The sequence below is a fragment of the uncultured Prevotella sp. genome, assembly GCF_946407605.1.
Lineage (GTDB): Bacteria > Bacteroidota > Bacteroidia > Bacteroidales > Bacteroidaceae > Prevotella.
The window spans coordinates 115,343-205,002 of sequence record NZ_CAMJOS010000004.1 but is presented as its reverse complement, the minus strand read 5'-3'; the positions used below and the strand labels follow the sequence as shown (position 1 = coordinate 205,002).

The following is an 89,660-nucleotide window of genomic DNA, read 5'->3' as shown; positions in this document are numbered from 1 at the left end:
TTTTCTTGTTTCATTTTACGTTGACTTTGTGTCAACTTTTTCTAGCGTAAGACATATGTCTTACTTAATCCCTTATTTATTATGTCAAAACCATGGGACAATTAATATCTGTGTAATCTGCATTCTGTGTGAAATTAGAAGAATTTGTGCGTATTTCGTGATTTTTTTCTGGATTTTACACCTTATTATAAAATAAATTAGTAATTTTGCAGCCGAAAGGCTGCGAAACTCGGCATCGCCTCAGCATAGCTCAAGTAAAACTTGACTCTGCATTCGGCTTGCACGAGCATTGTCAACCGAATAGCGTGTGATAATGAGCACGCTCGGCCATTGAAATTATAATCAACAACATAACAACAACATGAAAAAGAATTATGTAAAGCCTCAGATGCAGGTAGTAAAGATCAACCAGAGAATGAGCATCTTGGCAGGAAGTGATAAAGTGAATGGCGTCAGCGGCAACGCCGATCTCAATTATGGTGGTGGCGGCAGCGTAAGTGGCCGTAGCCGTGACTATGACGACTGGGACGAGGAATAAGATTCTAAGGACCAAGGTGCAAAGGAGGACGCAAGAATTCTTACAAATCTGACAAATCTTCAAATGAATATGATGACAAGCATGCTGCGGCGTGCCGCGCTGCTGATGGTATTGTTTGCCATGAGCAGTTTCAGCGTATATGCCGAGGAGGTGACGGCGGCTGACGCCTTACAGAAGGCACAGGACTTTGCCAACAGTCACTTCGCCAGGAAGGGTGGTGCCCCCAAGAGTAAGCCTGCCTCGCAAATAAAGGCGATAGGACAGGTGAGTGGACTCTATGTGTTTGGCCTGAGCGATGCGGGCGGTTTTGTCATCGTGAGCAATGATGACCGTACCGTACCCATCGTGGGCTATAGCGACAACGGCACCATCGATCCCAACAACATGCCTGATGGTCTGCGCTATATGCTCGATGGCTACAAGGAGCAGATAGCGCTATTAGGTGATACGGAAGTACCCGGCAGAGCAAACAGGGTTTCTGCAGGTGATCCTGTAGAACCGCTGATTACCACACGTTGGGGGCAAAGCACGCCGTATAATAACTACTGTCCAGAGATTGATGGTGATCGCACGTTGACAGGTTGCGTGGCCACGACCGTAGCACAGCTGATGTATTATCATTATTGCAAAGGTTTCTCTGCCGCCGCCAGCACGGCTATCCCGGGCTATTCCTTCACAGCCAAGAACAAGGCAAAAGAAGAGTTCACTATGAAAGTAACGGGGCTCAGTGCCACCTCCTTCAATTGGGCGGCAATGACCACCACCTATACTTCAAGCAGTACGGGTGAGTCTGCCGATGCTGTGGCCAAACTGATGCAGTATGCCGGCACGTCACTATTCATGATGTATGGTCTGAATTCTTCAGAGGCCTATAGCGAGGATATTCCCTATGCACTAAAGACTTATTTTGGCTTTGATGGCGGCATCCAACATTGCTACCGCAAGAACTACAGTTACGACGCTTGGGTGAGTCTCATCTACAGCGAGCTGGCTGCCGGACGTCCCGTAGCGTTGGGAGGGCAATGTAGTGGTGGAGGCCATTCGTTTATCTGCGATGGCTATAAATACGAAAATGAAGCCGACTATTTCAGTATCAACTGGGGCTGGGGCGGCGGTGGTAATGGCTATTTCCTTCTGTCATTGCTCAGTCCCTACAAAAATGGCTACTGCGGTTTGTCTCGTGATGATGGTTTCAGCTGGGGGCAAGATGCTGTCATCGGTATTCAGCCTCCCGTCGATAATAATCCGGACTACTGCCTCTCGCTGGAAGGTCTGCACCTTGGCGGCAGCGATGAAATATTGTCAAGCAAGACATTCACCCGCGAAGCCTCTACAGATTCCTTCACTGGCATCAGCCTCTATTACAAGGTCTACAACTATTACCGTGGGGGCAGTCATACGTTCGACACAACTGTACAATTGGTGGACGCCAGTGGAAATTTGATACAAACGCTTGGTGAAAATGCTGTGAACCAGACGAAAAATTGGAACGAGACTATCGAGGTCACGCTCAACGACCTCTCCATCCCTTCAGGCATAGGCAACGGCACATATTATATTAAGGTCATGAGTCGGCCCCATGGCGAATCGAATTGGCAGGAATGCTTCGATGGCGACGCCTATAAGATGACGGCTACCATCAGTGGCAACAATCTGACCATTAATGTTCCCATCCCAGCGAATATTATTCCCACCGCGACGCTCTCTATCACAGGAGATCATATGACAGGTCATGAGTATATAGCTACCGCCACCATCACAGGTGGAACAGGTCCTTACAATGGTGATATTGTCCTGCGTGTCAATGGTACTGCCATTGTTGGTAAGACGCTCAACGTTGGTGCCGGCAAGAATGTTGTGATGGAGTTCCCCTTCATTCCAATCCATAGTGGTGTCAATACAGTTGCACTCTATACAAGTAGGACTGGCGGAACTCCAATCATTTCAGAAGACATTAGTGTCTCTTTTGTCATTGACAATTCCAAGGAGAACTACTACATTATCGAGGACAATGATGGTAAGACAGTCAGTGCCACCCTCTACGGCCGCAAGTTATATAAAGACGGCGACTGGAACACTATCTGTCTGCCGTTCAATGTGACCGATGGTGACAATACCGATGAACTGACTTTCAGCGACACACCGCTTGAGGGCGCTGAGGCTCGCACGCTTACTGAATCTGCTTTTAGCAATGGTTCCCTGACATTGAATTTCAGCGACCCCGTTGCTACATTGGAGGCAGGCAAGCCTTATATCATCAGATGGGACAAGGCTGTGGACTACAAGGACGATGACGCACACAACATTGTTGATCCCGTGTTTAACAGCGTCAAGATTGACAAGACATATCGGGATGTGACAACGACTACCTACGTAGACTTCTTGGGTGTCTATAATTATCATTTCATAAAAGAGGATAATCATAGCGTTCTCTTAGTTGGTGCCAATAATAAGTTGTTCTGGCCTCAAGAGAACGCTTCTTTAGGTGCTTGCCGCGCCTATTTCAAGCTAAAGAACGGACTCACGGCTGGAGAAGTGGCTGCGGCACGAATGAACTTCGATGAAGGCACACAGACAGTTATGGGTCACACAGAAATCACGGAAATCACAGAAAAGGCTGACGCCGCTTGGTATACGTTGGATGGTCGGAAGATCGATGGTAAGCCTACGCAGAAAGGCCTATATATATATAAAGGTATAAAGAGAGTGGTGAAGTAATTTAATTGTCACACAGAAATCACAGAAATCACAGAAAATTTTGGCTGCGCATGGAGTCTTAAAATAAGTTTCTGTGATTTCTGTGATTTCCGTGTGACCTTATTATTGTAGTAATTCTAAGGCTTTTTTTACTGCCTCGCTATCCTCGTTGAACACAGAGAAATATTCGTTCATGTCCCAGAGGTCGCGGGCTATCAACGCCTTCATCTGGAGCTTTAAGTAGGGCAGCGTCTGCTGCATCTCGGCATCGTCCTTGGGTTTGATGTTCTGCTTCTCACCCTCTTTTACAATAGCATCGACGAGAGACTGTGGTATCTCGAACTCCGCCTTGAACTTGGCGAAGTCGGGGTATTGCTTCTTCAGCGCCTTGCGGTTCTTGTCGACATAGCGCAGGTTCTGCTGGATGATGACGCTCTTGGCGGCCAGCTCACGATGGTATCTGGTGTAACGAGTGGTGTCGAGCGGAATGAAATAGTCGGGCATGATGCCACCGCCGCCATAGACGGTGCGCTGCTTTTTCAGCGTCTGGTACTTCAGCGAGTCAGCGAAATGGATGCTGTCGGCATTGGTCAGTTCACCACTGTTCAGACGGTTGAGCAGGTCCTTGTCGTAGCTCTTCTTGTCGCCCTTCTCGTAGGGCTTCTGGATGCAGCGGCCCGAGGGGGTGAAGTAATGGGCGATGGTGAGACGGATCATAGAGCCGTCGAGCAGCTCGATGGGTCGTTGTACCAAGCCCTTGCCGTAGGTGCGACGACCCACGACGAGACCACGGTCCTGATCCTGGATGGCACCAGTAACAATCTCGGCGGCAGAGGCGGTGAACTGGTCGACCAGCACCACAAGGCGCCCCTGACGGAACGAGCCGTTGCGGTCGGCCTTATAGTCGCGACGAGGCACCTGTCGGCCCTCGGTATAGACGATGAGGTCACCAGGCTCGAGGAACTCGCCAGCCAGGTCGGCAGCCGCCTGCAGATAGCCGCCACCATTCTCCTGAAGGTCGAGCACCAGGTCTTTCATGCCCTCAGCTTTAAGCTGGGCCATGCGTTCCTTGAACTCATCGTAGGTGGTGGCGCCAAAGCTGCCAATGCGGATATAGCCCACGCCAGGCTTGAGCATATAAGAGGCATCGACGGTATGAACGGGAATTTTGTCACGCTTCACCTTGAAGGTCAGTAGGTCCTTGATGCCAGGACGGACGATACGCAGGTCGGCGATGGTGCCTTTGGGACCACGCAGACGGCGCATAATCTCCTCTTTTGACATCTTGACGCCAGCGATGGCGGTATCGTTTACCATCACAATGCGGTCGCCTGCCACGATGCCCACCTTCTCTGACGGACCGTTGATGACGGGCTGGATGACGATGAGGGTGTCCTCGACCATATTAAACTGTACGCCGATACCCTCGAATGAGCCGTTGAGGGGTTCAGTCATCGCCTTCGTCTCCTTGGGTGTGGTATAGGTGGAGTGGGGGTCCAGCTTCTCGAGCATGCCGCGGATGGCATCCTCTACAAGTTTCTGTTCGTCGACCTCTTCCACATAGAGGCTCTTGATGGCCATCTCGGCAATGCTGAGCTTTCGCAACTGCGACTCAGCATTGGCGCGATTGTCGGTGACTATCAACTGAGCTTTTATGGGTAGAAAGGAGAACAGGCAAAGCGGCAAAACGCCCACGAAAAGTCTTTGTACCCAGCTATTATTTCTTTTCTTCATTTTGTTGTTTCTACTTTTACTTTCTTTATTCTTCCTCCTCTTCTTCAGGACGGTCTTCCTCGATGACCAGATTGTCGATGATGAAGTTCTGGCGCTCCATAGTATTGTCGCCCATATAGTATTCCAACAGTTTCTGAACCTGGTCGTGCTTATGAAGCGTCACCTGTTCCATGCGGATGTCTGGACCAATAAAGCCAGCAAACTCCTCTGGAGAGATCTCACCCAAGCCCTTGAAACGCGTAATCTCAGGGTCAGGACCCAGGTCCTTGATTGCAGCCAGACGTTCCTCCTCGCTATAGCAATAGCGGGTGATGAAGTCGCTCTTCTTGCCACCTTTGGCATCGTTCTCAGCAATGATGTTCTTGTCTCTTATCTTCGTACGGCGATTGCGTACTCGGAAGAGGGGAGTCTGCAGCACATAGACATGACCTTCGCGCACCAGCTCTGGGAAGAACTTCAGGAAGAAGGTGATGAGCAGCAGGCGGATGTGCATACCATCGACATCGGCATCGGTGGCCACTATCACCTTATTATATCTAAGGGTGTCGAGACCGTCTTCGATGTCGAGGGCCGCCTGCAGCAGATTGAACTCCTCGTTCTCATAGACCACCTTCTTCGTCAGTTTAAAGGTGTTCAGGGGTTTTCCTCTCAGAGAGAATACAGCCTGCGTGTTGACGTCACGACTCTTGGTGATAGAACCGCTGGCCGAGTCGCCCTCAGTAATGAAGATGCACGAGTCCTGCTTGCGGTCGTTCTTGATGTCGCTATAGTGGATGCGACAATCGCGCAGTTTGCGGTTGTGCAGGTTGGCTTTCTTGGCACGCTCGCGGGCCAGCTTGGTGACGCCAGCCATCGCCTTACGTTCCTTCTCGCTCTCCTTGATCTTGTTTTCCAGCACTTCCGTCACATCCTGATGGATATGCAGGTAGTTGTCCACCTCCTGTTTGATGAAGTCGCCTACATATTTATTAATACTCACACCATCAGGCGACATCGTCAGCGAGCCGAGTTTGATCTTTGTCTGACTCTCGAAGATAGGCTCTTCTACATTGATGGCTATGGCAGCCACGATACCTGTGCGGATATCGCCATATTCGTATTTGCCGAAGTATTCCTTGATGGTCTTGGCAATATGCTCCTTGAAAGCACTCTGGTGAGTACCGCCCTGAATGGTGTATTGGCCATTGACAAACGAGTAGTACTCCTCACCATACTGATTGGAATGGGTGAAGGCAATCTCGATATCCTCGCCCTTCAGGTGGACAATAGGATAGATGCCGTCGTTGGTCATGCGGTCGTTGAGCAGGTCTTCCAATCCGTTGCGAGAGTAGATGCGGCGACCATTATACATGATGGCGAGGCCTGAGTTCAGGTAGGTATAGTTGCGGAGCATAGTCTCCACAATGTCATCATGGAAGGAGTAGTTCTTAAACAAGGTGTCGTCAGGTTCAAAGAAGATATAGGTACCCGTCTCGTCCTCAGAGGGTTCAGTGACGTCGCTCTTCAGGATACCCTTCTCGAAGACCACCTTACGAACCTGTCCGTCACGATAGCTGTGGGCCTCGAAGCGAGAGCTGAGGAAGTTGACGGCCTTGATACCCACGCCGTTCATACCCACAGATTTCTTAAAGGCCTTCGAGTCGTACTTACCACCAGTGTTCAGCTGGCTGACGGCCTCGATGATCTTTCCCTGAGGGATACCACGACCATAGTCGCGCACACTCACTCGGAGATGGTCTTCGATGTCAATCTCTATTCGCTTGCCAGCATTCATGCGGAACTCGTCGATAGAGTTGTCGATGGTCTCCTTGAGTAACACGTAGATGCCGTCCTCGGCCTTCGAGCCGTCGTCAAGGCGACCCACATACATACCAGGACGAGTACGGATATGGTCTACATCAGACAAGTGACGGATATTGTCCTCGTCGTACTGTATCTTTTCGTTCTCTTTTCCGATGCTAATATTATCTTCTGCCATAACGTTTTCTCTTCACCTTTCACCCTTCACCTTTCACCAAACTCTTCTTATAGCACCTGCGGCGCTTGTGCTGCTCGTGGTCGAAATACATCCACTGGCCCTGCACCTTATCGTTGGACTCCATCTCCACATGGGTCTCGCCCCATTTGAAGCCATACTTCTGGTAAACGGGGATGAGATGATAGAACAGCAGCGCATTTGCACCCTTTGCGCGGTATTCTGGTAATATGCCGACAAGTAGCAAGTCCACAATGTCTGTCTTGTGGAACTTCAAGGCACGCATAATATGCCACCAGCCAAAAGGAAGCAGCCTGCCGTTGTGACACTTCTGCAAGGCTTTAGTCAGCGATGGAATGGTGATTCCCACGCCGATAACTGGATGGTCAGGCAGGTTCCAGTCCTCAATGACACAGAGCATATCCATGCTGAAGAACTTGAAATACTGCTTCACATAGACATCAATCTGCCTCTGCGTCATCTGCGAATAGCCATAGAGATGTCCGAAGGTCTTGTTCACCACGTCGAGCACCTTCTGTCCGTACTGCTCAGGACCGAACACCTGGCTGCGCTTCAATTTAGGCGCATGAAGGTTATAGCGCTGCATGCACAGCTCAGCCACGCGCTTCATCTTGTCAGGCATACCTTCTTTCGGCACAAACACCTTATACTCTACGTAGTCATTGTCCTTCTCGTAGCCCTCCATCTGCTCCATGTGGCGCGGATAGTACTCATAGTTGTACAGCGTCGCCATCGTGTTAAGCTCCTCGAAGCCCTTGGTCAGCATGCCCTCTGGGTCCATATCCGTGAATCCCAACGGGCCGATAATCTCCTTCATGCCCTGCTCGCGACCATAGTCCTCCACAGCCTTCAGCAGCGCTTTGCTGACCTCGACATCATCAATGAAGTCGAACCAGCCGAAACGTACGGCTGGACGGTTCCACTGCTCATTATAGCGACGGTTGATGATGGCAGCCACTCGGCCCACCACCTTTCCGTCCCTGTAAGCCAGGAAATACTCCACATCGCAGAAATCGCAGGCAGGGTTCGTCTCGCGAGTCAAGGTGTTCACCTCGTCGCTATACAAATTGGGAGCATCGTATTTGTTGCCCCTATACAGGTCATAACGAAACTGGATGAATGCCTCAAGTCCTTGCTTGTCGGTCACACGTCTAATCTCTATTGACGACATATTTTCTCCTCTTTATTTATTACAATGTACAAAGGTAGTGATTTTTTTAGAAAATATGGACATCAATTAGAAAAAAAATGATAAAATTAGTGATAATATCAGAAAAAAGCATTATCTTTGCACGCAAACAATAACTCATTAAACAATCTAGAGCACATGAATACCAAAAAAATGTTCTTCGCCGCAGCTCTTTCAATGCTGATGGCTGGTGCCGTTCAGGCACAAGAGGGAGTTAAGTCCTTTTCATTTGTTGAGGCCCAGGGTGGCGTTCAGCTGACGTCAACTGATGCCAAGATGGACAAACTGATTACCCCAACGGCAGCCCTGTCGTTCGGACATTATTTCACACCTGTTGTCGGAGCCCGTTTGCACGTCAATGCATGGGAGTCGAAGAGTGGTTACAACGACCAGTTCTATAAGTGGAAGTATGTGACCCCCGACCTCGACCTGTTGCTGAACCTGAGCAACATCTTTAGCAAGAAGCAGGTTCATGCCTTGAATGTCATCCTATTGGGTGGTGTTGGTTTGAACTATGCTTGGGACAACGATGACCTGAAGGGTCTCAACCTGCCTGCTAACGCTACGCCGCTGGCATGGGACAAGAACCGTCTGAGCCACAACCTGCGTGCTGGTCTGCGTGTGGAGACGAATCAGGCTAAGCGCCTTGGCCTCTCTCTCGAAGTTAACGCCAACTCGCTGAGCGACCGTTTCAACTCAAAGACCAACAACTCTGACGACTGGATGTTCACCGCTATGCTGGGTCTGAGCTTCCGCTTCAACCAGAAGAGCGCTGCTCCTAAGTACATCACCAAGATGGTTGAGATTGTTGATACCATCGAGGTTGACGAGCCTTACGTTACCAAGGAGATCGTGAAGCGTCCTAAGGAAGTGAAGGAGAAGAAGAACATGAACGAGGCCATCTTCTTCAAGATTGCCCAGAGCGATGCTGACAAGGCTGCTGGTGTTGACGAAGCCATTAAGAAGGTGGCCGACCTGATGAAGACCAGCGACGATGCAGTATTCACAGTTACAGGTTATGCCGACAAGGGCACTGGTACTCCAAAGATCAATGCGAAGTATGCTAAGCTGCGTGCTGAGGACGTGACCAAGAAGCTGGTCGACGAGCACGGCATCGACGCTTCTCGCATCAAGACCGACTCAAAGGGCGACACCGTTCAGCCGTTTGAGGAGAACGACAAGAACCGTTGCGTCATCATCACTGGTGAGGGTACTTTCAAGGTTACCGTCTACGAGGATGCAGAGGTAGAGAAGAAGGAAACCAGAAAGGTGAAGAAGGTTCGCGTTCGCCAGGAGGAAGTAAAGGAGCGCGTTGACTAACAGACATTACATCTTTAACAAATATCTCATCCAGGCCGAAAGACCTGGATGATTTTTTACACAAAACAGACTATGACATACTTAGGAGAACTGATATCAATAGGTGTAGCGTTCTCGTGGACAGCAACGGCGCTGCTGAGCGAGTTTGGCTCAAAACGACTGGGCAACCTGACACTAAATGTGCTGCGAATGGCTTTGGCACTGGTATTCTCGCTGGTGCTCTTTGCTGTGGCAACGGGAAGTCCCTTGCCAGCAGGAGCATCGTTTGAAGCCGCAGGCTGGATGCTGCTTTCAGGACTCGTGGGTTATGTCATAGGTGACTTCTGCCTCTTCCAGTGCTATATAATAATAGGTTCGCGTTATGGACAGCTCTTCATGACGCTGGCCCCATTGGCTGCCGCCCTGATGGCCTGGGTGACGTTAGGTCAGCAGATGAACGCCATGAGCATCGTGGCTATGATGGTGACGCTTCTGGGTATCAGCATCTCAGTACTGGGACGTGGCGAGCATCATAAAGTGTCGCTGAAACTGCCCCTCAATGGTGTGCTCTTCGCCATTGGGGCAGCAGTATGTCAAGGTATTGGACTGGTGTTAAGCAAGATTGGCATGGACCATTACGTCGCCTCTGCTGATATGCCTGAGTGGCTGGTGCCCTTTAATGCCAACTTCTATCGTTGTGTGGCAGGCATCATCGGCTTCTCATTATTACTTTGGTTTCGTGATGGGTTCAAACCTTTGCGTGAAGCCATGCACGACAAAAAGGGCTTGAGCGTTGCCACAGCCACCACTATCTTTGGACCTTTCGTTGGGGTGGGCTTCTCGCTCATGGCTGTGCAATATACTGGTGCTGGCATCGCCTCCACCCTGATGGCTATGACACCCATCATCATCATTCTGCCTTCTTACTGGCTCTTCCACGAGAAAATCACTTGGCGTGCCGTCCTTGGTGCCATCATCTCCGTCGTTGGCGTCAGCCTGTTTTTCCTGAACTGATTTATTAAAGTACCTGGTTGCTAAGGCACGAAAAAGACACAATTCTAACAACCTAACATTGCTGCAGGTGTTATGCCAAGTGTCGTACAAAGCAAACGAGCGACTTTAAGTGTAGGTTCAGCACGACCAGAAATGTAGTCACTAATACGCGACGGGCTTACTCCAATCTCATCTGCCAGTTGCTTCTGACTCATGTTCTTTTCGTCAAGCGATAACTGTATGAGCTGTGCTACAGTAGGCTTAGCAATAGGGTAGTGTTCTTTCTCATAATCTATCACAATATCCGACATCATAGTCAGCTCCACCGCATTGCGATCGTTCGCAGGGGTGTTGTCATCAACTATCGGCAGCAGTTCCTCAATGCGTGCCAATGCAAATTCGTATTTCTCCTTTGTAATCTTACCCATATTCTTTCCTCCTTATTCTAAATTGTTGCTGCGTCTATCTTATCATATTCGCTGTGAGTGCCCACAAATCGGATAAATATATGTCCTATTGTGAATTTAACCACTACTATCAAGCGATATTTATTCCCCTTGATGTTGAACACGTAATGCTGGTTGCCAACGTAGTCTGTAGCAGGAAAATCAACCTTGATATCTGATAGGTTCTTCCAATCTGCTTTTTCGGCTGTGTCGTACCAGCGTTCGAGAGCTGCCTGTGAGTCTCCATGTCCTTCCGAACTATAGAACTCAACCAATCTTCTATGTGATACTATTCTCATTTCGGGGACAAAGATAAATAATAATTTTGAAATACGCAAGTTTTCTATTAATTTTGTTTTGATTTTCAAAAGATACGATCTTCTGTTTCTTTATTCAAAATTGTAATCGAACTGACCAAATCTTTGGACTAAAACCTCAATAGAAAAGCATAAGGGTCAGAGAATGATTACACTCTCAGCCCCCTTCTAACAGGAGTCTTCATCGATGAAAATACCTTTAGAGTTGGAAATCGTGAGTATATAAGACAATAAGAATGTCTTATACATTATAGTTCTATTGCGACCTTGCAACGCTATAACTTGATAAAAATTTAACATGACAGATTTACTAACGTAATCTGCTGTGTATGCTTACACCAGTAATTATTGGGGTTAGAGAAAAATATTTTCACTGACTCCAATATTTTTAATCAGCAAGGACTCTTAATCATTTTCCCTGCAAAGGTAGTTTTTTTCGTTGCAGGCTTTGCAACCTATGTTTCAGGCTTTGAAACTTGTGTTGCAGGCTTTGAAACTTATGTTTCAGGCTTTGCAATAGAAATTTGCTGCAAGGATACTCACCCCTCACTCACACGACAGATAATGAGGACGTGCTGGTTGTTGGCAAGGGTGGTGGCGAAGATATAGACGTTGCCACCATCAGCAAGTTTGAGTTTCTTGCGGAGGTCGGCAACGGAGAGGGGGAAGTTCCTAGTGGTGATGTTGGCGCTGTGGATATTATTTAGGACGGTTTTCAGTTCCTTCTTATTCATCGATGAAATAGCGGAAATCTGAAAGCTGCGGCCTGGGAAGTCAGCGATGGGCTGTTCAGAGACGAAGAGGTGGCTATTAGGGGCCAAGGGCTGAACACTATAGTGCTGTGCCAACTCCTGAAAACAGCCTGCCTTCATGATGGAGGCGTTGGGTTCGTATAAATATTGGTGAAGGGTGACAGGTGACGGGTGAAGGGAGGATAGTAATGGTGAAGGGTGACAGGTGACGGGTGAAGGGACATGGAATTGCTGGGAGGTGCCGTCGGAGAGGAGATTGATGGTGAAGAGGGCATAGGGTGGGGCTGGCTGCGAGGCCGAGAGGACCAGGAGCAGTTCCTTGCACTCGTTTTGCACAGAGATGATATGGACCTCATGGACATTCTGCTCGCCTAAGTCGCTGATGGCTTTGCGCCAGTCGAGCATGGGAGAGAGCTTGAGGATGACGATATCAGCCTTTTGCAGCAGCTCGTCCTTAATCTCTAGCACGTTTGGGGTGCAGTCGGCAATGCCGTAGGTGCGTGCTCCCTTATCATCACGACGGGCTGGGTCGAGGAAGATGACGGTGGCATGAGTGAGCTGGTGCAGATAGTCGATACCATCCATATTCAGCGTTTTCACAGAGTTCACAAAGTTCACAAGGCCGAAATTGTGCGATGAAATGGCGAAAAGTTCGCTATCGCGCTCCACATAGGTAGCCTCGTCGAAGGCCTTGCTCATCCACGAGAAGTCCACACCAAAGCCGCCTGTGAGGTCTACTAAGTTGGTGAAGGGTGACGGGTGAAGGGTGACAGGAGGTTCGTGAAGGGTGAAGGGAGAATCGTGATGGGTTTCCAGCAGGCGGCGACAGATGTCTGCCTTATAGCGGGCTGTCTGTTCGCTGCTGCATTGTTCCATGTTGAGGTGAGGCGGGAACAGCAGTCCGTCGAGGGCTGCCCATGAAGGCAACTTTCGACGGGCTGTCTGTCGGCCTGCTATCTGGCGCAATGCCAAGGGCAGGTCTACCTCTGAATCCTTGCTGCCCTGCAACGCCAGCTGACGGATGTCGGCATTGAGATTTCTCTCGATGAAAAGGCGCGTTTTCTCATTCATTTACTTCAACAGCACTTTGCGTCCATTCATGATGTAAAGACCCTTAGTTGGATGAGTCACTCGACGGCCCTGAAGGTCGAAGAGGTTTGATGTTTGAGGTTTGAGAATTGAGGTTTTGGAATCTTTGATTCCTGTTTCTTCGCCACCATAGTTGTTGTAGCTGAAGGCCACATCCTTCTTGTCGCCCCAGATATAGTCCTCGAGTCCAGGATAGTCGATGAAGGGGTTGCGATTGCTTTGGATGTCATAGACCGCATTGTTGCGATTGACTTCCTTTTCGCTTACAGCATCATCTTTGGCCCATTTCATCAGCATCTCCAACTGCCATTCAGTAAGTCCAGGATACTTGTTGCCATCGAGGGTGGGGCGTGACTCGGAGTAGTTATTGTACCAATCTGGCAGTTTTTCTTCGTAACAGGTTACCATATAGAAATAGGTACGTGCAAAGTCGCCCTTGTACTCATCGTTAGGCTCGAATACTATACCTGTATATCCCTCAATGGTGCAGCTGCCAAGTTTGCTGAAACCATTGGCCGACTTATAGCTCTCACCATTGGTCTCGCCAAAAGGATTGTTGCCGCGCTTATTGTTAACCAATTTATCAGTAGGATACATGTGATGAAGGTCTGTATACATAGGCTGTACCTTACCCCCAAACCAGCTATTGGGAAATGAGTGTTCGCGATTATAATATTCGCCTTCTGTACTTCCGCCACTACCACGATCCTGGTCTGTGCCAAAGATGAAGTCGGTGATGTTGGAATACATATCCCATACCTTGCCGTCAGGACGAGCATCAGTAGTCATGAAATCAGTCCAGAGGTCACCATAGCTGCGTTCTGTACGGTTATAGATAATGGAGCTAAGGGCCGTCTTGAGTTCAGCCCCCTTCTTGCCGTTGGCATCCTGATAGTAGGTGCCAGAGTTATTAGGTCCTTGCGCCCAGGCACAGACGGCGAGGAGCGACAGCAGGAGAAAAGATGACAGTTTCTTCATATGAGTATTAGTTTTTACCTTTATTTCATCATGAGAGCGCAAATATACGCATTTTATTCCACATATTGCAACTTTTCTGCAAAAAAAAAACTAATATGAAACATATTTGAAACTCATTATTGAAAAAAAGCACTACCTTTGCATTGAATATTCAATAACTAAATACTCGATGTATATGCTCAAACATTTACCTACCGTAGGTCTGCTTTTGATGGCTTCATTCTTGATGCCTCAGCAAGCCAATGCACAAATTTCACAAAACCCATATAAGTATCTGGGTAACATTACTACTGGCTATCAGATGGATGCTGGTGGTGGTGTTCCAAAGTTCTATCAGCTTTGGAATCAGGTTACTTGTGAAAACGAGTCCAAATGGTCGTCTGTAGAAGGTAACCGTGGCAATTTCAACTGGAGTGGTGCCGACAACGCTTTCAATTACGCTAAGAACCATAACTTCACTTACAAGTTCCACGCCCTGGTGTGGGGTGCCCAGTATCCTGGCTGGCTGGAGAGTCTCTCGGCTAAGGAGCGTTTCTCTGCCTTGACCAACTGGTTTAACAAAGCCAAGACCAAATATAAGACCCTGCCCATGATTGACGTGGTGAACGAAGCTGTAGGTATGCACCAGCAGGGCAACCCCATGATGAAGGAAACTTTGGGTGGTGGCGGAAAGACTGGCTACGACTGGCTTATCAAGGCCTTTGAGATGGCCTATGAGCGTTGGCCAGATGCCATCCTTATCTATAATGACTATAACTCTATCCTGTGGGATATTGATAATTACATCGATTTGGTTCGCACCCTGCGCGATGCTGGAGCGCCTATCGATGCCTATGGCAACCAGTCGCACGATGTGAACGATATCAGTGAGACCAATCTAAGGAATGCATTGAAGAAGCAGCAGGATGCTCTGAAGATGCCAATGTTCATCACAGAGCTGGATATCGACAAGGCTGACGATGCCCAGCAGAAGGCCCAGTATCAGAAGGTGTTACCTGCCATGTGGGAAGCTCCCTATTGTGCTGGCGTCACCCTGTGGGGTTATGTTCTAGGAAGGACCTGGGTGGATAACTCTGGTCTTTACAGAAATGGAACAGAACGTCCTGCTATGACCTGGATTAAGGAGTATATGGAGACTGATGCAGCCAAGAATGCCGTGGGTCCCTTCCCTGGCACCAAGAAAGAGGCTTCTATCTATATCCGTCCTGCTTCTCTTAAAGTAGCCAAGAACGATGTGCAGACCATCTGCGTACGTGCCAAACTGGCCACCAAGACCATTGCAAAGGTGGATTTCTATGTAGGTGAAGAACTGGTAGGCACCAAGACAGAGGCCCCCTACATCTTTGAATATACCTCCAGCAAGACTGGCTGGTTGAACACCAAGGCTGTGGTTACCGCTACCGACAGCACCACTTATGAGCGCTATGGTCGCTATAACGTACTGTCAAGTACCACTAAGCGCGAGCCTTACAACGAGACCGTCCCACAGATTCCTGGTATCATTAACGTGACAGAATACGACAAGGGTGCATCTGGTGTAACATATAGTAGCGCCTCTCGCACTAATTCAGCCACGAAGGATGGCGCCTGGATGGAATATACAGTTGATGTAGCAGAGGACGGTATCTACGCTATCGATGCTGAGGTGGCTTCTAACAAGAATGGTGGTATGTTCCATCTGGCAGAATATGCTCCAGAAAACCTCACTTATATCACAGAGTATCTGACTGTTCCCAAGACGGAGGGCATCAACGACTATCACAAGCTGCATTATGTGACACAGGACACTCTGCGTGCTGGTCGTCACGTCATCACCCTGCTCGTCGATAAAGGCGGCTTCTATATCAAGAGCCTGAGCTTCAAGCGATATGAGGAAGATAAGACCATGGCGATGACCATCAACTCTATTCAGCCTTCAACGTTAACTGCTGGCGACACCACTGTTATCAGCGTGACACCGAGGTCAACCAACAGTCCCATTGCCGAGGTGAATATCTATGCCAACGACCTGCTGATTGGTACGATGACTGAATTCCCTGAGACCACGCCATACAAGTTTGAATATGTGCCTACGATGGCAGGATCTCAGACCATCATTGCTGTAGTCACCAATGCTGATGGTAAGTCAAAGACATCAGCAAAGAAGACGCTGAAGGTCAACGCCCTGCGTGGTCCTTATAAGAACGTCATCACCATTCCTGGCATCATCCAGGCCGAGGACTTCGACAAGGGTGGCGAGGGTGTGTCATTCCACGACAAAGACTCTAACGACGAGGGCGATGCTAACTATCGTTCCGACAACGAAGGCCTCGACCTGGTGAAGGGCAACAACGGAACTTGCATCGGCTATACCGCTGTGGACGAGTGGACAGAATATACTGTCAATGTCACCGCTCCTGGCAAGTACAGCTACGAGGCTACCGTATCGTCTGGTTCTACAGGCTCTGGCTTCAGCATCGGACTGGTGAAGAATGGCAAGGTGAGCACCAAGCTGGCTCAGGTTGATGTGCCTCAGACTGCCAACAACGACTGGGGTACCTACAAGGTAGTGAAGGGCGAGCTCTCTAAGAACTTGACAGAGGGTCAGCAAATTATCCGCTTCACCATCACAGGTGCCAACTGTAACATCGACAAGGTGAAATTCATCTGCACAGAGAACACTGGCATTGAGTCAGTCATCATGGCTGAGCCTACGAAGGAGGTCATCTACAACCTCAAGGGTCAGAAGGTCGATGCCAACTATAAGGGTCTCATCATCAAGAATGGTCGCAAGATCCTGATGAAGCGTTAACACCTTATTATATTATAACAGTCAAGGGGGCGGAAATACTGCCCCCTTGATTATTTTATAAAAAAAATGATGATTCTTTGTAACAAACACCAAGAAACTGGCGTTAGTATGAATAGAAGTGTCTGACGATGACATTCTAACAGTAAAAAATCAATCATTCATTAACAAAAAAAGAAAGAATCGTATGAAAAGGATTATGAAACAGTTGGCAGTATGTGCCGTTTTGTCTTTGGTTTGCATTTGTGCTCATGCTCAGAGCAAGGCCTTCAATAAGTTGGCAAAAATCGATGGTGTGGAGTTTGTCCACATTGACAAGTCCATGCTTGAGGTTGCAGCTGAGCAGGGCAATGGCGTTCAAGTTGGCGACATCATCAATTTGGGCAATACTGCCAGTGAGATTGTCAAGGTGATTGACGATATCATGGTGTTCCATTGCGAAGAAGAAGAATCTGCTGCCAAACTGAAGAAGTCGGCCCAGAAGTTGCTGAAAGGTAAAAAATGGCAGACGCTGGTTGACATGAATGGCGAGGATGGTGAAACGGTTAAGATATGTCAGGCTAAGGAGGGTGACAAGACTATTAATGTTATCATGTCTATAGAGGATGATGAGGCACAGCTGGTGGTTATCAATGGAACCCTCGACCTGTCCGAACTGTTAAAGAAGATGTCTGGAACAAACTAAAGAGCTGTCGTGGCAGATGGACGCACAGGAGTTTAAGCAACGGTTTATGCCTCATCACAGGCTACTCTACAGGGTAGCCTACCAGCTGACGGGCAATGCGCAGGATGCCGAAGACCTGCTTCAGGACTTGTATCTGAAGTTGTGGCAGAAGCGCGAGGAGCTAGCTGATGTGGTAGCGACGGAAGCTTATCTTGTCGTCATGATGCGAAACCTGTTCGTCAGTCAGCGACGTCAGAAACATATCAACGCCTCTGAGGATATTGAGTCCCACACTGAACCGCCTGACGACAGCAGCCTGGACAGTCAGATTGACTCACGCGACGAGGCATCGCAGATGGAAACACTTATCGGGCAACTGCCACAGCGTGACGGAAAAATCATCCGAATGCATCTAGTGGAAGACCGCTCCTATGAAGAGATAGAACGCGACACAGGCCTCTCGCAAGGTAATATCCGCATCATTGTGATGCGAACGCGACAGAAACTGAAACAGCAATTCCAAAAAATGACAAAGACATGGACGAACTGAACTTTGAAGCTTTAGAGAAGATTCCCATCCCAGAAGGGCTGGAGCAACGACTCTCGAACAAGATTGACGAATGGGAGCAAGAAGAGAAGAAGAAAAAGGCTGTCACACGTCGTCTCCCCCTTCCCAGAGTGCTGCGCTACACAGCTGCTGCAGCCTGCGTCGCCCTTGTCTTTGGCGTGGGCTATCACATACTCAGCCAAGAAAAATACACGAACCTTGCTGAGCAGGACACTTACCAAGACCCTGTCGTGGCACAACAGGAGGCTGAGCGTGCGCTGCTGCTCTTGGCTGCCAACCTGAACAAGGGCATGGGACAACTGGAGAAAGCCAAGGTGCTGAGCGACAAGGCCGAGAATACATTGAACGAACGATTAAAAGTAATGAAATAGTATGAAACAGACAATCATCAAATTCCTGCTTTGCGCCGTGGTGGCTCTCTTCAGTCTTAATGCAGGCGCCCAGGTAAAGGCATTCGAGAAATATGCCGACATGAAGGATGTGACCTATGTCTTTATTTCAAAGTATATGCTGGCTATGGCAGGCAAGAACAACACGCCCTCCATCCCCAATGTGGATATCAAAGCCCTCTCCAACAAGTTGAGTGGCATCCAGATTATCCATTCTGACGAAAAGAGCGCCTGCAAGAAACTGAAGAACGAGGTCAAGACCATCCTTACTCGCGATAAGTATGAGGTGCTGATGCAGATAAACGATGATGATCAGAAGGTCAACATCTATTTTACACAGAACAAACAGCAGTCCATCGTACTCATGCAGGTTGACGAGGATGATGACGAGGTCACCCTCATGGTCTTCTCAGGCAAGTTCTCTGTGGATGATGTCATGAAGATGACAGAGAATGAGAACTGACTATCTCATTCCTCGTCCCTATACTCCAAAATGTCACCTGGCTGACAGTCCAGCACGCGGCAGATGGTCTCGAGGGTGGTGAAGCGTACGGCTTTGGCCTTGCCCGTCTTCAGGATTGAGAGGTTGGCCAGTGTCAGGCCAACTTTCTCTGCCAACTCACTCAGCGACATTTTACGCTTAGCCAGTTCCACATCTAAATTAACGATGATTCTTCCCATGGCTTCAAATAGTTAAGTCTTGTTCTTCCTTCATCTTCCTGGCGTCCTTCAGAATCTTGGGAACAAAGAAGTAGCCAACAAACATCCAGTACAGCGGACCAGTATATAACCTATGTGCCATCTTGGGATACTCTTCAATGTGGTCGCTCTCAATCATGTTAAACATATGTGTGTTAAACTGGCCTGCTATTACGTAATAAACCAGAACTGATATGCCCAGCACATAGAACAGACGCACACACCACTTCGAGTACTGCTTATTAATATAGGTAAAGAATACCATCAGCATGACGATGCAGAAGAAATAGGTGATGGCGATGTTGACAATCAGATAAATGAAGTTCTTATAGTACTCATAGTTCGTGGTGGCAGCTTGCATCCTGTTGATGTCGTCCGTCATCAACCAAGCCATGAGACATGCCAGAGCCAATAGGAAGATAAGGCCTGGCCAATTCTTAATCATTTTGCTGAATAATGCTTTAGTTTCCATATTCTTTTATCGTTTTATTTTTGTTATTTATTGATTTTCGATATGCAAAGGTATATATTATTCTGTTATCAACCAAATTAAATCGATAAAAGTTTATCGTTTTTCAATAAATTAACGTTTCAAGAGATTTTCTTATGCTTCACATAGCTGGGGCTCCCTTATTCATATCTCCAATCATTTTTCTTAGATAAAAGGGGAAAAACGCAGCCTGAAGTTTCAAAATCGTAAAAAAGAGTCTCAGAATTTACAAAATTTGAAGAAAAACCAGCTCAGAATTTTGTAATTTGTTACAAATTGTTTATATTTGCATCCATAAAGATAACGAAACTAGACGGTTTCAACGAGCTTTACATCAAACATGATATAAAACAAAAACAATCTAATGATGAAAAAGAGAATTGTTTCAAGTGTTTCAATGCTATTATTGGCGACTCCCTTCTGTTACGCCAATGGCTATACGCTATCCGATGCTAATCACATCATCGTGATACTCGTATTTATCGTGGTAGTGCTCATCGTGATGGGAGCCTTCAGTATACATTATAACAGGATTGTAAGTCAGCGAAACGAACAGCTTCGACGCATCCTTACGGCACTTGACGACTATCGTGCCATTGTGGGCGATGAGGTGACATCTCTTGATGAGCAGGAAAAGATTCTGAAAGACAAGCTGAAGAAGACCAGGGAAGCCATAGAGGGCCAGAAGGACGACAAGCAGAACTTCTTCGTGAAGATGGATGCTCGTCTTAATAAGGAGAGACCCTTTGCGGATCCTGACTTCGACCATGATGCCTTGGTTAAGTTTATGGGAGTTACAGAGGAGACGTTCTGCAAACTGGTGCCTCGCTATAAAGACCCCGCCAGAACACTTGACTATATTAACTCGCTGCGAGCAGAATATGCTGCAAAGTTACTCATGGAGCACACAGACCTCTCGACAGATGAGATTATCAGTATGTGTGGTTTCAGGAATTCAGCAGCCTACATCAGCGCCTTTAAGTTCTCCTTTGGCATTACGCCTACAGAATTTCAGAGCGGCGTTAATCTGATGTTCAAGAAAAAGCAAAATTAAATTCACCTCTCACAGTGGGACTGTTCCCATGTGTTGTTACATTAAAAAACCCTCTGCGAATTTCACAATCCGCAGAGGGTAAATAATTAACTTAAAACAACATCAGATGATGATCTGATGCGAACCTTATAATGTCTAGTTCTTTAAATTACACCCGCGATTCTCACGAATGGCGAGATTTGGTCAGCCTAATATAAAATTGTATACTATGAAACAAAAGTAAGTGTTAATACTTTGTTACTGCAAAGGTAAGTAATTTTCCTGAGAAATCATAGTGTAGAACGCCTTAATATGAAGTTTTTGTAAATATTGAGACATTTTTTTACGATTTTGAAACTCGAGACTCAAATCCTACTCTTCTTTGAGAAAAAGAGACAGAGAAAAGAATGAGGACAACAGTCTCGATGAAACAAATGAAAAAGGCCTCAGAACGAAATCCAAGGCCTTGTTCATTTGTTTTAAAAAGGAAATTACTTGCCTGTACGTGCAGCGTTGAGGAAGTTCACCATCTTCTGGAGGTTCTCTTCGCTATACATGCCCATGCCATGACCGCCCTCTGGTACGAAGGTAGCTTCAGTTTTGACACCAGCAGCTACCAGCAGCTCGTAGAACATCTTACCCTGACAGCAGGGCACCACATTGTCCTTCTCGCCATGGAAGATGATGATGGGAGGATTCTTCTTGCTGACATAGTAGGTAGCACTCAGGCTGCGATACTTGTCAGGCTCTTGTGCCAATTTCGAGCCCAGCAGCACGTCCTCAGGACTGTTATCACCCATCTTCATGCCTTCGCCGCAGTCCATAGCCGTCAGGTCAACAGGACCAGACCAGTCGCAGGCGGCATTGACGGTGCTACTCTCATTGAGATAGTTGCCCACATTACCTTCGAGATCGATGTCAACAGTACCCACTTTGGTCTGCTTGATGCCGCTTGTGGTAGCTGCTGTTGATGAGAGATGACCACCACTTGAGAAACCACTGGTGGCAATGAATGAGGTGTCGAACTTGTATTTGGCAGCCTCACCACGTACAAAACGGATAACGGCACGGATGTCGTGAATCTGTGCAGGCCACTTGGCATCCATGCTGCTACGGTGGTTAGGACAAACCACAGCATAGCCGGCATCGAGCAGTGCCTTAACGATAGTGCCAAGGTCGGCATTACCCTTGCTGTTGTTGCTGAACCAAGCACTTCCGTAGATATGGATAACCACCGGATAGCTGGCTGCCTCTTTCTTGGGCAGATAGATGTCGCAGGTGTGATAAGCCTGGTCATCGCCAGCATAATTCACATCTTTCCACTCTTGACTGGTTTCTAGCTTTGCTTGCTGCTGGAAGCCTCCGAAGCCGCCAAAGCCGCCTCCGGGCTGTGCCATAGCAAATGCTGCGAGGCACGGCATGATGAACGATAAAAGTGTTCTTTTCATTTTTGTTTTTTGTTTGATGGTTTAAAGTTATTATTATTTAGTTAACGAAAACTTCCGAGAAATAGTATTCGCGCAGAGGCTTTTTATAGGTCTCGCCTGTCAACGACACCTTATGCTCCAAGCGGATATCGGCAGACGAAGCGCCAACCTTAATGGTGTAATCGCCTGGCGAAACATTCCAGAATCGATCACCCTCATGGGTGTAATAGCCAAACTGCTCGACATAGAGCTTAGCCTTCACTGTCTTGGTTTGTCCAGCGCGGAGAGGTATGCGGACAAAGCCTTGGAGAGTGAGGGGCTTGAGGTTGGAATTTTGGTCTTGAGGCGACAGGTAGATCTGTGCAATCTCGTCGGCCTCCATCTGTCCCGTGTTCGTCACGTCAAACGAAAGAGTGATGCACTTGTTTGATGTTGAGGCCACGCTGTCAACCTTCAGGTTCTTATATTCAAAAGAGGTGTAGCTCAAGCCATAGCCGAAAGGCCATTGGATTTGAGACTTGAGGTTGGAGGATTGGGTATTATAACAGATGGACTTGCGAATCTCATGCTTGGGATAGCTGACAGACAGCTTAGCAGAAGGCGAAACTTTGCCATAAAGGATGTCGGCCACAGCATGACCGCCCTCCTCGCCAGGGTACCAGGCCTGAATAACGGCTGCACAGCGTTCGGCCAAGCCAGAGATGACCTGAGCACGACCTCCAAAGACTACCAGAACCACAGGCTTACCTGTGTTTATGAGTTCTTTCACAAACTGCTCCTGATGGCCAGGTAGACGGAGTCCATGGCGATCGCGATTCTCGCCGCAAAGCATCACATTCTCGCCCACAGCAGCAATAATCACATCACATTGCTCAGCCATCCTGAGAGCTTCGTCCTTATCGGCCTTCTCGCCAGCATCCACCTTTCTATGCAGGATATCATACTCCCACGCTCTGATATCGCCGCCTTTCTTGAAGTCGGTCTCGATGGTCTCTGTCCAGTCACAACCCCTGGAATACATGATATCGATATCCTCGGTCTTATTGTCCTTCATGCCTTCCAACAGGGTGATGACATGAGGATGGTCAAGGTCTTCCGTTACCTTCTTCCAGAAATAGCTCATAGCAGGGAACGAATAGTCGCCACACATGGCCCACATCGAATTGGCATTGGGACCAGTGAGAAGAATCTTGACATTTGAGGTTTGGGCATTGAAGATGGTGGTTTGACGCTTGATGGGAAGGATGCCGTTATTCTCTAGCAGTACCACTGACTGGGTGGCAATCTTATATGCCGTCTGGCGCTCCTTGGGAGTATCGAGGATAATGTGCTCCTTACTATATAAATAAGGATTCTTGTCCATGAAGCCAGCACGATATTTATAGCGCAGCACATCTTTCACAGCACGTTCAAAGGCCTCTGGCTTCACCAATCCCTGATCGATGGCCTGCTGCAGGAATTTGTAGTTGTCGCCCTGTGGGAAGTCCACATCATTACCACCATTGATGGCAGCCGCTGCCTTGTGGATGGGGTCTTTCTGGTCGGGCAGTTGATCTATGGCAGTGTAGTCGCTCACCACCATGCCGTCGAAACCCAGATAGCCACGCAGGATGTCGTTAAGAATCTCATCATTAGCCACGCAGTTGATGCCATGCACAGCATGATAACCAGGCATCAGCGCCTTGCTGCCTGCCAAACGAATCATCGCCTCGTGGGGCATCAGAATTTCTTCCATCAGCTCTTTCTCGTCGGCATCGCCGCCACCGCCATAGCCCAGATAGTGTTTAGAGCAGGCACCCACGCCATGCTTTAGGTCCGACTGCTGCAAGCCTCTCACGAAGGCTACACCCATCATGGCCGAGAGGTAAGCATCTTCGCCATACGATTCCTCCAAGCGGTTGAAAGAGGGGTTGCGACACACATCGACCATGGGCGACAGCGACAGCACACCACCCATCTTGCGCATGGTGAGTCCCGTCTGGTGGGTCTTGATTTGTGCCAGTTCGGTATTAAACGAACAGGCCTGACCTATCTGTTGGGGATAGATAGTGGCACCACGGGTATTGATGCCAGAGAGCACCTCCTCGTGGAAAAGAGCTGGAATGCCGTGAGGTGTGTTCTCCATCAGCCATTCCTGTACGGCAGCTACACGGTCGCGTAGCTCGTCAGCCTCACGAGGTACCTGACTGGCATATTGCGAGAAATGGCCTATGCCATTGGGAATCAACTGGCGACATTTGGCAGTATCCAACCGACCCTGTTCGTCGAACAGCTCATCCATATACATGCTACGCAACTGAGCGATGCGTTCCTCCTGCGACATGCTGTCATAGAGTTCGTCTATCTGCTGTTCCATATCATTATCGCTTGAGCAACTAGCCATCAAGATGGCGGCGAATTGCAACATTATAAGAAGTCTCTTCATCACGTTAGTTATTATTTATAGTCCTCCCAGCCTGCAAAGATACAAAATAAGTCCTAAAAAAAGAAAGAAAAAGACGAAGAAATGAGAAAAAAGCGTTTTCGCTTTGCTTTTCGCCTACTTATTTGTAACTTTGCACACCATGACGGAGTTTCACCCACTACATACCACCCTTTCTCGTCCCCAGCAGTTGAACAACCCGCTGGACTATGAGCCTCATCCGCTTTGTCTGTTGGCGGCTGATGAGGTGCGAGCCTATCTAAAACAGCAGACGGCATGGGCCGACGAGGTGGCCAATGGTAAGATGTTTGGCGTGTTGGTATGTGAGGATGAGAAAGGACAATTAGGCTTTCTTGCTGCCTACAGCGGACAGATAGGAGGTCGCGAGGACTGGCCTTGGTTTGTGCCAGCCGTCTTTGACTATCTGCAGCCCGATGGTTACTTCAAGCAGGAGGAGGCTCGCATCTCGGATATCAACAGGCAGGTAGAACAAATAGAGTCATCGGCCGAACGTTCTACTATTATAAAAGAGGTGACTCGTATGAAGGATCAAGCCTCTGACGAGATAGCAGCTTACAAGACGCTGATGTTAGAGGCCAAGGCACGACGTGATGCACAGCGGATGGCGCAGGGTGAGACGGCAGAGATGATTCGTGAGAGTCAGTTTCAGAAAGCTGAACTCCGACGCCTGAAGAAACAATGGAGTGAACGTCTATCCGCTGCAGCAGAAAGGCTGAAGCCAATAGAAGCCGAGCTGACGCATCTGAAATACAGCAGAAAAATGCGCTCTGACTCCCTGCAACACTGGTTGTTTGATCATTTCATGATGAGAAACACACTAGGCGATTTCCGTTCGCTGACAGAGATATTCGCAGACACACCACAAGGTGTGCCTCCCTCTGGTTCTGGCGAGTGCTGTGCTCCTAAGTTGCTGCAGTTTGCCTTTATGAATCACCTGCGGCCGCTCAGCATCGCCGAGTTCTGGCAGGGACGCTCTCCCAGTATGGAGATTCGTCATCATGATCAGTTCTATACGGCCTGTCGCGGCAAGTGCAAGCCTATTCTCGAGTGGATGTTAGGTATCAAAGACCTAACTATCGATACGGAAGACATGAAGACAGGCGAACTGGAATATGTCAGTGTTGTGGAAGGTCGCTATGCTGTGGTGTGCAAGCCTGCTGGTATGCTATCTGTGCCTGGTCGCAGTAAACAGCCGTCAGTAGAGAGTATCCTTCGCGCAAAATATGGTGAGGCATATATGGTGCATCGGCTTGATATGGATACCTCTGGACTCCTTGTCGTTGCTTTGTCGAAAGAGGCCCATAAGCACCTGCAGATGCAGTTTCGAGACCACACCGTAAGTAAGCTATACAGGGCTCAGCTGGAACGTCCGATGGATAGTCCCAGCTGTACCATCGAACTCCCTTTGCGACCAGACCCCATGGACCGACCGCGTCAGGTGGTGGATTATGAGCACGGTAAGCCCGCCAAGACTTTCTGTGTGAAGATGAGCGGCAATAACGTGCTGTTGGATCCTCGTACTGGGCGTACTCATCAGCTTCGGGTGCATTGTGCCCATGAGCAGGGACTGTCAAACCCCATCAAGGGCGACCGTCTGTATGGTCATAAAGCCGACCGTCTGTATCTGCATGCTGAAGTCTTGTCGTTTCTTGATCCAGTAACTGAAAACCGACTGATGTTCCGCCGTCCTGCACCCTTTTAATATATGAATAAAGAAATATCATCACCCATTCTGGAACTCCAACGGCAACGCATGCTGCTGCAGATGGAGTACGACGAGGAAAAGCAAGCCTTTCAGCAGCAGACCGAGGCACTCGGTATGTTGCGGAGGGTGAAGCGTGGCGATGCCTGGATGCCGTTGCGAGTGGGAAAGTCGTACTATAACTCACTGAACCAATACTGCGTGGAGGTGTTCCGTCAGAACGATGATGATACAGACCATAACTTTGAGTTTGGACGTCCGGTACAGTTCTTTGTACAACAGGAAAAGGCCATTCGTTTCTTTCCTGCCACCGGCACAGTGAGCTATGTTGATGGCGACCGGATGGTTATCAGCGTGCCTGATGGTTTCTCTGTTGCCGACCTTCAGATAAGTGATGGTCTGCTGGGTGTGCAGCTCTTTTTCGACGAGACCTCCTATCGCCTGATGTTCGAGGCCTTGGAACGTACCATGCGAGCCAAGGGTAGACTGGGATATCTACGCGACCTCTTCTATTCGCACCAGAAGGCCGAGACGTTCTCGTTTCCTGATATGGGCTTTTCGTATCTGAATGATACTCAGCAACATGCCGTTAACGAAGTGTTGCGAGCCAAGGATGTGGCCATTGTGCATGGCCCTCCAGGAACAGGCAAGACCACCACACTAGTAGAAGCTATCTACGAGACGTTACGACGTGAGAGTCAGGTGCTGGTATGTGCCCAAAGTAATATGGCAGTGGACTGGATCAGTGAAAAACTGGTGGACCGAGGGCTTAACGTACTACGTATCGGCAATCCAGTACGTGTAGACGATAAGATGCTGTCGTTCACCTATGAACGTCGTTTCGAGGCCCATCCCGATTACCCCCAGCTCTGGAGCATTCGTAAAGCTATCCGCGAACTGCGCAGTCAGCGAAAGAGAACCGAAAACTGGCATCAGAAGATGGACCGCCTGAAGAGTCGTGCTACCGAATTGGAGATACGTATCAATGCCGAACTCTTTGGTGAGGCGCGTGTCATCGCCTGCACCCTGGTAGGCTCAGCCAATCGTTTGCTCGACGGCATGAAGTTTGGCACGCTCTTCATCGATGAGGCAGCCCAGGCTCTCGAGGCAGCCTGCTGGATTCCCATCCGTAGGGCAAGTCGTGTCATCCTGGCTGGTGACCATTGTCAGTTGCCACCCACGGTGAAATGTTATGAAGCCTTGAAGGGTGGACTAGGACGTACGCTGATGGAGCGCATTGCTGAAGAGAAACCTGAGGTGGTGACGCTGTTGCGTATCCAATATAGGATGCACGAAGATATCATGCGCTTCTCCAGCGACTGGTTCTACCACAACCAGATGATAGCCGCACCAGAGGTGGAGCATCGCAGTATCCTGGACTTGGACTTGCCAATGACATGGATTGATACTTCGGAATATGAAGGTAAGGAGGAATTCGTGGGTGAGTCGTTTGGACGCATCAACAAGACCGAGGCCGAGCTGACATTACTCTCGTTGCAGGCCTACTTTGAGATGATAGGCAAGGAGCGTATCCTCCAGGAGCGACTTGATGTGGGTATCATCTCGCCATACCGTGCTCAGGTGCAGTATCTGCGTCAGCAAATCAGGAAGAAAGAATGGATAAAACCATTCAGGACACGCATCAGTGTGAATACCGTTGACGGTTTCCAAGGTCAGGAGCGCGACATCATCATCATCTCGCTGGTACGCTCTAACGATGAGGGGCAGATAGGCTTCCTTCGCGACTTACGTCGCATGAATGTGGCCATTACTCGAGCCAGGATGAAGGTCATCATCCTGGGCGATCGTCCCACGATGACGCGTCATCCTTTCTATCGAAAGCTCTATCAGTATATCGAGTCTTTGAAACAAGCCAAATGAACGCTAAGGAACTATACGATATCTGTCTGACGCTGGCACAGGAAGAGCCCAAGCAAGCTACCATCCGACAGCTGCACGAGATTATCAAACTCTGTGCGGCAGAGGGATGCAGGACGCAAGGAGGCACCTTTGGCAACCTGTTCTCGCAGGTGGACTTTGTCTGTAAGCAATGCGGCATGAAGTCGCAGCAACGGTGGGCCATACAACAGGCACGTCGTCACTCCAACGGAGAAGAGAAGCTGACAAAGGAAGAGTGGCTCTACGACCTGAGAGCCATTACCTTATTTATTAATATGGTGTTCCATGAGGATGTGCCTGGCAGTCTGTTACAGCTGCTGCCTGTCAACCTCCAGCCGCGTCCTACTCTGCCTTCTGTCAACAAACTATACGTGCGTTGTATTGTTCGTTCCTTCGATGCCACCACCATCACCGCTGAAAGCGAGGATGGCGAGATTACCATTGACTATGGCAGTACCGAGGGCGGCCGCGACCTTACCTATCTTCAGAAAGTACTGCGTGAAGGGATGCAGCTCAATCTGTTGGATTGTCATTCTGACAACTCTCATCTCAGACCTCAGATTATTGTGGTAGAGCCCGACTTCATGCTTGACATCTCATCGCTGGCTACCTGCTTCACTGCCTATGGGCATCATCCCCTGCTCTATACGGTAAATCGCCTAAAGCCTAGGCCTAATACCCAGGCCACGTTATTGGGAAACTTCGCTGGTACGGCACTCGACGACATCATCAATAACCCAGAGGCCACCACGCAGCTGTCACTACAGCGCTCCTATCGTGAGCAGGCTGAGCGGTTTGCTGCCTGCGAGGACTTCGACAAAGAGAAATTCGAGAAAGAAGCCGAACAACAGATGCAGGTTATCCGCGAGGCAGTCAAAATCCTTAATGCTCAGTTTCCGAATCTCAAGTCCCAAGCGCTTCTTGAACCCTCATTTATCTGTGAGAAACTGGGACTGCAGGGACGTGTAGACCTGATGACTGCTGACATGCGTCTGCTGGTAGAACAGAAGTCTGGCAAGAATCAGAAGATAGAATATCAGAGTCATGATGCTCATGGACTACAACTGGAAAGTCACTATGTGCAGTTGCTACTCTATTACGGCATGTTGCGTTATAACTTCGGCAAGAGCGACTCACAGGTGGACACCCGTCTGCTCTACTCTCGTTATACGCCGGATAAGGGTCTTGTCATCGTCAACTATTATCGTACGCTGTTTCGTGAGGCCATCAAGTTGAGGAATCAGATTGTGGCCACAGAGCTGCTTATCGCCCGTGATGGTTTCGGACGTATTCTTCCTTTGCTCAATGCCGATGTTATATATAAAGGTATAGCCCGTGATGGTTACTTTCACCAGTATATTCTGCCTGAGATAGAAAACCTCAAATCTCAATTCTCAAATCTCAATCCTTTGGAACGTGCCTATTATGAGCAGATGATGACCTTTGTCTATCGTGAGCAACGGGCACAGAAGTTAGGAAGCAGCGAACAGACGTTGCACCATAGTGGAGGTAGTAATTCCGACCTGTGGCTGATGTCACTTGACGAGAAGCAGGAACAGGGCAATATCATTCTGAATCTTAACATCAAGAAGCGCGAAAAGACCGACCCCTATGGCGGCTATGACCTTATCACCCTCAGCCCTCATACTTCAGACGTCAGCTCCCAGTCCTCCACCCTCAACTTCCGAGTGGGCGATATGGTTTATCTGTATCAGTATGACGATGAACCCGATGTGCGCCACCATATTCTTTATAAGGGCACATTGCAGGAGATTGGGGCAGAAAAGATGGTGGTGCTTCTGAACGACGGTCAACAGAATGAAGCCGTTTTTGCCCCTTCCGACAAGCAGTGGGCCATAGAGCATGGCAGCAGCGATGTGTCTACGGGTAGTAACATTCGCAGTCTGCATCAGTTCATTTTGTCGTCACAACGAAAGAAAGACCTCCTCTTAGGACAGCGTGCACCAGAGGTTGACACTTCCATCACGCTCTCAAAATCCTATAATCCCTATTACGATGACATCCTGCTGAAAGCCAAGCAGGCTCGCGACTATTTCCTGCTGGTGGGTCCTCCAGGTACAGGCAAGACCTCGATGGCCCTCCGCTTCATGGTGGAGGAAGAGCTCTCCACCACTACTCCCAACGATGAATCGTTGGGTTATATCCTCCTCATGGCCTACACCAACCGTGCTGTCGATGAGATTCGTTCGATGCTCCGTGAGGCAGGCCTTGAAGATAATCCCCGTATCGTCATTGGCACCACATCGATGATGCAGGCCCGTCCCTTCCTGCTGCATGGCCTTCATTTCTCTCTGGCCATTGTCGATGAGGCTTCGCAGGTGTTGGAGCCAGGACTTATCGGCTTACTGAGCAGCAGTCAGATAGACCGTTTTGTACTCATTGGCGACCATAAGCAGTTGCCTGCTGTGGTGCAGCAGAATCCTGAGGATGCAAAGGTTGACTCACCCTTGCTCCACGCTATTGGATTGACCGACTGTCGCCAGTCGCTGTTCCAACGTCTCTATAACTGGGAGATGGCTCAGAAGCGTACACAGTTCATCGGAACCTTGAGTCGTCAGGGACGTATGCACCCCGATGTGGCACAGTTTGCCAGTACCCATTTCTATAATACCTGGCTGAAGCCTGTGCCGTTGCCCCATCAGCAGGAGGACTCGCTCCATTACGACCTGCCTTCACAGGATGCTCTCGATGACCTGCTGAAGAGCCGTCGTATCATCTTCGTACCAGGCGATGCTGAGATGACTATCCTACTGGCACAACGTATCCGTCGTTTCTATGGTGACAGCTTCGACCCCCAGAAGACGCTGGGCATTATTGTGACCTATCGCAATCAGATAGCCGCCATCCGCGATGCCCTCAGTCCGTCCCCCATCACCATAGACACCGTAGAGCGCTATCAGGGCTCGCAGCGTGAGGTTATTATCTACGACTTAGGGGTGAGCCGTTTCTATCAGTTGGACTTCCTGACTGCCAGCACCTTTATTGATGATGAGGGACAGATCATAGACCGTAAACTCAATGTGGCGCTGACACGAGCCCGTCGTCAGATGATATTAGTGGGTCGCCCCGCTATTCTGAGACAAAATCCTCTCTATCGTCAGTTAATTGATAAATTTTCTGTGAAATTGTAGTATTATTCAAAGAAAATATGTAATTTTGCCAGCACTTATAAACCTTTTAAAACAAATTGATATGAAAAAGATGAGTTTAAGAGCAGCCGTTGTGCTGTTGGCAGGTTCTTTCCTGTGCAGTTCGTGTATTGGTTCATTTAGTCTCTTCAACAAGTACGAGAAGTGGCAGTGCAACATGACCAGCAATAAGTATGTCAATGGTATCGTAGGTCTCATCCTCCAGCCTATTGTCGGTGGTGTGTGTCTCTTCGTCGATGCCGTAGTGCTCAACACCATTGAGTTCTGGACAGGAAGTAATCCCATGGCCCTCAACAAGGTGCAGACCGTGAAAGGCCAGGACGGTCGCTACTATGCAGTGAAGACCTTAAAGGACGGTTATGAGGTAAAGGCTCCTAATGGAGAGATAACCCTGTTTACTCACGACAGCAAGACTGAGTCATGGTCAATCACTCAGAATGGTGTAACCAAGGAGATTATCCGTTTCAATGCCGATGGCACCATCCAGGCTACTTTGCAGAGCGGTGAGATGATGACCGTTTCTAATGATGAGGCTGGCATGATGCAGGTTCGCGAGGCTGTCTATAACGACAACTGCTACGCTCTGCGTTAAGCTATACGCATTCTCACCCACAGCCAACGTGGGATGAGGCGCCAAAAGAATACGAGCAGACGGTAGCGCCAATCAATAGTGATGATGGCGCGCCGCTGCTCGAGTTTTTTTACTATCTGTTGTGCTACCTTGGCGGCATCGAGCTGTAGGGGATAGTTGCCGCCGCTGATAAGAGCGGTGCGCACAAAACCTGGACGGATGTCGTGGATGCTGATATGGCGCAAACGACGGATATGGCAAAGCTGGGTGAGGCACTCCAGATAATGGTTCACATAACGCTTGGTGGCTGAATAGGCAGGCGCAGCACCAAGTCCTTTCGTGCCTGCGATACTGCTTATAACGGCAATCTGGCCCTTCTGCCCTGGATGTGCTTCGAAGTAATGGAAGGCTGCACCCACCATGCGGGTCATACCCACGGCATTGGTCTCAACGGTGGCCAGTTCACGCTCCATATCGAGTTCAGTATTCTGATATCCAATGCCCGAGCTATGGAAATATAGGTCCATGCCTCCGAGATTCTCTATCAACGTCTGCAAGTGGTCAGGGGCGTCTGACTGAGTCACATCAATCTGTTCTGTGGCCACAATATTTTGATGCTCCTGCTGAATTTGTTCCAGCAGCTCCTGACGACGCCCCGCAATACCTACCAGCCATCCCTTTTTTGCTAATACCTTAGCCACCTCAAGTCCGATGCCGGAAGTGGCTCCTATGATGATTGCACGTCGTTGTTCCATATATAAATGTATTAGAGTAAGATACCCGAGAAGATGCGACCGCTATTGATGCCTAAACGACGCGCCGAGAAATAGTCGGCAGCCTGTTTGAAAGTACAGACAGGCGACACTTTTATATTCTGGGGCAACAAACCGGATGCTATGAGTTGCAGACGATTGCACAAGGGCAGATCGATGTGCCACTTTTCTTTCCTGGCGCTGATGGCAGACATGTCAAAACCTTCTTGGTGGAAAGCCTCATAGACCTCGTCGCCCACTTCGAAGCTGTCGAGATGAATGCCAGGACCTATCTGAGCCACCAGCTGCTGAGGCTGGGTGCCATAAGCCGCCGTCATCGCTTCAACAGCTTTCATCACGATTCGTTTGACAGTACCTCGCCATCCTGCATGAATGGCACAAACGGCTTGATGAACCTCATCATAGAGCAAGACGGGGATACAGTCTGCAGTAGATACACCAATACAAACGCCTCTGAGGTTTGTCATCAAGGCATCGACACCTTCCAAAACCGTTTGTCTCTCTTCGGGGCTCATCGAAAGGAACGTCTCATCAATCTTCGCCACCTTCGTGAGATGCACCTGATGTGGCATTATCAGATGGTCGATGCTGATGCCAAGCATCTCACAAAGAGCCTTGCGGTTGCTGAGGATATCGTCCTTGCTATCGCCACAATAGCTGTTAATGTTAAATGCAGCATAGTTGCCCTTGCTGCAGCCTCCATGGCGTGTGCTACTAAAGGCCACGACGCCAGTTCCCATGTTGTAATAATCCAGTTGCGGTTGCTTCATGGTGCAAAGTTACGAATTCTTTCCGAACTATTTTGCAAGAAAGCTTTAAAAAATTAGGAGTTATGCAGACTTATTCGTATCTTTGCAGGGTCAAAACTTAACCTATTATTAAACAAGGACATTTAATTAGAAAGAAGATGAATAAGAAACTGATGACCCTTGGCATCTCGGCAGCCATGCTGTCGACATCCATGTTGCAGCTCACCAGCTGCAAGGAGACCCAACGCGAGAACCCACTGCTACAGGAAAGCACACTGCCTTTTGGTGCTCCTGACTTTAGCCAGATTCAGCCTACTGACTACCTGCCCGCCTTTGAGGCTGCCATACAACAGAAACGTGATGAAATCGCGCAGATTGTAGATAATAAAGACTCTGCCACCTTCGAGAACACCATTCTGGCTTTTGAGGAGAGTGGCAAGACACTCGACCGTGTGAGAGCCATCTTCGAGGCATTGTTAGATGCCGACAAGACAGAAGTGATTGGCGAGACGGAGAAAAAGGTGATGCCCATGCTGACAGACCTTGAAAACGAGATATCGTTCAACAAACCGCTGTTTGAACGCATCCGTCAGGTATATGATCGTGACTACAACAACCTCCAGGGCGAGGACCAGAAGTTATTGGAGGAAATCTATAAGGACTTTGTACGCAAGGGTGCCCTGCTGCCCGATGACAAGATGGCCCGCATGAAGGAAATCAACCTGCGCATCACGGAGTTGCAGACACAATGGGGTGATGAGCTTCCTGCTGCCACCAACGATGCAGTCGTATGGGTAGATAAGAAAGAAGATCTGGCAGGTCTCAGCGAAGCCGATATTGCCCAGTGTGCCAAGGATGCTCAGAGCAGAGGCGGCAAAGCTCCCTATGCCATCGTCATCGTCAACACCACACAGCAGGCTCTGCTGTCCAGCCTCGACAACCGTGAGTTGCGCAAGAAGGTTTACGAGGCCTCTATCCATCGAGCCGACGGCACAGGCAAGTACAACACCTTCCCCATCGTGGTAGAGATAGCCAAGCTGCGTGCAGAACAGGCAGAGATTATGGGCTATCCCAACTATGCCTCTTATTCTTTGGAGAAGACGATGGCCAAGACACCCGAAAACGTCTATGCCTTCCTCCAGAACCTGATTAGCGAATATACGCCCAAGGCCCAGGCTGAGACCAAAGCCATCGAGGATTTTGCCAAATCTCAATCCTCCAATCTCAATTCTCAATTCCAGTTGCAGCCCTACGACCGCTTCTACTATTCTGAGAAGATGAAGAAGGAGATGCTGAATATCTCTGAAGACGAGGTGAAGCCTTATTTCAATATCGACAGCGTGCTCATCAATGGTGTGTTCTATGCCGCCAACCGCGTCTATGGCCTGACATTCAAGGAGCGCACAGACATTCCCACATACCATCCTGACATGCAGGTCTTCGAGGTCATCGACAAGGACGGCAAGTCGTTGGCACTCTTCTATTGTGACTACTTCCGTCGTCCCACCAAACGTGGTGGCGCGTGGATGAGCAACTTTGCAGAACAGAGTCGTCAGCGTCAGCAACTGCCCATTATCTTTAATGTGTGCAACAGTGCCAAGGCACCCGAGGGTCAGCCCTCGCTGCTCACCTGGGACGAGGTCACCACGATGTTCCATGAGTTCGGACATGCCTTGCATGGCATCCTCTCCGACTGTCAATACAACAGGCTGAGTGGAACCAATGTGGCTCGCGACTTTGTGGAGATGCCGTCACAGTTCAACGAGTCGTTTGCCTCTATCCCTGAGGTCTTCGACCATTATGCCCGCCACTACGAGACTGGTGAGCCGATGCCTGCCGAACTGAAGGAGCGTATGCTGAAGAGTATCACGTTCCAGACGGCATACGCTCTTGGCGAGAACCTGTCTGCCACCTGCATAGACCTTGCCTGGCACATGCTCGCATCGAAGGATATCCCCTCTGCCGACCAGGCTCTGGCCTTCGAGACTGAAGCGCTGAAGACTATTGGCTTGCTTGACGCTCAGGTTCCTCCCCGTTACTACACCAGCTACTTCAACCATGTATGGGGTGGGGGCTATGCTGCAGGATACTATAGTTATCTGTGGACTGAGGTGCTGGCCGTCAACATCGCTGATGTCTTTGCCCAGCGTGGTGCCCTGAAGCCTGAGACGGGACAGGATTTCCGTGATAAGATACTGAGTCGCGGCAATACGGGTGACCTCATGCAGATGTTCACCGACTTCACAGGTATGCAACAGCCCGATGCCTCCAGTCTGCTGAAGGCAAGAGGACTATAAAGACTACTTGCCCTGTGGACGCCATGCTCGTATGGACTGCAGCAGCACGCTGAGTAATATGAGCACGATACCAAGATAGAACGAGAAATTGATCTCTCGGCCCTCACCGAATATCAGGAACGCCAGTATAATCGTGTAGCAAGGCTCCAGATTATACGTCAGGTTCACGGTGAAGGCCGAGAGACGTTTTAATGCCTGTATCTGAAGCAGGTACATGCCTACGGTGCAGAACAGTGCATGACACAGCATAAACCAGAGGTTGCTGCCTTCAGGAAGGACCACCACGGGCTGCTGACTGGGGAAGAACCACAGATACACAGGAATGATGGCAGACACGATGAAGAGTCCCCCCGACATCTGATACATCAGCACGGTGCGACTGCGCACTCCCACGCTGGCCTTCTTGTTGCAAATGGCATAAAGGGCACATACTGCCGATGATGCCACACCAATCAGGATGCCATAACGATAGCGGGCATCCAGCGAGAAGATACACAGCACACCAGCCACCGTAATCAATGAGAAAAACAGCTCCATAGCCGAGAACCGCTTCTTGAATATCAACGGTTCGAAGATAGCTGTAAAGAACCCGATGAGCGAAAAGCAGATAACACCTATCGACACGTTCGAAGCCTTGATGCTGCCATAGAACAGCATCCAGTGCAGTCCCAGCAGCGCGCCGCAGCCACACAGCTCCAGAAACTTACGCCAACCCACACGTGGCAGACCAGTAAACACCAGCAGCAGACAGCTTGTAAACAGCATGCGATACCACACAATATCTACCTCGTTCAGCGTTATCAGTCGGCCAAACAATCCTGTAAATCCTGCCAGCAGCACGCTGAGGTGCAGTTGTATAAAACCTTTCTTCGTCTCGTTCATTTCGGGTGCAAAGTTACGAATAATATGTGAATTATAGAAGGAAAGTTCAGTGATTATTTGTCGATAAGAGAATATGTTTGTAACTTTGCGACCAGAAGATGTATTAACTGGAAACCAGATGGCTCGACGAGCAATCATATCCACCTGTTGATCCCCGATCCGAGTCCCCGCTGATCCGAAAATCACAAAAATTGTCATTATTTTCTTTTAGTTGCTTATTATTTGCAGATTTTTTTCGTACCTTTGCAACGTTTTTTTGAATTTTTCAACGATGAGAAAGTTTGAGGTAATATTTATACCCTACGAGACGAATAAATAATCAAAAATAGACAATAACAATGAGTATTAAGAAAAACTTTTTCGCGCCTTTGTCCTCGGGGCTGGGCGCAACGCGACGGGCAGCGATGCTGCTGCTTGTGATGATGCTCACCGCCACGACGGCGTGGGCGCAGAGTGGGCAGTGTGGAGATAATGTAAGATGGGCGTTGACCGGCGAATCCACCAATTACACCCTCACCATCAGCGGCACGGGGGCTATGGCGGATTATAACGACCCTGCAGAACGACCGTGGTATGATAATGCGGCAGACATCTCTAATGTCGTCATCGAGAATGGTGTGACGAGCATCGGGGCTTATGCCTTCGCTGAATGCCAAGGTCTGACATCAGTCACCATCCCTGGCAGCGTGACGAGCATCGGCGAGTGTGCCTTCATAGGTTGCCAGTATCTGACATCTATCACTTTTGCAGAAGGTTCGCAGTTAGAGAGCATCGGCGAGAGTGCCTTCAGCAGCTCACTTCTGACGTCGATTGAAATCCCCGCCGGCGTGACGAGCATCGGCGAGGCTGCCTTCTTTAGCTGTGACGGTCTGACTTCAGTTTCTTTTGCAGAAGGTTCGCAGTTAGAGAGCATCGGCGATAATGCCTTCCGGTTGTGCTCTAATCTGACGTCCATCACCATTCCTGCCAGCGTGACGAGCATCGGTAGTTATGTCTTCCAGAATTGTGACTTAGCATCAATGGCTGTGGCAGATGGGAATACGGTCTATGACTCTCGCAATGGTTGTAATGCGATTATAGAAAAATCGAGCAACACATTGATAGCAGGATGTAAAAACACGACCATCCCCGATGGCGTGACGAGCATCGGCAATTATGCCTTCTCTGAAACACTTCTGACATCGATTGAGATCCCCGCCGGCGTGACGAGCATCGGCGAGCGTGCCTTCCAGAGTTGCTTTTATCTGGCTACTGTCACTGTTTATGCCCCATCATGCAGTTTAGGTGGAAATGCCTTTGCGAATTGCTGGAATTTGACAAACATCTACGTGTTCAGCGACTTGGTGGACGACTATCAGGGTGCTGAACACTGGAGCACCTATGCGGACAAAATTACGGGAATAACGGGTGGTTATTGCGGCGCAACAGGTCATGAGACAGACGTGGTATGGGTGTTGACAGGCGAATCCACCAATTACACCCTCACCATCAGCGGTTCGGGGGCTATGGCGGATTATAGCAATTCTTCCAAACAGCCGTGGAATAGCTATGCGGGGCAAATCCAAGAGGTCGTCATCGGGAATGGTGTGACGAGCATTGGCAATTATACCTTCGCAAAATGCACTGGTCTGACATCAATTGAAATCCCTGCCGGCGTGACGAGCATCGGCGATAATGCCTTCTGGAATTGCTCTAATCTGGCTACAGTCACTTTTGCTGAAGATTCACAGTTGGCGACCATCGGTATTAGTGCCTTCAGCACGTGCCGTGGGCTGGCATCGGTTGAAATTCCCGCCAGTGTGACGAGCATCGGCAATAATGCCTTCTCGACCTGCAATGGACTGGGGTCTGTCACTTTTGCAGAAGGTTCGCAGTTGACGAGCATCGGCAATAATGCCTTCCAGTTGTGCTCTAATCTGACGTCCATCACCATCCCTGCCAGCGTGACGAGCATCGGTAGTTATGTCTTCCTAAATTGTAACAACTTAGCATCAATAACTGTGGAAGCAGGGAATACGGTCTATGACTCTCGCAATGGTTGTAATGCGATTATAGTAAAATCGACCAACACATTGATTATTGGATGTAAAAACTCCACCATCCCCGCCGGCGTGACGAGCATCGGCGCATGGGCCTTCGGTGGTACAGGTCTGACATCGATTGATATCCCTGCCAGCGTGACGAGCATCGGTGTTTCTGCCTTCTACGGCTGCTCTGTTATGACATCGATTGAGATCCCTGCCAGCGTGACGAGCATCGGTGGGAGTGCCTTCTACGGCTGCTCTGGTCTGACATCGATTGAGATCCCTGCCGGCGTGACGAGCATCAGCAGTATTGCCTTCAGAAATTGCTCTAATCTGGCTACTGTCACTGTTTATGCCCCGTCATGCTCTTTAGGCAAAGATGCCTTTGATGGTTGCGAGAAATTGGCAAATATCTACGTGTTCAGTAACTTGGTGGGCAACTACAAGGCTGCTGAACACTGGAGCACCTATGCGGACAAGATTACGGCAATTGAAGGCATTGCTTTAGCTGACAATGCCGACAACAGCAGCCTTATCACTGCGGCTAACGGCAGTATCCTCAACGTGACCCTTCAGGGCCGCACGCTATATAAGGACGGCGCATGGAACACGCTGTGCCTGCCGTTCAATGTCACGCTTGCAGGTTCCCCCCTTGAGGGTGCCACGGTGATGAAACTCATCCCCGAGACCAGCAACCTGACCGATGGAACCCTGACCCTGAACTTCGAGGACGAGACCACCACGATGACCGCCGGCACACCTTATATTATTAAGTGGACCAAGGCCGACGGCTACGACGCTGCCAACCCCGCCACCCGCGACCTCCAGGATCCCGTATTCTCTGGTGTCACCATCAACAACAGCGCCTCTACGGAGGTGAGCTTCACCGGCGGCTCGTTCAAGGGCACATACAAGCCCATTGTGTGGAACGAGGAGAACAAGAGCATCCTGTTCCTGGGCGACAATAACACGCTGTACTGGCCGAAGCCCGATGGCGACAACATGCCCCACCTCAATGCCTTCCGCGCCTACTTCGAACTGAGCGACCCGAACGGGGTGCGTGAGTTCAATCTGAACTTCGACGGCGAAGAGACCACAAGTATAACGACCACAGATTCTTGGACGAGCCAAGCGGCAAAGCCGAGCAACACGGATAAGGCTGATAAGTGGTACGACATGCAGGGTCGCAAGGTCAGCAAGCCCACGAAGAAGGGAATGTATATCCATAAAGGTAGTAAGGTGGTGATTAAATGATATTAAGTCCCGCTGCGCTCGGCTCCGCCGCTTGCTACCATCGGGACGCAAGAAATAGCAGAAAGCATGGTCTACTATCGTGCCAAGCAGAAACTGGGGAAATAATAAAGAATAAGAAAATAGAAAACGGAAGTCAATCGGCTTCCGTTTTTTTGTCGGTTCCTCATTCTTCTTCGCCCCCTGACAGGCATCTCGTATTCTGCATTGAATGAGGTGTCTTACATTGCAATGGGGCCATGCCCCATGCAAGAGGTCGTTCCCAGCGCGGTGAGCGCCGCCGTGAGGATTGATACAATGACCTGAATAACGGTCTTCCAAGTTTCTTTTTTCATAGCTTTTAGATTTTTAAATTTCAATTTCAAGGTTATTGGATATAGGTGGGAGGGTGGGGCCCCTTTAATCATAGGGACAAGCCCCTATGCTAGGTTATTTGACCCCTTCGGGGCCCCTTGGTCTAACCTCTTTGACCTTCGGTCTAGTCTGCTCTCGCTCGGCAATTGATGCAAGCATCATTGCCCTCGCTTACTCGCAGCCTTCACCTTAGTTATACCCGTCTCCGTTGTCACCACCTCCGGTATTGTCACCATTCGTGGGATTCGAGGGATTCGTGTTCGAGTTGTTGCCGCCGTTCTCCGTAGATTCGTTGTTCCCTGAGTTCGTGGTTCCGCCCTCGTTTTCGGGATCTTCGACGTTACCCTCGTCAGTCGAGGTCACGCGCTTCACCTCCTTGCCTTCGCGGTCGTAGCAGGTGATCTGCACGGCAGTCTTCGACAGCTCGTCCTTCAGGTCGACATCAGGCGTGAAGATGATGCGTCGACTCGAGATGAGGCCCGCCTTCACCTTGTTCACGTCGTCCACGCTCTTGGCGCGCAGTCCGAAGCGCATGGTGCCCAGTCCAGGCAGCGCTACAGAGTGGCCTTCGGTTGCCCACGCCTTGATAACCTCGCCAGCTGCATCCCAGCAGGCCTGCATCACACCTCGGCTCACACCCGAGCGCAGGGCAGCCTCCTTAATCACCTTGTCCTGAGTCAGAGCTGTGTACAGCTCAGGCATCATCACGTAACGGTAGGTCTCTGCATACTTGCCCACCTTAATCAGTTGTTCTTTTGCTTTTACTTTAAGTGCCATAATTTTGTGTGTTTTTAAATGGTAAATAATTAATTTTGTAAATGTTTTTCACGGGTCGCAAGTCCGACTCCATTTTGCCGCTTAACTTAAGAAAATTATCTCGCTAGCTAAGAAAAAATATTTCTCTAGTTAGTGCGCAAATTTTATCTTTCTTTTGACGATACAAAGGTACAAAAAATAATCGAGACTACCAAATATTTTATAAATATTTATTCAAAGAAAATGCATATTTATTCCAGCTGCAGGGGCAAAGTATTCATATATTCATTTATTCAATTATGACATCTACATTTTGGAATTTCCGAGGAAGTACTTCTTATTATTATATATATTATAATATATATAATAATAAGATATAATATTTATCTAAATTGCTCTATCCCCCTATTTTTTTTAAACCCCAAATGTCATAATTGAATAAATGAATAAATGAATATTTCAAAGTCATAGATTGCCGCCCAAAAAGTTTGGTAATATCAGATACTTTTACTATCTCTGTCTTCGTCTTAGATACTCTCACTCGACCGCTCGGTTTGCCGCTTTCTACCGAAGGGACGAAAGAAGAAAAACAAAAAAAACTGTTTTTTTGCTTTGTATTGTGCTCGTTTATTCGTATCTCTGAGGCTTTGCCTCGAAGATTGTAAATGATAACGTAAAAGTATACCAACAAATAATTCAATAGTATACCAGTCCAAAAGAGCGCTGCAAATATACAAAGAGTTGGTTATACATTACTTTTTCTCTATTAATTTTTTTGTTTCTTTAATACGATATGACGTACCCGTCATGTTGACAAGATACGATTTGTGACATAGTCTGTCGACAAGTGCAGAGCACAATACCTTATCCTTGAGCACTTCTTCCCACCTTGTAAAAGGTAGGTTCGTGGTGATGATGGTAGCCCTCTTTCCAGTCCTTAGCGAGAGGTGATTGAAAAGCATTTCAGCACCTTCCTTGTCAAAGCCGACATATCCCAGTTCATCACATATAACAAGGTCGTAGCGTTCAAACTTAAGTTCCAGGCTCCTAAGAGTTTTTTCCGTCTTGGCCTCCCTGATGAGCGTCAGCAAATGTGGTACAGATGTAAAGAAAACCGTATATCCTTCAAGACATGCCTTTACACCGAGACCTATGGCGATATGAGTCTTGCCAGTACCTGGATTTCCATACATGACGATGCTGCGTCCCTCCTTGATAAACTCAAGCGTTTCCACCTCTGGCAGGAGCATCTGCCCCTCAAGGGGGAGTTCATCCCGTTTGAGTTCCTCCAGGTACTTCATCTGTGGGAAGTCAGCCCTGTGTATGCGTATGATCTTGCTTTTCTCACGGCGGCTGGTCACTTCCTCCTCAAACAATCTGCGGAGAAACATGAGATATCCCCACTGCTCCCTTGTAGCATCTTCCACGAAAAAAGAAATGTTTTCCCTAATCGTTGCCAACTTGAGTTCCTTTGCATACTGGCATATGATATCCTTCTCATTCATGGCTCACACCTCCTTCCCGTAGCTGTTCCCTGCATAATACCGTCAAGTTGCGACAAGACGTCCTCGCTGCCGAGTTCTATCTCAATGAATTCATCCGTTTTCTGACTGTCCGTAAACACAAGCGGTGCTGCATCTCTCGTCTCCAGTGCCACCTTTATCTGATCAAAAGTGATATGCCTGGCGCCACGCATCCTGATCTTCCTCACCGCATTCAAGATGTCCTTGTAGTCGTACTTGTTATCCCTGCAGTACTTGAGCAGCTTGAGGAAGTCCTTTCCGTTTTCTGCAAAGTGCACACGAAAGAGATCCTGCATCTTCTCCGGCATCTGCTTGAGTGCCACCGAGCCTTTGAGCGCCCCAGGCTTCTTCATCAGGGTATTGATGTAGTGATTGATGTCAAACGTCCACGATCCGTTAGAGTAGCTGCGCTCATGCTCTGCCATCTTCTTGTGGTCTGCGTCATAGACACGCACTTTCTCGCTGTACAGTTGTACGATGACAGTCGTGCCTACGAGATGGTCAGGAACCGAGTAGTGGGAGCCCTTTATTGAGATGGTTGACTGTTTGTCCACAATGCAGTTGAACAAATCAAAGCAGCCAAAGTCGCCAGGGAAGCGAAGCATGCACTCCACGTCCCTGCGCAGAGCCTCCTGCTTGTTGCCTGTTGCGATGCTGCCACTCTCTTTATTTATATTGTCACATATGCGGCTCAGCCACTGCTGTGCACTTTGGATGGAGTCAAAGTCGACCCGTGTGGTGAAGGCACGTCCCCTGACATAGTCCACACTACGCTCCACATGCCCTTTCTCCCAGCCTGCACGCGCATTGCAGAAACGGAAGTCAAACCCGTAGAAAGTATGCATGCGAAGCAGTGTCTCAGTAGGTTTCTTGCTGTCTGGCTTAAGTATGACGGCCACCTTCATATTATCGTACACCATCGTATGGGGCACACCATGTATATCATGGAAGAAATTGCGGTGCGACTCCATAAAGGCCAGGTTGTCCTGATGGCGGAAAAGGTATGCCCAGCGCCCCTCGCTGTGACACAAGGCAAACACGGCCATCGTAAAAGTCACAGGCTTGCCTCCTATGCGCAGTTTTACCTCTCCCCAGTCAAACTCACACTCCTGTCCTGGCTCATAGTACTGTTTTACGAATACGTCCTTCGGCTTCTTTGACTTCTCCGCCTTGCGACGCTGGATGTACTTGCAGACGCTAGAGTAGCTGATGTTGAATCCTTTCTCTATCAATACACGATGTATGTCCTGTTTTTTCAAGCATTGTTTGCGCATGCCAGTCTGCCTGCGCTTCGCATTTTCCTGCAGCCAGAATTCTATCTCGGCACATACAGGCTCCGTCATGCGGGTACACTCGACATTGCGTGCAGGATACTTGGGCTTGCTGACAAGGCAGATGTCCAACCCCTCCTCAGGATCCTCCCTGATAGAGTCCTCGTACTCACGGACGTAACGTGTTACGGTCTTTCTGTTGAGACCTACTCTACGGGAAATCTCCCGCAAACTCAAACCATCGATGCGATAGTAATGAAGGATTTGTTCTTTCTGATTCATCTCAATCATTTTTAAACTCTATGTACGTTAAACAGCGCTCATACGAGCTACTATTTTATAACGTAGAGCTCTGATTGGATGGTATACTTTTCGATTATTATAGTGGTATACTTTTCAATTATTATCTACAGTGTATTACGAGACCAATCTGGTTAATATCTACTATGCTGCCCTGCCCGTCTTTGCTGTCCGCGAAGAACATCCAGCATATTATATCCCTTATTATGCGCTGGCGCTTTGTTTCTTGCTGTTGACCCTCACCTATCGTGAGAAGCGCGCCCCAGAGCCAGCTGTTCAGAAAAAAGGAAAGCAGCAGGACAAGAGTCGCAACCTGAAACCCCTGATCCTTCAGTTGATCCTTCAGTTCGGTCCGCGTGAGCTCGTCTATGCCGCCGACTCGATGGGTGTGTCAGCCACCTTCCCTCGCATATCTCCTGATGGTCGCTATCTCATGTTCACCCAGGCTCAGTATGGCATCTTCCATATCTGGCACCATGATGCCGACCTCTGGCTCCTCGACCTCAAGACGGGCGAGGCACGCTGCATGGATGAGATTAACTCGAACGACACCGGGAGTTACCACTCGTGGTCGAGCAATATAACCTTCAAGCGACTACCTTATTTAAGCAGACGTCGTGAGAAATAATGGACGGGATACCAGACGGCAAGGAAGCCAACTGCGAGAACCGTCAGGAAGATGATGATGACATCGAGGGGATGGACGCTGACGGGATAGGCGTTGACTACAAACGAACCCTCGCTGCTACCCAACGAGATGATGCCGTAGGTCTGTTGAATCCAACAGAGCAGCAGGCCAAGGGCGATACCTATAATGGCGCCAATAGCTGAGATGAGGCGACCCTCGAACAGGAATATCTGGGTAATCTGACGATCGGAGGCGCCGAGGTTACGTAGGGTGACTACATCGTCTTTCTTGTCGATAATCAGCATGGAGAGCGAGCCGATAATGTTGAAGCAGGCCACCATGAGGATAAAGGTGAGGAAGATATAGGCAATGAGCTTCTCAATCTTCATAATGCGGAAGGTGTCCTCCTGCTGCTCGTAACGGTCCATCACTTGATATTTATCGCCAGCCACCTGCTTAATGCGCTCTTTAACTGCCTCGAAATCACTGCCTTGCTTCAGGCGCAGCTCGAGCGACGAGAGCATGCCCTGCTGGTCGAAGAGCCTGCGGGCAAAGCCGATGCTGGTAAGGATGTAGTTGCGGTCGTACTTCGATTGTTTGATTTCGAACACCACCCCTGGCGAGTAGAGCTCATCTTCTATGAAACCATCGGCAGGGTCGCTCATATCAAGCTGACCCTCACGTCGAGGAGCATAGACCTTGAGGGGTAGGGGGAAGTAATAATAGCCGATGCCGAGCACATCGATGACCTGACGCCCAAGAATGCCATATTGTATGTCGGCAGCATGGAGCTCGAAGGTGCCGTCGCCGTCGAGTTTTTCACGGATATGGGTGAGCGAGTCGAAGTTGTCCTCTACACCTTTTATAATAACCATAGCCTGTCGCCCGTTGTACACAGCCAAAGCTTGGTCTTCTACACATTCGGTGGCGACATAGATCTCTGGCATTGCCTTAATCTCAGAAAGCACGGGGTCGTCGGCAGGTGCCGTCTTACCTTCTACGGGTACAATCTTCAGTTGTGGGTCGAAGTCGGTGAAGAACGAGGCCACGAGGTCGCTGAAGCCATTAAACACACTCAGCGTGACCACCAGTGCCATCGTGGCTACAGCCACACCCAGCACCGATATGCCGCTGATGATGTTGATGGCGTTAGTCGACTTCTTTGAGAACAGGTAGCGCCGAGCTATGTAAAATGGAAAGTTCAAGGGACCTTTTACTTTTTTACCTTTTTACTTTTTCAGCAGTTCGTCGATGCGGTCAATATAATCCAGCGAGTCGTCGATGAAGAAACGCAACTCGGGCACGATGCGCAGCTGATAGCGAACGCGCTGACCCAAAGTATAGCGAATCTGCTGGCTGTTCTTCTCAATGTTCTGAAGCAGCTCCTCGCCCTTCTCAGAAGGGAAAATGCTGAGGTAGGCGGTGCAGATGCTGAGGTCGGGCGAGATTTTTGTTCTGGTTACCGACACCATCACACCATGCATTCCGCGGGTCTGCTCCTGGAAAATCACGCTCAGCTCTTTCTGCAGCAGGCGTGCAATCTTATTCTGTCTTGTTTCTTGCATAATAAATCAATAGGGCACGTCCATACCGTGCAAATAATAACCTTTCGGATGCAAAGGTAGTGCATAATTTTGGAATTTGAAACTTTTCTTTTAAAAAGTTGCATTTTTATTTGCATATATCTTCTATTCTTCTTATCTATGCACAATAAAGAGCCTAATCAACTCTGATGCTGTTACTGATGAAGGTCCTCTGAAAACATGACTGAATGAAAGATTTTTATGATAAAGACTGATATTCTCGAAAAAAATGTCTAAATTTGCACCCGAAGATAGTATTAGGACAATGAAGATACAGATTATTAACGGACCGAACCTGAACCTGCTGGGACGCAGGGAACCGGGCATCTATGGCAGCGAGTCGTTTGAGGCTTACCTGCCGCAACTGCAGAGCAGATATCCTGACGTACAGATAGACTACTATCAGAGTAACGTGGAGGGTGAGTTGATCAATAAGATGCAGGAAGTGGGCTTCTCGTATGACGGCATCGTGCTGAATGCAGGTGCCTATACCCATACCAGCATTGCCTTGCACGACTGCATCCGTTCGCTGAAATGTCCTGTCATCGAGGTACACATCTCTAATGTGCATCAGCGAGAGGAGTTTCGCCATAAATCCCTGATTTCATCGGCTTGCAAGGGTGTTATTTGTGGCTTCGGACTGGACAGCTATCGTCTGGGTATCGAGGCACTTTTGTAAAGTATGGACTTAGACAATTACATCCTTTCTCATATAGATACTGAGCCAGAGTATCTGTATCGTCTTTGGCGTGCTACCAATATTTATATGTTACACGGTCGTATGGCCAGTGGACATTTGCAAGGTCGACTGCTGAAGATGCTGGTCAGGATGATACGTCCTAAAAACATCCTTGAGGTAGGCACGTTCAGTGGCTATAGTGCCTTGTGTATGGCAGAGGGGCTGGATGACGGCGGCAAGGTCTATACCTTCGAAATCAACGATGAACAGGAGGATTTTACGCGTCCTTGGATTGAGAACTCGCCAGTGGCAGACAAGATAGAGTTTATCATCGGCGATGCTATTACTGAGGCTCCGAAACTGGGCATCGCGTTCGATATGGCTTTTATCGACGGCGACAAGCGCACTTATGTTGAAACCTACGAGATGGTGCTTTCGCTGTTGAATCCAGGTGGTTTCATCCTGGCTGACAACACCTTGTGGGACGGACATGTGACTGATCCTGCCTACGACAATGACCATCAGACACAGGGCATACGACGCTTTAATGACCATGTGGCCCAGGACGACAGGGTGGAGAAGGTGATTTTGCCCCTTCGCGATGGACTGACACTCATACGAAAGAAATGAGGAAAGAGTATTTGAGATATCTCCGCCTGCAGCGTGGCGTATCGAAAAATACGCTTGATGCCTATGCCCGTGACCTGGACAAGTTGCTGGTGTTCCTGGAACATGAGGGCAAAAGGGTGGAGGATGTTCAACTGTCTGACTTGCAGTCGTTTGCAGCAGGGTTGCACGATATTGGTATTGGTGCCCGCTCACAATGCCGTATTCTCAGCGGCATTCGTTCGTTCTATCGTTTCCTGGTGATGGACGGCTACATAGATAGCGATCCTACAGAACTGCTGGAGTCGCCTGTGCTGGGCGAACATCTGCCAGAGTTTCTGACACCGCAAGAAGTAGACCGCCTAAAGGCAAGTATTGACGTATCAAAACCAGAAGGCCATCGTAACCGAGCCATTATTGAGGTGCTCTTCTCGTGTGGACTGCGCGTATCAGAGCTGGTTAACCTGAAGTGGTCGCAGGTCTATCAAGAAGAAATGTTCTTGCGTATTCTTGGCAAGGGCTCGAAGGAGCGACTGGTGCCAATATCTAAATTAGCTTTGCAAGAGATAGAGAACTATTTGCCTTGGCGTAACTCGTTGAAAATCAAGGCGGGCGAGGAGGATTATGTGTTTCTGAATCGTCGTGGTGCCCATCTCACTCGTACGATGATTCTGATTATGCTGAAGGAACAGGCTTCGGAGGCAGGCATCCAAAAGACCATCTCACCCCACACCTTGCGCCATTCGTTTGCCACCGCCCTATTGGAAGGCGGTGCCGACCTGAGAGTCATTCAAGCATTGTTGGGCCACGAGTCGATAGGAACCACTGAGATTTATACACACCTTTCCATGCAGACGCTGCGTGAAGAGGTGCTGTATCATCACCCTCGTAATATCATGTCAACCCAGTAATGAGCGGGTGCCTTCCAGTATCTGCAGCAGCTCGTCCATCTTGGCGGCACGGAGCATAGCGATACGTGTCTGGCGGAAGTTGGGAATAGCCTTGAAGATAGGTGTGGCTGCCAGATGGCGGCGTGTGTGCAGGATGCCGCGGGTCTCATCGATACGTTCCACATTGATACGTAGCTGCTCCTCCAAAATATCGAGTTTCTGATTGAAGCCGAAGTCAGCGTCAATCTCATTTCTATCGATGAAATCGCGTATTTCCTTAAAAATCCAAGGACGGCCGAAGGTAGCACGACCCACCATAATGGCATCAACGCCATAGGTCTCGAAAGCCCGTTTGGCCTCTTCAGGCGAGGTGATGTCACCATTGCCGATGATAGGGATATGGATGCGTGGGTTGCGTTTCACCTCACCAATCAGCGTCCAGTCGGCCTCACCAGTATACATCTGGGCTCTGGTGCGTCCGTGGATGGTCAATGCCTGTATGCCACAATCCTGTAGCTGCTCGGCCAGTTCGGTGATAATCAGTTGTTCCTGATTCCATCCTAAGCGGGTCTTCACAGTAACGGGCAGTTTGACGGCTTCTACCACCTTGCGTGTAATCTCCAATAGCTTGGGAATGTTTTGCAGCATGCCGGCACCAGCACCCTTGCCAGCCACCTTCTTTACAGGGCAACCAAAGTTCAGATCGATGAGGTCGGGACCAGCCTGTTCCACAATCTTGGCAGCCTCAACCATCGCATCAACGTCGCGACCATAAATCTGAATGCCAACGGGGCGTTCCTCATCGCTGATGATGAGCTTCTGCTGGGTTGACTTCACATCGCGTATCAACGCCTCGGCTGAGACGAATTCCGTATAGACCATCGAGGCACCGAACCGCTTGCACAGCAGTCGGAAGCCAATGTCAGTAACGTCCTCCATAGGTGCCAGAAATACTGGATGGGGGCCAAATTCTATCTGTCCTATCTTCATGGGTGCAAAGGTAGGTATTTTTTTTGAGAAAAGAATGCTAATACACAAAAAAGCCATCCTTGCGGGTGGCTTTTATTGCTTTCGAAGTTTTCGCAACTTCTAGAAAGTTTTGTTTTAATTCAAAATGAATGAACTATTAATATAGAGAAAGCATAGAAATGTATCATTCCAAATAGCCTGTGGGCTTGTAGAGCGAGTCGAGCTTCAGCGTGTCGCCGCCTAACAGGTCGTAAGCCATAGCAGGTTCATCGACTGTCGATTCATATTTCAGCGCATAGTCAGACTCATCGGCCCATACACGCTCTTCCTTGAAAGACTGGTTCAGGGCTGTGCTCAGCGACAGCAGGATAGCTACTACGGCGGCAGCTCTCATCAGCGGACGCAGGCGTTCGGCCATGCTGATGGTGTGTGCTTTCACCTGAATATGTTCCTCTGTCAGCTGGAGCAGACGTGCATCGAAGTCGTCGCCTAAGGCGTCGTCCTGTTGCATGGCAGCAAAGAGCGGACGGTACTGGCGCAAGCTCTCGGGCAGCTCCTCCTCATCTTGTTCGAAGAAAGCTGTGAGAATCTGCTCTTCTTTCAAGGTCGTCTCGGCCTCGAAATAGCGATCCAGCAATTGTTCGATGTACTTATAGTCCATATTTTTCTTGTTTCAAATATTCTTCTTTAATAGTCTGTCGGGCTCGGAAGATGTTAATCTTCACTTGCTGCTCCGTCATGTTAAGAATGGAAGCGATCTCCTTGTAGGGCTTGCCCTCTACATCGCGCAGTTGCATGCAAGTACGCTGTTTCTCGGGCAGCTGGTTAATCAGCATCCTGACACGTTCCACCTTGTCGCGCTGCATGGCCTGTTCCTCAGGATTAGCGCTGTATGAATGGTCGGGTGCGTCGTACCCTTCGTCATCGAGAGATGTGTTCTGGTTGTCGGCTTTCTTCAGTTTGTCGAGTGCTAAGTTCCGACAGATGGTGATACAGAAGGCTTCTATCGATTCTATCTGCTCCCACTGTTGACGTCGGTTCCAGACTTTCAGCATGGTTTCCTGCACCACATCCTCGGCGTCAGCCCTGTTGAGAGTGATACGTAATGCTAAGCGGAAGAGTTCGTTCTTCAGCGGCAACACGTCGGTGCGAAAACTGATTTCTTTCATCCTCTCTATATGGTATGACGATTGAGTTGATGCAAAGTTACAAAAAAAGGATGAAAAATCAAAGAATTATTGAAAATAAAGCGAAAAAAGGCTTATCGGGGCAACTCAATGATGAAACGGCAACCGTCGTGATAGCTGGTATCAAGGGTGATGGTACCGCCCATCTTCAGCACATGATTCTTAGTGAGAGGCAGTCCCAAACCAAGACCCTCGGAGAGGTCGTCCGCTTTAGTGAATGGCTCGAAGATATGGTCGCGATCAGCTTCTGGAATACCTTTACCTGTATCCACACAGATGTATTGGACGGTATTGTCTGTCAGTCCAATATGCAACTGGATATGCTGCCCGTCAGAGTATTTTGCAGAGTTATAGAGAATCTCGCTCAGACAGTACAACAAGTCAGTACGGTTGGTCTTGATACAGAAATTGTCGGCTACTTCTGTATTGAATTTGATGTCTAATGACGGGAAATGTTCATTGATATATCGGATGCTCTCTCTGGCCGCCTCGTTGCACGATACCTTTTCGTATTTCTGGTTTTTCATCTCTTCGGTGATACCTGTTGCCGAACTGTCGAAAAGCATGTGCACCATGCGTTCCAGAATACGAGCGTTATGCTTCATGGTGTAGGTAACGTTATTCATCTCCTCTTCCGATATGCCGCTGTTGGTAGAAGTGGAGGTTTTAACATCATCACGCAACACTTGAGAGAACCCCATGATAATATTAAGAGGTGTACGAATCTGATGGGTCACATTCTGGATGAAGGTGGTCTTATTGCGATCGGCCTCTTCGGCCAGACGCATAGCCTGCAGTAGCTCTTGGTTGCGGTTCTCGGTCTGTTCGGCAGTATAGCGAATGCTGCCCATGTGGAAATTGAGCGACTGCAGCATGGTGGCAAAGCTGTTTTGCAGGCGTCCCACAACATCATTGCGATTGCTTTTGGGAATATGTACCTCGTAATTGCCTGAGGCAATGGTTTGGGTCTTGGTGAGTAGCTGATTGATGGGCCTGATGGCGTGTGCTACTGCCCTGTGGCAGAATATCAAGATCAGCAACAGACCAAATGCGATGAGCAGCGCGATAATATTGGCCAGCGCATGATAATCGTTAAGGATGTCACTCTCAGGACATACGATAGCCAAGCTCCATTCGGTGCCGTGCATGGGCTGATAACATACCAGGCAAGGTGTGCCGTCGATGACGACAGCCATGCTGCCTTGGTTGCCTGCAGTCATCTCATGACCCAAGGCAATGAGATCGGCTTGTTCTCGTGGATCCACATCGTCGAAGATGGTATGGGTGAACAGTTTTGTAGAGTCAGGATGTATGAAGTAGTGGCCCTCTTTGCCCAACATCATAAAGTATGAATTAGGATAGGGCTTCTCTGCAGTGATGTCCTTAGAGAGACGAATCAGTGAGATATCGGATGAGATGACACCTATAAACTGGTTGTCGGAAGAATAAATGGGCTTGCCGTAGGATGCTATCAGACCAGAGATAGTGAGCTCTAGCGAGTCTGACTCATCAAAAAAGGTCACCCAGCATGGCTTGTTCAGATTGTGTGGGGTCTTATACCATATCTTCTCGAAATACTCGTATTCTTGCTCAATAACTGAGGTGATGGTATCAGTCTCCCTAACGGTATAGACCGAGAAATATCTGCCAATCTGCGGAAAGACATCGGGTTCCATGCTGATAGAACAGCCGTCGACATGGGGGTTGCGAGTCACCACGCGGCGAGTGAGAGCCAGTAACGAGTCGGGCTGTAGGTTTTCGGTTATTTCCCAGTCATAGATGTCAGTCGCCGTCTCTACAGCCATCATGTTACGATCCAGACGCTGCATCGTGGTGTTGAGCAGGCTTTTGGCATGCTCCATAGCCTCTTTCTTGATAATGTTTCTCGATTGCACAAACAGGATGCCCAGCGACAAGACGAAGATGGGAATGGCCAACAGCAGGATGCTTAGGCTGAGCTTGGCCGAAAGAGAACGTCGGATGTGAAGATTAATCATGGCCCGCCTCCTTTCCTGTTTCTTCTTCCGAGAGATTGAGTAGGTTGTTCAGCAACTCAGCTATGGTTTTGCCTTGCTTCTGAATATCGTCGGCCAACTGTTTTGCATCTCCCTGAACTGCACCTTTCTTGAGATTACACAGCGTATTGACATCCGTAGATATGGCATTGGCAGGAACCAACATCTGGTCTGTCATATTATGAAGGAAGACGGTCTTCAAACGTTCGGCACGCTGAGCCTGCTCATAAGCATCATGCAACTCCTTGCCGCGTTTGTCAAGCGTGACACTCAGTTCCTCCAACTCACCGATGTTGGTGGCTAGCGACTGCTGCATCTGCTGGAAATGGTTTTGCAGACGTCCTATCTCATCGTGCTGATGGCTGTCAGGAATCACTTCATTGTAGTTTCCTTCGGCAATATGCTGAGCTGATTTGGTCAGCAGGCGCAGGGGTAGCAACTGACGGTGTATGATGGTTCCGCAGAGTATAAATAGTAGTAACAAACCGATAATGGCAATGCCAAGTACATAATAGAGCAGGCGGTTGTAGTCGCCAAAGATATCGTCTTCGGGATAGACAATGCCAACACTCCACTCCAGCTTTTCAGAAGAGCGGCCTGGAACGGCAGAACGATTGAAGGGTTTATAGAAGATATAGTAGTTGTTGTTATTCATATGGAAAGGCTTATATCCGGTCTCGCCAGATAGCATTGCCTTTTCGATATCATCCAATGTCGGGTTTTGGCCTGTTTCGTGAATGGTTTCAGTATTGATGATATCACGAAGCAGTTTATTGCTGTCTGGATGTACAATGAATGACCCGTCTTTATCCAGCAGTGTGCAATACGTGTTGGGTGAGGGCTTTGTCTCCAAGACAATGCGTGAGAATAGATTGAGTGACACGTTAACTGCAATAACGCCAATGGGTTGATTGTCATTATCGGGAATGGGCAGACAGAAGGTAATGTATGGAACTTTGTCTGTCTGATTGTCGTTCTGGGTATTTATCCAATATGGTTTGCCCGATGCCATGGTTTTCGTATACCATACTTGCTCGGTGTATGGACCTGCTTCGTAGCTATCTTCCTGAAAGATAGTATTAATGGAATCGGAAGCACTTTCTGTGCGGTGAACATAAGAAATGAAATCTTCACGATCCTTATAATAGCCAGGCTTAAAGGCAATGGCACAGCTGGCAATATAGGGACTGGTTTCTACCAACTTATAGCTGTAGAGACGAATCTTGTCGGGTTGGTCTAGATAAGGTCTTATGTTATAATAGGTGTTACCAGTTGCCTGTTCTATACTCAGTATAATGTTGTCTATTCGCTCCACGGTTCCATCAAGCGTCTGGCATGCATTTTCCAAGGCTTCTTCCTTGATGGCTTTTCGAGTGAAATAGAGCATGAAAATCAGAGAAGCTATCATGAGGATAGCCATCGTAGAAACAACCATCAGACTGAGTTGGACTGATAAAGTTCTGGTGATGAATTTAGGCAGCCGTAACATCTTGGCTGCAAAAATAGTAAAAAAAAGGGAAAATGCAATGAAATTGAAACTAAAAAGATGTTAATTAGTTTCTTTGTTGTTGCGTATAGTCTTTAATGCGGGTCCATCGGATTTCGCGAGTAAGGCCCGACGGTGCCTTCACGGTGAAGCGATATTCTCGTCCGATAATAAAGGGCCAGGTAACGAATTGCGTGAAATTACTAACGATGGAATCGTCGATTTTTGTAATGATGTCACCTTGGCGGAAACCTGCTTTATAAGCATCGCTCTGTTCCCAAACCAAGCCTACGCAGGGCTTCCCGTTTTCTGACACGAAAGCAATGTCCAAAGGCTTGTTGCCAACAGTTATCTCTGTTTGTTGCTCGTAGGGCTGAAAGCGTATACGTTTTTTACGTGGATTGAAGATGACGGCTCCATATTCCAGTAACTTAGCACCGATATGCGATTCGCCAAGTGTGGTCAAAGTGTGGAAATCACCGAAGGAGCTGCCGAATATTCGCAGGTCGTTGAGATGTAGGTATACGACTTCGCTGAGTGGTTCCACACCGAAATGTCCTATGGCGTGACGACCAACAGAGCGACCTTCAATCTGGGTGTCAAAGAAAGCGCCAGTCTTCTCAGCACAGGCTTCAAAACTTTGGCGGTTCATCACATAGAGTTGACGACTGCCAGTGTCAAAGAGCACACTTTCCTGATAGCGTCCAAAGGGGCTTATTATAAAATAAGGTACGTGAAACTGCAGACGGTAACGCGTCTCCAGTCCTTCTTCCTGTTTATAGAATTTCTTGTTGTCGGTAAGGATAAGATGGCGCTTGCGAACATCAATCTTTGCTGTTAATCCGCTATTGATGATATTGAATCCTATAATACCGTCGATGTTCCTTCCTCGCACAGGCCGTTGTTGTACGGTGGCTTGACAACCATTCATGGTGATATTGCCTAGCGTTATGGCTGGCAATATCACCATGGAAACAGTATCAGAGGCTCCAATGGCATCGTGTGAACGGATCCACCCGGCTGGTGTGCAGCCTTCAATGGGTGTGTCGGCATAAACCACTGCTTGTGCGGCTCCTGTGTCAAATAGGAAACGATAGCGCTTGCCGCTTATCTCTACTGGCACATAGACCTGATTCCTCTCCCATTCTATGTCGATGGTATCGGTGAAATGCGATGCCGACCATTTGAGTTTTGAGGAGTAGCGTGCCTGTTGTGCGGTTAAAGGTAAAGAAGTAAAAAGGTAAAGAAGCAAAAGCCCCATTACCTTTCTGAACATGGTATGATAGCTGTTCTTTACCATTTTACCTTTTCACCTTATTACCTTCTTATTTCATTGATAAGTCTGTCGGCATGTCCCCATTTATCCATCATAAAGAGAACATAACGCATGTCAACACCGATACAGCGGGCCAATTTAGAGTCGAAGAAGATATCGCTGGAAAGTGAATCCCAGTTGCCGTCAAAGGCCAGGCCGATAAGACGGTTCTTGGCATCAAACATCGGCGAGCCGCTGTTGCCGCCAGTAATATCATTAGTGGTAAGGAAGCACAACGGCATCTGTCCGGCATTGCTCAGCAGGTCAATCATCTCTGGCTCTACCTTATAATCCTCAACAGTTTCGCCCCTTTTCATTTTTTCCACCATGCTGGGAGCCTTGGTTTGGAAACCAGAGGGTTGTCCGCCCAGATTGTATTCCTTTACCTGTCCATAAGAGAGACGCATAGTGAAGTTCGCGTCGCTATAATGAGGCAGGTCTTCTTCCATGCGTAGCTTAGCCTCACAAAGGTAGCGCTCTTGCTCGTTAATGCTATCGTTAATCTGCATAAGTTCTGAAACCAGGTCGCCATAGACCGTTGTTAGGTCAAGACCGTACTGAATGCCAAGGTCCTTCAGGAATGACTTCTTATTAGGATATAGACGTTTACCGCTCTTCATCAGTTTTGATTTGGCGTAAAGTGCATCAGCAAATGCCTGACAGTCACCATCGAACTTGGTATCAATGATATCACGATAGAAGGCAGGCACGTATTTGTCGTTAGTCATCTTTTCACGGAAATTCTTCAGCAGCGTGCCGAGAATCTCGCGGTCGGTGTCGTAGTCCCAAGTCTCGCCATTGTTCTTCAGTGTGATATACTGACGTTTGCCGTGGCCTTTAGGGTTAGCACCATTGTGGACAAACTGGGCACGAGTGGAGAGCTCATCGGTGCGACGGAACGTCTCAGAGAAGTACATGGCGGCTTTCATCACCTCAGTACGTTTGGCATAGAAACGCTCCAAGCGCTGGAAGTCGAGCTTGTTCTGGAATAGGCCGGTAGAGTCGCACCACTGTCGCAGTTGTGCCTCAAACACCTGCTTCTGACGAATAAGTCCGATGGAGTCGATGCATTTGTTCATGCCAAGGGAGTTCTTCCAGTAGTTGCTGCTCTGTGCATACTTAGAGTCGTATTTAATACGAACAGCCTCAGAGGCATCCATGTGGCGTTTCATCACATCCTGTTTCACACCGCGAACCTGGGCTCGGACTGCATTCTGCTCATAGCGCTCCTGAATACCGAAGCTGCTCAGATAGCGTGAGGTAGAGCCGGGATAACCCATTGTCATTGAGAAAGAACCTTCTTGATAACCTTCATCAGAAATACGGGCCCAGTGTTCGGGGTGATAGGGCACGTTGTCTTTCGAATAGGCAGCAGGACCGTTGGTCTTCGGGTCGGCATAGATGCGGAACACAGAGAAGTCACAGGTCTGACGAGGCCACATCCAGTTGTCGGTTTCACCACCGAACTTACCCATAGACTTGGGGATGGCGAAAACCAAGCGCAGGTCGGTGAAGTTGCGATAGGTGGTAGCGAAATAACGGTTACCCTCGTAGAAGGGCTTGATTTCCAGATGAAGTGTGGCATCCTTTTCCTTGACCTCTTTCGACATGACATTTTCGATGGAATCGAGGAAAACGGAACGTTCCTTGACTGTCATCTTCTCGAATTCAGGTGTCAGTACCTGTTCGGTGATATCCTTCTGTTCCACCATGAACGAAACAAACATATCCTTGTTGGGCAGTTCCTCCTCAAAACTCTTGGCAATGAAGCCGTTTAGCATATAGTCGTGCTCTACGGTAGAGTGTGAGCGGATAGATTCGAAACCGCAATGGTGGTTGGTGAAGACCAGTCCGTCGGGGCTAACCACCACGCCCGAGCAATAGCCCGAGAAGTTGACCACAGCATGCATGATGGCATCATCGGCCTGATACAGTTTGTCGTAGGGCAGCTCGTAGCCGTAGTTTTTCATTTGTTCGTAAACAGCCTGTGGCAGGTTGTAGAGTGTCCACATACCTTCATCGGCGTGGACAGAGGATATGGCCAGAGGGGCCAGAAGTGCTAATAAGATTTTTTTCTTCATATATATAATAATGTGTAGATTACTTCTTGATGAATTTACATGATGTGGTATGACCGCGACCATCAGAGAGCCTGGCGATATAGCAGCCTGATGAGAGTCCGTCGAGTGGCAACTCAGCATAGCCGTTGTTTAGGTCTGCCGTCATCGTGCCAAGCGACTGTCCAGCCAGATTGCAGATGTCAACCTTTGTGGTATTAACAGGAATGCTGCTGCGCAAGATCAAACGTCCAGCCACATAGCGGATGTTGATACCCACGGTGTTATCGGCAGTGATATCGCTGATACCTGTTGCTGGGTCTGGCTGAGTGACCGCCGTTGTGTAGCTACTTGTGTTATTGGCTTTGGCGATGGTTGGCACGTTCATCGTGATGACGTCGTTACTACCGTCAGGATAGCGTCCTACGGTCTCGTCACTCTTCATAGCCGTATAAACGAGGTGGTCGCTCCAACTTCCGTCGGCAGCAGTCAGCAAGATGTCGCCTCCCTCGGCTTCCAACTTGAATGAGGCATGCAACTGTGACTTCGGCTCCAGTTTGTCACACCATATAATAAGGTACCCGTGAGCGGGTATAATGGTATTGATCTTGATGCTGGGGTCAGACGCTATGGTCTTACTGATTTGATATTTCTGAGGTTTGTTCAAGTTATCACTTAAATACATGCCGTCCACATCAATAGGTTGGTCGGTAGTGTTATACAGTTCAATCCAGTCGTTGTGTTTGAAGAACTCATTGACATAGATGCCATTCGAAGCACTTACCTCGTTGATGCGCACAGGGTTGATGCCTTGGGCAGCACGTTCTTCTGCCGAAAGAGGCGTGAATGTAGCCATCAGATTGACGGTGTTGTCTGTCAGGGTGATAACGGCATCCGTCACGGTGTTATCACTGCTGTCTGCACCAACAGTCGTCTCCAGTTCTCCAGCCCAGAACAGGTCGCCAGAGGTGTAACTGGTGTTATGCACCTCAACGGCGATGACATTACTCCCTTTTTTAAACAATGACGGATTCAGGTCAATGGTGCCTGTCAGAGGAGTATCACCGGCATAGGTCTGCGAGAACGTGTCGTAGTTGACGGTACCCTGACGCATGTTGACGCGGCCAGCCTCTTCACCGTTGACCCATACCACGCATCCGTCATCCAACTGATAATTAAGTTGGAAGATGTCTCGTGAGGTAGGAGCAACGTATAGGTTGAATTTCTTTCGGAAATAGGTAGTGGGGTGTTTCTGCTGGTCATCATTACCATAGCTGACGGAGGTCTGAACGCCGTTCATTTTATACCCCAGAGGTGCAGCACCTGACTTCCATGAAGTATCATTGAAGTTGTTGGTCTGCCAGTTGGCACTAGCCTCGCCGCCATCGTAGTATTTCCAGGTGTCGTTCATTCCAAAGACTTGGGCAAGAGACCCAGAGGATTTTTTCCAACCTGCGAAGGTGTAGCCAGCAGGAGCCTTGGCCTCTAACTGCACAGGAGCGAAAAGCTTGCCGTTAAAATCGGCGTAGGGCACCTCAATACCGTTGATATAAATGTTGGCACCATCAACATCGGCACCAAACTGCACGCTGTGTTTCTTTGTACCGCTAAGTTGCATCGGTCCGTATTGTTGCAGCTGGTTTATCAAGTCATCTAGACGGGTTTCCAGCTTTGTCTTTATTTTATTGGCAGAGTTATCGGGTAGTTTGCCGTCGAGCTGAGACATCGGTCGCATAGCATCGGCCAACTCATCAACAATAGCAGAGGCGCGGTCTTTCTCAAAGACACTGCCTGCCATAATACAGAACGTATCGATGAACTTCTTTCTGTATTCGTCGTGTTTGAGCAGGTTCTTGAACAGACGTACCATCTTCACACTGTTAAAATTGTCGAGCGAGGAGATGCGGCGGTCCCAGACGTTCAGGGCATAGTCCAGGTCGAAGCAGATAAAGCGATAACGTCCATCGTCCTGACTGCGATAGGCCTTGACATTGTTCTCGGGCCAGTCGTCGTTACCGATATAAAGCTCAGCAGCCATATAGTTCGTGAACTCATCAATGTCGAGCAACATCTTTACCTCGTCATAGGCGCCAGCATCTGTGACGTGCTCACTCAACTCAAGGAGTCGGTCATAGGCCTCTTTAGTACCATTCTTAAAGGTGCCATTCTCGAACATGTCTATCTCTTCATCGTCATAGCCGAAGTTGGCATAGACAAACTTGTCATTGTTAGGCTCGCGCAGATTCAGCACACCCTTAAAGCGGCCGTTGATATATTCCACCACTTGAACAAAGCTCTGTACATCGATGTCGATGCCTGAACGATGGATGATCGTGGTGAGTGCCGGATCCATGAAACGAGAGCCGGAATAGACGTCATTACCACCGTTGCGAACCAACAGCGTCTTGCTGCGGATATAAGGCTTCTGGGGGAAGAAGGCATAGTCCAAATGGTTCAAGTCGTCAAAGACCTTGTTTGACTTGAGTTTCATGGATCGGGGAGTGGAAGCGCGAGTCCATCCACCCGATATGCTGATGTTGACATCCTGATTGAACAGCATGCCGTCAGTAGGACTGATATAGCTGAAGTTGACAGGACGGTCCCATGGCTGGTTCCAGTTTACGGGTTCGTCGCTGCTATTGCCAGGAATGCCGTTGGAGCCATTCACGTCGATACCCCACATGGCATCGGTGAAGTAACGCTCATCGCCAACGATGGAGACAATAGGTATGGTGTATTCGTTTTCTGGTAGGATATAACTGCGGGTGACAGGCACGCTGGGCAGGAAGCCGTCTTTGAATAGTCGGAAGACGAAGTTCGTGGTGCGAGTGATGGAAAACTGTCCGTCCTTGCTCTGCTTGCTGGTATTGGTTGTGCTTGAACCCTCTTCTTTATATGACTCCCACACAATGTCGTCAAAGTAGAAGTTGTTTGCCACTGAACTCTCGTTCAAATGGAAGGCAATGGTCTGCATGACACCGTCACCGGCTTGTTCGGAAGTGATAGTACCTTCATAGTAGTACTCCTTCCATTCGGTGGTGACATTAAAGCCGCCGCTTAGCATCTGCCAGTGGATATAGCTGCCGGGTGTCCGTTGAGTCTGAGGGGTGATATGGTCATTCCTGTCGGCACGTACCTTCATGCTGAAACGGTATTTGTCGCCGGCATTCCAAATATGGTCAGGGGTATAGATAAAGAACTGAGTGTCCCATTCATACTCTGGGTTGTCAATAGAGTGCACCTTGATGCCTCGTGTGCCGTTGTAGCCTGCGCCATCAACGAAATAGGTATTCATCTTTCCACTTTCATCACCATTCTTGCATACCAGACAGGAGGCATCGTTACCCTCACAGTCGCCATTCTTCACCCAGTTTTTCCATTCATCAACAGGACCTTCCTCTCCCTCTGGGGATGAGGTGGGCTTTTGGGGCATACTGCCATCGGTGGTGTACATCAGTGTGGTACCTTCAGGGATATCCACCTTGATATTCAGCGAGCCATGGAAAAGCGTGCTGCCTTGATTGACAACAGGTGGTGCCAACCGCTCGCTGGCAAAAGTCGACGTAGCGTTCGTAGTCTCTGGGGTAGGGGTGTCAGTCCATCCCCAAGTGTCGCCACCATCAGAGGTACGGGCCCAAGCCGTTCGGCTCATGGCTTTGGGATAGTCTATGCTGGTTATCAACTGCCCGTTCTTGTCGCTTAGACAGATGGTGCCGCCGTCGCAGTCCAACTTAAATGGTGCCTGATTGCTCATGATGTCGTTAGAGCCAAGCCATACCACCTTGAAGCCTTTCGCAGGAACCTTTCCAATATCATCGGGCATCTGCCAGCGGGTTAGATTCCCGGCATCGTTGCTTAAGTACATGCCGGCGAGGTTGACCTCTTGTTCAGAAGGATTGTAAAGCTCAATCCAACTGTCGAAATTGGTGGCAGGACTCATCACAACTCCGGCATTCGATGCCATGAGTTCGTTAATGGTAATGACAATGGCTAAGATACTTGACCACATAAGATAATAAAGTCTTTAGTTATTCTGTTTGTTTTTGTTGAAATAGCGGCCGATGACAGGAACACGGCTGAGTGGCAGGTCGCACTTGATGACATAAGCCAGGAAAAGCACGATCCAGAAAGTATTGCATAGCAGTTGTGCCCAAGTAGGCAGATAGTGGGCACCGATAATGATGATAGCTGTGAAGACAGTCGTGATACCAATATAGATGGTGATATCTTTCAAAGGGTAGGGTATGGGATTCTTATGTTGTCCCACGATATAACTTAGTATCATTGCCGTGCCATAACCTGCCACACCACCCCAAGCACAGGCCCAATAGCTATATTCTGGAATGAACAGGATGTTAACGGCAAAGAGCACAGCACAGCCAGCCAGCGAGAACCATGCACCATAGATGGTCTTGTCGATGAGTTTATACCAGAACGACAGGTTGAAGTAGACACCCATCATAATCTCGGCTACCATGACCACAGGCACCACAGCTAGTCCTTCGCGATATTCTTCACCAATTATATATTGCAGCAACGGCATCCAGCCTACCACACAGAGGAAGGCCAGCAGGGTAAATATCAGGAAGTATTTCATGGCCGAGGCGTAGTACTCGCTCTTGTCGGCATCCTTACTCTTGGCAAAGACGATGGGCTCGTAGGCATAGCGGAAAGCCTGAGTAATCATAGCCATAATCATAGCAATCTTTACGCAGGAGCCATAGATACCCAATTGCACGTTGGCCTGATCCTCATCGGGATAAACCAACGGGAACACGATCTTGTCTGCCACCTGATTCAGAATGCCTGCAATGCCCAGGATAAGGATAGGCCACGAATAGCTTAGCATCTCCTTCAGCAGCTTGCCGTCAAAGTGCCAGTGAATGCGGAACAGGTTGGGTATAAAGAAGAAGGTGACGAATGCTGTACACAGCAGGTTGATGAAGAACACATAGAACACAGATGTCTTACCCAGCCATACAAAGTAGATGACGTTGAGGCCAATGTTCAGTATGATGAACAGCATCTTCAGCGAGGCAAAGCGGATGGGGCGTTTCTGGAAACGCAGATAGCTGAAGGGAATGGCCTGCAGGGCATCGAGGGCCACTACAACAGCCATCATCTGCAGATATTCCGGATGCTCGGCATAACCTAGGCTGCTACTGATGGGATCAATCAAACCGAAGACTAACAGGAGGAATACCAATGTGAGAGACCCCACAACAGCCATCACCGTGGAGAAAACCGTATCGGGCTTACTCTTGTCGTCGTTGGCAAAGCGGAACAGGGTGGTCTCCATGCCGAAGGTGAGCAGTACCAGGATAAGTGCGGTATAGGCATAGATATTGGTACTCACGCCATAATCGCCCGATGCTTTTGGCATGTAGTGGGTATATAGTGGCACCAGCAGATAGTTGAGGAATCTGCCTACGATACTCGATAATCCGTAGATGGCCGTGTCCTTGGCCAGAGACTTTAAGTTTGCCATATTTTATGATGTGAGGCTATGCGAAAAACATGTAACAGATGAATATTGCCGCGATGATGCCGGCGAGGTCTGCCAACAGACCGCAGGCTACGGCATGACGTGTATAGCGGATGCCAACCGAGCCGAAATAGACGGCTAGGATATAGAAGGTTGTATCGGTGCTGCCTTGGAAGATACACGACAGACGACCCACAAACGAGTCGGCACCATAGGTGGTCATCGCGTCAACCATCATACCACGTGCTCCGCTGCCGCTCAGAGGCTTCATCAGAGCAGTAGGCAGGGCAGCCACAAAGTCGCTGTTGAGTCCAACCTGATCAACGCACCAGCCGATGCCATTAATAAGCCATCCCATTGCTCCAGAGGCACGAAAAACAGCGATTCCAACGAGGATAGCCACCAGATATGGTATGATGCGGACAGCCGTATGGAAGCCATCCTTGGCTCCCTCTATGAAGGCGTCATATACATTGACACGACGGAAGAGGCCAACTAATACGAAAGCTACAATAATGGTTGTCAGTATCACGTTGGCGGCAATAGTGCAGAGGTCGCTCATCATTTTGGGGTTGATTGTGAAGACCCAGATGAAACCAGACACCAGCAGACAGGCTCCGCCAAGTGTGAGCATCAACACCCAGTTGAACAGGTTGATGCGCTGGAAGATGGAAGTGATAAGCACACCCATCATGGTAGAGAAGAATGTGGCCAGCAGGATGGGGATAAAGATGTCGGTGGGCTGGGCGGCTCCCTGCTGGGCGCGATAGACAAAGATGCTCACAGGGATGAGTGTCAGTCCGCTGGTGTTCAATACCAGGAACATAATCATGGGGTTCGAGGCCGTATCCTTCTTGGGGTTCAGCTCCTGCAACTGCTCCATAGCCTTCAGTCCCAACGGCGTAGCGGCATTGTCGAGTCCCAGCATGTTGGCAGCTACATTCATGAATATGCTACCAGTGACGGGATGTCCTTTAGGGATGTCAGGGAAGAGACGGATGAACACAGGCGACAGCAGCCAGGCCATGAAATTAACCAGTCCGCCACGTTCGCCAATCTTCATTATGCCGAGCCACAGGGCCAACACACCCGTCAGTCCCAACGATATCTCAAAAGCTGTGGATGACGAAGAGAACGTAGAGTCCATCATCTCTTGGAATACCTTGAATGCTTCAACTGGATCCATGTGATAGACAAACAGATTCCACAGTGACGAGAAGAGGGCCACAATAAAAGCAATGACGAAAAATGCTATCCAAATATAATTCAGTACCATACAGCCTGCAAAGGTAGTGCAATTCGGGCAAAATACAAAATAAATATTCATTTATTTTCATTTCGGGGCTGTAGCCTATTAAAAGACACAAAAAAAGGACGCCAGCGCGTCCTTTCTTTATAGATAACCTGTTAGGTGAGAATTAATACCAAATCACGTCCTTGTTCTGAACCCAGTCCTTGAACTTGGGATAACGGCTTTCGATGGCCTCGAACTCGTCGCACCAAGTGAAGGTAGGCTTTACGGCAATCTTGGCTGCAGGCACACCTTCCTGAGCCTCAAGAGTGTACCACTCACCGTTCTTTTGTACCTTAATCTGGATGTCCTTGCCGTTTTTGCTCATGTCAATGCCTGAGATGTCAAAACTTACGGGATCCTTGCTTGCCCATTGTGCACCTTTGCTCTTACTGGCATCTCTTACGGTGTTGACCATCGTGTTGGTAGGAACTTCAAACAACTGATGGACTTCGCGGTCGGCTACTGTCAGGGGAAGTGTACCACCAGCAGCCTGAAGAGTGATGGTGGCAGTGCTTTCTGAGGTAAAGGTCACGTCGAAAACTACATCGTTGAAGTCGAAGTCAGAAGACTCTGCGGCACTCAGGTCCTCAGCGATGACACGGACGGTGGGGACAGGTTGTGTCTCGCCTCCAGGAATATACCAAGTAGCAGCGCACTGGCCCTGAACCGTGTTGACGGTAACCAGGTCGAAGTCATCGCCATTGACAATCTTCGTTACGTTGTGCAAATCCCAAGTGGTACGTCCATCATTATTGGCTTCGAGCTCTTCCTTTGTTGTAGGATCTGCGTAGGAGATGTCAGAGTAATTCGAATGAACGCTTGGTGAACCTATAATCTCGTTATAGAATGTCAGGCTCTTGTAAGCCAGTGTCAGGTTTGCACCTTGAACATGGAAGGCAGCACCATTATGTGAAGGAACGCTGGTCTCGCCACCCAGACGCACCAGAATCTCGGCATCATCATTGAAAGCCTTGAAGCCTTGGTAGGTGCCTTGACCCTGTCTTCCCCATTTACTACCGTTCAGCACGTTGAGGCAAGAGTTGTTGCCCATGTTGATGTAGAAATTGTTGAAGATGCCCGTGTTACACTCTGTGTAGCTGTTGTTCATCAGGTTGAATTCACCATCTGTGAAGTTGCAGTTTCCTTGTACAATGAGCTGGCAGAAATTGTAGAAGGTGGTGTTCTTGGCACTGAACATCATGGTGCCAGTAACATAGTGACCATTATTGATCCAGTAGATTTTCTCTTGAGTAACAGAAGTGACATCTGCCACACTCACAGTACCTCCGTTATAGAAGTTAGAGCATGAGTTCAGCACCATCTTACCAGTTAATTTCAAATCACCAAAGTTATAGAAGAATGATTTGTTGCCATCGCCAGGCTTGCTGGTAATGTCAACACCACTCATGTCTCCTTCGTTGTAGAGAATGGCATTCTGGTTAATCTCAAAGTTGCTCTTCTTCAGGTTCAACGTACCATGATTGTAAATCTTACCACCATCGTTGTCGCCCAGTTTGTACAGCTTTTCAGAATTGTAGTTCAGGGTAGCACCATTGGCTACGTAGATTTGCAAATCGTTGATGTAGTTGTCCATGTTGAGATTCAGTGTTGTTTGAGGCAACACATAGATGCGAGCTTGATTGATGCTGTTGGCATCAGTAACATTGAGCGTCACAGTTCCACCATAGGCATAGAAGTTATGCTCGCCACTCCACAAGTGAATGCTATAGGTGCCTTCGGGCATCTTGAACTCCTTATAGTTCTGCATAGCATTGTAGTCAATTTGTCCACCCCAGTCTTCTCTTTTGCAAGCAGCCTCAATCTCGCTCATGGTCTTTGCGCTGGCAGGAATTTCCTCTACACTATTTATGTAGTAGGACTCGGTGCTTTCAAAAGTAAAGGGGTCTCCATCTACAATGGCATTTGAACGTGTCATGCGGGCATTGTCCGTCACAGTACCAAAACCCCAGTCCTGGTTGGAGGCTGGTTCGCCAAAGGCCTTTACGAAATTGGCGCGATAATCTGACTCAACTTGACTGACATAAGTGCCATCGGAATCATGCGAACAACTGCTGGCTCCTATCATAAGAGAGGAAACAGCAATACCTAACATCAAATACTTTTTCATATTAATCATATAAGTTTATATTAGTAGTCATAATTGTAGTCTAGTAGACTCTACACTATGTTACTAGATTTCACGTGCAAAGATAATCAAAATGTTGGGATCATTTGTGGGAGAATAGTTAAAAAGTACAAAATTCGCCCCAAACATTGATAAAAATGTACTTTCTTGACTTGCTTACGATTGTTTTTTTGTAATTTCGCCACAAAATTATATCTAATTGCTCTAGAGAAAATGATATGTTGATTGGATATCTAAGAAACACCATAGTTGGTTCGTTGGTTGTCGCCAGCCTTTTTACTCTTAATTCGTGTCGCCGAATGGAGACGTCTAATGCCCAGTGGCGAGAGATAGTTCAGACGATTTATCCTGTGGATACGGTAGATGCCTACCACACGTGGAACCTGTTGGAAGACAGGGCGTTGACCATCGCCGTGCGTCTAGCTGACAGCGACATCACGCATATCCAGGTACTGAGTGGCAATCCCTATGAGGAAGACAGCGTGGAGATTCTGGCCGAGCGCCCTTGTAAGAGTGAGCAGCAAGTGAATCCTTCTTTCAAGGTGCCTGCCGTAGGACAAAAACTCTATGTGGCTGCCATTAATAGTCAGGGAAAATACTACGTGATGCCTGTGGGTGACAAAACCAAAATATCTATTGGCGGCAGTAGTGTTATCGATAAGGGCGTGCTCCATCGTCCTATCTATCAGACGTTTACTTATCTTTTCGAAGAGGATTATCCCTATCCTGGCGACTTCGACTTCAACGATGTGGTGTTTCGCATCTCGCAGCAGCCTGTCAACGACAGCACGCTGAAAATTCAGGTGACACTGGCCGCCGTGGGTGCTACCAAGCAGGTGGGCGCTGCCATCCGTTTGCCTTATATCAGTTATGCCGATGTGGAAAAGGTGACGATAGACGAAGGGACCCGCTTTGACGAGGACTACACAATAGACCGCTACTATATTGCCAACGATGAGGTGTTGAGCAATGGTCGTGATGGCTCGGCTGTCATCAACCTGTTCGATGATGCCCATTGGAGTATGAGCGCGAAGGTGTCAATGGGCCAGGTTAAGCGTATGTACTACAATACCCGCAAGTATGATGTGTTAAATGAGAGTTCCATCGTTCCTGCTGTTTCGCGCTCCTATAATGTGCACTTAAAGAACGGCTATAATGCCTACTTTCTGTCGTTGGCCGATATTGACCCCTTTATTATTGTGAGCAATAACGGATTTAATGTAGAGGTACACACGTACCAATATAAATACGACGAGGCTTTATGGGACTATACCAATGGTTCGGGCGGCGAGGACGACCGTGTGCCCTGGGCGCTATTGGTACCTGATGCCGACTTCCACTATCCTGTAGAGGGCATCGCTCTTGGCATGTATCGCAACGGACTGGTGTCTGGTGCCTACAGTCGCTACAACCACTCGTTTGGCCAATGGGGACGTAATCGCAACAGCTCTACCGATTGGTGGCTGTTTGATAATGCTACGCCCCAGTTGGTGTTCTAATTCTTAATCTTCAGGTGTGTAGATGTGCTCCGCTACAGGGTTCGTGCTGGTGGTCTCGTACCACTTTCTGATGGTCTTGTCGGTGGTAGCTGCATCCTTTGCAAACTCTACGAAGTTGGGATAGGCATCCTTGATGCAATGATACTCGTGAGGCCATGTCCAGTCGCAGGGAATGGCTATGCCGTGAGGATCTTCGCCCTGTCTGGCTACATGAACATCAGCCAACGGCGACTTAATCCAGAAGTCGGCCGTCTCGAACGAGAAGTTGGCAGGTTTCTTGATAGTCTCAGTGACAGGACGTACCTTGATGCCGTTGTTCACTGTGTTTACAAACTGTTTCACATCCTGTCCGAAGAATACTTTGTGTACTTCTTTTCCGCTGCCAGCAAAGAGTTCTGTATCGTTAAGATAGACATATAGGCTGAACGAAGCACCCGTGCAACATAGCGTCACGTCGAGCATATCCTCGTCCTCGGCATTCTGGCATACCTTGATTACCACATCGTTCATGTCGTAGTCGCCCAATGGCGTATCCTCGAAGGCGTAGGTCCATACGGCAGGCGAGCCGATGACGCCGCTATTGCCTGACGAGCCGCTTGAGCCAGTGGGGTTGTAGCCCGCACCAGTACAGTCACCTGCAGGAACAATATAGCTTGAGGAACTCTCTTCCGTCCACTTCGAGATCTTTTTTACCAGACCATACATATAGGTATAGTTATAGAAGTTCTGGTCAATCTTGGTGCCGTCGTAAATATAGAAGTTTGCAGCATTCCAGTCCAAATAGAGGTTGTTGGCTGTTTGGAAGTCGGTATCGTTGTTGGCAAAAACGCTACCCACCTTCACAATGGCGTATTCGCCGTTGGCCGTAGGACCGTAGAGGGTGGTGGAGTTTCCCTTGATAGAGCCAGCGTTGATGACGCTCAAGTGCTCCAGTTCGTTGCGAGCTGCACCATAGAGGCCGTTGCCAGGCACATAGAGCTGTCCGCCCACGTCGAGACGACTGTTCTTCAGCATCTTCAGCTTGCCCAGACCCACATCGCCCGTGGCCTTGAAGTAGCAGCCGTTGATCACCTCGCTGTTGTGGGCATTGGCAGCACTGTTGTTGTTCTCTATGTAAATCTTGCCAAAATTGGTCAGTTTGCCAGTAGTGGTCTTGTTGTCCAGCTCGTTTACCTTCACCGTTCCGCAGTTATAGAAGTCGGAGCCGTTGGTGTCGAGCTTGCCTTTATATTCAATGGTGCCGGCATTATAGCACTTGGCACCGTTGGTCACGGTGAGCGACGAGTTGTCATCGCCTGTAATCTTACCGCCAGGCAGCACGATGAAGCGTCCGTTGGTTGTCAAGTTTGTAGCTTGGTGAATAATCACCTCGCCGCCATTGGCCACTACGACGGTCACACCATTCAGCGTGTTGTTAGAGCCAATATGCATCTTACCCTTCACATATATCACGGAGCCGTTCATCTGGTTCACGGTGATATGGAATGGCCTAGTGATGGTGGTGTTCGTATCCACCAGGTATTTCTTCGAGGCGCCCTTAGCAGGTGTGACGTCACCACCGCCTTGGTCATCACCGCCACCTTCTTCAATGGTGACATCGCCTTGATGGTAGCATTTGATTCCCCAGAATTTCAGGTCGTCGTTGGTGTACCATACTTTATAGGTGTGGCCTGTCTGAACCATTCCTGACAGATTAGTCTCGCCGTTCTTGTAAGAGTTCGAGCTCACACCGTCGTAATTATTGACGGGGGCTCCGTTGTCTGTCCAATTGAATGGAGCCCAGGGACCATCTATCTGGATGTAGGCTTGGCTCATGGCGAAGTTGGCTTTGAAACTGATGGCTTTTCTTATCAGTCTGGCTTCGTATGGCCATTTCTCACTATTGGCTTCGGCAGCTCCGCCTGTGCCGTGGAATGTCACGATGCCATAGACCACACCGTCATTGTTCTTTACCTCGACGGTCTGTCCATCAGAAGGATTGAAGCCTGCAGGTACCTTGTAATAGACCTCGCCTTCTACATGCACGGTTTTCTTCTTCATGCCAGAGGCACGACTGTTCATGGTGCTGTTGCCAAAGATATAGCCGTTGTTGTCGATGTCACCATCGGTAAAGGCTTCATATCCAGCCATTTCGGTCTCTGTGAGACCATCCAGATAGTCGGCAGCAGTCTTGGCGTAGCTGCCTGTATATTCTGACTCGGCAGCACGAGTGATGCGCGATTCGGCGCTACTGGTGCCGAAGGCCACGTTCAGCTTGCCGTCTTTTATAGACGTTGTCTGCACCAAGCGGCGATACTGACTGTCATAGACTGCTACATAGAACGTGCTGTCGGCCGAGGGAACGTCGAGCTTCAACGTGGTGGTCTCACCCTCGTTCACCTGGGTCTTGGCATAATAATACGCATCTTTGTTGAATAGCGGGTTCTTGTCGTACACAGCTACTGTATATGCCTGGTCGAGACCAAGATCTACACTAATTGTAGCCTCCAATGAGGCTGTCATGTTCCAGTCCTGATTGGGGTCTATGTCAACGCCAAGTTTCTCAGTGGCATTGTTCAGCGCTTCTTCTTGCGTTGGTGGAGTGTAGTCGGATTCGTGAGAACATCCTGCGGCAGCGATAAGCAGAGCAATGGCTGCCATACCTTTCATCATATATTTCTTCATAGTCAAACGTTTGTCTTATGCACGCGTACATTATTCATTCGGCTGCAAAGGTAGGTAAAATAATTGAATCTCCAAACCGTCCGCTTGTTAAAATTCCTTAATGATTATTGTCCTATGCTAGAACAGGAATCGTATTATGTCTAAAAATATTTGGTAGTTTCAAAAGAATTACCTAACTTTGCAACCTACATGAAAGCACAAGGGGACAGTCCTTCTGTGCTTCGTAAGGAATAAGACCGAATGTAAAGACTTATGGAACAGTTACTTCACTACGCTTGGAAACATAAGCTACTGCCACTCAGTGAGTTACAGACCACTGATGGTAGGGTGGTGGAGATTCTGGATACAGGACTGCACAACCGCAATTCAGGCCCCGACTTCTTCAACGCAAAGGTGAAGATTGGCGGCACATTGTGGGTGGGCAACGTAGAAATCCATCTGAAGGCCAGCGACTGGTATCGTCATGGACACGACCGCGACCCACGCTATAATAATGTGGTGCTCCATGTGGTGGGAGCGGCCGATATGGATGTGAAGACACAAGATGGTAACTATTTGCCTCAGTTGGTGCTGGAGATTCCACAGACTCTAAAGGACAACTACGAGGAACTGCTGCGTACCGATCAATATCCGCCCTGCTACAAGATTATCCCCAGTCTGACGCGACTCACCATTCACTCATGGATGGCCGCCTTACAGACAGAACGCCTGGAGCAGAAGACGGAAGCCATCCAGAAACGTGTAGAGCTGTGCGACGGCTCGTGGGAGGATGCTTACTTCGTCACCTTGGCTCGTAACTATGGTTTCGGCATCAATGGCGAGGCCTTCGAGCAATGGGCATATAACGTGCCGCTGCATGCAGTGGGTAAGCATCGCGACGACCTCTTTCAGATTGAGGCTATCTTCATGGGACAGGCCGGACTGCTTGAGGTGGCCAGCATCCCTGAGCGTTATCAGGTTGAGGCTCTCAACGAGGGCTACTTCTCTAAGTTGCGCAATGAATACCTCTATCTGGCCCATAAATTCTCGATGAAACCGATGAGTTTTGAACCTTGGCGCTTCCTAAGACTTAGACCTCAGAACTTCCCGCATATCCGCATATCGCAGTTGGCCAACCTCTACTACGAGCGCAAGGCTGGACTGAGTAACCTGCTGGATTGTGAGACTATAGACCAGTTGCGCCAGCTTCTGCAGACCCACGCTACACCCTATTGGGAGACGCATTACCTGTTTGGTGCCGAGAGTCCGAGGAGCGAGAAACGAACGTCTATAGCCTCTGCCAACCTGCAGATTATCAATACCGCTATCCCCATGCTCTTTGCGGTGGGCAGACATCGACAGCGTGAAGACCTCTGCGACAGGGCCTTCGACTTGCTGGAGCAGTTGAAAGCAGAAGACAACTATATCATCCGCATGTGGCAGCAATGTGGATTGGAGGTGAAGACGGCAGGCGATTCGCAGGCCCTTATTCAACTGAAGAAAGAATACTGCGACAAAAAGGACTGCCTTCGTTGTCGCATAGGATATGAGTACTTGAGAAAGGTAAAAGAGTAAAAAAGGTAAAATAGTAAAAGATAAGAAATGGACTACATCTTTGAGACACGAATGGAGGTGCGCGACTATGAGTGTGACATCGAAGGCATCGTCAACAATGCCCAGTATATTCATTATTGTGAACACACGCGCCACCTCTTTTTAAAAGAGTGCGGCCTGTCGTTTGCCGAGATGCACCAGAAAGGTGTCGATGCTGTGGTGGCCCGTATGCAACTGCAATACAAGGTGCCCCTGCGACCTGACGATGTATTTATCTCTCGTCTGAATCTCACCAAGGAAGGCATCAAATACGTGTTTCATCAGGACATCTATCGTGCCAGCGACGAACAGTTGTGCTTCCGTGGAAAGATAGAGCTGGTTTGTCTGGTCAATGGACGACTGTCGAATAGCGCCGACTATGATGCGGCATTCGAAAAATTCATAGCATGAACGAACAAGAAATATACTACACCATTGCGTTGACTCGCATGACGGGCTTCAACTTCCAGACTGCCCTGCGACTCTATCAGGAACTGGGAGGCGGACAGGCTGTCTATGAGCATCGCCTTGATATCAAGGATGTGCTGCCCGATTGTAGCAATCGACTGGCAGAGAGCTTGAAGGACTGGACGCTTCCCCTGGCTCGTGCTGCCCAGGAGATGGAGTTTATCACCAAGCATAAGGTGAAGCCGTTGTTGCTGGGCGACGAGGACTATCCGCAGCGACTGGCCGAATGTCCTGATGCGCCAATTCTGATGTATTACATGGGCTCGGCCAACCTGAACCAGAAGCGTGTCATCAATATTGTGGGAACACGCCAATGTACCACCTATGGCAAAGACCTGATACGACGGTTCATCGCCGACCTGAGACGCTTGTGTCCTGAAATGCTTATCGTCAGCGGACTGGCTTATGGCGTGGATATCTGTGCCCATCGTGAGGCATTGGGTAATGGCTATGAGACGGTGGGTGTGCTGGCTCACGGTTTGGATGAGATTTATCCTAGCAGTCATCGCGAAACAGCCAAGCAGATGCTGGCGCAGGGCGGACTCTTGACAGAGTATATGACGGAGACGGGAGCCGACAAGATGAACTTTGTGAAGCGCAACCGTATTGTGGCTGGAATGTGCGACGCCACTATCCTTGTAGAGAGTGCCGCCAAGGGTGGGGGACTTATCACCGCTGGCATCGCTATGGATTATAACCGCTCGGTGTTTGCCTTTCCTGGTGCTGTGGGGGCTCCCTATAGCGAGGGCTGCAACCAACTGATACGAGATAATGGTGCCTCGCTCCTGACTGGCGCCGAGGATTTTGTCAATGCGATGGGGTGGCAGATGGATGCCAAACTGCTTCAAGCACAGAATGAAGGCATTGAGAGAACATTCTTTCCTGACCTGTCGCTTGAGGAGCAGGCCATTGTAAAGATTCTCGATGAAATGGGCGATTTTCAGCTTAACCAATTATCCGTAAAAGCCAATATCCCCATTGGCCAGCTCACAGGATTGCTCTTCCAGCTGGAGATGAAAGGTGTGGTGCGTCCATTGGCTGGCGGCACCTATCACCTGTTAAAATAACTACCTCTTAAATAAGTGTCTGGCTTTACTTCTTCATCCGCTGGTTCAGTTGATAGAGGGCGGGTAGGAAGATAAGCAGCGAGAAACCTACAGCCATCATCACACGGCTCTGTGAGCCGAAAATCTGGGTGATGGTGATGTCGGGGTCCTGATAGATGCGTATCAACAGATAGGCCACCGTATTGTTGGCCCAGTGGAAGATAATGCCTGGAACGATGCTACCCGTTCGTTCGTACAGCCATCCTAACAGCAGACCAATGAGGAAGGGATGCATCAGTTGGGCGGGGTTCATGTGGGCCAGTGCAAACAGCAGGGCCGAGAGGGTAATCATCAGCCAACGGCGCTCGGGCTTCCATTCCAACAGCTTTCTTAATACGGCTCCGCGAAACACCAGTTCCTCGGCAATAGGTGCAAGCAGGCAGATGACGGCATAGCCGCCAGGGGTATTCATGATACCCACCATTTGCTGGGCTGTCTCATCGATATAGCGCTGGATGGCATCGGGCCATTCTGGCATCTGCTCCTGCAGGAAAGTAGATGGGATGATAACGCCCAGAGCAGCTATGAAACTCCAGAACAGCAGGTCCCAAGGGCGCGTCATGACAAAATCTTTGGATACTGTGGCCCATTTCATCCAAACGAAAAGGGCAATGGTAACCAGCGAAAAGATGACGGCAGCGATGATGGTGCCTATTGGGTCGATTTTGCCCAACGTCTCGTGCTGTATCAGACTTTCTACAGTCAGTGTGCCCAATTCGGCGATAACCTGTATGAAGAGAAACACCAGCATATAGGCGATGGCTATGTAGGGGAATAGTTTTTTGTTCATATTGTTTTTACCTTTTACTCTTTTACCTTTTTAAGAGCGTTTGTTGCTTGTTCTTTATCTTTCATAATCTGTGCCGCCAGCGCTTCGGCAGAAGGAAACTGCTGTTCATCACGCAGACGAGCGATGAAATGGATGTTTAACTGTTGGTCGTAAAGGTCGCCAACAGGTTCCAGCAGGTTCGTCTCCAGCGTGCGACCTGTGCCGTTGAACGTAGGACGTGTGCCGATATTCATAATACCTTGATGACGAGAACCATTGTCCAAATCAACCATCACGGCATAGACACCATCCTGCGGAATGAGTGCGTCGTCGTCAGGTTGCAGGTTGGCGGTGGGGAAACCAATAGTACGTCCAATCTGTTCACCGTGAACCACCTGTCCGCCAATGTTATAAGGGCGCCCCAGACAGCGGGCTGCTTCTTCTACCTTACCTTCCTTCAGCAACTGGCGCACGCATGAGGAACTCACGTTCTGCTGACCAATGGTCAAGGCGTCACCACACAGCACCTCGATGCCAAGAGCTTGGCCGTAGCGCTGATAGTCCTCAAAGCCCTCGCTACGGTCGTGGCCGAAACGGTTGTCATAACCCGTGAGCAACAGCCTTACACTCAGGCGGTCGTACATCAGTTCCATGAATTCGCGAGCTGAGAGGGCTGCCATCTGACGGTTAAATCGCAACACAACCACGGTATCTATACCCGTAGCCTTCAGCAGCTTTAGCTTCTCATGGAGTTGTGTCAACAGCTCCGGCTTCCAGCCCCCTTGCACCACCTGACGCGGATGACGTTCAAAGGTGATAGCCATCGACTGCATGCCGCGCTCTTTGGCTTTCGCCTTCAGGCATTCCATCAGGAAGCGATGGCCTTGGTGCACACCATCGAAAAAGCCGATGGTGGCAGCATATATGCCATCATTCACCGTTTGGTCAGGAAAGAATATTGTCTTCATTGTGGTGCAAAGGTACGAATAAGTGAGTAAAATGCAAAAGAAAAAACGTTTTTCTTTTCATTTTCGAACGAAAGTACCTTCGACATCAGTCAAAGGTACGAAAAAAGAACGATTTCACGTCTTTTTACCTGAAAAATTTGGATAATTCACGAATTACTTGTACCTTTGCAGCCGCAAAAGCAATTTTTGCCCGGACTTGTAGCTCAGTTGGTTAGAGCAACAGACTCATAATCTGGAGGTCCCAGGTTCAAGCCCTGGCTGGTCCACATAAAAAGAAAGCACTTGCTGATTCGCAAGTGCTTTTGTTGTATCTATCTGTTTCTTACAGCTGCATATTGGGTTTCATCACGTCGTGACATTTTACCACTTGCTGCTTCGAGAGGTTGAAGGGGGCTGTGGCACGGATGTCCTCCACGCTGGCTCCGAAGCTGATGGTGTATTTGCCAGCGGCAGTCTCCCAAGCTTGGGTGGTCTCGTTGTAAGAAGCCAGGTCATAAAGCGAGAGGGTCATGGTGAGAGTCTCACTTTGGTTGGGCTGCAGCTCCTTTGTCTTAGCAAAGGCCTTCAGCTCGCGGGCAGGCTTTTCCAGTCCGCCAGCAGGAGCGCTGACATACAACTCTACCACTTCCTTGCCAGCTCTCTTGCCTGTATTGGTGACGGTGATAGTAGCGGTCAGCCCGTCCTTGGTGGCTTTAACCACAGGCTTGCTGTAAGAGAATGTCGTATAGCTGAGGCCGAAGCCAAAGGGATAAGACACCGACTCCTTGGTTGTAGTGAAGTAACGATAGCCCACATTGATGTCTTCTGTGTGCTTGGTGTAATCTTGGAATTCCACCTTGTTGTTTCCACGACCACGAGGAGCTGCTGGGCGCACATTGGGGAAGTTGGCACTTGAGGGCAGGTCGATGAGGTTGTTGGGCCACGTCATAGTGAGTTTACCAGATGGATAGGCCTTACCTGTCAGCACGTCGGCCACAGAATATCCCCCTTCCTGTCCTGGCTGCCAAGCCAGCAGAATGGCATCGGGCATAGATTTCCACGAAGCCGTCTCGATGACATTACCCATATTGAGCACTACCACTACGGGCTTGTTGGCCAGGTGGAAGGCGTTACAGACATCGGTGATGAGTTGACGCTCCACATCGGTAAGTGTGAAATCGTCATCTACCTGACGGTCGGAACCTTCACCAGCCTGACGACCTAGGGTGATGATGGCGAGGTCGGACTCCTGAGCCTGTACATTGATGATAGGACGACTGACGGCCATCTCAGGCAGTACAGCTTTACCCCAGAACCAGCCACCACGGGCAGGAGCTGCAGCTGTGAGGCTCGATTGGTAGTTCTTATAGCTTTGATAGAGGTTGGCGAGCTTGGTGTTCACCTTCAGTCCGGCCTCTGTGAGGCCTTGCATCATGTCGATGGTATAGGCTTTGTTCACATCGCCGGAACCAGTACCGCCAGCAATGAAGTCATAGGAGGTAATGCCAAAGACAGAGACGGTCTTCGTATTGTTCATAGGCAGCGCCTGACCATCGTTCTTCAGCAGCACCATACCCTCGGTAGCGCTACGGCGCGTCACGTCGGCATGGGCTTTCAGGTCGGGCTTGTTGGTGTATTTATAGGCACGGAAAGCAGGTGTCTTCGTAAGATATTGCAGGATGCGCTTCACGCAGATGTCGAGGTCTGACTCTTTCAGGACGCCACTCTTCACTTTATCCATGATGTCTTTAATCTGCGAGTCGGCACCCGGCTCCATCAGGTCGTTGCCAGCCTGTATCTGGGCTGCGGTATTGCGCAGGCCTGTCCAGTCGGTCATGACGATGCCGTCGAAGCCCCATTCTTCGCGCAGGATGGTGGTGAGCAGTTCGCGGTTCTCCTGAGTGAACGGACCATTGATGCGGTTATACGACGACATCACCGTCCAAGGGGCAGACTCTCGGACGGCAATCTCGAAGCCCTTCAGATAAATCTCTCGGAGGGCACGCTGTGACATCACCTCGTCAACGCCCATACGGTTGGTCTCCTGAGAGTTGGCAGCGAAGTGCTTCACGGAAACGCCCACGCCCTGACTCTGTACGCCACGAACATAGGCGGCAGCTATCTTACCTGTCACTATGGGGTCTTCAGAATAGTACTCGAAGTTACGGCCACAGAGTGGTGAGCGGTGGATATTCATGCCAGGGGCGAGTAGCACGTCGCAACCATATTCCAGCACCTCGTTACCAATACATTTTCCTACTTCCTCAACAAGTTGGGTATTCCAGGTGCAGGCTAGCGCCGTGCCCACAGGGAAGCCCGTACAGAAGTAGGTGTTCTGGTCGTTGTCGCGTCGAGGATTGATTCTCACACCGGCAGGTCCGTCGGTAAGTACCGTAGAGGGAATGCCGAGGCGGGAAATGGCCTGCGTGGTGCCAGCAGCACCAGGCACACGCTGGGCATGTCCGCCAATCATGCCATTGTTGTCTGTCGATGCAATCTGGCGGTTGCCACCAACCACGAGCATGGCTTTCTCCTCCAGCGTCATGGCTTTCAGTACTTCGTCAACATTGTTGGCTTGCAGTTTCACTTGTGCCGTCATCGTGCCAATACTCCCTAGGAGGATAGCACAGGCTGTTACGATTGTTTTCTTCATAATTATGTCTTTTAGTTTTAAGATGGTTTTTACCTATTTATAAATAAGGGTGGTGATATGGTCTTCGGCAAAGAGCTCCTGAGCCACTTGCTGCAGGTCCTCGGGGGTGAGACCGTCAATATGTCGCATGATGTCGTTGAGGTCACGCTCCTTACCTTGATGCAGAAAGGTCTTGGCGAAATCGAGGGCGAACTGTTCACGACTATCGCAGGCGATGGCCAGCTGACCCTGCAGCTGCTGTTTGGCCTTGTGCAGTTGGGTGGAAGTGAGCGGGCGTTTCATCAGTCGGTTCAGCTCGCGGCGTACCAGCTTGCAGCAACGTCTCACATCATGTGGGTCGCAGCCGAAATAGACGCACCAACTGCCTGTGTCGCCATAGCATACCATGCTGCTCTCAACGCTATATACCAGTCCGTTACGTTCACGTAACGACAGGTTGAGTCGTGAGTTGAGACCTGGCCCGCCTAAGATATTGTTCAGGAGATACAAGGCCCACCGCTTCGGATTGTTGGCAGCATAGGCTTGGGTGCCCATGATGACATGGGCCTGGTGGGTGCCACGAAGACGGACGATAGGGGCAGAATCGAGGGAAAACTTTTGGGGTATATTGAGCTTATGGGTCTCATAGGACTCATGAGCCCTATTGGGCATATGGGTTTCTATGATAGCGGTGAGCCGCTTCATGTCAGCGAGTCCGCTGACGAACAGCACGCAGTTTTCCGGACGATAATAACGTTGGGTGAAGCGATAGGCATCCTCGCTGGTGTATTGTCTGACCTGCTCGCTGGTGCCCAGGATATTATGGCCTAAAGGATGGCCATCAAACAAAATATTCTCGATTTCATCGAATATCAGCTCTGCTGGAGTGTCCTCATAACTCTCTATCTCGTCGCAAACCACCTCACGTTCTTTCTCGACTTCATGTTCAGGATAAGTGCTATGGAAAACGATATCGCATAACACGTTGATGGCTTTCCTCACATGTTTGGCCTGAATGGCACAGTAGAAGACCGTGTCCTCCTTGTTAGTGAATGCGTTCAGTTCACCGCCCAGACCTTCGATGGCATTGATGATCTGTACGGCGCTACGACGCTCGGTACCCTTAAACGACAGATGTTCACAGAAATGAGCCAGCCCTTCCTCTCCAGGTAGCTCGTGGCGGGTGCCTGCCTTGACGGCAATGCCACAATAAACCACCTGTGCATCGGATGGCAGATGGATGACTCGCATCCCGTTTTTCAGCGTAAAAGTGTTATATTTTGTCATTTGCGGTGCAAAGATACAAAAATAATTCATAATTCATAATTCTTAATTCATAATTATTTCTTATCTTTGCAACCATTAATAACAAATAAAGTAAGATGCGAAAGGTCATAGGTTTAGGCGAGACAGTTCTCGACATCATTTTTAAAGACGATCAGCCCGTAGCGGCTGTACCCGGTGGAAGTACGTTCAATTGCTTGATTTCTTTGGGACGGTGTGGCGTGAAAGCATCGTTTATCAGTGAGACGGGCAACGACCATGTAGGACAGCGAATCATCCGTTTCTTGGAACAGAATGGCATCGATGCCTCATCGGTTTCCGTCTATCCAGACTCGAAGTCACCATTGTCGTTGGCGTTCCTCAACGAGAATAGCGATGCGGAGTATATCTTCTATAAGGATCACCCTAAGGACCGTTTGGACTTTAACTATCCCGAGGTCAACGAGGATGATATTGTGGTGTTTGGCTCCTACTATGCTGTCAACCCCGTTATCCGTCCGCAGGTGCAGGGCTTCCTCGATTATGCCCATCAGCACGGAGCCATTCTCTATTATGATGTGAACTTCCGTTCTTCGCATAAGAATGAGGTGATGAAGCTGACGCCTAATATCCTGGACAACTTGGAGTTGGCTGATATTGTGCGTGGCTCAACCGAGGACTTTGAGGTGATGTTCCGTAAGACAGACCCGGATGCAATCTATCGTTCTCAGATCTCTTTCTATACCAAGAAGTTTATCTGCACCAATGGTTCGCAGCCTGTTGAGCTGCGTGCTGAGAATGGTTTCAAAAAGCAGTATCCCATACAGAAGAACGAGCAGGTGGTGAGCACGATTGGTGCCGGTGATAATTTCAATGCGGGCTTCATCTATGGTCTCTTGAAGAATCAGATTACCCGAAATGTGATAGAACAAGGCTTGACGGAGAGTCAGTGGAATGCTGTTATCGAAAGCGCCATGCTGTTCTCGGCTAATGTGTGCAAGAACATCAATAACTATGTGGATGAGGAGTTTGCCAATAACATAAAACTACAATAATTATGAAACAGATTACTGACAAGATCTATTACGTAGGCGTCAACGACAGAAACAAGACGCTCTTTGAGGGATTGTGGCCCCTGCCTAATGGGGTAAGTTATAATGCCTATCTCGTTGTCGATGAGAAAGTGGCACTGGTCGATACTGTTGAAATGGATTTCTTTATGCCTTTCCTCGAGAATATCCGTGAGGTGCTGGGCGACCGTCCTATCGACTATGTGGTGGTGAACCACATGGAGCCCGACCATAGCGGCTCATTGGCCCTCATCAGAAAATATTATCCCGAGGTGCAGATTATCGGCAACAAGAAGACTTTTGATATGATGCGTGGCTTCTATCAGTTGGAAGAGGGACTCGTGGAAGTGAAAAATGCCGATTCTATCACTTTGGGTTCAAAGACGCTCAACTTCGTTTTGACTCCTATGGTACACTGGCCCGAGACCATGGTCACACTCTGTGTCGAGTCTGCTGCTGTGCCACAGCAACAAACAGTGTTGTTCAGTGGCGATGCCTTTGGCTGCTTCGGTGCCTTGAACGGTGCTATCATCGATGAGAAGATGAACTGCGATGAGTTCTGGGCTGAGATGGAGCGTTATTACTCGAATATCGTTGGCAAATACGGCACACCTGTTCAGATGGCATTGAAGAAGCTGGCTGGTGTGAAGATTGACTATATCTGTTCAACTCACGGTCCTGTGTGGCACCAATATATTGATAAGGTGATAGCCATGTACGACCGACTGTCGAAGTATGAGGCAGAGCCAGGTCTGGTCATCTGCTATGGCACCATGTATGGCAATACTGAACGGGCTGCAGAGGTCATTGCCCGTGCTGCCAGTGAGGCCGGTGTGAAGAATATTGTGATGCACAACGTGTCAAAGACTCACCATTCTTACATTATCCGTGACGTATTCCGTTACAAGGGCCTCATTGTCGGTGCTCCAACTTACAATACAGGTCTCTATCATGAGATGGATGTGCTACTCTCAGAACTTTCGCAGAAGGATATCAAGGGACGCCTGTTCGGATGGTTTGGCAGTTACGGCTGGGCATCGAAGGCTGTGGCCGAGATAGCCCGATGGAATGAGGAGAAATTAAAGTATGTGCCTGTTGGCGAGCCTGTAGAGATTAAGCAGAGTCTTACCCCAGAGACCTTTGCACAATGTGAGGCCTTGGGTCGTGCAATGGCAGAGCAGTTGATGGCAGAAGGTTGATAGTGGATGGAGATTAGTCCAAGAAACGGATAATATCCTCCAGTTTATCAGCCACTTTAATCATAGAATGCCACTCGCCGCGAATCACCCCTTTCTTTTGTAGGTCGTCCATGCAGGCGATGAGCGAGTTCCAGAAGCCCTTCATATTCCAGAGTATGAGGGGCTTCTTGTGATATTGCAGGGTGCCGGCAGCTGCTACGGTGAAGAGCTCGTCAAGGGTGCCTATGCCACCAGGCAGTATGATAAAGGCATCGCTTTGTGCCATCATCAGGTCCTTGCGGTCGGTGAGGTTCTCCGTGGGGATATGCACATCAAGATAGGGACTCAGTCGTCCCATCTCCTCAATCTTACGTGGCACCACACCGATGACTTGTCCGCCAGCCTCTTTGGCGGCTTTACTCACGGCGTGCATCAATCCGGCATCGTGTCCGCCGAATACGATGGAATGACTGTTTTCTGCGGCCCATACGCCCAATTCGTGGGTCAACCCAAAGAAGTCTGGGTCAATCTGCTGATTAGAAGAACAAAAAATACATAGTTTCATGCTGCGAAGTTACGATTTTTTTTGTAACTTTGCAAACAAAACATAGGAAAATGATGACATTTGAAGAATTAGGTGTGAGCGTAGAGATACGCCAAGCCATTGAAGAGATGGGGTTTGTACAGCCTATGCCTGTACAGGAAGAAGTGATTCCAAGACTACTGACCAGCCAACAAGACATGATTGCATTGGCACAGACAGGAACGGGAAAGACAGCCTCGTTCGGCATTCCCCTGCTGATGCGTCTCGACTTGAGCAACCGCGATACCCAAGCATTAGTACTTAGTCCTACCCGAGAGCTGTGTCTGCAGATTGCCGACGACCTTCGTGAGTTCTCGAAATATATGGATGGCGTTCATGTGGAGGCCGTCTATGGTGGTGCAGCCATCGAATCCCAGATTCGTTCGCTGAAGAAAGGCGCCCAGGTCATCGTGGCTACGCCTGGTCGTCTCATCGACTTGAAAAACCGTGGTTATGCCAAGTTGGAAAGCATCAATAATATTGTGCTTGATGAAGCTGACGAGATGCTGAACATGGGCTTCTCGGATGCTATTAACGAGATCTTCGACTCGTTGCCTGCCGAGCATAGCACGCTGATGTTCTCGGCTACCATGAGTCGTGCCGTAGAGCGTGTGGCCAAGCAATATCTGAAAGATTATGAGGAGGTGGTGGTCGGCTCCCGCAACGAGGGTGCAGAGAATGTGAATCACATCTATTATATGGTGCAGGCCAAGGATAAGTACCTGGCGCTGAAACGTATCGTGGACTTCTATCCCAAGATCTTTGCCATTATCTTCTGTCGTACGAAATTGGAGACGCAGGAGATTGCCGACAAGCTGATTCGCGATGGTTATAATGCCGAATCGTTACATGGTGACCTCTCTCAACAGCAGCGTGACCTGACCATGCAGAAGTTCCGTCAGCACCTGACGCAGCTGTTGGTGGCAACTGATGTGGCTGCCCGTGGCTTGGATGTCGATGACCTGACGCATGTCATTAACTTCGGACTGCCAGATGATATAGAGAACTACACCCACCGCTCGGGTCGTACAGGACGTGCTGGCAAGAAAGGTACCAGTATCAGTATTGTGCATTCAAAAGAGAAGCATAAGATACGTGAGATTGAGAAGGAAATTGGTAAGCAGTTTGTGGAAACACCTATTCCATCGGCTGAAGAGATTTGTAAGAAGCAACTCTATAAGGTGATGGATCAGATTGTGAAGACCGATGTGGATGACGAGGAGATTGCTCCTTTTATGCAGGACATCAGTCGCTATTTTGAGTATATCGACAAGGAAGAAATCATCAAGAAGATCGTGTCACTGGAGTTTGGTAAGTTCTTGGCTTACTATGCTGATGCACCTGAAATTGAGAAGGTGGAAATTGGAAAGAGGAAAGAGGACAGGATGCAGACCGACCGCGAGAAGCGCATGAATAAGGCTCAGAAAGGTTATACACGCCTCTTTATTAACCTCGGAAAGAAGGATGGTTTCTTCCCTGGTGTATTGATGCAGACGCTGAACCGCTATGTGGGCGGTCGTCAGGAAGTGGGTCATATCGACTTGCTTGACACTATCTCTTATTTCGAGGTGCCTGAGAAGGATGCCCGTAAGGTAATGTCCCAGCTAACGGGGATCCGCTATAAAGGGCGTACCGTCCGCTGCAACTCAGAGGATGATAAGACCCATGGGCCAACTAATGAGTTCCATGAGCCCAATAGAGCAAAGTCTAGGAATAATAAGTCCTCTGGTTCAAATAGGTCCCAGGAGACTCATAAGTCCCGTAAAAACAACGACTGGCGCTCGTTGATGAACGCCAGTCGTGTTGAACTAAAAGGTGAAGAACCCGACTTCTCCGAGGAAGGATGGGCCCGTCGTAAACCTAAAAAGAAGAAATAAAGATACGACTTCTTCGAATTACTGTGTGATAATCGTGCCGTGCTGTCCGTCGATGGCAGTGGCCTTGGTGATAATGACGCGCTTGACGCCCGCATCGACGGCGGCGAGCGCGTTTTCAATTTTTGGTAACATACCACCGCTGATGGTGCCGTCGGCTTTATAGGTCTCGAAGTCTGCGTGGTTGATGTTGGCGATGACCGAGTTGTCATCATCGGCATCGCGCAGCACGCCTGGCTTCTCAAAGGCATAAATCAGCGTCACGTCGTAACCAGCAGCTGCCATTCCCTTAGCTGTCTCCGACGCCATCGTGTCGGCATTGGTGTTCAACATATGTCCTTGTCCGTCATGGGTCAAGGGGGCAATAACGGGGATGAGTCCGGCGTCGATGAAATGGGCTATTTTAGAGCCGTCGGCCTTTTTGACGTCACCCACGAAACCATAGTCGATACCATTCTTCAGTGGACGCTTTGTTGAGAGGATAATATTAGCATCGGCACCGGTGAGCCCGATGGCATCACAACCTAGAGCCTGCAGACGTGCCACCACGTTCTTGTTCACTAGTCCGCCATAAACCATTGTCACTACTTCGAGCATGTCGGCATCGGTGATACGGCGACCGTCAATCATCTTTGTCTCAATGCCCAGTCGCTCGGCTATCTTTGTGGCCCTGCGGCCGCCTCCATGCACTAGAATCTTGGGACCTTCTATGGCATAGAAATCACGTAATAACTGTGTTAGTTGGGCTTCGTCTTCAACGACAGCACCGCCCACTTTCACTATTGTAATATCCTTTCTCATTTTATCGTTGTCTCGGGGTTTCGTTATTTCGTTATAACGTTATGTCGTTATATCGACATTATTTACTCCAAATAAGTGTATCCATAGAGTCCGCTACGGTAGTTGCTCAGGAACTCCTTGCCCTCTTCGAGGGTAATCTTACCGTCTTTGACACTCTTCGATACCCATATTTCCAACTGGCGCACCAACTTCTTGGGGTTGTACTGTACATATTCGAGTACCTCTGCCACCGTCTCACCGTCAAAGATCTGGTCGATGTGGTAGTTACCGTCTTTCACCGAGACATGAACGGCGGTGGTGTCGCCAAAGAGGTTGTGCATATCGCCTAAGATCTCTTGGTATGCACCCACTAGGAAGACGCCGAGATAATATGTCTCATTGCGCTTTAGCGAGTGGACTGGTAGCGAGTGCGAGTTATGACGGTTGGTCACGAAGCTGGCAATCTTTCCGTCAGAGTCGCAGGTGATATCTTGCAGTGTGGCGTTGCGTGTGGGACGCTCGTCGAGTCGCTGTATGGGCATGATGGGGAATATCTGATCGATGGCCCATGAGTCGGGCAGACTCTGGAATAGCGAGAAGTTACAGAAGTATTTGTCGGCCAGCAGTTTGTCGATGTTCATCAACTCCTCGGGCACGTGTTTCATGTTCTTAGCCAGGGCATTGATCTCATGACAGACGCTCCAATACATTGCCTCAATCTCGGCGCGCGTCTTCAAATCTACCAGACCGTGACTGAACAGGTCGAGCACCTCCTCACGGATCTGCTCTGCATCGTGCCAGTCCTCCAGCACGTTACGTGGCGAGAGGTTATCCCAAATCTCATAGAGGTCTTTCACCAACTGGTGTGAGTTCTCGTCGGGCTCAAACTCCTCGGGCATCTCGGGCAGTGAGGCCGTCTCCAGCACATCGATGACCAGCACAGAGTGGTGGGCAGCCAATGAGCGTCCGCTCTCTGTGATGATGTTGGGGTGGGGCAGATTATTCTTATTGGCCGCATCGACAAAGGTATAGATACAGTCGTTCACATACTCCTGGATGGAGTAGTTCACCGAGCTCTCACTCGATGGCGAACGTGTGCCGTCATAGTCGACGCCCAGACCGCCACCGCAGTCTACAAAGTCGACGTTATAGCCCATCTTATGCAGCTGGATATAGAACTGTGAAGCCTCACGCAGAGCCGTTTGGATGCGGCGTATCTTGGTAATCTGTGAGCCGATATGGAAGTGGATCAGTCGCAGACAGTCGCGCATATCCTTCTTATCCAACAGCTCCAGTGCCTCTAATAGTTCTGCACTGGTCAGTCCGAACTTCGAGGCATCGCCGCCGCTCTCTTCCCATTTGCCGCTACCGCTGGATGCCAACTTGATACGGATGCCGATGTTAGGACGTACGTTCAGCTGCTTGGCCACGCGGGCAATGATATCGAGCTCGTTCAGCTTCTCCACGACGATGAAGATCTGCTTGCCCATCTTCTGTGCCAGCAGGGCTAGTTCTATGTAGCTCTCGTCCTTGTAGCCGTTACACACGATAATCGAGTCGCTCTGGCATTGTACGGCGATGACGGCATGCAGCTCGGGCTTAGAGCCAGCCTCTACACCCAGGTTGAACTTACGGCCGTGGGAGATAATCTCCTCGACTACAGGTTGCATCTGGTTCACCTTGATGGGATAGACCACATAGTTCTCGCCTTTGTAGTCGTATTCCTTGGCGGCTTTCTTAAAGCAGCTCCATGTTTTCTCGATACGGTTGTCCAGGATGTCGGGGAAGCGTAACAGTACAGGTGCTGTCACGTCGCGTAGTGCCAGCTCATCCATCACCTCGCGCAGGTCTATCTGCGCCTCGTCCTTACTGGGTGTCACATAGACATTACCCTTGTCGTTGATACCGAAGTAACTTGTTCCCCACCCGTTGATGTTATAGAGTTCACGGGCGTCGTCGATGGTCCATTTCTTCATAATTTCAGTAATTCGCGGAGTTTCTCTATCGTGATTTTGATTTTGTCGTAGTTGTCCATGAGGCTCACATCGAGTGAGAATGATGCCTTGGTATAGAACGGCTCGCGCTTCTCCAGCTGTTCACGGATAAAGGCGATGAGCTCTTCAGAACTTTTGCCCTTCAGTAGCGGACGTTCTGTCTTGCCCATGAGCAGATGTTTGTAAAGCACCTCAGGGTCGGCCTTTAGGTAGACCACCTGTCCCTGCTGGTTCATGTAGTCTATGTTGTCGAAGAAGCAGGGTGTGCCCCCACCGCAACTGATGATGACATCCTCGAACTCGCCCACCTCGTGTAGCATATTATGCTCAATATTCCGGAACCCCTCCTCACCCACTTCGGCGAAGATTTGTGGTACCGTCTTGCGTCGCCTGTTCTCAATATACCAGTCGAGGTCATAGAACGGGATGTCCAGTTCCTTGGAAAGCGCCTTGCCCACGGTGGTCTTGCCGGCACCCATATAACCAATCAAGAATATTCTTTTCATCATCTTAAAATGAGAAGTGAGCTCATTTCTCATTTTTCTTAATGATAGCCATGCACTCTTCGTAGGTCAGGTCTTTGACACGCTCGTGCATTGACTTAGGCAGACGGTAGTTGATGCCGTCATAGGCCAGATAGGGGCCATAGCGACCGTTAAGGATCTGCAGCTTGTCATCCTCGCTGAAGTCTTTCAGGTGCTTCTGGGCCTCCTGCTTGCGTTTCTCCTCGATGAGTTTCACGGCATCGGTGATGCTCAGACTCATGGGGTCAACACCCTTGGGCAGCGAGGTATAGAGTTTCTTGTGCAGCACATAAGGACCGAAGCGACCAGTGCCGATAGTGACGGGTTCTCCCTCGTATTCTCCCAACATACGTGGCAGCTTGAAGAGTTCCAAAGCCTGTTCCAATGTGATGGTCTCCATGCTCAGCTCCTTGGGCATGTGTGCAAACTGTGGTTTGTCCTTATCCTCAGCCGTACCAATCTGGATGACGGGTCCGAAACGTCCAATCTTGACGAAGACGGGCTTCTTGGACTTGGGGTCGATGCCCAGTTCGCGTTCACCGGCCTTATGTTCCGAGCGGGCATTGAGTGTCTTCTCCACCGTTGGCTCAAAGTCCTTGTAGAAGTTCTTCATAACCTTGTCCCACTGCTGCTTGCCCTCGGCAATCTTATCGAACGACAGTTCCACCTTGGCGGTGAAGTTATAATCCATGATGCTAGGGAAGTTCTCCATGAGGAAGTCGTTAACGACGATACCGATATCTGTTGGCATCAGCTTACCCTTGTCAGAGCCAGTCAGCTCCATGCGGTGCTTCGTGCTAATCTGCTTACCTTTCAGGGTGATGACGGCATATTGGTGCTCCTCACCTTTCTTGTCGCCTTTCACCACATACTCACGTTGCTGAATGGTGCTGATGGTGGGGGCGTAGGTCGAAGGACGACCAATGCCCAGTTCCTCCAGCTTATGTACCAGCGAAGCCTCAGTATAGCGCTGCGGTCCTTGGCTGTTACGCTCAGTGGCGCTGATCTCACGACGTGTCAGTGCCTCACCTTTCTTCATTGGGGGCAGCACATGTGAGAACTCATCCTTGTTATCTTCGTCATCGTCATCCACAGATTCGCGATAGACCTTTAGGAAACCGTCGAACTTGACGACCTCGCCTTGGGCCACAAACTGCTCGTCGGTGGTACTGATGATGATGTTGGCGGTAGTCTTTTCTATCTCGGCATCTGCCATCTGTGAGGCTGCGGTGCGCTTCCATATTAGGTCGTAAAGACGCTTCTCCTGCATGGTACCTTCGATGCTGGTCTGATCCATATAGGTAGGACGGATGGCCTCGTGAGCCTCCTGTGCACCCTTCGATGAGGTGTGATACTGGCGCACCTTCGAGTATTCTTCGCCATAGAGCTCACTAATCTTCTCCTTGGCGGCGTTGATAGCCAGTCCTGAGAGGTTCACCGAGTCCGTACGCATGTATGTGATGCGTCCGTTCTCATAGAGGTGTTGAGCCACCATCATGGTCTGGCTTACAGTATATCCCAGCTTGCGGGCAGCCTCCTGTTGCAGGGTAGAGGTGGTGAAGGGTGGTGCCGGTGTGCGTTTCATCGGCTTCTTCTGGATGCTCTCCACGGTGAAGGTAGCCTCCTTACACAACTCCAGGAACTTCTCTACTTCCTGCTCGGTCTTGAAGCGCTGTGCCAATGTGGCTTTCACTTCGTTCTGAGAACCGTCGGGGTTTGTCACGGCGAAGATGCCGTTGACGCTATAGTAGGTCTCGCTATTGAAAGCCTGCAGCTCGCGTTCGCGCTCTACAATCAGTCTCACGGCGACACTCTGCACACGACCTGCCGAGAGGGCGGGCTTCACCTTGCGCCAGAGCACGGGTGAAAGCTTGAAACCTACAAGACGGTCCAGCACTCGACGAGCCTGCTGCGCATTCACCAGGTTCATGTCCAGCGTGCGTGGATGTTCGATAGCCTCCAGGATGGCGGGCTTAGTAATCTCGTGAAACACGATACGCTTGGTCTTCTGCTCGTCCAGTCCCAGTACCTCGCACAGGTGCCAAGAGATGGCCTCTCCCTCGCGGTCTTCATCGGATGCGAGCCATACCTGGTCTGCTTTCTTGGCGTTGGCCTTCAGGTCGTTCACCAATTTTGTCTTTTCTTCGGGAATCTCGTATTCGGGTTCCAATGACTTGTCGTCGATGCTCAGCTCTCGCTTTTTCAAGTCACGGATATGACCGTAGCTCGACATTACTTTGTAGTCGCTACCCAGGAATTTCTCAATGGTTTTGGCCTTGGCAGGCGACTCTACAATCACTAGATTTTTCTGCATACTTTTGCTTGTTATGTTATTTTGGGGTGCAA

General features: G+C 49.2%; 68 protein-coding genes and 1 tRNA gene. 28 read left to right on the top strand and 41 right to left on the bottom strand.

Going from position 1 to position 89,660, the window contains the following annotated elements; translation table 11 throughout:
• Positions 1-361: 361 nt before the first annotated feature.
• Together Q0R57_RS03635 and Q0R57_RS03630 are read left to right on the top strand one after the other, a co-directional pair.
• Complete coding sequence (locus Q0R57_RS03635) at positions 362-538, top strand: hypothetical protein (protein ID WP_294744001.1); 177 nt, start codon at positions 362-364, stop codon at positions 536-538.
• A gap of 69 nt (positions 539-607) precedes the next feature.
• Positions 608-3,256 carry a C10 family peptidase gene (locus tag Q0R57_RS03630; protein WP_294744000.1) on the top strand — a complete coding sequence of 883 codons (2,649 nt, stop codon included), beginning with the start codon at positions 608-610 and terminating at the stop codon, positions 3,254-3,256.
• Positions 3,257-3,358: 102 nt separating this feature from the next.
• Here the strand turns inward: Q0R57_RS03630 and Q0R57_RS03625 are convergent, their stop codons facing one another.
• From Q0R57_RS03625 to Q0R57_RS03615, 3 genes are read right to left on the bottom strand one after another with little or no spacing between them, the layout of a single operon-like run.
• A complete protein-coding gene (locus tag Q0R57_RS03625) occupies positions 3,359-4,969 on the bottom strand; it encodes a S41 family peptidase (RefSeq protein WP_294743998.1) in 1,611 nt (536 codons plus the stop codon).
• Between the two features lie 25 nt (positions 4,970-4,994).
• Positions 4,995-6,947, bottom strand: coding sequence for a DNA topoisomerase IV subunit B (locus Q0R57_RS03620; RefSeq protein ID WP_294743996.1), 1,953 nt, complete (start codon positions 6,945-6,947; stop codon positions 4,995-4,997).
• A gap of 19 nt (positions 6,948-6,966) precedes the next feature.
• Positions 6,967-8,136, bottom strand: a complete 1,170-nt coding sequence (locus Q0R57_RS03615) for an N-acetyltransferase (protein ID WP_294743994.1) — start codon at positions 8,134-8,136, stop codon at positions 6,967-6,969.
• A gap of 156 nt (positions 8,137-8,292) precedes the next feature.
• Here Q0R57_RS03615 and Q0R57_RS03610 point away from each other — a divergent pair, with 156 nt between their 5' ends.
• Positions 8,293-9,474 (top strand): OmpA family protein, encoded by a 1,182-nt coding sequence (locus Q0R57_RS03610; protein ID WP_294743991.1) that lies wholly within the window; start codon positions 8,293-8,295, stop codon positions 9,472-9,474.
• 72 nt (positions 9,475-9,546) lie between these two features.
• Positions 9,547-10,467: a DMT family transporter gene (locus Q0R57_RS03605; RefSeq protein ID WP_294743989.1), complete on the top strand. Its 921-nt coding sequence runs from the start codon at positions 9,547-9,549 to the stop codon at positions 10,465-10,467.
• A gap of 44 nt (positions 10,468-10,511) precedes the next feature.
• Here the strand turns inward: Q0R57_RS03605 and Q0R57_RS03600 are convergent, their stop codons facing one another.
• The 4 genes from Q0R57_RS03600 to Q0R57_RS03585 form a co-directional block, all read right to left on the bottom strand.
• Complete coding sequence (locus Q0R57_RS03600) at positions 10,512-10,874, bottom strand: helix-turn-helix domain-containing protein (RefSeq protein ID WP_294743988.1); 363 nt, start codon at positions 10,872-10,874, stop codon at positions 10,512-10,514.
• A 17-nt stretch (positions 10,875-10,891) separates the two neighbouring features.
• Positions 10,892-11,191, bottom strand: coding sequence for a type II toxin-antitoxin system HigB family toxin (locus Q0R57_RS03595; protein ID WP_294744013.1), 300 nt, complete (start codon positions 11,189-11,191; stop codon positions 10,892-10,894).
• A gap of 557 nt (positions 11,192-11,748) precedes the next feature.
• Positions 11,749-13,032 carry a class I SAM-dependent methyltransferase gene (locus Q0R57_RS03590; RefSeq protein WP_294743986.1) on the bottom strand — a complete coding sequence of 428 codons (1,284 nt, stop codon included), beginning with the start codon at positions 13,030-13,032 and terminating at the stop codon, positions 11,749-11,751.
• Complete coding sequence (locus Q0R57_RS03585) at positions 13,033-14,028, bottom strand: endonuclease (protein WP_294743984.1); 996 nt, start codon at positions 14,026-14,028, stop codon at positions 13,033-13,035. It abuts the gene before it with no gap.
• Between the two features lie 175 nt (positions 14,029-14,203).
• Here Q0R57_RS03585 and Q0R57_RS03580 point away from each other — a divergent pair, with 175 nt between their 5' ends.
• From Q0R57_RS03580 to Q0R57_RS03560, 5 genes are all read left to right on the top strand, one after another.
• The gene (locus Q0R57_RS03580; protein WP_294743982.1) at positions 14,204-16,819 is read left to right on the top strand and encodes an endo-1,4-beta-xylanase; all 2,616 of its coding nucleotides are present in this window, start codon (positions 14,204-14,206) and stop codon (positions 16,817-16,819) included.
• Between the two features lie 184 nt (positions 16,820-17,003).
• On the top strand, positions 17,004-17,501 hold the full coding sequence (locus tag Q0R57_RS03575; RefSeq protein ID WP_294743980.1) for a DUF4252 domain-containing protein: 498 nt from the start codon (positions 17,004-17,006) through the stop codon (positions 17,499-17,501).
• A 16-nt stretch (positions 17,502-17,517) separates the two neighbouring features.
• Entirely contained in the window at positions 17,518-18,030 is a 513-nt protein-coding gene (locus Q0R57_RS03570; protein WP_294743978.1) for an RNA polymerase sigma factor, read from the top strand.
• A complete protein-coding gene (locus Q0R57_RS03565; protein WP_294743976.1) occupies positions 18,018-18,419 on the top strand; it encodes a hypothetical protein in 402 nt (133 codons plus the stop codon). Before Q0R57_RS03570 ends, Q0R57_RS03565 begins: the two co-directional genes overlap by 13 nt.
• A 1-nt stretch (position 18,420) precedes the next feature.
• Entirely contained in the window at positions 18,421-18,900 is a 480-nt protein-coding gene (locus Q0R57_RS03560) for a DUF4252 domain-containing protein (RefSeq protein ID WP_294743975.1), read from the top strand.
• A 5-nt stretch (positions 18,901-18,905) separates the two neighbouring features.
• On the opposite strand, the gene Q0R57_RS03555 is transcribed toward Q0R57_RS03560, so the two are convergent.
• Both Q0R57_RS03555 and Q0R57_RS03550 read right to left on the bottom strand, forming a co-directional pair.
• Positions 18,906-19,118, bottom strand: a complete 213-nt coding sequence (locus Q0R57_RS03555) for a helix-turn-helix transcriptional regulator (RefSeq protein WP_294743973.1) — start codon at positions 19,116-19,118, stop codon at positions 18,906-18,908.
• 4 nt (positions 19,119-19,122) lie between these two features.
• Positions 19,123-19,581, bottom strand: a complete 459-nt coding sequence (locus tag Q0R57_RS03550; RefSeq protein ID WP_294743971.1) for a hypothetical protein — start codon at positions 19,579-19,581, stop codon at positions 19,123-19,125.
• A gap of 409 nt (positions 19,582-19,990) precedes the next feature.
• Between Q0R57_RS03550 and Q0R57_RS03545 the strand changes: the two genes are divergently transcribed.
• A complete protein-coding gene (locus Q0R57_RS03545; protein ID WP_294743969.1) occupies positions 19,991-20,680 on the top strand; it encodes a helix-turn-helix domain-containing protein in 690 nt (229 codons plus the stop codon).
• A 470-nt stretch (positions 20,681-21,150) separates the two neighbouring features.
• Here Q0R57_RS03545 and Q0R57_RS03540 read toward each other — a convergent pair whose 3' ends face one another.
• Together Q0R57_RS03540 and Q0R57_RS03535 are read right to left on the bottom strand one after the other, a co-directional pair.
• On the bottom strand, positions 21,151-22,107 hold the full coding sequence (locus tag Q0R57_RS03540; RefSeq protein ID WP_294743967.1) for an alpha/beta hydrolase: 957 nt from the start codon (positions 22,105-22,107) through the stop codon (positions 21,151-21,153).
• 37 nt (positions 22,108-22,144) lie between these two features.
• Entirely contained in the window at positions 22,145-24,442 is a 2,298-nt protein-coding gene (locus Q0R57_RS03535; RefSeq protein ID WP_294743965.1) for a glycoside hydrolase family 3 N-terminal domain-containing protein, read from the bottom strand.
• 208 nt (positions 24,443-24,650) lie between these two features.
• Between Q0R57_RS03535 and Q0R57_RS03530 the strand changes: the two genes are divergently transcribed.
• The 4 genes from Q0R57_RS03530 (at position 24,651) to Q0R57_RS03515 (ending at position 31,892) form a co-directional block, all read left to right on the top strand.
• Positions 24,651-26,231 (top strand): RluA family pseudouridine synthase, encoded by a 1,581-nt coding sequence (locus Q0R57_RS03530; RefSeq protein WP_294743963.1) that lies wholly within the window; start codon positions 24,651-24,653, stop codon positions 26,229-26,231.
• 3 nt (positions 26,232-26,234) lie between these two features.
• A complete protein-coding gene (locus tag Q0R57_RS03525) occupies positions 26,235-28,112 on the top strand; it encodes an AAA domain-containing protein (protein WP_294743961.1) in 1,878 nt (625 codons plus the stop codon).
• Positions 28,109-31,282, top strand: a complete 3,174-nt coding sequence (locus Q0R57_RS03520; protein WP_294743960.1) for an AAA domain-containing protein — start codon at positions 28,109-28,111, stop codon at positions 31,280-31,282. The genes Q0R57_RS03525 and Q0R57_RS03520 overlap by 4 nt, the downstream gene beginning before the upstream one ends.
• Before the next feature lie 70 nt (positions 31,283-31,352).
• Positions 31,353-31,892 (top strand): DUF3332 domain-containing protein, encoded by a 540-nt coding sequence (locus Q0R57_RS03515; RefSeq protein ID WP_294743958.1) that lies wholly within the window; start codon positions 31,353-31,355, stop codon positions 31,890-31,892.
• Here Q0R57_RS03515 and Q0R57_RS03510 read toward each other — a convergent pair.
• Together Q0R57_RS03510 and pgeF are read right to left on the bottom strand one after the other, a co-directional pair.
• A complete protein-coding gene (locus Q0R57_RS03510; protein ID WP_294743955.1) occupies positions 31,889-32,626 on the bottom strand; it encodes an SDR family NAD(P)-dependent oxidoreductase in 738 nt (245 codons plus the stop codon). The genes Q0R57_RS03515 and Q0R57_RS03510 overlap by 4 nt on opposite strands.
• A gap of 11 nt (positions 32,627-32,637) precedes the next feature.
• Positions 32,638-33,414 carry a peptidoglycan editing factor PgeF gene (gene pgeF / locus Q0R57_RS03505; RefSeq protein WP_294743953.1) on the bottom strand — a complete coding sequence of 259 codons (777 nt, stop codon included), beginning with the start codon at positions 33,412-33,414 and terminating at the stop codon, positions 32,638-32,640.
• Positions 33,415-33,590: 176 nt separating this feature from the next.
• On the opposite strand from pgeF, the gene Q0R57_RS03500 reads away from it, so the two are divergent.
• Complete coding sequence (locus Q0R57_RS03500) at positions 33,591-35,690, top strand: M3 family metallopeptidase (RefSeq protein ID WP_294744011.1); 2,100 nt, start codon at positions 33,591-33,593, stop codon at positions 35,688-35,690.
• 3 nt (positions 35,691-35,693) lie between these two features.
• Here the strand turns inward: Q0R57_RS03500 and Q0R57_RS03495 are convergent, their stop codons facing one another.
• Complete coding sequence (locus tag Q0R57_RS03495; protein ID WP_294743951.1) at positions 35,694-36,572, bottom strand: DMT family transporter; 879 nt, start codon at positions 36,570-36,572, stop codon at positions 35,694-35,696.
• Positions 36,573-36,910: 338 nt separating this feature from the next.
• Between Q0R57_RS03495 and Q0R57_RS03490 the strand changes: the two genes are divergently transcribed.
• Positions 36,911-39,850, top strand: a complete 2,940-nt coding sequence (locus tag Q0R57_RS03490; RefSeq protein ID WP_294743949.1) for a leucine-rich repeat domain-containing protein — start codon at positions 36,911-36,913, stop codon at positions 39,848-39,850.
• A 218-nt stretch (positions 39,851-40,068) separates the two neighbouring features.
• Here the strand turns inward: Q0R57_RS03490 and Q0R57_RS03485 are convergent, their stop codons facing one another.
• The 4 genes from Q0R57_RS03485 to istA form a co-directional block, all read right to left on the bottom strand.
• Positions 40,069-40,182, bottom strand: a complete 114-nt coding sequence (locus tag Q0R57_RS03485; protein ID WP_294743948.1) for a smalltalk protein — start codon at positions 40,180-40,182, stop codon at positions 40,069-40,071.
• A gap of 208 nt (positions 40,183-40,390) precedes the next feature.
• Positions 40,391-40,978: a DNA-binding protein gene (locus Q0R57_RS03480; protein ID WP_294743946.1), complete on the bottom strand. Its 588-nt coding sequence runs from the start codon at positions 40,976-40,978 to the stop codon at positions 40,391-40,393.
• A 731-nt stretch (positions 40,979-41,709) separates the two neighbouring features.
• Entirely contained in the window at positions 41,710-42,462 is a 753-nt protein-coding gene (gene istB, locus Q0R57_RS03475) for an IS21-like element helper ATPase IstB (protein ID WP_294743944.1), read from the bottom strand.
• Positions 42,459-44,042, bottom strand: a complete 1,584-nt coding sequence (gene istA / locus Q0R57_RS03470; RefSeq protein WP_294743942.1) for an IS21 family transposase — start codon at positions 44,040-44,042, stop codon at positions 42,459-42,461. Before istA ends, istB begins: the two co-directional genes overlap by 4 nt.
• A 121-nt stretch (positions 44,043-44,163) precedes the next feature.
• Between istA and Q0R57_RS03465 the strand changes: the two genes are divergently transcribed.
• Positions 44,164-44,679 carry a hypothetical protein gene (locus Q0R57_RS03465; protein ID WP_294743940.1) on the top strand — a complete coding sequence of 172 codons (516 nt, stop codon included), beginning with the start codon at positions 44,164-44,166 and terminating at the stop codon, positions 44,677-44,679.
• Here the strand turns inward: Q0R57_RS03465 and Q0R57_RS03460 are convergent.
• Complete coding sequence (locus Q0R57_RS03460) at positions 44,652-45,884, bottom strand: FtsX-like permease family protein (protein ID WP_294743938.1); 1,233 nt, start codon at positions 45,882-45,884, stop codon at positions 44,652-44,654. The two genes, Q0R57_RS03465 and Q0R57_RS03460, sit on opposite strands and share 28 nt — an antisense overlap.
• A 24-nt stretch (positions 45,885-45,908) precedes the next feature.
• Positions 45,909-46,244 (bottom strand): 30S ribosome-binding factor RbfA, encoded by a 336-nt coding sequence (gene rbfA, locus Q0R57_RS03455; RefSeq protein ID WP_294743936.1) that lies wholly within the window; start codon positions 46,242-46,244, stop codon positions 45,909-45,911.
• 283 nt (positions 46,245-46,527) lie between these two features.
• On the opposite strand from rbfA, the gene aroQ reads away from it, so the two are divergent.
• Genes aroQ through xerD form a run of 3 tightly spaced genes read left to right on the top strand, consistent with a single transcriptional unit; the run spans position 46,528 to position 48,458 of the window.
• Positions 46,528-46,941, top strand: a complete 414-nt coding sequence (gene aroQ / locus Q0R57_RS03450; protein WP_294743934.1) for a type II 3-dehydroquinate dehydratase — start codon at positions 46,528-46,530, stop codon at positions 46,939-46,941.
• 3 nt (positions 46,942-46,944) lie between these two features.
• The gene (locus Q0R57_RS03445) at positions 46,945-47,571 is read left to right on the top strand and encodes an O-methyltransferase (protein WP_294743932.1); all 627 of its coding nucleotides are present in this window, start codon (positions 46,945-46,947) and stop codon (positions 47,569-47,571) included.
• A complete protein-coding gene (xerD, locus tag Q0R57_RS03440) occupies positions 47,568-48,458 on the top strand; it encodes a site-specific tyrosine recombinase XerD (protein ID WP_294743930.1) in 891 nt (296 codons plus the stop codon). Before Q0R57_RS03445 ends, xerD begins: the two co-directional genes overlap by 4 nt.
• Here the strand turns inward: xerD and dusB are convergent.
• From dusB to Q0R57_RS03385, 11 genes are all read right to left on the bottom strand, one after another.
• Positions 48,447-49,427: a tRNA dihydrouridine synthase DusB gene (dusB, locus tag Q0R57_RS03435; RefSeq protein WP_294743928.1), complete on the bottom strand. Its 981-nt coding sequence runs from the start codon at positions 49,425-49,427 to the stop codon at positions 48,447-48,449. The genes xerD and dusB overlap by 12 nt on opposite strands.
• 163 nt (positions 49,428-49,590) lie before the next feature.
• Positions 49,591-50,067 (bottom strand): pyruvate ferredoxin oxidoreductase, encoded by a 477-nt coding sequence (locus Q0R57_RS03430; protein WP_294743926.1) that lies wholly within the window; start codon positions 50,065-50,067, stop codon positions 49,591-49,593.
• Complete coding sequence (locus tag Q0R57_RS03425; protein WP_294743925.1) at positions 50,057-50,575, bottom strand: RNA polymerase sigma factor; 519 nt, start codon at positions 50,573-50,575, stop codon at positions 50,057-50,059. The genes Q0R57_RS03430 and Q0R57_RS03425 overlap by 11 nt, the downstream gene beginning before the upstream one ends.
• 92 nt (positions 50,576-50,667) lie before the next feature.
• The gene (locus tag Q0R57_RS03420; RefSeq protein WP_294743923.1) at positions 50,668-52,590 is read right to left on the bottom strand and encodes an ATP-binding protein; all 1,923 of its coding nucleotides are present in this window, start codon (positions 52,588-52,590) and stop codon (positions 50,668-50,670) included.
• Positions 52,583-54,097, bottom strand: coding sequence for a cache domain-containing protein (locus Q0R57_RS03415; RefSeq protein WP_294743920.1), 1,515 nt, complete (start codon positions 54,095-54,097; stop codon positions 52,583-52,585). The genes Q0R57_RS03420 and Q0R57_RS03415 overlap by 8 nt, the downstream gene beginning before the upstream one ends.
• A 64-nt stretch (positions 54,098-54,161) precedes the next feature.
• Complete coding sequence (locus Q0R57_RS03410) at positions 54,162-55,394, bottom strand: aspartyl protease family protein (RefSeq protein WP_294743917.1); 1,233 nt, start codon at positions 55,392-55,394, stop codon at positions 54,162-54,164.
• Between the two features lie 17 nt (positions 55,395-55,411).
• Positions 55,412-57,490: a S46 family peptidase gene (locus tag Q0R57_RS03405; protein WP_294743915.1), complete on the bottom strand. Its 2,079-nt coding sequence runs from the start codon at positions 57,488-57,490 to the stop codon at positions 55,412-55,414.
• A gap of 19 nt (positions 57,491-57,509) precedes the next feature.
• Positions 57,510-61,475 (bottom strand): CotH kinase family protein, encoded by a 3,966-nt coding sequence (locus Q0R57_RS03400; RefSeq protein ID WP_294743913.1) that lies wholly within the window; start codon positions 61,473-61,475, stop codon positions 57,510-57,512.
• Between the two features lie 15 nt (positions 61,476-61,490).
• Positions 61,491-62,954 carry a lipopolysaccharide biosynthesis protein gene (locus Q0R57_RS03395; protein WP_294743911.1) on the bottom strand — a complete coding sequence of 488 codons (1,464 nt, stop codon included), beginning with the start codon at positions 62,952-62,954 and terminating at the stop codon, positions 61,491-61,493.
• A gap of 16 nt (positions 62,955-62,970) precedes the next feature.
• Positions 62,971-64,227 carry a spore maturation protein gene (locus tag Q0R57_RS03390; protein ID WP_294743910.1) on the bottom strand — a complete coding sequence of 419 codons (1,257 nt, stop codon included), beginning with the start codon at positions 64,225-64,227 and terminating at the stop codon, positions 62,971-62,973.
• 142 nt (positions 64,228-64,369) lie between these two features.
• The gene (locus tag Q0R57_RS03385) at positions 64,370-66,373 is read right to left on the bottom strand and encodes a hypothetical protein (protein WP_294743907.1); all 2,004 of its coding nucleotides are present in this window, start codon (positions 66,371-66,373) and stop codon (positions 64,370-64,372) included.
• Between the two features lie 236 nt (positions 66,374-66,609).
• Between Q0R57_RS03385 and Q0R57_RS03380 the strand changes: the two genes are divergently transcribed.
• Entirely contained in the window at positions 66,610-67,890 is a 1,281-nt protein-coding gene (locus Q0R57_RS03380; protein WP_294743905.1) for an LruC domain-containing protein, read from the top strand.
• Positions 67,891-67,893: 3 nt separating this feature from the next.
• Here the strand turns inward: Q0R57_RS03380 and Q0R57_RS03375 are convergent, their stop codons facing one another.
• Positions 67,894-70,554 carry a DUF4842 domain-containing protein gene (locus Q0R57_RS03375; protein ID WP_294743903.1) on the bottom strand — a complete coding sequence of 887 codons (2,661 nt, stop codon included), beginning with the start codon at positions 70,552-70,554 and terminating at the stop codon, positions 67,894-67,896.
• Positions 70,555-70,806: 252 nt separating this feature from the next.
• Between Q0R57_RS03375 and Q0R57_RS03370 the strand changes: the two genes are divergently transcribed.
• From Q0R57_RS03370 to dprA, 3 genes are read left to right on the top strand one after another with little or no spacing between them, the layout of a single operon-like run.
• Complete coding sequence (locus Q0R57_RS03370; RefSeq protein WP_294743901.1) at positions 70,807-72,108, top strand: DUF2851 family protein; 1,302 nt, start codon at positions 70,807-70,809, stop codon at positions 72,106-72,108.
• Between the two features lie 27 nt (positions 72,109-72,135).
• Positions 72,136-72,537 (top strand): thioesterase family protein, encoded by a 402-nt coding sequence (locus Q0R57_RS03365; protein WP_294743899.1) that lies wholly within the window; start codon positions 72,136-72,138, stop codon positions 72,535-72,537.
• Positions 72,534-73,661, top strand: a complete 1,128-nt coding sequence (dprA, locus tag Q0R57_RS03360; RefSeq protein ID WP_294743896.1) for a DNA-processing protein DprA — start codon at positions 72,534-72,536, stop codon at positions 73,659-73,661. Before Q0R57_RS03365 ends, dprA begins: the two co-directional genes overlap by 4 nt.
• Positions 73,662-73,686: 25 nt before the next feature.
• Here dprA and Q0R57_RS03355 read toward each other — a convergent pair whose 3' ends face one another.
• On the bottom strand, positions 73,687-74,490 hold the full coding sequence (locus tag Q0R57_RS03355) for a type II CAAX endopeptidase family protein (protein WP_294743894.1): 804 nt from the start codon (positions 74,488-74,490) through the stop codon (positions 73,687-73,689).
• Between the two features lie 14 nt (positions 74,491-74,504).
• Positions 74,505-75,437, bottom strand: a complete 933-nt coding sequence (locus tag Q0R57_RS03350) for a bifunctional riboflavin kinase/FAD synthetase (RefSeq protein ID WP_294743892.1) — start codon at positions 75,435-75,437, stop codon at positions 74,505-74,507.
• A 192-nt stretch (positions 75,438-75,629) separates the two neighbouring features.
• On the opposite strand from Q0R57_RS03350, the gene Q0R57_RS03345 reads away from it, so the two are divergent.
• A tRNA-Ile gene (locus Q0R57_RS03345) sits at positions 75,630-75,703 on the top strand.
• Positions 75,704-75,759: 56 nt separating this feature from the next.
• On the opposite strand, the gene Q0R57_RS03340 is transcribed toward Q0R57_RS03345, so the two are convergent.
• Together Q0R57_RS03340 and Q0R57_RS03335 are read right to left on the bottom strand one after the other, a co-directional pair.
• Positions 75,760-78,069, bottom strand: a complete 2,310-nt coding sequence (locus tag Q0R57_RS03340) for a glycoside hydrolase family 3 C-terminal domain-containing protein (protein WP_294743888.1) — start codon at positions 78,067-78,069, stop codon at positions 75,760-75,762.
• A 33-nt stretch (positions 78,070-78,102) separates the two neighbouring features.
• Positions 78,103-79,335: a pitrilysin family protein gene (locus Q0R57_RS03335; RefSeq protein WP_294743886.1), complete on the bottom strand. Its 1,233-nt coding sequence runs from the start codon at positions 79,333-79,335 to the stop codon at positions 78,103-78,105.
• 95 nt (positions 79,336-79,430) lie between these two features.
• On the opposite strand from Q0R57_RS03335, the gene Q0R57_RS03330 reads away from it, so the two are divergent.
• Positions 79,431-80,366 (top strand): carbohydrate kinase, encoded by a 936-nt coding sequence (locus Q0R57_RS03330; protein ID WP_294743885.1) that lies wholly within the window; start codon positions 79,431-79,433, stop codon positions 80,364-80,366.
• Positions 80,367-80,368: 2 nt separating this feature from the next.
• A complete protein-coding gene (locus tag Q0R57_RS03325) occupies positions 80,369-81,580 on the top strand; it encodes an FprA family A-type flavoprotein (RefSeq protein ID WP_294743883.1) in 1,212 nt (403 codons plus the stop codon).
• Between the two features lie 13 nt (positions 81,581-81,593).
• Here Q0R57_RS03325 and Q0R57_RS03320 read toward each other — a convergent pair whose 3' ends face one another.
• The gene (locus Q0R57_RS03320) at positions 81,594-82,124 is read right to left on the bottom strand and encodes a TIGR00730 family Rossman fold protein (RefSeq protein ID WP_294743881.1); all 531 of its coding nucleotides are present in this window, start codon (positions 82,122-82,124) and stop codon (positions 81,594-81,596) included.
• Positions 82,125-82,174: 50 nt separating this feature from the next.
• Between Q0R57_RS03320 and Q0R57_RS03315 the strand changes: the two genes are divergently transcribed.
• Positions 82,175-84,019, top strand: coding sequence for a DEAD/DEAH box helicase (locus Q0R57_RS03315; protein ID WP_294743879.1), 1,845 nt, complete (start codon positions 82,175-82,177; stop codon positions 84,017-84,019).
• Positions 84,020-84,037: 18 nt separating this feature from the next.
• On the opposite strand, the gene argB is transcribed toward Q0R57_RS03315, so the two are convergent.
• The 4 genes from argB to topA form a co-directional block, all read right to left on the bottom strand.
• Complete coding sequence (argB, locus tag Q0R57_RS03310) at positions 84,038-84,817, bottom strand: acetylglutamate kinase (protein WP_294743877.1); 780 nt, start codon at positions 84,815-84,817, stop codon at positions 84,038-84,040.
• 62 nt (positions 84,818-84,879) lie between these two features.
• Positions 84,880-86,772 carry a biosynthetic arginine decarboxylase gene (speA, locus tag Q0R57_RS03305; RefSeq protein ID WP_294743874.1) on the bottom strand — a complete coding sequence of 631 codons (1,893 nt, stop codon included), beginning with the start codon at positions 86,770-86,772 and terminating at the stop codon, positions 84,880-84,882.
• Positions 86,769-87,296, bottom strand: a complete 528-nt coding sequence (locus Q0R57_RS03300; RefSeq protein ID WP_294744009.1) for a shikimate kinase — start codon at positions 87,294-87,296, stop codon at positions 86,769-86,771. The genes speA and Q0R57_RS03300 overlap by 4 nt, the downstream gene beginning before the upstream one ends.
• Before the next feature lie 22 nt (positions 87,297-87,318).
• Positions 87,319-89,628 (bottom strand): type I DNA topoisomerase, encoded by a 2,310-nt coding sequence (topA, locus tag Q0R57_RS03295; protein WP_294743872.1) that lies wholly within the window; start codon positions 89,626-89,628, stop codon positions 87,319-87,321.
• Positions 89,629-89,660: the final 32 nt, after the last annotated feature.

Bases quoted from the DNA above. Each gene is read 5' to 3' on its own strand.
- Q0R57_RS03425 (WP_294743925.1), bottom strand. From the start codon at position 50,575: ATGAAAGAAATCAGTTTTCGCACCGACGTGTTGCCGCTGAAGAACGAA.
- Q0R57_RS03390 (WP_294743910.1), bottom strand. From the start codon at position 64,227: ATGGTACTGAATTATATTTGGATAGCATTTTTCGTCATTGCTTTTATT.
- Q0R57_RS03510 (WP_294743955.1), bottom strand. From the start codon at position 32,626: ATGGAACAACGACGTGCAATCATCATAGGAGCCACTTCCGGCATCGGA.
- Q0R57_RS03575 (WP_294743980.1), top strand. From the start codon at position 17,004: ATGAAAAGGATTATGAAACAGTTGGCAGTATGTGCCGTTTTGTCTTTG.
- Q0R57_RS03430 (WP_294743926.1), bottom strand. From the start codon at position 50,067: ATGGACTATAAGTACATCGAACAATTGCTGGATCGCTATTTCGAGGCC.
- Q0R57_RS03490 (WP_294743949.1), top strand. From the start codon at position 36,911: ATGAGTATTAAGAAAAACTTTTTCGCGCCTTTGTCCTCGGGGCTGGGC.
- dusB (WP_294743928.1), bottom strand. From the start codon at position 49,427: ATGAAGATAGGACAGATAGAATTTGGCCCCCATCCAGTATTTCTGGCA.
- speA (WP_294743874.1), bottom strand. From the start codon at position 86,772: ATGAAGAAATGGACCATCGACGACGCCCGTGAACTCTATAACATCAAC.
- xerD (WP_294743930.1), top strand. From the start codon at position 47,568: ATGAGGAAAGAGTATTTGAGATATCTCCGCCTGCAGCGTGGCGTATCG.
- Q0R57_RS03560 (WP_294743975.1), top strand. From the start codon at position 18,421: ATGAAACAGACAATCATCAAATTCCTGCTTTGCGCCGTGGTGGCTCTC.
- Q0R57_RS03540 (WP_294743967.1), bottom strand. From the start codon at position 22,107: ATGAAAAGAACACTTTTATCGTTCATCATGCCGTGCCTCGCAGCATTT.
- Q0R57_RS03625 (WP_294743998.1), bottom strand. From the start codon at position 4,969: ATGAAGAAAAGAAATAATAGCTGGGTACAAAGACTTTTCGTGGGCGTT.
- Q0R57_RS03585 (WP_294743984.1), bottom strand. From the start codon at position 14,028: ATGAAGAAACTGTCATCTTTTCTCCTGCTGTCGCTCCTCGCCGTCTGT.
- Q0R57_RS03400 (WP_294743913.1), bottom strand. From the start codon at position 61,475: ATGTGGTCAAGTATCTTAGCCATTGTCATTACCATTAACGAACTCATG.
- Q0R57_RS03515 (WP_294743958.1), top strand. From the start codon at position 31,353: ATGAGTTTAAGAGCAGCCGTTGTGCTGTTGGCAGGTTCTTTCCTGTGC.
- Q0R57_RS03535 (WP_294743965.1), bottom strand. From the start codon at position 24,442: ATGGAACAGCAGATAGACGAACTCTATGACAGCATGTCGCAGGAGGAA.
- Q0R57_RS03590 (WP_294743986.1), bottom strand. From the start codon at position 13,032: ATGAATGAGAAAACGCGCCTTTTCATCGAGAGAAATCTCAATGCCGAC.
- Q0R57_RS03335 (WP_294743886.1), bottom strand. From the start codon at position 79,335: ATGACAAAATATAACACTTTTACGCTGAAAAACGGGATGCGAGTCATC.
- Q0R57_RS03350 (WP_294743892.1), bottom strand. From the start codon at position 75,437: ATGAAGACAATATTCTTTCCTGACCAAACGGTGAATGATGGCATATAT.
- Q0R57_RS03525 (WP_294743961.1), top strand. From the start codon at position 26,235: ATGAATAAAGAAATATCATCACCCATTCTGGAACTCCAACGGCAACGC.
- Q0R57_RS03300 (WP_294744009.1), bottom strand. From the start codon at position 87,296: ATGAAAAGAATATTCTTGATTGGTTATATGGGTGCCGGCAAGACCACC.
- Q0R57_RS03545 (WP_294743969.1), top strand. From the start codon at position 19,991: ATGATGAAAAAGAGAATTGTTTCAAGTGTTTCAATGCTATTATTGGCG.
- dprA (WP_294743896.1), top strand. From the start codon at position 72,534: ATGAACGAACAAGAAATATACTACACCATTGCGTTGACTCGCATGACG.
- Q0R57_RS03410 (WP_294743917.1), bottom strand. From the start codon at position 55,394: ATGGTAAAGAACAGCTATCATACCATGTTCAGAAAGGTAATGGGGCTT.
- Q0R57_RS03565 (WP_294743976.1), top strand. From the start codon at position 18,018: ATGGACGAACTGAACTTTGAAGCTTTAGAGAAGATTCCCATCCCAGAA.
- Q0R57_RS03555 (WP_294743973.1), bottom strand. From the start codon at position 19,118: ATGGGAAGAATCATCGTTAATTTAGATGTGGAACTGGCTAAGCGTAAA.
- istB (WP_294743944.1), bottom strand. From the start codon at position 42,462: ATGAATGAGAAGGATATCATATGCCAGTATGCAAAGGAACTCAAGTTG.
- Q0R57_RS03550 (WP_294743971.1), bottom strand. From the start codon at position 19,581: ATGATTAAGAATTGGCCAGGCCTTATCTTCCTATTGGCTCTGGCATGT.
- Q0R57_RS03605 (WP_294743989.1), top strand. From the start codon at position 9,547: ATGACATACTTAGGAGAACTGATATCAATAGGTGTAGCGTTCTCGTGG.
- topA (WP_294743872.1), bottom strand. From the start codon at position 89,628: ATGCAGAAAAATCTAGTGATTGTAGAGTCGCCTGCCAAGGCCAAAACC.
- Q0R57_RS03485 (WP_294743948.1), bottom strand. From the start codon at position 40,182: ATGAAAAAAGAAACTTGGAAGACCGTTATTCAGGTCATTGTATCAATC.
- Q0R57_RS03520 (WP_294743960.1), top strand. From the start codon at position 28,109: ATGAACGCTAAGGAACTATACGATATCTGTCTGACGCTGGCACAGGAA.
- Q0R57_RS03635 (WP_294744001.1), top strand. From the start codon at position 362: ATGAAAAAGAATTATGTAAAGCCTCAGATGCAGGTAGTAAAGATCAAC.
- Q0R57_RS03325 (WP_294743883.1), top strand. From the start codon at position 80,369: ATGAAACAGATTACTGACAAGATCTATTACGTAGGCGTCAACGACAGA.
- Q0R57_RS03500 (WP_294744011.1), top strand. From the start codon at position 33,591: ATGCTGTCGACATCCATGTTGCAGCTCACCAGCTGCAAGGAGACCCAA.
- Q0R57_RS03320 (WP_294743881.1), bottom strand. From the start codon at position 82,124: ATGAAACTATGTATTTTTTGTTCTTCTAATCAGCAGATTGACCCAGAC.
- rbfA (WP_294743936.1), bottom strand. From the start codon at position 46,244: ATGCAAGAAACAAGACAGAATAAGATTGCACGCCTGCTGCAGAAAGAG.
- Q0R57_RS03620 (WP_294743996.1), bottom strand. From the start codon at position 6,947: ATGGCAGAAGATAATATTAGCATCGGAAAAGAGAACGAAAAGATACAG.
- aroQ (WP_294743934.1), top strand. From the start codon at position 46,528: ATGAAGATACAGATTATTAACGGACCGAACCTGAACCTGCTGGGACGC.
- pgeF (WP_294743953.1), bottom strand. From the start codon at position 33,414: ATGAAGCAACCGCAACTGGATTATTACAACATGGGAACTGGCGTCGTG.
- Q0R57_RS03615 (WP_294743994.1), bottom strand. From the start codon at position 8,136: ATGTCGTCAATAGAGATTAGACGTGTGACCGACAAGCAAGGACTTGAG.
- Q0R57_RS03480 (WP_294743946.1), bottom strand. From the start codon at position 40,978: ATGGCACTTAAAGTAAAAGCAAAAGAACAACTGATTAAGGTGGGCAAG.
- Q0R57_RS03530 (WP_294743963.1), top strand. From the start codon at position 24,651: ATGACGGAGTTTCACCCACTACATACCACCCTTTCTCGTCCCCAGCAG.
- Q0R57_RS03375 (WP_294743903.1), bottom strand. From the start codon at position 70,554: ATGAAGAAATATATGATGAAAGGTATGGCAGCCATTGCTCTGCTTATC.
- Q0R57_RS03495 (WP_294743951.1), bottom strand. From the start codon at position 36,572: ATGAACGAGACGAAGAAAGGTTTTATACAACTGCACCTCAGCGTGCTG.
- Q0R57_RS03570 (WP_294743978.1), top strand. From the start codon at position 17,518: ATGGACGCACAGGAGTTTAAGCAACGGTTTATGCCTCATCACAGGCTA.
- Q0R57_RS03420 (WP_294743923.1), bottom strand. From the start codon at position 52,590: ATGATTAATCTTCACATCCGACGTTCTCTTTCGGCCAAGCTCAGCCTA.
- Q0R57_RS03415 (WP_294743920.1), bottom strand. From the start codon at position 54,097: ATGTTACGGCTGCCTAAATTCATCACCAGAACTTTATCAGTCCAACTC.
- Q0R57_RS03330 (WP_294743885.1), top strand. From the start codon at position 79,431: ATGCGAAAGGTCATAGGTTTAGGCGAGACAGTTCTCGACATCATTTTT.
- Q0R57_RS03315 (WP_294743879.1), top strand. From the start codon at position 82,175: ATGATGACATTTGAAGAATTAGGTGTGAGCGTAGAGATACGCCAAGCC.
- Q0R57_RS03355 (WP_294743894.1), bottom strand. From the start codon at position 74,490: ATGAACAAAAAACTATTCCCCTACATAGCCATCGCCTATATGCTGGTG.
- Q0R57_RS03380 (WP_294743905.1), top strand. From the start codon at position 66,610: ATGTTGATTGGATATCTAAGAAACACCATAGTTGGTTCGTTGGTTGTC.
- Q0R57_RS03395 (WP_294743911.1), bottom strand. From the start codon at position 62,954: ATGGCAAACTTAAAGTCTCTGGCCAAGGACACGGCCATCTACGGATTA.
- Q0R57_RS03630 (WP_294744000.1), top strand. From the start codon at position 608: ATGATGACAAGCATGCTGCGGCGTGCCGCGCTGCTGATGGTATTGTTT.
- argB (WP_294743877.1), bottom strand. From the start codon at position 84,817: ATGAGAAAGGATATTACAATAGTGAAAGTGGGCGGTGCTGTCGTTGAA.
- Q0R57_RS03385 (WP_294743907.1), bottom strand. From the start codon at position 66,373: ATGAAAAAGTATTTGATGTTAGGTATTGCTGTTTCCTCTCTTATGATA.
- Q0R57_RS03370 (WP_294743901.1), top strand. From the start codon at position 70,807: ATGGAACAGTTACTTCACTACGCTTGGAAACATAAGCTACTGCCACTC.
- Q0R57_RS03340 (WP_294743888.1), bottom strand. From the start codon at position 78,069: ATGAAGAAAACAATCGTAACAGCCTGTGCTATCCTCCTAGGGAGTATT.
- Q0R57_RS03365 (WP_294743899.1), top strand. From the start codon at position 72,136: ATGGACTACATCTTTGAGACACGAATGGAGGTGCGCGACTATGAGTGT.
- Q0R57_RS03580 (WP_294743982.1), top strand. From the start codon at position 14,204: ATGCTCAAACATTTACCTACCGTAGGTCTGCTTTTGATGGCTTCATTC.
- Q0R57_RS03610 (WP_294743991.1), top strand. From the start codon at position 8,293: ATGAATACCAAAAAAATGTTCTTCGCCGCAGCTCTTTCAATGCTGATG.
- Q0R57_RS03445 (WP_294743932.1), top strand. From the start codon at position 46,945: ATGGACTTAGACAATTACATCCTTTCTCATATAGATACTGAGCCAGAG.
- Q0R57_RS03600 (WP_294743988.1), bottom strand. From the start codon at position 10,874: ATGGGTAAGATTACAAAGGAGAAATACGAATTTGCATTGGCACGCATT.
- Q0R57_RS03405 (WP_294743915.1), bottom strand. From the start codon at position 57,490: ATGAAGAAAAAAATCTTATTAGCACTTCTGGCCCCTCTGGCCATATCC.
- Q0R57_RS03595 (WP_294744013.1), bottom strand. From the start codon at position 11,191: ATGAGAATAGTATCACATAGAAGATTGGTTGAGTTCTATAGTTCGGAA.
- istA (WP_294743942.1), bottom strand. From the start codon at position 44,042: ATGATTGAGATGAATCAGAAAGAACAAATCCTTCATTACTATCGCATC.